Here is an 83,545-nt window from a genome sequence, read left to right as displayed (position 1 = left end):
AGCCTCAAGATGAAAACACCGAATCAAGTGCGAAAAGAGAAAGGCCAGCTACAGGAGCTGGCCTAAAAACTGTCAACCTATTTTAGGACGACACATATATCAGCATTATTCTGCTGATTGAGCGTGTAACTCATCAAACTGTGCTTGAAGCTCAGCATGCTTAGCTTTGTATACAGATGTTTTTTGATTTGTGGTGTAAGCGCCATTCAAATTTACGCTTGAATCAACATCTGCACCCATGTTTTCAAGTGTTACCGAAAGAGCTTCGACACTACCTCGTGCACTTTGAAGACGCTCGCTAGATGTTTCAGTTGCTGCAAAAGCTGATGTTGCCAACGCAGAAGTAGTAACAAGAGCAAGTATTGTGCGATTTACGTTATTCATAATAATTTCCTTAAAATAAGTTTTAATAAAGAGTAATGCTGTTTAACTAATTATTGAGCGTTAAGTGTATTAAACTGCTCTTGTAGCTCAGCATGCTTAGCATTATAAACTGCAGCTTTTTGGCTAAAGGTATATGCACCACTCAAATCAACGCTAGTATCAACATTAGCACCCATGTTTTCTAATGTAGTACCTAATGCTTCAACACTACCTTTTGCACTCTGTAGACGTTCTTCTACAGTATCATTAGCAAATGCAGATGTTGTCATTACAGCTGCAGTTAATAGAGCCAAAGTTGTTTTAGTAAAAGTTTTCATATTAATCTCCTTATGAGAGTAAAAGTTTATATTTAGAATTTAATTCGTTTTGCGTTTCGATGAATTTATAATAGTCCTTTCGTAGAAATAAAAAAGGGGCAACCGACCTCTTCCACCTTTGTTCCAAATACGACTCAATACACGCAACTTTCTTTAAAAATCACATAAAATCTGTATAAATCAGAAAAATAAGATCAAAAACCAGTCAAATAAGGAAGAAATAGATAAAACTCGGGGCTAGGAGTATGCGAACACTGCGTTGCTAAGACAAATCGATAGGGATATATCAAAAAATTTGCTAACCTAAGACTATTATTTAGATGTGAATGATTATGATACCTCTAGCTTTAATTGATAATTTGGAACATTTGCCGAATCCCTTTACTCAATTCGAAGGTATTGCGGCGCACCTATCAAAAAACACACCCCAGCTTGTTGAACAGGAATACCGACGAGATCTCCAACTCGCCTTATGTTTTATTTATAGCTACAACGGCTCTCAGGCAACATTTAACTCCTATCGCAGAGAAGTAGAGCGCCTACTACTTTGGTCTTGGAATATAGCCAAGTGCCCTTCTACCGAATTAAGGCGAGACCAAATTGAAGAGTTTATTCATTTTTGTATCACCCCCCCTGAAAACTGGATTGGGACAAAGAATGTGGCGCGCTTTAAATTACACATGGGAGTAAGAGTGCCGAACAAAGACTGGCGACCTTTTGTTGCGCATGTAAGCAAGCTAGAGTTCAAAAATGGCGAATCACCTCAGGCTAAGCAACACTCACTATCGCAAGCGGCTATTCGTGCAACCTTCTCTATTCTGTCGTCTTATTATGGTTTTCTAATGCAAGAAGATGCAGCCCAGCAAAACCCTGTTGCGCTGATTCGTCAAAAAAGTAAGTTCGTTAAAAAAGAAGTTACTCGAAAACAAGTTAGAAGAATTTCAAACCTACAGTGGGATTACGTTATTGAAACAGCAGAAATGCTAGCAGAGGAAGATCCCGGCCAACACGAACGCACTCTTTTTATCATGAATGCCCTACTTGGTATGTATTTACGAATATCCGAACTGGTTGCCGATGAAAGATCAGCACCTGTCATGGGGGATTTCATTAAAGATTCTGATGGTCATTGGTGGTTTAAAGTATTGTCCAAAGGAAACAAGGAACGATTAGTTGCTGTATCAGATGAGATGCTCAATGCTTTAAAGCGCTACAGACAGTTCCGTGATTTACCCTTGTTACCAACTATTGCAGAAAATACCCCAGTAGTACCTAAGAACCGTGGCCAAGGCGCTATGACGAGCTCTAGACAAGTTCGCAACATAGTACAGTTCTGCTTTGATAGAGCTTATGAGCGAATGTGTGAGGATGGGATGAGAGCAGATGCTGATGACTTACGCGTAGCAACAGTTCACTGGTTACGTCATACGGGAATATCTGAAGATGTAAAAACGCGACCAAAAGAACATGTCAGAGAAGACGCTGGGCATGCCAGTATGGCAACAACCGATAAGTATATTGATACAGAATACCGAGAGCGTCACGCCAGCGGCCGCAAAAAAGCGCTGCGCCCACATTAGTGACAACAGCAAAAGCGAACATAACCCCTTAGAGGGATACTGTTCGCCTTTTTAAAATATAGGCTAAACTATTTTGACCAACGCTCTAGGCTTTTTTCATCCTTGGTGTTTGCTTCTACCCAACGACTTTGAATTCCTTGAGTTTCTTTCTTCCAAAAAGCAGCTCTACTTTTCAAATAATCCATAATAAAGTCACATGCTAGGAATGCCTCAGCTCGATGGGTTGCACTCACACCGACAAAAACGATTTGATCATCAACATGCAAGCGGCCAACACGATGTACTACACACACATCTAAAAGAGACCAGCGAGCATTTGCATCATCAACAATAACCTGCAAGTTATGTTCCGTCATTCCTGGGTAATGTTCAAGCTCAAAGCTAGAATCTTCATTGGGGCCTTCAGCAAACTGACGAACTAAGCCAACAAACATAGCCACAGCACCCGTTTTATTCGCTTTTACTAAACGCTTATATAAAAGCTCAACCTCAAAATCTTCTTCTTGTACCAGAATCATCTAACCTCCAGTCACCGGTGGGAAAAAAGCCACCTCATTAACAGTGTCGAAAACAATATCCGCATCTCTAGCGAATTCGAAATCAATTGAAGATTGGATTCCTTTTGCAAGTAATGTCTGGCCTTTATCTAATTCTGTTGCTAATTGATGCTTGAGCTCACCAATGCTTAAGGGCATTGCGACCTCTGCAATATACTCACTCAGACCAATACTTTCTTTTAGGGATGCAAAAAAAACAACTCTTACCTTAGGCATTACCTTTACTCCAATCACCGCTTTTACCGCCTTTTTTTTCTAACAAAGACACGTTCTGAATAACGATACCTTTATCAACAGCTTTACACATATCATAAAGCGTCAATGCAGCGACACTGGCACCCGTCAAGGCTTCCATTTCCACACCCGTTTTGCCAGACAGCGAACAAGTACATAAAACCTCCAATTCGCAATCACTAAGAACATTAATGTCCACTGTCACTTTGGTTAGCATCAATGGATGGCATAATGGAATCAAATCAGATGTTTTTTTAGCCGCTTGAATGCCTGCAATACGCGCCGTTGCCAGAACATCACCTTTTGGTAATCCACCTTCAATCACTTTTATTAGCGTTGTCGGTTGCATAACCAAAGTAGCCTGAGCAGTTGCCGTACGCTTAGTAATCTCTTTGTCCGATACATCTACCATGTGAGCATGGCCTTGATGATCCAAATGGGTAAGTTTATCGCTCATAAAAATCCTAAACAGTGTACATAAATTTGAAATGTCGCCTATATTTTAAGAAACCCCCAACGATTGCAAGAAAAGATACGGCAAAGCCATAATAAAAACGCCCATATAAAGAATTAACATTTTCGTCATTTTAGTAAAATAGGATCAAGTGGAATGATATCTAGGCGATTTTTATTATCTATCCTGCTAGCGACACATTTATGGATACCTCTCTCAGCTTATTCTGATGAAGGGGACAGAATTGATAAAAATATTCCAACATTAAAAGAAACAACTTCACTTTCAGCACAGGAGGCATTAGCGTCAACCCACTTTAAAAAAAGCAATTTCGAGCAATCTCAAGCTTTCTCCAAGCAAGCTTATTGGCATAAGCTTGCTTTTCCAAAAGCTGACACAACGAACTCTCAACCCACTATTTACCTTAACTTGAATTATTACGTTATTGAACATCTTGATTTTTTTCTTTTTCATGGAGAAACACTGCAGCAGCAATGGAAAAGAGGCGCACTAGATGAGTGGAAAAGTGATAAGCAGCCATACCATGGAATCTGGATACCCATCTCACTTTCTTCTGAAGAAGCGACAACCTTACTGGTACGTAAGCAAGGTAACAGCCCGCTACTAACGCCTTTCAAGTTATTTGATAGAGAAAAAGCTATACAGGTGAAAGAACAAAAGCTGTTATTTTGGACATTTATCATTAGTAGTTTGGGGATTTTGCTGGCTCATAACGTTTTTGTTTTTATCTTGTTAAGACAGCCGGGATTTATTTACTACCTTGGACTCAACGTCGTTATCTTTATCGGCTTATCGATCATTACCGGTTTTAGCCGATGGATATTTTCTGAAGCGCTTAACCAATGGTTGATAAACTATTTATTTGTCGTTTTTGGCATTGGTGCTTGGATACTCTTTCGGTTTACCGTGCAATTTCTTCAAGAGGTTCAGGTTCCATCACGAAAATCACTATTGCGAAAATATGGTGACGGAATCTTTATCGCCTTTTTAATTATGACTCAATTAATCTCGGTAAAAGCCTCCGCGATGTTTTTCGCTGCAATAGAAGTGTTTATGCTGATCGTATGCTTTTATTGGGGGATTAAGGCTTACTTAAAAGGATTTACTGCTGTTCGTTTCTATCTGTTCTCTTGGCTGTTTTTGATTGTTGGCAGCATGCTCAACACATTGATTTTTTGGAAAATACTCCCCATTAATCTTATCACCGAGTCGATATTCCCTGTCGCTTGTATACTGCAGCTTCTGGGTTTTTCATTTGCCTTTGCTGATAAAGCAAAACACATTGAAAAAACTCGGCTATTACAAGCCATTACAGACTTACCAACGGGCCTGCCAAACAGAGCCTATTATTTCGATCACTTACCCATGCAACTCAAAGAGCTTGATAAAAATTCTCCTTCTCTCGCTCTTGTCATGATTGACATGAGTAATTATCAAACGTTAAGCCAAGCTTTAGGGCCAACAAAAGCAGACTCAGTCATTTGTGAAGCTATTAGAAATATTCATCACCAATTAGCTGACTTAAAAGGACTTTTGTCGTTCCCTTTACCAAACCAAAATACAAAAAACCTTATTCGGCTTACTGCCGCCCATTTAGTGTTGATCAGTACAGAGCCAGGTCGCCTAAAGCAGCTTATTCATGACTTACAGAAAATTTTAGACAACCCAACACAGATAGATAAAATCCACTTTAGACATCAATACAAAATAGGGAGCGTTCTTTACCCTTCACAGGGCAATAATTTAAACAATCTCTATAAAAATGCTCTTACGGCAAGTCAATCTGTCACCTATTCTTCAGGGAATTGGGCGCCTTTTACAGACAATGTCAAAAACAACCATGCCCATCAACTCAATCTCATTACTTTACTGACTAACGACATTGAAAATGAAAAATTGTATTTCGATATCCAACCGCAGGTGAATTTAGCAAATCATGGCATTGTTGGTGGTGAGGTGCTCATACGCTGGCATAACGAACACCTAGGGCAAGTATCACCCGGTGAATTTATCCCTCTCGCAGAGCAAACTGGCTTAATATATAAACTCACAGATATGTTAATCGAAAAAGTTTTTTCTTGGGCTTACGAACACCCACAAGCACTTGCCAATCAGTGCTTGTCTATCAATATTTCAGCACTTGATTTATTGCAAGAAGGTTTTGCTCGTAGAGTGATAGACAATGTTATAAAACATCAATTATCAGCAAACAAATTCACTTTAGAGATCACTGAAACGAGTGTGTTTGATAACAATGAGACCGTCCATAAAAATGTTAAACAACTGCATAAAGCAGGCTTTAAAATTGCTATCGATGACTTTGGTGTGGGCTACAGCTCAATGCAAAATTTAGTCGCTCTAGAAACCGACGAATTAAAAATAGATCAATTTTTCGTAATGAACTTACTTAATGACCCACAGAGTCAAATCTTATGCCGAAACATGATCGACCTGAGCAAAGCACTTGAAATAACAAGCGTAGCGGAAGGTATTGAATCAAAGGAGATATTGAAATTGTTACGTCAATGGCATTGCCAAATTGGACAGGGATACCACTTATACCGTCCTATGCCTCCGGTTAAGTATCTAGCATTGTTAGTCGAAAACGATCTGCCTTTGTCAGAACCCGTAAATCGTGCATAATGCGTTATACACTTATTTTTCTCTAGATATAAAACAGTAAGTAACCAAAATCGCATGAGCCTAAAAGACGACTACCAATTGCTGGACATCCCCACCAGTGCCAGTGAGCAGGAAGCAAAAGCTTCATTTAGACGTTTAGCAAGGCGCTATCATCCCGATAAAAACCCAGATACAGACACAACCGAGTTATTTCAACGACTTCAAGCGGCCTACGAAAATGTCATCAGCGCCATTCGTCAAGGCGCCCTAGTAAATGATTGGAAACCTTTTAGCTTTACTAGCGAGAACACTCAGAACTCTGGGGCCAAAAATCGCTATTCCAGTTTTTCCAAAGCCACTGACAAAGAACAAGAAGCCTTTATCAAAGAACGCCAGCGCGCATACGAAGAAATGAAACGTAACAATGCCCATCATGAGAAAACTCGTAACGACGCTATTAAAGCCGCGCGAAACACGCTTAAAGAAAAGCGTGTTAAGGCCCTTTATGAAGAAGCTTTCAAAGCCTCTAAAAACTTTACCTCACAAGGCTACAGTTACACAGATAATCTGAGTGATGAAAAACCAGACATACCACCTTATCACTCCTTTGTTGACGATGAAGACGACTATAGCAATTCAAGACCCCAAGAAAGTGCTCCTGTTAGCCAACCTATTCGTTTAGATGCGGCAAAAGCTGCTTTTCGTGCAGCTACCTATATCGCCTGCTTTGCTGCTGGGATTTATGCCACACTTTACTGGCAATCGTCCGAAGAGAAAGCAGCATCCTCATCACAGACAGCGACTTATGTAAGCGGCTTGTATCCTCAATTCCGTGTTGGTCCTGGTTATACGCTTACCAGCACCACACTCTATGCTGAACCTGATACATCCAGCACAGCCCTACAAACCATCCCAACGAATGCAAACCTGCTAGGGATAAAGCTTCAAGGCGACTGGTTAACCGTACGTTATCAAGGCGTTAATGGATGGGTGCAAACCAAAAATATTGGCTATGGTAATGTGCAACATGCCCAACAAACAGGCTGTTTTGGCCAACCAGGGATTGCACCCCAACACGGTGAGTTAATTGGTAAAGCAGAGGGCAACAGCCGATTACGCATACTTAACCAATTGCCTGAACATAGCATGCTTACCTTTGAGTCATATGATGGACAAGCACCCTTTTCCATCTATTTATATGGAAAACAAGCATATGCAGCGAATTACATTCCAAGAGGCAACTACCGGTTGGTGTTAGAGACTGGTTCCCTGTATCATCACGCCTGCAATCAATTCATATTTAATGATACAACCAAAGTCATCTTAGAAAATGTCGATTTTGCCAGCACAGAGCAATCACTCACGCTAAAACCATAATCCGACTATTTACAAAGCCAAATGACAAATAACCCTGAGTACTTCACGACCCATGCTAAGTAACATCCGAATTGTACTAATAAACACTTTCCATCCTGGCAACGTTGGTGCCATAGCCCGAGCTATGAAGAATATGGGACTAACCAACCTTTATTTGGTTGACCCAAATGATTACCCATCAGAAGAAGCCACCAGCCGCGCGGCTGGCGCTGTTGATCTACTGGAAAATGCCACCATAGTTCCGACCCTAGAAGAAGCGATTGCTGATTGTAGTCTTGTGATTGGCACCAGCGCTCGCCATCGTACTTTTCAACTGCCTATCATGAACGCTCGTGAATGTGCCGTAAGCGTCATTCCTGAAGCGATTGATCACAACGTAGCCATCGTATTTGGTCGCGAAACAACTGGTTTACTAAATGACGAAATCGCTCAATGTCACCGCCAAGTTTATATAGATGCAAATGATGAATACCCTGTCTTAAACATTTCACAGGCGGTACAAATCGTCGCTTATGAAATTTGGATGGCGAACCAAAATAAAGAAAACTATAAAAAAGAAACACCTGAATACCCACATAAAAAAGACATGGATCTTTTCTACGAACATTTAGAAGAAACTCTTTACGGCATAAACTTCATCATCCGAAGCCATCCAGGCAAGGTACTTGATAAGTTGCATAGATTCTTTAATCGTTCTCGCCCTGAGAAGCAGGAACTCGGTATTTTACGAGGCGTCTTGGCTGCCGTTCAACGTGAAGCTGGATTAACCGAAGCTAACAATCATCCAGAGAAAAAAGCCAAAGATGCATTAAAAGAATCGGCTAAAAAAGAATAAGCAGACAGCCTTTTTAGAGATTACCTAAAACAAAAAATGCAGCCAATTGGCTGCATTTTTTTATAATCTTACAAATACACTGAAAGTCTTATTTCTCAGCACGACCTGCAAACTTACGCTCTTCTACGTTAACTTTAATACGGTCACCAGTAGAAATATGTTCTGGCACTTGAATCACAGCACCAGTAGACAATTTCGCGGGCTTGTTACGTGAGGTTGCAGAAGCACCTTTGATAGAAGGATCGGTTTCGATAACTTCTAATTCAACATTCGTTGGCAATTCGATAATCACAGGCACATCGTCAACCAACACAACCTGTATACCAACAGTATCTTCATTAACAAACAGAATCTCTTCTTCGATCGCACTCTTATTCAAGCTATAAGGTGTGTAGTCTTCGTTATCCATGAAAACATATTCATCACCATCCGAATAAGAAAACATCGCTTGACGGCGAATAAGATCAGCAAGGTCGATCATATCGGAGTCTTTAAACGTCTCGTCCAATTTGCGACCCGTTACCACATCGTACATACGCATACGGTAAAGGCTGCCACCTGCACGACCCTGAGGTACAGAGCGTTCGATATCTTTTACTATGTAGGTTTTGTTGTCATAGCTAATAGCAATATTTTTTTTGATTTCACTTGCCTTAGGCATTTTTCTTCGTCCTAAAATTACGTTCTATAAAAATAAAAAAGGGTATTAAATTTATTGCAATTTTGAAAACCAGATCCTAATCCAGTTTGGCAATATTCGCTAGATAATAAACCTTTATTTAAGACAAAAACCTCAAGTCGCCAACAGCACTCAGTCGTCGGCTTTCATATGAGAACTCATGATCACTTGATATATAGGATACAAAACGTCAGCCCCAAGAATCTTAGCGCGCTCTGGAGACCAGCCAACATCATCATCAGGCAAGTTTTTATTGTCTTTAAAAGGCATCTCTAATGTAAAAGATAAACAATTGTATGTTTCACCTACCCACTTTGTTGCCACGGTTAAGTTTGCTTCACCAAATTGATCTGGCGTATAGCCAATTTCAGTCTGGAAATCAGGACTGACTGCGGTGAAAATGTTTTTAAACAAAGTCTCCATTGCTTCCATGCGAGCATCAAACGACGGAACGCCTTGGCAACCGTCGACAAAATTCACAGGCAAAGCTTCATCGCCATGAATGTCTAAGAACAAATCCACACCTGTTTCAGCCATTTTCTTTTGTACCGCTAACACCTCAGGACTGAATTCCGCAGTAGGATTCTTCCACTCACGGTTCAAATTAACGCCTTTGGAATTCACTCGTAAATTACCATGTACAGCGCCATCTGGATTCATATTTGGCACCACATAAAAACGACAATGCTTCAACAAAGCACGTGCGATCGGATGTGACTCATCAAACAAACGCTCAAGCAAACCTTCAACAAACCATTCAGCCATGGTTTCACCAGGATGCTGACGAGCAATAATCCAGATGTTTTTTGCTAACCCTTGGGTTTTGCTGATCTCTAACAAGGTAATATCACGACCTTCTGCCGTTTCACCTAAATGATCGGTAATACAATCTTCATTACTTGCCGCCCAAGCAATCATATCTAAATGACGCTCATAGCTGTAAGGTGCGAAATAGGCGTAATACACACTGTCTTGTTCAGGCTGATGCGTAATCACCAATTTGCCGTCTACGTATTCCGTTGGAACGCGGAACCAATACTCACGATCGTAAGAAGCAACGGCTTGGTAATCAACCCAACCATCCGGATAAGCAGCGTCGCTGGCGTTCTCAAAATGAATAACACATTGCTCACCCATACCGCCTTGTAAACGAAAATAAAACCACTGCAAAAATTTAGAGTTTGTATCATTAGGGATCTTTACTCTAATATTGTCCGGCTCCGAAGCATTTATAACGGAGATGTTACCGCCATCAAACGCACTACTGATCTTGATTCGGCTGGTCATTTATTCTTCCTTAACAATCAAACATTGGTTCTAAATTATGGCAAGTTTACCTATATTCATGACGGCTGTCGCCAACTCTTCCGACGAGCCAGCTTTTCCACTACTTTTCACTTGGTCCACTCACGAAGCGCAAGTAAAAGAAGTACTAGTGATCCCCGACGATGAATGGTTAGAAAACCATCGTATCGAGACTAACGCACTAGACCTTGATGAACAACAGCTCTACGAATTCGGCTTCGAAGCCAGTGACATTTTAGCGGAATGGATCAATGAATTTGATACCGACGTCATTTACGCCCTGGAGCCAGAATCGCTTAATCTATTGGTTGAAGCCACTTACGAGATAAAAGGACTAGAACCTAGTTTTGAAGTTCAAAGCATTCACTCGTGGTTCGAAGAGCGCGACGTGGACTTAAACGACGCCGTCGCTGAGCAAGGTCAAACCACCCCCTTACACTTATTACCACCAGATGAGCTGGTCATTCAGCTGCTTCAAATAGCCGTAGAACATGGCCTAATCGACCCAAGCGACATTCCTGTTGTAGAGGACTAATCACATCACTGAATACTGAACATCCACCAAAACTGCTGGATATCTAGCACCTACCTACTTAGAGTCAAAGACCCTTTTTTATTTTAAGTAGGTATTAACTCATGCAAGACTTGCTTCCTGATCTATGCGACTTGTACCCAGAAAAACTGCAAATCGCTGATCCTATTTTTACCTCTTTCGGAAAACGTACCCACTTTTATGGCGAAGTGGTCACCGTATCCTGTTTTGAAGACAACAGTAGAGTTAGAGAGCTAGTCGCTCTAAATGGCAAAGGCAAAGTTATGGTTATTGATGGCGGTGGTAGTAAACGGCGTGCCTTACTTGGTGATATGTTGGCGGAAAAAGCAGTCAATAATGGCTGGGAAGGATTTGTGATAAACGGAGCCATTCGTGACATAGCGGCCCAATCTCAACTGAACATCGGCATTCATGCTTTATGCGCTCATCCAATGCCAACGGAAAAACGCGGCATAGGCGATTTAGATAAAACACTTTGCTTTGCGGGCATGACGATCGCCCAAGGGGATTATATCTATTGCGACTTAAATGGTATCGCTGTATCCAAACAACCATTAACCCTTCCATAGATAGGGTTAATGGTTAATTTATGAATTCAACTACAACGAAGCTAGCGTGTGAGTAAACAAACTACGCACACCGTTTACAAGCATCTGTACCGACATCATCAACAGTAACATCCCCATCAAGCGCTCTAACGCTGCCAAGCCTTTCTCTCTCAATATTCTGTTCAGCAATGGCGCCATTGCTAAAATAATCACAGAAATCGCCCATGCAGCACCAACTGAGATCAGCAAATCTTGCTGATCATTAGGGTAACTCTTCACCATGACTAATAACGTCGCTAACGTGGATGGACCAGCCAACATAGGAATAGAAATCGGAACAATAAAAGGCTCCATAACTGGACCTACATCTTTCGTGTAGGGCGATGGGAAAATCATCTTCAAAGCGATAACAAACAGCACAACACCACCTGCAATCGAAATCGACTCAGTTTCCAGATGCAACAAAGCTAAAAACTCCGCACCAAAAAACAAGAAACACACCAAAATAATTAAACCGATTAAACCATCGCGTATCACAATCTGGTATTGACGTTTTTGTGGAACGCCCTTCATTACTGATAACAAAATAGGAATGTTGCCGAACGGGTCAATAACAAACAAAAACAATAAGGTAGCAGATAAAATAGAAAATTCAGTGCTCATTCGATACTCGGTTATTGTTACTGGAAATTGAGGGCGCGTAGTTTACCGTATTAGTAATCTCGGCGATAGCTGATCTCGCTTACTCGTGGTGCATATATGGTGGTTTTAAAATTAGCTTTAACCAAGTTATGTAACCTATTCTAAACCCAAATACTGCCTATGATTCATAGTGAATTTTTAGCTATCTAATACATAAGATAGTCAATGAAGTTTATATTTTCCTATGTTTATTCAAAAATAAAAAAACACAAGTAAAACAATGTGTTTTTGTAACTTTTTTTTCATAATTATCTACTAATTTGAATCGCAAAAGCTCGCCAAAAAAATTACTATTGCGGCGCAACTATCCCCCTGAAGCCCTAACAGGATAGACACTTCAAAAACTTGCATCATGTGAAAGGAAATATCATGAAAAACCCCTTCGAAAATATCTCTATCGGACTCAAACTTGTATGTGGCTTTGGCCTAGTTCTGTTATTAACACTCATTGTCGCAATAGCTGGCTTTGTAGGTGTAGACGCATTGCTAGAACGAGCCCGTAAGGTGCAATTATCCAACCAGCTCAATAGCATCGTTCTAGATCTTAGAGATCAGCGAAAATTATATCTTGATAAAGGTAGCGAAGATGCTTACCAAGACGTTATTAAAATTAAAACAAAGCTCTCGAAGCAGTTTCAAGATTCTTTTAACCTTTATACTGGTGAGGGAAGTTTAGCCCTTGTCAAACAGGCTTCTAGTGCCTTAGATCAATATACACTCACATTTGAAGAGGTTCACACATTTCGCCAAGACTGGGGCAACACGGGTAAAAAAGCTGCTGGTATTCGCAATGAAATTAAGAGCCAAGCCGACCAGCTCATAGATAGCCTCAGCAATTCCAGCGATACTAATGCAGTTACAACCACCTTACGTATGTCAAATGAACTCGCTGATACTATGTTAATCATTACAAGAAGTGTCGGCCAAGGCCAACCTATTCCACAGGATATAATCAATGTTCGTATCCCAAAAATTGCCACAGAAATGGAGCAACTTTCACTTACAGGACAGTCGCAAGCTATCCAACAAAAAATTGCTGAACTGTTTAAAACATATCAAGCATTACTTGCTCTGAACCCTCCCCTGACTTTGAAGCTAGATAATGGTTCTGAAGAACTAGCCGCACTAGCAGCAACTATCACCAATAAGCTTGAAGATTTAGAAGAATTACAACAAGTTAAAAGTGCTGAAGATGGAGCTCATGTTCGTATATTACTTATATCGATCACCATCGCTGCTATTGTAATGGGATTATTTTTCGCGTGGTTCATCCGCCGCATGATTGTCACGCCAATGAATGAGGTTACCTTAGCGGTAGAAGCTATTTCTTCAGGCGATTTGACTCGCACTTACTCAACTGAACGTCGTGATGAACTTGGCAAGCTATATAATGACATTGGCAAGATGAGTATTACGTTAAACAAATTGATCTCAGAAGTCGTTGGCGGTGTGCTAAACCTAAGCTCAACAAGCGAGCAGCTGGAAATTATCACCAAGAATAGTCAAAGTAGAATGCAGTCCCAACGAGATGAAACAGACCAAGTAGCGACAGCCATAAATGAAATGTCTGCAACGGTTGCTGAAGTCGCTCGCAATGCTGAAACAGCAGCTTCTGCCACGACGACCACTGACAAAATCGTCAACCAAGGGAGTGCTATGGTGAATGAAACCGCCACTCAGATCAGCAACCTAGCAACAGAGCTTAACAATACCAGTCAGACCATGGAAACACTGAAAGAGCGCTCTGATAATGTAGGAAACGTACTAGAAGTAATAAAGGCCGTGGCTGAGCAGACAAACCTTCTGGCACTTAATGCTGCCATTGAAGCAGCTCGTGCTGGTGAGGCGGGTCGTGGCTTTGCCGTGGTAGCAGATGAAGTACGTGGTTTAGCAAGTCGAACTCAAGACTCGGCCAAAGAAATTGAAGACTTAATTCACTTACTACAGAGTGGTGCACAAGAGTCCTTGGATAAGATTCAAACCAGCCGTAACCTATCCATTAACAATGCAGAACAAGCAAAAGGTGTCGTTGCCCTGTTTGCAAGTATCAATAAGGAAATGGGACATGTGCAAGATATGACTCAACAAATTGCTACTGCAGCGGAACAACAGTCGCACGTTTCTGAAGAAATAAGCAGTAGTGTCGAAAATGTACGTCAGCTAGCAGATCAAACTACTGAAGGCGCTGCTGAGTCAGCAATGGCTGTGAGCAACTTAAAAGCGCTAAGCCTAGAACTGAAAGCATTAACTCAACGCTTTAAAATTAAACGCTAGTACTTGATCACCAAAAGCCTCCCTGCACAGTTAGGGAGGCCATACACATTGTAAATCAACTATAAACAGTAAAGACCGTTTTTCTAATCGCTAACAAAGATGGAAATACACCCCTCATATCACTTATCACCATAAAGCTCTGTTCCTGAAAAATATTTTTTAGTACTCTGCGCTTCTTTATTACTTTGTTGTTTCTGACCTGCATGTTAAAAAATAAGATCTTGTTATTGTCTCTGTTAGTTGTAATCCCTTTTCAATTGGCACTTGCTCAGCCAAACTTCACAGTGATTAAAGCTCAAGCAAAACTATCGGATGACACCTATCTAGAATCAAGCACTTTAGAGCAACGCCTTATTGAACAAGGCCAAGCCTTGGTTCATCAATCATTAATCTCCTTATCACAAGTGAGTTACTTTTTAAGTCGCTCCAAGAAAGTTCAGACCATCGCCATCCGAGGCACAGCGAACTTAGAAAACGCCATGCTGGATCTGGATTTACAACTACAGCCAGATACTTTACTTGATATAAAACTACACCAAGGCTTTGGTTCTGGTGCAAAAGCAGTGTACGAAGATATTAAGCCCTTTCTCACACAAGACCAACCTATCCAACTTACCGGCCATAGCTTAGGTGGTGCTATTGCCGTAATCCTTGGTATGTATCTGCAAAACGATGGCTACCCAGTAGAGCAAATAATTACTTTTGGCCAGCCTAAAGTCACCAATGTCACTGGCGCAAATAAATTTCACACCTTACCTCTAACCAGAGTCGTCACACCAGATGATATTGTGCCTTTAGTGCCGCCAATTAGCCCAATGCAAATAAAAGATTTAGATATTTTTTGGCATATGGGAGAAGAGATCATTCTTATAGACAAAGGTGAATTTGCCCAAACTAATGGCGTAAAAGCCATGTTAAGGGCTACCAAATTCGCAACCGCCATTCCCAGCGAGAAGAACCTACGAGCCCACAAAATGACCACTTATATAAGCTTAATAGAACAATTACAAACCTCTCCAAAAGAAACTACCTACAAAACAGAGATTAGTTTATTTGGCTTTTCATTCGATTAGCCCCACTTGTACCTGAAGCGGCGAATAGCTCAATACATCTAAAACTAAAACGTTACGTTTCACTTTTTGTAACGCTTTTATAAGATTAAACAGTTAAACACTGTAATAAGAAGCGTTATCATTATTGAAATTAATTCAGTTGCTTGCACTTTCAGTATTTCAACGCTTTGGCTCACATTGAAGCCAGATGTCTACTGAAGTTATTCATTTTTAAGGAATGCATTTTATGACGTTTAATCGCCCTATTTTTAAGAAAATATTACTGTGTGCTTGCTTAGCCACATCTTTAGGAACGTTCGCAGCTGAGCATACTGTTAACACAAAGTACGGTAACGTAAAGGTTAATGACGATGTAAAGCGTATCGTGACCTTATCTGAAGATGCATTAGACAGTGCAATCGCATTGGGGTTTAAACCATTAGCAGCTGTTGCAACACGTGGCGGCGATTCTGTTGCCGAATACATTCAAGAACGTGTTGAGGGTATCAGTATCGTCGGCACCTCTAGACAAAATAACTTAGAAGCCATTGCTGCCCAGCGACCAGATCTGATTTTGGCATCAGCTTCTTTATCTAAAGACCAATATAGTATCCTCTCTAAAATAGCGCCAACTATTGTACCTAATTCGCCTGGAATGGTTGCAGATGCTTGGATCACGTTAGCCCAGGTTTATGCGGATGCGCTGAACAAAACCGAAGAAATGAATGTAATTCTTGCTGATATTGAAAAACGTGCAAGCAACCTTAAAGACAAAATTGCTACGAAATTACCTGAAGCTGAACGTTCTGCAACGCTTGCTCGATGGATGCCACAAGGCCCTGTTGTAATGTCGTCACAAATATTTTCAACTGATATGCTAGCTTCAGTTGGCTTTGAAATTAATGATGCAGGAGTTATCAAAGAAGGACGCCCGCACAGTAGCCCTCTTAGCTTAGAGAATTTATCAAAAGTGGATAGTGATTGGCTGTTCCTTGCTACACTGAACACAGAAGGTAAAGATGCACTGGATGCAGCAAAAACATCACCTTCTTTTTCTCGCTTGAATGTTGTTAAAAACGACCATGTTGTAACTGTTAACGGACAACTTTGGACAAGTGCGGCTGGTCCATTAGCTGCACATGCAATTTTAGACAATATTCAAACTGTTATTGATACAAAGATTAAATAACCTCGATGCTAAGTTGGTTTATTAAGACACCAGCACAGCGACCATTATTTTACGTCTTAGTGTCAGCACTTTTAGTGTTGGCACTTTGCTGTTTGCTGAGCTTATTATTTGGTGCTGGAGGGTTAACTCCTCAGGCTTCCCTACAAACTTTATTGGGTAATGGCACTGCTGACGACGAATTTACTGTTTTCCACCTGCGCTCAACAAGAACGTTAATCGGGTTATTTGTCGGCTTAACACTAGGTATTGCAGGTGCGTTAATGCAAGCCGTTGCTCGAAACCCTTTGGCAGAACCAGGCTTACTGGGTGTAAGTGCAGGAAGCTCATTTGCTGTGGCAATGGCACTTGTAATGGGGGCCAGTACAGCAACACTAACCGTTGGTATTGCTCAATTAGGCGCCTTAATTGGCTGCATCTGCGTCCTCGGCGCCGCACGAATGCAAGGTCAACATAACGATCCTATTCGTCTTGTACTCGCAGGGGCAGCATTATCCAGCCTATTATTGGCCATGACGTCTCTCATTCTTTTATTTGATCAAAGAGCAGCAGACGAAATTCGCTTTTGGGTTACAGGTAGTGTGGCTGGTCGTGATACCAATACTCTCATGTCTGTTTTACCCTCCATGTTAGTTGCTGTTGCTTGCATTCTTTACTCGGCAAAGCCATTGGCTTCGTTGGCTTTGGGCGAGCGAGTCGCCATCGGTCTTGGTCACAAACCAAGACGAATTCGAGGTGTTATTATTGTCGCTGTTGCATTATTGGTTGGTGGTGCTACAGCGATAGCAGGTCCAGTTGCCTTTATCGGCTTGGTCGTTCCGTTTGCAGCTCGAGCATTGGTTGGTCCTGATATTCGCCGAACATTATGGTTATGCCTGCCTCTAGGTCCAATTATTGTAATAACAGCAGATATTATTTCTCGACTTGTCGCACAGCCAGCAGAAATGCCATTAGGTGTACTCACAGCCATAGTCGGTGCCCCTGTACTTTTATTGATTGTTCGATCACGTAGACTGCCCACATTATGATTAATCACAGCCTTTCCATGCCAGATACCCCGCTGGATGCTTCGACTCCAGATGGCTATCGACTAATATCTATTGGACAATACGCGCATATCCTCATTGAGAAGCAGGCCATTATTCGCAACACTTGGCTTTTGATTCTTTTATTCTGTGCCAGCGTCATCACACTGGGTAGCGGCACTATGGCTATATCACCCAAAGAAGTCGTTGCGGTACTCTTTGGTCAAGGCAACACAATGAGCCAATTCATTGTCCAAGACATACGTTTTCCGCGTTTAATGGCTGCAATTTATACTGGTGCAGCATTCAGCTTAGCTGGCTGCCTAATGCAAACCATGGCGCGAAATCGATTAGCCACGCCAGGCATCATTGGTATCGACAATGCAGCAATGGCCTTTGCTGTCTCTTCAGTTGTTGGCATGGGTATTTCTTTGGCCCCTTCTTTTATGGCACTAGCGGGCGCGGCAACAGCAACAGCACTGGCATTTGGTTTAGCCGGCGGAAGTGGTACCCGTGGCTATCGTTTCATTGTTGCCGGTATTGGTATTGGTGCCATAGCAGGTTCTGTGACTCAGCTCTTACTAAGCCAAGTCAGTATCGATGTTGCAAATAGCGCTTACCCATGGACAGTAGGTAGTTTAAGTGCTCGTGACCCTTTTATGGTTAACGTCCTAGGGATCGGTATTGCTATTTGTGTCATTGGATGTCTTTTGTTTTCAACGCAATTTGCCTTGTTACCTTTTTCTGATCAGGTGATTACGGGCCTTGGAGCCAATATAAAGCACATCAGAATAATAGCTCTAATTCTATGTATTACTTTAACTGGACTGGCTGTCGCTGTTGCAGGCCCTGTTGGCTTGGTCGCATTAGTTGGGCCAGAGATAGCCCGTGTTTTATCTCGCTATCGCGGCATCCCACTTATCAGCTCTGCCCTCACTGGTGCGCTAGTTATGATGCTTTCCGATTTATTTGGACGAACTGTTTTATCACCTATTGAACTACCAGTAGGCATTGTTACCGCAGTGGTAGGTGGCCCTTATTTAATCTGGATACTGGTAAGACGCTCTTCAAGGAGTTCGTTATGACACCTACTGCTTTAAAACAAAAGCCAAACACTTTTTGCGCTAGCCTTAGTGCAGATAAGCTCACCCTTAAACACGGCAAAGTTAGTATTATCGATCAATTGGACGTTACCTTACCAGAAGGCCAAGTGACGGCGATTGTCGGGCCAAATGGCTGTGGAAAATCCACTTTATTAAATGGGTTATCTCGTGTTCATACACCAAGCTCAGGTGTTGTATTGTTAGATGGTAAAGATATCCACTCATTACCCTCTAAGGAAGTTGCACGACGTCTTGCCCTATTACCACAAGACACACTAGCTCCAGACGGCATTACGATTGAAGAGCTTATTCGATTTGGCCGACATCCTCACCAAAGCTTACTAAAACAATGGGCAATGGATGATCAAGAAGCCATAAAATATGCTTTGCATGCTGCGGATCTTGAAGGTTTAAAGGACCGCCTTCTCGACACTCTATCTGGTGGCCAACGCCAGCGAGCGTGGATTGCCATGTCAATTGCACAAGAAACGCCATTACTGTTACTAGATGAACCAACATCTGCACTCGACCTTGGCCATCAAATTGAAGTTTTTGAGCTAATAAGAAACCTATCTCGACAAGGCAAGACATTGGCGATGGTTGTTCATGATCTTCCAAGTGCCTGTCGCTATTCAGACCATATTATTGCCATGAAAGAGGGCAAAATACTGACCCAAGGCAGCCCAAAAGACATTATGACCAAAGAGCTGGTACGTGAACTCTACGGTGTTGATTGCGACCTTATGCCAGACCCCATGACAGGAAGCCCTATTCTAATCAACATCAGACGCTTGAGAAGCTAATCGCAAAGTACAAAATAAAGCCTTCTTATGATGTTTTATAATGCAATTGGGCAAACTAAAACTGAAAAGAAGGCAATTTGTTTTAAAATGGCCAATTTAATTTTACTCACCCCCCTCTTATCGAAGATAATCTCTCTATCATTTTTTATCGACCCTAGAGCTCGATAACTGCCCTGCACATACGCCCTATTTAGTGGAAATACGTTTCAATGGAAATCAAAGTTAATTTTCTCGACAATCTCAGACTAGAAGCCAAGTTTGATGATTTCACTGTCACTGCTGATCAGCCTATTCGCTACAAAGGTGATGGATCAGCACCAAGTCCATTTGATTATTTCCTCGCTTCATCCGCGCTGTGTGCCGCCTATTTCGTTAAGGTATATTGCAAATCACGTGACATTTCGACAGACAACATTCGCTTATCCCAGAACAACATTGTCGATCCAGAAGATCGTTACAATCAAATCTTCCAGATTCAAGTTGAGTTGCCTGACGATATTTCTGACAAAGACCGCCAAGGTATTCTGCGCTCTATTGATCGTTGTACCGTTAAAAAGGTCGTACAAACTGGACCAGAGTTCAAAATTGAAACGGTTGAGAATCTAGACGCCGATGCCAATGCGATGTTAATGGGCAAGCCAGATGGTTCATCCAACACTTTTATTGCCGGAAAAGACCTGCCGCTTGAAAAAACCATCGCGAACATGACAACAATGTTGGCGGATCTCGGAATGAAGATTGAAATTTCATCATGGCGCAACATAGTGCCAAACGTTTGGTCGCTACATATTCGAGATGCCGCATCACCAATGTGCTTCACCAATGGTAAAGGTGCATCGAAAGAAAGTGCTCTATGCTCAGCCCTTGGTGAATTTATCGAGCGCTTGAACAACAACTTTTTCTACAACGACCAGTTCTTTGGAACTGAAATCGCCAACAGCGACTTTGTACATTACCCAAATGAAAAGTGGTTTGCGTTAACTGAGGATGATTCCTTACCGGAAGGCATCTTGGATGAGTACTGCTTAGAAATTTATAATCCAGACGATGAATTACGTGGTTCGCATTTAATTGATACCAACTCTGGCAATAAAGCGCGCGGTATTTGCACAATTCCTTACACACGTAAATCCGATGGAGAAACGGTTTACTTCCCATCAAACCTCATCGAAAACTTGTTTTTAAGCAATGGTATGAGTGCGGGCAATAACCAGCAAGAAGCACAAGTACAATGCCTATCCGAAATCGTCGAGCGTACGGTGAAACGCCAAATTATTGAAGAGGAAATTGTCTTACCTGATGTTCCCATGGAAATTTTGGAGAAATACCCAAGTATCCTTGCTGGCATCCAAGAACTAGAAGAACAAGGCTTTCCTATCCTAGTGAAAGATGCATCTCTTGGTGGTCAGTTCCCTGTAATGAACGTCACTTTGATGAACCCAAAAACCGGCGGTGTGTTTGCGTCTTTTGGCGCTCATCCAAGTTTTGAAGTGGCTTTAGAGCGTAGTTTGACTGAGCTAATGCAAGGCCGTAGCTTCGAAGGTTTAAACGATGTACCAAAACCTACCTTTAACAGCATGGCTGTCACAGAACCAGAAAATTTTGTCGAACACTTTATTGACTCAACTGGCGTGATTTCTTGGCGCTTCTTTAGTGATAAGCACGACTATGACTTCTGTGAGTGGGATTTCTCTGGCAGCAGTGAAGAAGAAGCCGATGCTTTATTTGGCATCTTAGAAGGCCTAGAAAAAGAAGTATACGTGGCAGAGTTAACGGATTTAGGCGCTTCTGCTTGTCGTATTTTGGTGCCAGATTATTCAGAAGTTTACCCTGTTGAAGATTTAGTTTGGGATAACACAAACAAAGCACTGGATTATCGTGAAGATATTCTAAATCTTCATTCCTTAAGTGATGGACAATTAGAAGACTTAGTTAATCGCCTTGAAGAAAGCCAACTGGATAACTACACAGACATCCCGACTTTAATTGGGATTGTATTTGATGAAAATACTGTCTGGGGTCAGTTAACCATCATAGAACTTAAGATACTAGTCTACTTAGCCCTTGAAGCCCATGAAGATGCACTAGAGTTAGTTGGCGAGTTCCTACAGTTCAACGACAATTCTGCAAAACGCGGCCTATTTTATCAAGCCATGCACTGCGTGTTAGAAGTGACGTTAGATGAAGAATTAGAACTAGAAGATTTTACTCATAGCTTTAGCCGCATGTTTGGTAAAGAGGTTATCGATAACGTTATAGGTTCTGTCACAGGCGATGTACGTTTTTATGGCTTGACCAAAACCAGCATGCAACTCGAAGGCATTGAACCGCATTTGCGCTTAATTGAAAGTTATAAGAAACTTCATCAAGCGCGTAAAACAAGTACATTGAAATAATACGAACATAAAGAGAGGCCATTTAATGTTAAAGAGTATCGTCCGCCAGTCCCGATTTGTATTGATTGGCCCTTTATTACTAACATTAAGTGGCTGTGAATCCATGTCTTGGTCCATAGACTCTGTAGATTCGGTAAATAAGCTTACAACTCAAATCAAAAATGCTGACGATATTAAAGACGTAAAAATCATTGCAAAGCAGGTAAAAACAACCAGCAAAATCATTCGAGCAGATATTGAAGCGATAAAAGCTTTATACGCAGAGCTTGACCAAAGAGTGAATAAGCGATGGGGCAAAGGCAATAGTGAGCTACCCGAAAAGAAAAAGTACGTTAAATACACCAACGATTATCAAGCAAGAACCATTGTCGACTTTGAAAAAGGCACTGTACGAGTCGAAACACTAACCACGGAACAACCGCTTGACACCTTAAAGCAGGCTGTTACAACCACCCTACTCACTACTGCAGACCCAACCAAAACCGATATTTTTTCAAGCGATGCACCAGATACGGAAGGCGTCCCTTTTTTGTATCCACAAGTCATGGATCACGATGGTAAACTTGTTCAATACCGCTGGCGAGCAGAGCGATATTCTGACTATTTAGTGTCAAACAAGCTGAAAAAATCTAGTACAAATGGCAAATCTGTTTATGCAGTAGAATTCAATCTTGTCCCACAACATGAGCATCTAAGACAAGAAAAATACAGCCAATATGTGATCGCTGCCGCCAAACGCTATAATCTCTCTCCAGCACTTATTTACGGCATAATAGAGACAGAAAGCTCTTTTAACCCTTATGCGGTTAGTCCTGCAAACGCTTATGGTCTGATGCAAGTAGTGCCTGCGACAGCTGGACGAGACGTTTATAATTTAGTAAAGAAAAAGTCGGGGGAACCAACCAAAGAAGTGTTGTTTGTTCCACAGAATAATATTGATATTGGCAGCGCTTACCTACACCTTTTACAAACACGCTATCTTGTAAAAGTCACCAATAAACTCAGTCAAGAATACTCAATGATATCTGCTTACAACGGCGGCACAGGCAACGTGTTGAAGACCTTTGATCCAAATGATCGTACAAGAGCGATGAACAAAATTAATCAGACATCTACCAGCAACGTTTATAAGAAACTTAGGTACGATCACCCTAGATCGGAATCTAAAATGTACCTAGAGAAAGTCACCAAAGCAAAAAAGAACTACGAGTAATATTTAAATCACTTTGGTGACAAGTCAGAAGATTAGCGCTCTATAGGCGTAAGCCGATTGGCAAGCTCTCACCTACCAAGGCGTTCAGTTCATCGCTGTTAATCTCGATTTGGCTCTCTAAACGCTCCAACCATTGCGTTGGGCATTTGTCTTTTTTGAGTTTACTAGCGACTTTTTTACGCATAACGCTCATTTTGTCAGATTCACCAAGGCTGACTTGACTCATCAAAACAGCAGCCAATCCTGCTTGCTTGCGTTTCTTCCAATCTTCCTTGAGAACCGTTTCTAGAATCGGAAAGAGTTTATCCTCTGCAATTCTTTGCTCTTGCTTGCCAGATAAAAGATGACGAGAAGCGATGCGCCCTATCGTCCACCAAGCTGTGTCTGGCTCAGAAGTCTTTTGTAAACGCTTCAGCAACCAATCAATCGTGGTGACTTTGTCTTCATTCGACAAACTCTCTAACGCGCCAACCAAACGAATTAAATCATCGCTGGATTTAGTCGTCAGTGCTTTCATCTTGTCACGAGAACGCTGCCCTGTTGGTGAATAGTATTGGCTAAACTGCTTAAACAAATGCGTTTGTTGTTCCACCGATAAGCCACCTGCAACACGGCGATACAAGGTCCAATATTGCCCCCAAACGGGTGCCGTATCAAACTGAGCGCCTGCTTTGGTAGTATTAACGACTTGTTGAACCCGTGCCATATCATCCGCGGCACCAAAACCTGGGCGTAAACAATAGCCCATGAGCTGTAACCATTGTCGCTCGTGCTGAGCACTTTTTGTTCGACCTGATTTTACACTTAACAGTTTATCCACCAAACGTCGTGACGTGGCAAGATTCCAATCATCTCTATTGCCCAGAAGCTGGTCTAAATCCTGTTTAAGAGATTTCACTAAGTCCGGATTTTGTTTTTGACCTGCACTGGAAAAACATTTAGCTAGATGCTCTTCCGCTTGGCCCATATTGGCGTGCAGCAAACCACTTTCATCAGCTTGCTCAGAGCCTTGTGAGGGAACCACATGGGTAGAGAAATCCAAACGCCACTGATCTTTCTGATTATTGGCATTTAACACCACTTGTAACACACCCACTTCGGTCATTTGCACAGATAGCGTTACCGCGGTTTCTTGGGAGTCGATGGAGCCATCTAGCTCTGTCATCAAGGTTGAAATGTAGTGCAGCCCATCTTGATCGCGAACGTTACCGACAACACAATCAATATGATCGTCTGATCGATATAAAGGGAACTGAACTTGCTGTCCCAGAGTCACAAAGAACTCTTGTTCCAAGCGGATGGTCTCGCCTTTCAGAGTACCCTTTGGCAAGATGCCAACAAATTGATCTTCGCCAAGCTTCAAATACAAACTGTGCGCCACGCCACTTTCGATGCGCGCACTTTCACCCGCTAAAGCGTTTAGATACATTGTCGCGCCTTTGGCTACCGCGTCGTTAGGTTCATCAGCAGTACAAGCGAGAATAGGCTCAGCAGACCAAGCATTAAGCTGCTCTAATAAACGAGTTTTCAAAACTGGACTATTAAACAGGCCACCATTAAACAACACGGCATCAGGCATAGACGAGCCAGTTGCCGCTTCAATGACAGTTTTATGCTGTTGCAAAAACGCCGCTAAATGACGTGTAAAAGCAGGATCAGATTCGTAAGGTAAGCCCAAGGTATGCATGGCGTAATCGCTCTTTTTCACCTTGTCATCGCTATTCACCAAAGGAAAAAAGCCGCTGCGTATTTGTTCCAGTAAGGCTTCTCTCGATACATCAAATTTTTGCGAACCACCGATTAAACGACTACCACCACCCAGTACGGTAATACTTAAAGATTCCGGTGCGTCTTCGCCTAACAAGGTTTCTTTTGCTTGACGAGTTTGCTGAACCAAAGCCGCTAAGCGCGTGGCTGATAAAGCAGAAATTTGTTTTGGATCTAACTGAAACGCCAAGGCTTGATCTAGGTTATCGCCACCCAGTAATAAATGTTCACCTACAGCAACACGCTTAAGCGATACACTGTTGGTTTTTGAAGACGTAGGCTTGATCGCCACTAGGCTAAAATCGCTAGTACCACCGCCGATGTCGACCACCAAAAGCATTTTTTTATCAGCTAATGCAGAGAGTTTTTCGTTATCACTGATATAGTGATAACAAGCCGCTTGCGGCTCTTCCAGAAGGTACAAATCGTTTAGACCTGCTAGTTTGGCCGCTTCCAAAGTTAACGCTCGCGCCTCTTCATCAAAAGAAGCCGGCAAAGTTAACGCGATGGATTGTGACTCTAGCGGCGCATCAGAAAATCGATAATTCCAGCTCTGCTTAATATGTAATAAAAGAATCTTACTCGCCTCAAGTGGGCTGAGCTTTTTAGGGAATTCGCTCGCCCAAGGCAAAATCGCCGAGCGACGATCGACTTGACGATGGCTTAACCAACTTTTCGCGCTTTGTATCAATTGCCCAGCTCGACGCTGGCCTAACGCTAACGCACCAACACCTACGATGCGCTCTTTATCATGATGGCGCCAAGGCAAAACCGGATCGATTTTGCCAATTTCATCAGCGGCCAAAACATAAATAGCACTCGGCAAATGCGTAAGCTCTTGCACAGAACCATCCGCCATAACTTGCGGAATAGGTAATAATGCAGGTACATCTTGGTTCGAATCATCCGATACTGGAACATACGAGACAACACAATTGGTTGTCCCCAAATCGATACCTACGCGATAAGCAGAAGGAAAAGCCATCTTTACCATACGTTAAGACTCCCTAACTTGAAACTCAATAGTCCAACTTAGGTCCGATTGGGTATCGTGTGCTTGTAACAGCAACAATCCCAACTCAGTAACACGGGCCGTCAGATAGACTCGCACCATATCGCCAGCTTGGTAATGACCTGCGTCTAATCGTACCGACAAAGGGTTCAATTCATTTAGCTGGGGCACAGAAAATGACGCAATGACTTTACCTACCGATTCCACATCGCTGTGTTTTGATTGGAAAAAACGGAATGTCACACTTTCGCCAACTACAAGAGAAAACTCGTTGGGCAGCATTTGCTCTTCTGAACCTTCCTCCAACCCAAATGGTGCCACACAAATAGCATCCACAGGTGGTGCCATTCCAGGAATCGCAGGCATTGGACTAGCAACACCAATGTAGTAGTTTGCCGCTAGACCACTTTTTACTTTGACACCGCCTTCGGCTTGCACTTGGGCATAATAAGTCGCACCTTTGGCAACCGCATGATCCAAATGTGATGGCGTCAACATAGTTAATTCGTGGCCACCCAATGATTCTGCAAGCATAGAAGCCAAACGAGTTTCTAGGGTATTGCGAATGACACTGGCATTAAACACACCACCGTTTAACAACACCTTGCTTGGTTTGACATCATGCTGAGCCAAGAATTCGCTGATGTGACGAGTGATCGCTGGGTCACCTTCGTAGTCCAAGTTAATCGCACTAAAACCACTACGAGCCGTTTTTTGAGCTTGCTCACCCAACTGAACTTTAGGAAAAAAACCATCAATTAAAAGCTGTTGAACATCGCTCTGCGTCAAGGTTGCTTTGATGCTGTTATTAAACAAACTGCGACCACGACTAGGCACAACAACGCTCACGTCGTCTAAATCCGCATTGGTTAACAAACGCTCTTTTGCTTCTCGGCAAGCTTGAGTCAAGCCGCTAATTTGCCAAGGTTCAAGATTAGTGCCGTTTTGCGCTAGCTGAGCAGCCAAATGGTAAGTCAGTGTCAAATCCATATTGTCGCCGCCAAGAAGAATATGACGGCCCACAGCGACACGCTCTAGGCCAAGCACCCCATCTTGCTCTACCGCTTGGATTAACGACAAATCTGTCGTTCCTCCACCCACGTCAACAACTAAAATATGCTCATTAACATCTAGGCTTTCAGCCCAGCTTTGCTGATCACTTAACCAGGCATAAAATGCCGCTAACGGCTCCTCAATCAAACGAGCACGCAAACCGACTTTTTCCGCGGCTTGCTCAGTAATAGCACGAGCAGCAGGATCAAATGACGCAGGCACAGTAATAACAAGAGTTTGCTCGGCAATTGGCGTATCAGGAAATTGATGGTCCCATGCACTAACCAAATGCGCTAACAAGGTTTCTGTCACCTGCGCTGGAGACACTTTTTCTACTTCTTCAAGCGCATCTACCGGTAATACCGCTTCATCAGCACTCACGCGAGAATGACACAACCAGCTTTTAGCACTCTGTACCAATCGACCAGAAGATTTCGCACCTAACTCACGCGCCAGCTGTCCGACGACAAAATCCGCTTTGCCCCAAGGAAGCTGTAAATCGCTCTCTAAGAATTCACCTTGGTGAGGAAAATACACAAAAGAAGGAAGTAAAGGGCGAGCATCCACTTGACCTGCCGCGATAAATTGCGGAATCACCAATTGCTGGATACACCCTACTTGATCTGATTCGGTTGCCGTTTGACTAGATGGCGAAAAATAGACAGCCGAATGCGTGGTACCTAGGTCGATACCGATGAAATATTGACTCATGAGTTATACCTCGATTTCAGCTGGCGCTAGAATATTTAGGCTTTCTGTATTGGTTACTTTTGGCAGACGAGTTTCCGTCACTTTCCAACCAGGATGAATCAGCGTGCCAGAGTATGGCCCATCACCCTCCACTCGACCTTCCAACTTGATCTGCTTGGAATCGTAACCAGATGGCACTTCTACACGGCTATTTTCCGCGGCACTGTTCACAGCATCAAGAGACACAACATCGATGGTAAAATGTTGCTTCAATACTTTAGAACAACCAGCGTGAATTTGGCGAGACGCCGCCCCCACGTCCGCATCGCTGTAATCATCAATGCTTTCTTGGATGAAATCGATAAAGCGCGCTTCTTGTTGCAACAGTTGTAGTAACTGATGTGCTCCGTCAGTGTTGACCGTATCCAAAACAGGTGCAGCGACTTCGATTTCACGAATCACTTCCACTTCCTCTGTTATGACTTTAGGCTCGACTTCGAAGGCAAATGGCTCGCCTTGATCAACTGTTTGACAGCGAGCGGCATAGTCGCCGCTCCCCATGTATTTAAAGAACTGACCAAAAGCGCCAAAAAAGCGCGGCATAAATGAAACTGGTTTAATTTTATTCGTCATAATCTACCCGTTTTGCGCAATTTAACCGTTTTGCATTTCTTCAAGCTCTAACCAACGCTCCATGGTTGTTTCAAGCTCTTCTTCTTTATGCGCTAATTTCGCCAAGGTTTTCTGAACCTTATCCGCATCATCGGTATAAAATTCTGGCGCGCTAGTGGTGACATGCAACGCGGCGATCTCTTCTTCCAACTTCGCAATGGTTGCAGGCATATTGTCAAATTCGCGCTGCATTTTATAGCTTAGCTTCGCTTTTGGTTTCGCCTGCACAGAGTTTTTTTTATCCTCTTCGACTTTTTTTGCATCTGCTCTGGCTTTTTCTTTTTTACTTGGTATGTCATCAGTTTGCGATGTGGATTCTGTTGGGAATTTACCACCTTGACGAATCCAGTCTTGATATCCACCAACGTATTCTTTCACTCTGCCTTCGCCTTCAAAAGCAATCACGCTGGTGACCACGTTATCTAGAAAAGCACGGTCATGGCTGACCAATAACAAGGTGCCATCGTAGCTCATTAGAAGCTCTTCAAGCAGCTCTAAGGTTTCCACATCAAGGTCGTTGGTTGGCTCATCCATGATCAATAGATTGGCTGGGCGAGTGAATAACTTCGCTAGCAATACACGATTTCGCTCACCACCGGACAAGGCTTTTACCGGAGTACGAGCACGTTCAGGTGGGAAAAGGAAATCACCAAGATAGCCAATAACATGTTTGTTCTGACCATTAATTTCGATAACGTCTTTGCCTTCACCAACATTTTCCGCAACCGTTTGTTCTGGATCTAGTTGCTCTCGCAGCTGATCGAAATACGCTACGTTTAGTTTTGTTCCTTGACGAACAACACCTGCTGTGGGCTCAAGATCTCCCAGCAGGATTTTCAGAAAAGTACTTTTACCGCAACCATTTGGACCAATCAGACCAATTCGATCACCGCGATTTACAACAAAGTCCATTGGTTGAAGAATCACTTTATCTTCGAAAGAGTGACCCACTTGGGTGAATTCTGCTACCAACTTACCTGACTTGTCTTTGGTCTCAATCGCCATTTTTGCGTTGCCTTGGCGGTTAATGCGTTCAGAACGTTCTTCACGTAAGGCTTTCAAAGCTCGAACTCGGCCTTCATTACGAGTACGACGCGCTTTAATACCTTGGCGAATCCAGACTTCTTCTTCTGCAAGACGCTTATCGAACAAGGCGTTTGCGCGCTCTTCTTCTTCGAGCATCTTCTCTTTAAAAGCAAGGAAAGCGGTGATGTTACCGCTGAAGGAAATAAGATTACCGCGATCAAGCTCTATGATGCGGTTAGCCAGCTTCTCTAGGAAACGACGATCATGGGTAATAAATAAGATCAAACCGCGAAATTGCTGAAGCTGTTGCTCCATCCATTCGATTGTTGGCACATCCAAATGGTTGGTTGGCTCGTCTAATAGCAAAACATCTGGGTTAGAAATCAACGCCTGCGCCAAAATAACGCGACGACGCCAACCACCAGACAGTTCAGACATCAGCTTATCAGCAGGCAAAGCCAAACGCTGAATCATGTGATTCACTCGTTGCTCTAAATCCCAGCCCTGAATTCGATCTAATTCAGTCTGAATATCACTTAATTCATTGGCGTGATCATTCTCGAAATCTTCTAATAATTTGAAGTAACGAGTCATTAACGAGTGCGCTTCACCGGCACCCTCACTGACCACTTCACGTACGGTTTTTTCATTCGCATCCGGCAGCTCTTGGGGTAACTGAGCGACCTTCATGCCACCTTCAATGCGCACCATACCTTCATCAGCAACTTGCTCGCCGGAGATAACTTTTAACAGTGTAGATTTACCTGCACCATTACGACCAATTATTGCGACACGCTCTCCAGCCTCAGCTGCAAAACTAATTTTTGACAGCAGTGGATTATGCCCAAAAGCTACACTAATCTGTTCTAACGACAATAGACTCATATCTATCCATATAAAGTAAAAATTTTGTGGCGGTATAGTATCATTCTTCTAAGAGAAGGTTCAGCAAATACAAGCTTTCAAAGTATAAAAAGAAAAGAATTCTTAGTTTAACGGAGCATTTATAGTGTTTTTTTCCCTGCAACGAATTAACAATATAACCATTAGTACAGTAATTTTATAAAACCTCTTTATTCATTATCTTTTGAGCATATACTAGGTTTGGCATAATAATGATTTTCAATCAACGGAGTATTGAATGGCGTTAAAAAACAAGTTAGGACCAATAACAGCAGTGGTCGTGGCAACAGCAACAGTGGGATGGATGCTCGCTGGAGGCAATGGCATTACTGTTAGTAATCCTCAAGGTCAGCCCGATGAAAACACTGTATCCTCTCAATCAGCTGAGATTAAACAAGCCTATTCAGTCCAAGCCAAAACGTTAACGCCTAAACGCATTGAAATGCACCTACCTCTGAGTGGTAAAACACTAGCCGGAGAGACTTTAAACCTAGTTAATAGCTATCAAGGAAGAGTCACTAAACTGCCAATCGAAAAAGGCCAGTTTGTTAAAAAAGGCCAGTCGATGATGCAAATCGACACACGAACACTAAAGATACAAATTGAACAAGCTGGCTTACAGGTTAAACAACGTCAGCTTGAACTAGATGGAATTAAAAAGCTTAACTCTACTAATCTCACGTCAAAAGTTAATGTCGCGCAAGCTGAAACAGATCTTGCTTCTGCAAAAGCTAATCAGAGTTCGTTGCTAATCGATTTAGAAAACGCCAGTCTTAGCGCACCTTTCTCAGGCATCCTAAACACTCTTGATGTGCAGGTAGGACAGGTTCTTTCATCTGGAGAATCTATAGGTTCATTAGTTTCGATCAATCCAATTAAAGTGAAAGTGGACATACCGCAAAACAAAATCCACCAAGTGGAAATTGGCACTCCAGGTAACATTCGACTTGAATCTGGTTATGAAGCAGATGGTTTTGTCTCTTACATTAGCGCGACAGCAAATGAATCTAGCCGCACCATTAGTGTTGAAATGCAAATAGACAACCCAAACAACACTATCCCAGCAGGATTAACCGCAGCGGTTGATTTCATTATTGATGAACAAAAAGCACATGCATTGTCCCCTGCTCTATTGACCCTAGACGATACAGGTCGCACCGCCATCAAAACCATCAGCATCGACAATACTGTGACTATCACGCCAGTCGACATTGTTAAATCTGAACGCGATCACGTCTGGGTTATTGGCCTACCTGATAATGTCAACGTCATCACTGTAGGACAAGGTTTTGTATCTGCAGGCGATCTTGTTGACGCACACTACCAAAACTAGAGAGGCCTACCAATATGCAAGCATTAATTGAGGCCGCTTTAGCACGTTCTCGTACCGTCATGATGTTCTTCGTACTTATATTAATTATGGGGACGGTGTCTTATATCGAAATTGCTAAGGAAAACGATCCTGACATTACAATCCCCATGGCTTATGTGTCCGTATCACTAGAAGGTATTTCCCCTGAGGACGCTGACAGTTTATTAGTCCACCCTTTAGAAAAAGAATTAAAGGGCTTGGACGGCCTCAAAGAGCTGAAATCAACCGCTTCAGAAGGCCATGCCTCAATTATCTTGGAGTTTCTATCTGGCGTAGACATTGACCAAGCTATCAGCGACACCAAAGATAAAGTTGACAGGGCCAAAAGTGAGCTACCAAGCGATGCTGATGAGCCAACTGTATCCGAAATCAATCTGTCTACTTTTCCAGTTTTACGAGTTAATTTATCCGGTAATGTAGATTTCGGTACCCTCAGCCGCACAGCCAAAAACTTACAGGACGCTATTGAAGCGGTTGATGGTGTATTAGAAGCAAACATTAGTGGCGATAGAGAGCAGGAAGCTCAAATCATCATTCGCCCAGAGCAGCTTGAATCTTACAACTTATCCCTGAGTGATGTTGCTAACTTTGTTTCTAATAATAACCGCTTGGTGGCCGCTGGTAATTTAGATACGGGCGCAGGACGCTTTTCTCTAAAAGTCCCAGGTCTATTAAAAACCAAAGAAGACATTCTTAACTTACCAATTAAAGCAGATGGTGATCAGGTTGTTTTATTAGGCGACATTGCCACAGGTGAGCTAACTTTCGAGGATCCCAGCAGCTATGCGCGAGTTGAAGGCAAGCGCAGCATCACTTTAGGAGTCTCTAAACGCGTTGGCGCCAATATTATAAATACTATTGCGGCAGTCAAAAACGTCGTTGAAAACGAAAGTCAGCAATGGCCAAGTGGCGTTGAATATAACCTCACAGGTGACAAATCAACCGACATAGAAACCTCACTCAACGATCTCTTCAACAATGTTCTAGCAGCCACTCTATTGGTAATGATCGTAATTGTTTGGGCCCTCGGAATAAGAAGCGCTATATTAGTCGGCTTAGCAATCCCTGGGGCATTCCTAGCAGGCATTCTGATTTTAAACCTACAAGGCTTCACCATTAATATGGTGGTGCTCTTTGCCTTAATCCTCAGCGTAGGCATGCTTGTAGATGGCGCTATTGTAGTCACCGAGTACGCTGATAGAAAACTGGCTGAAGGAGCATCTAAACGACAAGCCTATAGCGAAGCAGCTAAACGCATGGCATGGCCAATTACCGCCTCTACAGCCACAACATTGGCTGTATTTATGCCACTATTGTTTTGGCCTGACATAGTTGGCGAATTCATGCGCTTTATGCCGATCACTATCATTGCAACACTGGCCTCTTCTCTTGTCATGGCGCTTATTGTGATCCCCACGATAGGATCGATTATTGGTAAAAAAGGCGCCTATAGTGATAAAACAATGCACGCTCTACGCATTACAGAGACGGGCGACCTTAGAGAGCTCACTGGCCCAACAGGGCTATACGGTCGAGTGCTGACACGCCTAGTCGAAAAGCCTATTTGGGTTTTAATGTTTACTATCGTTTTGCTAATTAGTATTTTCATGAGTTATGGAAAATTCGGTAAAGGCGTCGAATTTTTTCCTAATATTGAGCCCGAATCAGCCAACCTAGACATTCGTGCTCGTGGTGACCTCTCTCTTAAGGAAAAAGACACACTCGTTCAATTAGTAGAACGACAAGTTATCGGCACTCGTGAATTGAAAAGTGTCGTTGCTACAACCTATGCAACACCAGGTAATAATGTGGCACCAGATAGTATTGGCACCATTACTATGGAGTTTATCGAGTGGTACAAACGAGATTCAGCTAATGTCATTCTCGATAGAATTAGAGAGAAAACCAAACAAATCCCTGGTATAGAAGTTACCGCTGAAAAAGAGCAAGGAGGACCTCAATCTGGCGCCGATATCCAGTTACAATTAAGCTCTAATTACTCAGAAGCACTGAATATTGCAGCCGACGAAATAAGTAAACAACTACTGCTAAGAGATGAGATTCTGACAGTTAGTGACGATCGATCTCTAGCCGGAATTGAATGGCGTATTGATATTAACCGTGCCGAAGCAAGCCGCTACGGTGTTGATGTTACTAGTCTAGGTAATGTAATAAAGCTAGTGACGACCGGCATTACCCTAAGTGATTTTCTACCTGAAGGCGCAGATGACAAAATTGATATCGTGCTGCGCTATCCAGTAAATCAACGAAATCTGGACCAGTTGGATCAGCTACAGATCCCAACTAATCAAGGTAGCATCCCAGCTAGTAACTTTATCTATCGCTACGCTGCACCTAAGCAAGGCGTCATTAACCGCACTGATGGTAAGAAAACAATCAAAATTGATGCTGATGTGAAAGATGGTTTAGTTGTTGATGAAGTTATTAAAGCAATTAAAGTGAAACTCGATGCTGCGAATATTGATCAGTCGGTCCGTTACGACTTCCGTGGCAATACGGAAGAGCAGCAAAAATCGATGATATTCTTATTGAAAGCATTTGGGGTTGCCTTCTTTATCATGGCGATTATTTTGGTCACCCAGTTTAATAATTTCTTCCAATGCTTATTGATTTTAAGCGCGGTGATTTTCTCAACTATGGGCGTTTTGATCGGCTTACTGGCTAAAGGTCAGCCCTTTGGCATTGTCATGAGTGGTGTCGGTGTTATTGCCTTGGCTGGCATTGTGGTCAATAACAACATTGTTCTTATTGATACATTCAACGGTCTACGCAAGCAAGGCATGATGGTGCGTGAAGCAGCAATCCGTACAGGTGTTCAACGCCTCAGACCAGTAATGCTGACGACCATCACCACTATCCTTGGCTTAGTACCTATGGTGTTTCAATTTAATATTGATCTTATCCATCAATCTTTTAGTGTTGGCGCCCCCTCAGCACAATGGTGGACGCAACTTTCGACAGCTATCGCGGGAGGCTTAACATTCGCAACCCCTTTGACACTTATATTAACCCCGTGTTTATTAGTGCTGGGCTATAGGCGCAAAGAGCGAAAGCAACTAGAAGCACTACAAGAACAAACTATAGAAAAAGCCGACCAAACGACAGTCAATAAGGATGAAGAATCCTAAAGACGGCCCCTTATCAAATTGACTACATTCTAAGAAAATAAAAAAGCGGACTTAGATATTTTCTAAGCCCGCTTTTTTGAATCTTCACACTACTCACTGTAAAACAAAGTACATAAATGCTTTGTTATAGTTGTGCCAATGCCTGATCAACATCAGCAATAATATCGCCGATACCTTCTAAGCCTACAGATACTCGAACCAAGCCTTCAGCAATACCTGCCTTGAACTTCTCATCATCCGTTAATCGACCATGTGTCGTGGTTGCTGGGTGCGTAACTAACGTTTTTGTGTCGCCTAAATTCCCAGTAATAGACATCAACTTAGTGGCATTAATGAAAGTCCAAGCAGCCTTACGACCACCTTCAACTTCGAATGACAATAAACCACCAAAGTCTTTTTGTTGCTGCTTAGCGAGTTCGTGGTACTTATGACTTGGCAAGCCGCCATAGTTCACCTTCAACACTTTAGGATGAGTTTCTAAGAACTCGGCCAATTTCAATGCATTAGAGGAATGCGCCGTCATACGCAATGACAAGGTCTCAAGACCATTCAGTAGCACCCATGCATTAAACGGGCTCATGCATGGCCCTGCACTACGCATAAATGCTGTGAAAACATCAACAATGTCTTTACTAGAAATCAAGGCACCACCAAGACAGCGACCTTGGCCATCAATAAACTTCGTAGCAGATTGCATGACGATATCAGCACCTTGCGTCAGCGGATTTTGCAATGCCGGCGTTGCTAACACAGTATCAACACACAATAAGGCACCTTTGACATGAGCCAATTCAGCCACTCGAGCTACATCAACCACTTCGTACAATGGGTTAGAAGGCGTTTCGAAATAACATAAACGGGTCTTGTCGTTGATCGCCTCTTCCCATGCGGTATAATCTGTCGCATCTACATACACGACTTCAACGCCAAATTTCACGGTATAAGTATTAAAAAACTTAACCGTAGAGCCAAAAATATTTCGTGAACAGACAACACGATCGCCCGCACTTAACAAGCTATATGCCAGAGTCATTAGGGCTGCCATGCCTGAGCTGGTCGCTATGGCCGCTTCCCCCTTCTCCAATGCAGCAAGACGCTTTTCAAAAAGCTCTACTGTTGGATTGGTAAAACGAGAATAAACATTACCATCATCTTCGCCAGAGAATTTACCAGCCGCTTCTTCTGCGCTGGAATAGGCGAAGCTTGATGTCATGAAAATAGCTTCGCTGTTTTCTTGTTCCTGCGTTTGACGAGCGCCTGCATGAATGGCTTTCGTCGCATCATTATATTCCGACATTCGTGTCTCTCCAAAATTGCCTTAGCTGAAAACAACAAAGCCAGGCGTGACCTGGCTTTGTTTCGTAAGTCACTATCAAATGATTTTGCTACATAGGGTGCATCATGTCACTACCAGAAGCGACTTCAATTGAAGATTTCTGAGAGTCATTACGTGCATTCTCAAGGCGAGCAAGATAAGCACCATCAATATTGCCAGTGATGTATTTACCATCAAACACAGAAGTGTCAAATTCACGAACGTCCGAGTGTTTGTCATCAATACATGCTTCAATCAAATCAGCCAAATCTTGGAAAATCAGCTTATCAGCACCAATCAATTCGCAAATTTCTTCTACATTGCGACCATTAGCAATCAGCTCAGTTACTGCAGGCATGTCAATACCATACACGTTAGGATAGCGAACCTCCGGAGCTGCAGAAGCGATATACACTTTCTTCGCGCCAGCTTCACGTGCCATCTCAATAATCTCTTTACTCGTCGTACCACGAACAATAGAGTCATCAACCAACAATACTGTTTTGTCTTTAAACTCAAAAGGTACTGGGTTAAGTTTTTGGCGTACAGATTTCTTACGTACCGATTGACCAGGCATGATAAAAGTACGACCGATATAACGGTTTTTAACTAAACCTTCACGAAATGGGATATTAAGCGTTTGCGCTATCTGCAGTGCCGCTGTTCGACTCGTGTCTGGAATTGGGATAACAACATCAATGTCATGATCCTTCCATTCACGCTCAATTTTAGCCGCCAAGCGGTCACCCATGTTCATGCGTGCTTTGTAAACAGAAATACTGTCGATTACTGTGTCTGGACGTGCAAAGTATACATATTCAAACAAACAAGGACGGGCTACTTTTTTCTCTGTGCATTGACGTACATGTACATTGTGATTCACATCGAAGAAAATCGCTTCGCCAGGCTGAATATCGCGCTCAATTTTAAAGCCAGCTGCATCCAAAGCGACACTCTCAGAAGCAACCATGTATTCAACCCCCGCCTCAGTTTGGCGAGAACCATAAATCAACGGACGAATACCATCTGGATCACGGAATGCCAAAATGCCATAACCAGTAATCAAGGCCACAACGGCGTAACCACCTTCTATACGATTATAAACACGCTCAAGCGCATTAAAAATATCTTCCGGCGTTGGGATTAGCTTATTTTCCAAATGCAACTCATGAGCAAGAACATTCAATAACACTTCGGAGTCAGACGTAGTATTCACATGGCGTAAATCAGACTCAAATACTTCTTGCTTAAGCTTTTCGGTATTCGTCAAATTACCATTATGCGCAAGTGAAATACCATATGGAGAGTTAACGTAAAAAGGCTGAGCTTCTGCTGAACTAGAAGTACCAGCGGTTGGGTAACGAGCATGACCAATGCCAATATTACCGTGTAGTTTTTTCATATGACGAGTGCGAAATACTTCACTCACCGGACCATTGTCTTTGCGTAAGCACAAACGTCCATTATGGCTTGTTACCATACCTGCTGCATCTTGCCCGCGATGTTGAAGAAGGGTTAATGCATCAAAGATGGCTTGATTGACCATGGATGTGCCTACGACACCAACGATACCACACATGTTCTAAATCCTCGTGTTGGGGAATTGCGGCAAACACCGCAAGTTTCTATCTATTTTTGTTGTTACCGAGAACAACTAATTGCCAAGAGCACGATCAATGAGAGACGAATCCATAAGATCCGAGCTCTTGCCTAACATATCACGCGTCCAGTTATTCAACTGCCCCAATTGAGGAATCAATTGAGATGTTTTCCAAAACTCCGTTTTTTCTATTGCTGGGCTTAAACTCAACAACGCAACAAAAGCCACAACGACTAAGCCACCACGAGCAAAGCCAAACAACATTCCTAACACCCTGTCGGTACTCGACAAGCCCGTCACTTGAATTAAGGAGCCTAGCAAAAAGCTTACTAACGCCCCTACAATTAACGAAGCGATAAAAAGCGAAACAAAAGAAACAATATATCGAATTTGATCATTTTGAACTTGATCAATTAATAGAGACTGCATTTGATCAGAAAATTTTACCGACACCACAAAGGCCACAACCCAAGTTAGCAGGGATAAAACCTCTTTCACAAACCCTCTTTTTAAACTCAAAAGAGTAGAAAGAACTACTACTGCAATAATCAACCAATCAACAGTCGATAGCGAACTTACCTGCTCCATGAAAACCTCTAAAAAATCGCTGCGGAGTTTAACAGACGCCTAACTTTTTCCAAACACTGCAAAATAAATATTCAGCTTAATTAACTGAATATTTCACAACAATGCCGCTCAAACTAAACTCTTTTTTAATTTCATCTCGCAGTTTATCGGAGACTTCACGCTTCAATTCTGGACCAACATACACTTTATAAAGCGAGTTGGTCGTAAGGCTGTATGCATCGTACTTAGCAGCCTTAAGTTTTTCTACCAATCGGGTAGCATTGTCTTTGCTTTTGAACGTGGCAATTTGCAATGTCCAGCGATCAGCCACTACCGTAGGTGTGCGTTTCTCAACAGGCGCTTTTACTTGCGGTGTCGATACTTCTGGTTGAGCTGCACTAATCTGAGAAACATCTTTTGCCGCTTTTGGCACAGGTATTAATTCAATATTCCCAGTGTCACTGCCTGAGTCTTGCATAGACGCAACAGGTAAGCTGTCAACAGGTTGAACAGGGGCAATTTCAATAGTAGGAAACGCCGGGGGCGACGTTACTTGAACCTGCATATCCAGTTCTTCCGGACGTTCTCCGTCTAGGATTAATGGTAGAATAATCGAGGCGGATAACACCATAATCCCTGCACCAATAAGCCTATACATAATGGTTCTATCTATCATAAATCACTCTTCCAATTGACCGAGCGCCAAATATTCTGAGACGGTTACAAAGGAGCCAAAAACAATCACAGGGCACCCAACTTGCTTTGCTTGCGTTAAAGCTGCCTCAAAGGCACCTTGAACAGAGCTGAAAGCATTAATATCAAAAGACGGGCTATGGGAATGCTGCACAATATACTTATTAAGTTCATTGGCTTTCGCACCCCTTGGACCAGGTAAATCACAACAAAACCAGCTAGAAAAACTATCAGCAAGATAAGTCATCACACTATTAATGTCTTTGTCTTTTAACATGCCACAAACAGCAATTGGCTTGACAGGCAAATGTTTTATGCGCTGCGCCAGCTCCAAAGCCGCTTCCGGATTATGTGCGACATCAATATAAACATCAGGTGAAGAAGCTACTTTCTGAAAACGCCCAGTTAGCTCTGCTGTACTAAATAGTGTCTCAAGATCTTCCTGAGATGGGGCAAACCCCATATACACTAAGACAGCGAGAACAGTAGCAGCATTCTGCAAAGGCAATGTAGGAATCGGTAAATGCTCATACTGAACACCACCTCCGACCCATGACCATTCATGCTCGTTACTGTCAAAGGTATAATCCACTCCCTTTTGATGTAGCCTAGCGCCAATTTCTAACGCGGTGCTAGCAATGGTCTCAGGAGGATTCACCACACCACTGATCAATAATTTGTTTTTTCTAGCTATACCTGTTTTCTCTCGGGCAATAACATCCAAATTATCACCAAGCCAATCGACGTGATCCAACGCGATAGAAGTCACAACAGCAACGTCAGTATCGATCATATTGACAGAATCCAATCGCCCACCCAAACCAACTTCTAGAACCCAATAATCCAATTCGCTTTGATCAAAAATCCACAAAGCCACCAGAGTACTAAATTCAAAATAGGTAAGAGTTATGCCTTCACGTGCCGCTTCTACAGCTTCAAATGCGCGACACAAAAGATCGTCATCACAAGAAGAGTTATTAAGAGCAACACGCTCATTGAATCGAAGAAAATGAGGAGAGGTATAAGTACCAACAGAATAATTTTGACTACATAAATACTGTGTCAGCATGGCACAAGTCGAACCTTTGCCATTAGTGCCAGCCACAGTAATCACATTGACTTTAGGTCTAGATAAATTCAATCGAGCTAATACAGCATTCCCTCGTTCTAGACCTAGCTCTATTTCAGAGGGATGTTGGCTTTCAATGTATGAAAGCCAACTCGCTAATGACGTGTGCGTCATCTAATTAAGCAACCTTATTATTGGTAAGCAAAGATAAGATATTAAATAAACGACCGCGCATTTCATCACGCTTAATAATCATATCAAGAGCGCCCTTATCAAGCAGGAACTCACTACGCTGGAAGCCTTCTGGTAGTTTCTCACGTACTGTTTGCTCAATTACACGAGGACCAGCAAAACCGATCAATGCATTTGGCTCAGCAACGTTTAAATCACCTAGCATAGCCAAAGAAGCAGATACACCACCGAATACAGGGTCTGTCATCACAGAGATGTATGGAATACCTTCTTGCTTCAAACGCTCAAGGCCGGCACTTGTTTTAGCCATTTGCATCAAAGAAATCAAAGCTTCTTGCATACGAGCTCCGCCACTTGCCGAGAAGCAAATAAGAGGAATGCGTTTTTCTAAACAAACATTTACCGCTTGGATAAATCGCTCACCTACAATGGCACCCATAGAGCCGCCCAAGAAGCTAAATTCAAATGCTACAGCAACAACAGGCATACCGTTCAAGACACCCTGCATAGCAACCAAAGCATCTTTCTCGCCAGTTGCTTTTTGTGCATCCGCGATACGGTCTTTATAACGTTTTGAATCTTTAAACTTCAATTTATCTTCAGGCTCAAGATGTGCGCCGATTTCATGACGACCTTCTTTGTCCAAAAAGATATCCAAACGACGACGTGCACTTACACGAAGATGATGCTCGCACTTAGGACAAACATCTAAATTCTTTTCTAGCTCGGGACGATATAAAACGTTTTCACATTTCGGACACTTCTTCCAAAGACCTTCAGGCACAGAACCTGTGCTGCGCTTTGATTCACTGCGCACAATGGAAGGGACAAATTTATCTAACCAGCTACTCATTTAATTCTCCATATCTCTCGTTGGCTGCCGCTTAAGCGTCCATTTCATTACGCATTGGTAATAAAATATCTTTTAAAGCGCCAGCTATATATTCTTTTTGATGATCTTTATTTTCGGCAATGGCATTAACCAACACACTACCTACAATGACCCCATCAGCACATTGACTGACTAACGCTGCTGTTTTCGCATCACGAATACCGAAGCCAACACCAATCGGTAAGCTAGTAATTGCACGCAATGAATCAACATGTTTTTTAACACTATCTACATCTAACTCAGCAGACCCAGTCACACCCTTAACGGAAACGTAATAAACGTAACCTGTCGCCAAATCACAAATTTTCTTAGCACGCGCTGGTGTCGTAGTCGGTGAAAGCAGATAAATAAGATCAATTTCATTCTCTCGGAAGCATTCTACTACATCTGTCGCCTCTTCTGGAGTCAGATCTACTAATAAAACGCCATCAACACCCGCTTCTTTTGCGGCATTTGAAAAAGCTTGATACCCATAAAACTCAATTGGGTTCAAATAGCCCATCAAAACAACCGGAGTGTGAGTATTCTTTTTTCTGAAGTCCGCAATAATTTGCAATACTTTTTTAACACTTGTGCCAGCAGCTAAGCTTCGCTCACAAGCCAACTGAATAACTGGACCGTCCGCCATAGGATCAGAAAATGGCATGCCTATTTCAATCACATCAGCACCCGCATCAACCAAGGCATCCATCAGTGTTACTGTATAATCAGGACTAGGATCACCAGCGGTAATATACGGAATGAGCGCCTTTTTACCAGATTTTTCTAAATTTTCAAAACATTGTTTAATGCGGCTCATACTTCAATCCCATCCAATTCTGCAACGGTAAGAATATCTTTATCACCACGCCCGGAAAGATTAATTACAACTATTTCATCTTTCTCCATCGTCGCAGCGAGCTTCATGCCATAAGCAACAGCATGACTTGATTCAAGCGCAGGCATAATCCCCTCTAGACGAGTAAGATCTCTGAACCCTTGCATCGCTTCATCATCATTAATTGCTACGTAGTTAGCACGACCAATATCTTTCAACCAAGCATGTTCAGGGCCCACGCCCGGATAATCTAAACCCGCAGAAATAGAGTGCGTGCCAATAATTTGGCCGTCATCATCCGCCATCACATAAGTACGATTTCCATGAAGAACACCAGGACGACCAGCACTCAATGGAGCGGCATGACGGCCAGTTTCAATGCCATCACCGCCCGCTTCAACGCCATACATGGCAACACTTTCATCTTTGATGAATGGGTGAAACATACCAATAGCATTTGAACCACCACCAACACAAGCCACAACAGCATCAGGCAAGCGGCCTTCGTGCTCTAGGCATTGCATTTTGGTTTCACGACCAATTACAGCCTGAAAATCTCGTACCAATTTCGGGTATGGGTGAGGACCGGCAGCAGTACCTATAATGTAAAAAGTATCATCTACATTACCAACCCAATAACGCATGGCTTCATTCAGAGCATCTTTCAACGTTTTAGTACCAGATTCAACAGAAATAACCTCCGCCCCTAGCAGCTTCATGCGATAAACGTTTAGTGATTGACGGCGAATATCTTCCGCTCCCATAAACACCTTACACTTCAACCCCAAACGAGCAGCCACTGTTGCAGAGGCTACACCGTGCTGACCAGCCCCCGTTTCTGCAATAATATTTGGCTTCCCCATGTGCTTGGCGAGCAAAGCCTGACCAATAGTATTATTTATCTTATGAGCGCCAGTATGATTTAAATCTTCGCGTTTTAAGTAAATCTTAGCCCCACCGGCTTTTTTAGTCAGACGCTCAGCAAAATAAAGCGGAGATGGTCGGCCAACATAATGGGCTAAGTCATAATCAAACGCGGCTTGAAAATTACTGTCTTTAGACAAGCGTTCGTACATTTCGGATAGATCTTCCAAAGCGGACATCAATGTCTCAGAGACAAAGATTCCACCGTAAGAGCCAAAACGGCCATGAGAATCTGGTAAATCTAGATTAATATCGTTGCTATCCACACTTTGCTCCACGAATAAATTCTTGAACCTTAGGCTCGCTCTTAATGCCTTTTGACAACTCAACGCCACCACTTACATCTACAGCGTAAGGGGAAACCCGTTCTATCGCTTGTTTAATATTCTGTCCTGTTAAACCACCTGCTAGCACTATCGGCTTCGATAAGCCTTCAGGAATTAAACACCAATCAAACACCTCGCCAGTTCCACCTGGCACGCCCGCTTTATAAGCATCTAACAAGATAGCCAGAGCACTTGGGTATTGATCAACCAAAGCTGAAACATTGTCCCCTTGCTTGACCCGCAAAGCCTTCATATAAGGGCGCTTATATCGACAGCACTCGGACTCGGATTCCACACCATGAAATTGAATCATCCAACGTGCATTTGCACTAACCACAGACTCAATTAGCGATGCACTTGCATCAACAAATAAAGCAACGGGCGTAACAAAAGGAGGCAATTGCTCGACAATAGAATTGGCCGTTTCTGGCGAAACATACCTTGGGCTTTTTTCATAAAAAACAAAACCAATAGCATCCGCGCCATGCTTACAAGCCATCATTGCATCTTCAAGGTTTGTTATTCCACAGATTTTAACTCGGCAATTCATAGCTAGGCTCGTCTACATAGGGTAAAAAATGAGGACCTAAATGCAGTTTAGGCACATTGAAAACATCAGGGTATTGAGCATCGACAAAATACAGGCCTGTCGGTGGCGCCGTAATACCACCTTTAGTACGGTCTTTCGCATCTAAAGTCTGTTTTGCCCAAGATACGGGTTTTTCTCCCGCCCCTATAGACATTAACACGCCAGCAAAATTTCGAATCATATGATGCAAAAAGGCGTTCGCCCTGACATCTAGAACAATATACTGACCGAGTTTTTGTACGTCAAAGTTAAGAATGGTACGGATGGGGGTATTGGCTTGACAGCCAATAGCACGGAAAGAAGAGAAATCATGAGTACCAAGAAACACTTCCGCAGCCTCTTTCATTGCATCAGCATCAAGTGTTTTATATGTCCAAGTTACCCCCTTTGCCAATATTGCAGGGCAAAAAGGAGAAGAATAAATAACATAACGATAACGACGGCTTAATGCGCTAAAACGGGCATGAAAGTCTTCTGAAACATAGCTCGCCGCGACAACGGTAATATCAGAGGGGAGATAGGTATTAACGCCTATCGTCCATGCTCGCTCATTACGCTCAACATCCGTCTCAAAATGAACAACTTGCGCACTTGCATGAACACCAGAGTCGGTTCTCCCTGCGCAAACCACCTTAACAGGGTGATTTGCAATAACCGCTAACGCTTTTTCTAAATTCTCCTGAACACTTGGAACACCAGATTTTTGTGCTTGCCAGCCCTTATATTCAGAGCCATTATATTCAACAACCAGTACTACTTTTTTAGTCACTTGGGAACATTCGCTCCATCATATTCTGCGCTTCTGCGATTTGTTTTTCATTGCCGGAGTCAATAACATCTTCAAGGATCACTCGCGCGCCCTCTTCGTCACCCATATCCATATAGGCTCTTGCTAGATCTAATTTGGTTGCAGCTTCATCACCACTGGCATCAAAGAAGTCAAACCCCTCTTCTTCATCGCTAACTTCTTCATCTTGTGCCGCTTCAGCTTCCCCAAAAGATGGAACCTCCATCTCCTCTTCTTGCTGCGCTTCCGCTAAAGACTCTTCAATAGAGTTAGCCAATGTATCGCTTGGAGAACCACTAAAAACAGCTGATTCATCGACATCATCTTGCTCTTCTTCATCAACGTCGTTTAATAAACTTGATACAAAGGACTCTTCTTCACTCTCAGCTTCATCAGCAATAGGATCTTCATCAACCTCAATGGGTTCAGGCGTTACTGTTGGAATGTCATCTTCTTCATCAAACGCTTCTAACTCATCAAAATCATCCGTATCCTCTAAATCCGGCAAAGTATCAGTTAGCCCATCATCCCCACCAAAGGAATCAAAAATATCCTCAACGCTTTCTTCGGAATCCTCTTCAAGAGCACTTTCAAACTCATCCTCAACTGCTGAGTCATCTTCATCTTCGAGCGCGTCATAAGATGGCTCTGTTGAAGCTACGTCTTCTCCAAATGAACCAAAGTCAAAGTCCGCTAAGTCGTCATCTTCATCTGGAGTGTCAAAATCAAATGCGAACGGATCTTCCTCCTGAGGCTCTTCCGCCACATCTGGCTCTTCCGCCACAGCGGATTCAGTTGCCACGACAGCAGCAACTGGTGCCACTGCAGCAGCAGGGGAAAGGTCAAATTCATCCTTTTTTGATGAATCTTGTTCCTCCTGTTTCTTTCCTGAGCGACGCATAACCAAGCCGATTAAAAGTCCAATCAGCAATAAAACAACCGCACCTATAGAGACAACAATAGGGTTACCGAAAACTTTATTTACAAATGAATCCGCTTCCGCCTGTTCTTTCTCTCTGCGTATCTGATCTGCTTCTAATAACTGATCAACGGTATTCTTTTGCTCTTGAAGAGCTTGTTGAGCACTAGCAAACTGTTGCTGTAAATCTGCCATTTGCTTGTCTTTCAAGCTAATAAGCTTCTCTAGCGTCTCTAACTGCTTATTCAGATCACCAAGTTGATTTGATAACTCTGCTTTTTCTCTTTGTTCTTTGTCGAGCATCTCTTTTGATGCAGATAGCTCATTCTGCATAGCACTCATTGAGGCACTAGAACTTTGTCCAGCATTTGAGCTAGCCATATTCTCAGGCAATAAGCTTTGACCAGACGCTAGCGTTAATTTATCGCCGCCAGCACCAGCTGTACCAGCAGCGGCTTTCGCTTTTGCTTGAGTATTCAATTGAGCCTGTTCAACAGAAGCACCAGATTGAGAGCTTTTTAGAGCCATCCAAGCATTATGCTGTCGCTGAAACTCTTCTTGTGAAATCGACTTATTGAAAAGAGCAATCTGCTCTTGTGTTGGCAAGCGTAAAATTGCACCTTCTTTAAGAAGGTTTATATTATCAGAATAAAATGCGTCTTTATTGAGAGCCTGTATTGCCATCATCGTCTGATAAATAGTCAGCTGATTGGTTGGGCGGTTTTGCCCAGCAATAGACCAAAGAGTATTACCCTTGACCACATTTAACTGGCCTTTAGGAGACATTCTCTCAGCAGACAAGGTTGCTTGACGAAAAACTGAATTGGAAGCAGAAGCTGCTTGCTGTGTAGACACTGCAGTCGATTGAACGACATCTTCTTGCGTTTTTTTCACCAATGCAGATTGATTCAGGGGCGTTTGATATTCTCGAACAAGTTGCCCACTTGGCCAACGAGCCGCTAAAACAAAATGAAGCTCATCAACCCTTAAGGCTTGGTCAGACGAGACAGAAACAGCCAGTCGACCATTCTCTCGGATCACATCAAATTTTAGCTGGGATAATACTCTAGTTGGTGCAAAACCCGCTTGACGGAATTCACTCTCACTGCCTAGACGAATTAAAATATCATTGTCAGTTAATGCGCCTACATCGGAAAGCTCTATTCGTCCGCGATAAGGCTCGCCCAAATTTGATTGAGAGGTTAACTCACCCAGTTCCAATGCGTAACTGCTGGACACATACAACGCGCCTGATACAGCAATACTAACGAGGGTTTTTCTGAGCATAAGCTTCCCTTTATTTACAAATAATGGACATAAATATCTGAACAAGTATCTTACACAGGTGACTATTTATCAATAGCTTTAGAATCAATGGTTTGCACTAAATGTAAGAGAGGTACAAAAAATCCAAAAGTAACGTTTTTGAATGACTAATTCTCACTTTAAAAACATACAGTTTTCATAGTCAAAAAAACAACACCCTACCAAAATATGGTAATAGCAACTATAGCACATCGCCAAAAGTTCTCAGCCTAATCACAGTCAAGCATAAAAAAACCCCGCTAAATAGCGAGGTTTCTTTTATCTCAATGGATGAGAGTGGAATTACATCATTCCGCCCATACCACCCATTCCGCCCATGCCACCCATATCAGGCATGCCACCAGCTTCGTCTTTAGGCAAATCAGCAATCATGGCTTCAGTAGTGATCATAAGACCCGCTACAGATGCCGCTGCTTGAAGTGCAGATCGAGTTACTTTAGCTGGATCTAGGATACCCATTTCCAACATATCGCCATACTCGCCAGTTGCAGCGTTGTAACCATAGTTACCTTCGCCCTGCTTAACTTTATCTACAACAACAGAAGCCTCTGCACCTGCGTTGATAACGATTTGACGCATTGGCGCTTCCATCGCACGTAGAGCAAGAGCGATACCAACGCTTTGATCTTCGTTATCACCTTTAAGATCAATGATTTTGGTAAGAGCGCGAACTAGAGCAACACCACCACCGGCAACAACACCTTCTTCAACCGCTGCGCGAGTTGCATGAAGTGCATCATCTACACGTGCTTTCTTCTCTTTCATGGCCAATTCAGTCGCAGCACCAATCTTGATAACAGCAACGCCGCCAGCCAACTTAGCAACACGCTCTTGAAGCTTCTCTTTATCATAATCAGAAGAAGAGTTAGCAATTTCGGCACGAATTTGCTCAACACGACTTGTGATGTTTGCTGCAATACCAGCACCATCAACAATCGTTGTACTCTCTTTAGTCAAAGTAACGCGTTTCGCGGTACCTAGCTGCTCAAGAGTCGCTGTTTCTAAACTCAAACCAACTTCTTCAGAAATAACTGTTGCACCAGAAAGAACCGCAATATCTTCAAGCATCGCTTTACGACGATCACCAAAACCCGGCGCTTTTGTCGCTGCAACTTTAACAATACCGCGCATACTGTTGACAACCAATGTCGCCAACGCTTCGCCTTCAACGTCTTCTGCAATAATCAATAAAGGGCGAGACGCTTTCGCAACACCTTCCAATACAGGAAGCAATTCACGAATGTTAGTAATCTTCTTATCAACCAACAGGATGAATGGATTTTCAAGTTCCGCACTCATCGTTTCTTGGTTGTTAATGAAATAAGGAGATAGGTAACCGCGATCGAACTGCATGCCTTCAACAACAGCTAGTTCGTCATCAAAACCTGAACCTTCTTCAACTGTAATAACGCCTTCTTTACCAACGCGCTCCATTGCTTCAGCAATGATCTTACCAACAGAAGAGTCAGAGTTTGCAGAAATAGTACCAACCTGCTCAATAGCACGAGTATCAGTGCAAGGAGTAGACAAATCAGCAATTTCTTTTACTACTGCAGCAGCGGCTTTATCGATACCACGCTTAAGGTCCATTGGATTACGGCCCGCAGCAACAGCTTTCAAACCCTCAGCAACAATTGCTTGCGCAAGAACTGTCGCTGTTGTTGTACCATCACCAGCAACATCATTGGCTTGAGAAGCAACTTCTTTCACCATTTGTGCGCCCATGTTTTCGAACTTATTTTCAAGCTCGATTTCTTTTGCAACAGTTACACCGTCTTTAGTAACAAGCGGAGCACCAAAAGATTTTTCGATAATAACGTTACGGCCTTTTGGACCTAAAGTTACTTTAACTGCATCCGCAAGAACGTTTACACCTTTCAGCATTTGCTGACGTGCACTGTCTCCAAACTTAACTTCTTTAGCTGACATTCTTTTATACCTTTAAACTGTTTTAAGTGTTACAAATCGAATATGAACTACAAAGATGATTTAGGCTTCAACAACGCCGTAAATTTCATCTTCTTTCATGATAAGTAGCTCTTCACCATTGATTTTCACTGTTTGACCTGAGTACTGACCAAACAACACAGTGTCACCAACGCTAACAGCTAACGCTTGCACGTCGCCATTAGATTGAATACGGCCAGTGCCAACAGCCAAAACCTCGCCTTGTGTAGGCTTTTCTGTAGCAGATCCAGGCAGAACGATACCAGATGCGGTTGTTGTCTCTTCTTCTTTACGGCGAACAACGACACGATCGTGCAAAGGACGAATATTCATCAATCATTTTCTCCAATTAAAACAATACCAGGACTCCCCTGGCAGGACTGCTCTTACTTATAAAAGCAAGAATCTCTATCGAAGTTTTATATACGGCTAGTAATCCGTATTTCAACCCAAACAAAAAATTATTTTTTATCTATTAAGTCGTTATCTTCATTAGCATATTCACCTTCAATGATATCGCCCTCATCTTTTGAGCCATACCGTTGGCCGCCACGCCACTGAGTGCCACGGGCCATCATTGAGCTCACAAATTTAACAATCAAACCTGCTGCAAATAACTTTCTTAACGGTGGAACCAATAATAAGGCACCAATCGCATCCGTCACGAAACCAGGAATCAGCAAACACAGGCCTGCAAACACCAACATCACACCTTCTGCCACTTCTGCAGCAGGAAGTTCACCACGGCGCATTTTTTCTTGTGCCTTTAATGACGTTTCTAAACCTTGCTTACGAATTAAAGTGACACCTATAATTGCCGTAAGGAACACTAAACCTACTGTTGCCAATGCGCCAATTTCACTACCGACCTGAATCAGTACGGTCATTTCAACAATGGGCACTAGAATAAAAAGTAATAGCGCAAATCTCATATTCACCTTCTTTATGTCATACTCAAACTCGTTTACTGATCTCTATCTATGGGCATACCTTTGATTAATCAAGCAATGACGCACTTTAAATCGCAAGTACTCCTCATTTTAAGTGAAATACCATATGGAAGCTGCATAGCTTATGGAGAATTAGCCAAGCAATCTGGCTTTCCAGGTTATGGGAGACAAGTAGGACAACTAATGAAGAAACTTCCTAAAGACACCAAGTTACCTTGGCACCGTGTAGTTAATGCTCAACGACGAATCAGTTTCGCAGAGAATACAGATGGATATTTGAGACAGAAAGAAAAGTTGGAAAAAGAAGGTTGGATCATTATTGGCAACAAACTCACCCTGAATGAACACACGACACTGAAATAAAAAAACGCCACTAAATATTTAGCAGCGCTTCCGTAAAAAATAGTTTTAGTCTCTAAAATTAGTAAATTGAACCGGCTGCGCCAAATCAGCTCCGCGTAAAAGCGCCATTACTTGCTGCAGGTCATCACGTTTCTTACCTGTGACGCGCAATTGATCACCTTGAATCTGTGCTTGGACTTTAGCTTTGCTGTCTTTAATCATTTTCACGATCTTTTTCGCCTCATCCGTTTCAAGCCCTTCTTTCATTTTCACCGCTTGAGATGCGCGCATATTTCCTTTCACAACATCTTCTTTTTCCAAACTTTTCAAATCAATACCACGGCCAACCAATTTTTGATTTAGAATATCAGACATCTGGCGAAGTTGAGGTTCAGCCTCTGCTTCCATGACAACGTTTTTCTTGTCTTTAATTTCGTAGTGCGCTTTCACGCCTTTAAAGTCATAACGCGTTGTAATTTCTCTGTTAGCCTGATCGACTGCGTTGCTGACTTCGTGCCAATCCAACTCAGATACTACGTCAAATGATGGCATTTTCTGCTCCTTTGCATTTTCAATAAGGTAATTTGGAGCGATAATAACAGGGATTGAAATAAAACACCTAATGGAAACCTATTATGAAGAATACGCCTTGGCTAGTCATCGGCGCTGGCGCTATCGGCCTTTTTTGGGCTTGTAAGCTAGAAAAACTCGGCAATAAAGTCCATCTAGTGTATCGATCAGAGAGCCCTGGGAAGAAAATCACCTTGGAATCGCTTACTGACGAAGAAGGTCAACAGCAGGTTTGCACGACCAAACATAGAATCAAAAGCTTTACTGCTGAAGAGCTAGCCGACCAATACGATAAAGTGCTAATCTGCACTAAGTCTTTTGACCTCACAAATGCTTTCACCCAAGTAGAAGCACACATTACAAACGATGCAGATATTGCTTGCCTTTGTAATGGCATAGGGGCGCAAGAAGAACTTCAAAACAAACTACTAGAAACACAAACCCTTTGGGCTGGCACCACCAGCGAAGGCGTACTCAAAATTGAAGCCAACCACATTAAGCACACAGGCTTAGGTGACACCTACTTTGGTCAATGGCGCCCCACAACCCCAGCCAAAGAATTTCCAATCGAAGGCATGACGGTTATTAACATTCACCAACGAATGCTTGAAAAACTGGCGGTAAATGCCGTAATTAACCCTATTACTGCCATCTTCAACATCCATAATGGCGACATTTTAAATGACGAATACAAACCACTTATCGACGCCACCCTCTTCGAATTATCTAGTATCTTTACCCACCCAGAATTTAGTTACATACAAGAAAGCCAACACCTAACTCAAGACAACCTCAAGAACAGAGTTCACACCATTGCTCAACTAACCCGCCTAAATCGATCATCAATGCATGAAGACATCCGATTGCAACGCCAAACTGAAAACAGTTTCATTTCTGGTTTTTTACTTGATAACAGCCCTATTGAACTGCCTGTGCAACGCTTGTTTTTTGATGGTATCGCTCATGCAGAACAGCGTGAAGAGGTCAAAAAAAAGCTGCTAAGTCTTCCTTAGCAGCTTTTTTATCAAATCATATAACACTAGATTTTGGAGATTTTCTCTTTCGTTAGCAAAATTTTCTTTTCTTTATAAAGCGCACCCAAAGCTTTTTTATAGGTAGCTTTACTTACTTTAAACACTGCATAAATGGCTTCTGGGGACGCTTTATCTGTCAATGGTGACTCACCACCATGAGCATCTAAATAGTCCAGAATATCATCCAGTATATTACGTACTTTCTTGTAGCCAACTTCTTGCAAGCTTAAGTCAATTTTCCCGTCTTCGCGCATTTGCTTAATAAAGCCCACTGTCTTTTCACCTTTTCGAAGCTGCCTAAATGCATCTTCAAAAAACAAAACACCCCAAAAACGGTTATCAATAACACACTTAAAACCAATATTTGTCTTATCACCAATAATGATAGACACTTTATCACCCACACGATAAGGCGCTTCTTCACGGTTCAGCAAGGCATCCACTTTAGTTGTCGCCACAATGCGATTTGTGGTTTGATCTAGGTAGATGAAAAGTAAATGCGTTTCACCTTCCTCAACTCGGTTTTTCTGCTGACTAAAAGGCACCAATAAATCTTTAGGTAAACCCCAATCAAAAAACGCCCCGACTTGGTTTACTGCGATTGACGTTAACGCAGCAAACTCTCCAACTTGAGCCTTGGGAAATTCAGTGGTTGAAATCAATTTATCATCTGAATCCAAATAGACGAATACCTCTACCTCGTCATCTACCGTAACGCCTTTAGGCACATAACGTTTAGGCAATAAAATTTCGCCTAGTTGATCGGCGTCCAAATACACACCAAAATCTTTTTCTTTAACGACTCTTAATGTATTTAAGCGCCCAATTTGTGTAGCCATGAATTCTCCGGCAAGCATTTTTTTTCGCACTATACGCACTTCATTAATAAGCACAATATAGTTCATTTCGAAATCATAAGTTAGTCATTATCAGCTTTCATACAACCAGCAAATATAACGTCTAATTCAGATTTCCCAAGTTCTTCCATTTTTTCAATATTTTGATTTGGTATCTCTGTTGTATCGCCATAAAACTCAATCGCCTTATCCACACTCGCTTCTCTCAATAAATGCAGCATTGGGTAAGGTGAACGATTGGTATAATTAGAAACATCATCAGGTTCCGTACCAGAGAAGCAATAATCAGGGTGGAATGTGGCTAATTGATAAACCCCCTCACACTCCTGATCAAACATAAGATCTTCAGCCGTTTCGACAAAATCCAAATAACGATGAAAATCTTTAAATAGCGTCGGGAATATCAGCAATGTTGTTTCCGTCTCAGGGTGCTCATCCAGCCACTGAATCTCTGACATTAATTCTTCTAATGCCACATCCATCTTCTTTGATCGCAACACTACACAACGCACACTTTCTCTCTCCACTTCGCGCTTTGCGAAAGGACAGACATTTAATGCCACAATAAACTCTTTTACCCATGTCATTGTCTGGGTTGTGACCAATTCATCCGAGAGCAACATAAATCGTCTTCTTATCAATATTTGAATGTATTTTAGAGCAAAGCATACAAAGGGTCTAACTTATCAAGCCAACTTCAGAGGTTTAGATTTCGAATCCTCAGAAAACAAGGTATCATGATTGACATTACAGTCCATTATAGTGGTCCTACGCCCAAATTCATTATGCGATTCATAGTTAATTGATGATATCCATAGTTGGTCGTGCTACTTATCCCGCTACAGAGAGTTTACATGTCATTTGCTGAATTAGATCTGGATTTCACCATAGAACAAGCCATTAGTGATCTTGGTTTTGAAACCCCAACGGAAATCCAAGAACAAGCAATACCAATTGCCTTAGATGGCTCTGATCTCCTTGCAACCGCACCAACTGGCACAGGCAAAACCATCGCATTTTGTGCACCAGCCATTCAACATATTCTTGACCGTGATGAGCAATCTACTACGGCGCCAAAAGTACTAATTTTAGCGCCAAGTCGTGAGCTAGCACGTCAAATTTTCAATGTCGTAGAACAGCTAACGCAACACACACGCATTCAGTCTCACCTAATTATCGGTGGCACACCCTATGGAATGCAGCAGCAACAACTAAGCGAACCATGTGATATTTTGGTCGCCACCCCTGGCCGACTTGTCGAACTAGACGATAAACAATGGCTAGACCTAACAGACGTATCTTACTTTGTTATCGACGAAGCTGACCGTATGTTAGATATGGGGTTCGTTAATGCCATTAACCACATCGCCAAAGAGTTACCAACAGAACACCAAACGCTAATGTTTTCCGCCACATTAGAGGGCGAAAAAATGGGCCGCTTTGCTAGCGCGCTATTAAACAGCGAAACTCAACAGATTCGCCTTGGTGAATCTGCACGCACGGTACCGAGCCAAATTCGTCAATTGGCCTACCGCGTCGATAGTGAAGAACACAAAGAAGCCATACTAAAGCATTTATTAACACAAGAACGCGTTCAACAAGCCGTACTCTTTGTTTCTAATCGGGAGCACGTAGATGTATGGGTTCAACGTATTCGCAAAATGGGCTTAATGTGTGATGGCTTGCACGGTGAAATGAAACAAGGCGACCGCAGCGAGCACATGAAACAAATGAAACGTGGCCGCTTGCAAGTATTGGTCGCAACCGATGTGGCATCTCGCGGTATCGATCTTCCTGAAATCAACACAGTAATTAACTTGCGTCTACCACGCAAAGCGGATTCCTATATTCACCGCGCAGGTCGAGCTTCACGTGAAGGCGAGCCTGGTGATTGCATCTCATTAATCGATATTAACGATTTACCAATGATCGAGAAGATTCAGCGCTTCATGCAAGCCAATATTAAATTTGGTCGTATAGAAGGGCTAGAAGCAAAAACAAAAGCTCGTTCGCCAAGTAGCAAGAAGAAAAAGAAAAAACCAGCGCCAAGCAAAAAATAAAGGCTAAATAAATTAGCAACAAAAACAAGAAAGGCGCTTAAAGCGCCTTTCTTGTTTTTCACTTTGCACATTACGAAAGTCAATCAAACTTCAATGTATGGAGTTTACGCTTCGCTTTAGTTTCTAAATACAAACGATTATGCTGATTAACATGTACTTTTGTTGGTACTAATTCAGCAACGGAAATTCCGTGCTCGATAAGTTGTTGCGCTTTATCTGGGTTATTGGTCAACAAACGCACTTTATTAACACCTAGTGCTTTCAACATTTCTGCTGCCACACCAAAATCACGACCATCATCTGGCAAATGCAGCATCTCGTTGGCCTGATACGTATCATAGCCTTTATCTTGCAAAGCATACGCTTCCAGTTTTGCGTATAAGCCAATACCACGGCCTTCTTGGCGTAAATAAAGAATGTACCCGCCCTGCTCATTAATAAGGTCTATGGCCTCGTCTAATTGCTCACCACAGTCGCAGCGTCCAGAACCAAAGACATCACCGGTCAAACACTCTGAATGCAGACGAACCAACGGAATGCTATTGACGTCTTTTGTCTGTGTTCCTTCAAAAAATATCCCAATATGTTCTTTGCCTGAGTCATCGCCATCAAAGGAAATAAACTCCGCCATCACGTCGCCAGCCCTCACGGGAATCATCACTCGACGCTTAATTGTCAAATCGCTCATCACATCTTCTCTACTAGGGACTTTTTTCACTGTAATAGTATAACATCCATTAATTTGGTCGAAAGCAAAAATATCAATGCTAAATAAGGAAAAACCTTCTAAATCAGATGATCCAAAGGCAAAGCAGTACTCTCTTTCACACTACGCAACAAAAAGCTCGACTGCACACCCGTGACACCTGGTATACGTGTCAGCTTTCCTAACAAAAAATCATGGTACTTTTCCATATCCTCGACCACGACTTCCAATAGGTAATCGCAGTTTTGTCCAGTCACCAAATTACAATTTCTCACTTCTGGAAAAGCGTCCACCTCTTCTTCAAACACACTAAATCGATCTGGTGTGTGTCGGTCCATACTAATCTGCAAAAACGCGGTCAACTTAAGACCCAGGCTAGACTTTTTTAAAATAGTCACCTTACGGTCTATCACTCCAATGTCTTCAAGCGCCTTCACTCGCCGCAGACAAGGTGAGGCGGACAAACCAACCCGGTCAGCCAAGTCCTGATTAGTTAAGCTAGAATCTTGCTGCAACTCTCGCAATATACTCAAGTCAATTTTATCAAAACCCATTATCGCAACTCCAAATCGCTAATTTTATTCTTAGTTACGCAATATAATTCTATTTGAATTGAAAATTCCATAAAAAACGCAATCTTTTACTCATCTTTTTTGTTTACACTATACAAAATGAAGAAATAAAAAATGCTAACAAAAGAAAGCGTCTACTCAAGACGCGCAAATAACAACGGGGTTTACCGACCTCCTATTAATAAGGACAAGATCATGTCGTCTTTTGACCATACAAAGTACACGTCATTCAAGCCAGTCGCTATTGCAAACCGTACTTGGCCTGACAAAGAAATCACTAAAGCCCCAATTTGGTCTAGTGTCGACCTACGTGATGGCAACCAAGCTTTGGTTGAGCCAATGACTGTGGAACAAAAGAAACAATTTTTTGCCCTACTAGTAGATGTTGGCTTTAAAGAAATTGAAGTGGGTTTCCCTGCCGCTTCTCAATTGGATTTTGACTTTGTCCGCTGGTTGATCGAAGAAGATCAAGTGCCAGATGATGTTTACATCCAAGTATTGACTCAAGCGCGCCCAGAATTGATTGAGCGCACCTATGAATCATTAAAAGGCGCCAAAAAAGCCATTGTCCACGTTTACAATTCGACATCTACAACACAGCGTGAACAAGTGTTCCGTATGGACATGGAAGGCATTAAAAAGATCGCAGTAAATGGCGCTAAATGCGTAAAAGAACATGCTGCTAAGCACCCAGAAACAGAGTGGGTATTCCAATACTCACCTGAAAGCTTTACTGGCACAGAAATCGACTACGCCATTGAAGTATGCGATGCAGTAGCAGATGTTTGGCAACCAACGCCAGACAACAAAATTATTATCAATTTGCCAGCTACGGTAGAAGTATCTACTCCTAACCGCTACGCAGACCAAATTGAGTATTTCTGCCGTAACGTTAAACAACGTGACAGCATAATTGTAAGCTTGCATACACACAATGACCGAGGTTGTGGCGTAGCGGCAGCCGAATTAGGCGTAATGGCTGGTGCAGACCGTATTGAAGGCACATTGCTAGGTAACGGCGAGCGCACAGGCAACATGGACATAGTTACTATGGCGATGAACATATACAGCCAAGGTATTGATCCAGAGTTGGCGTTGGGTGATATGGACCGCATCATAAGTGTGGTTCAAGCATGCACCTTGCTACAAGTTCATCCGCGTCACCCATACGCAGGTGAATTGGTGTTCACCGCTTTCTCTGGCTCTCATCAAGATGCGATTAAGAAATGCTTAGCCAACCAAACAGACGACAAACCTTGGGACGTGGCTTACTTGCCAATCGATCCACGCGATGTCGGTCGTAGCTACCAAGAAGTCATTCGCGTGAACAGCCAGTCTGGCAAAGGCGGTGTTGCGTATACTCTTGAGCAAGAATACGGCTTGGCATTACCACGCTGGTTGCAGGTAGAGTTTAGCCCTATTGTTCAGCAGTTTGCGGAAAAAGACGGTGGTGTTGTCAACGCAGAATCCATGAAAGACTTGTTCGAAAGCAGCTTCATGACGGGAACAACGCCATATAAATTGGGCAAATACGACCTTGCAAAAGATGACGTAGATACCGTTCATGCAGATTTGGTCGGAAATAATACCTCAGTCAAAATTACTGGTGACGGTAACGGCGCATTGTCCGCCTTTAGCGAAGCACTAGGTAAGCACTTCAATATGAGAGTGGATATTATCCAGTACCAAGAGCACGCATTGACTGTCGGCAGTGATTCACAAGCGATCGCTTATGTTCAAGCCAACATCAACGGTGATCGTTACAATGGCGTTGCCATCGACAACGACATTGTATCTGCTTCTATCCAAGCACTATTAGCCACAGTAAATCAGAAGATTATTGAAAATACAGATTCTGCTGTAGCCTAAACACTTTAGCTAAATAGAAAGCATAAAAGGCCGACAGTCGATAAGATTGTCGGCCTTTTATGCTTAAATGATGATTACGCAGAATAAATCGGCTTATCCTGCGTAATATACGACTTTATTGCGACCCGTCTCTTTTGCTTCATACAAGCATTCATCGGCACGCTTTAGTAGAGCAAGTTTATCTTCTTTCTTTCCTGTATATTCTGCCACACCAATACTGGCCGTTATAGGAATCTCAACACCCTCATGTATTACAGGGTGCTCTGCGACAATTGCGCGATATCTTTCAAACGCCGCAAGTACCTCATCCACAGGCATTTTTGGCAAAATCATGCCAAACTCTTCCCCTCCTAAACGGCCAATAGCATCACCATCTCTTAGGTTTTTCGTGATGCGACGTACTACTTCCACAAGCACGGCATCTCCCGCGTCATGACCGTAGGTATCGTTGACCATTTTAAACTTATCAAGATCAAATATCGCACACGCCATAGGTACACCATAGCGGCGCGTAAATGACATTTCTCGCTCTAACATAACCTCAAAAGCACGACGGTTTGCAACCCCCGTTAAGTGATCAGTTGAAGCCAATTCTTCAAGCACTAAATTAGACTCAACTAACCGTCGTCTCATATCTGCAATACGTTGCATAGCTAACATTTTAGCTGACAAAATTTTCTGGCTAATAGGCTTAATAAGGTAATCATCACCACCCGCTAAAATGCCATCTTCAACATCATCGTCTTCCGCACTCGCACTTAAAAAAATCACAGGAAGCCATTCCTGTTTTTGTTGTTCTTGTATATCACGGATAGACCGGACCGCATCAAAACCATTCAAATAAGGCATTTGCACGTCCATTAAGATCAGATCCAAATCATCTGAATTCGCTATAAATTGCTCTATGGCCTCTTTACCATTACTAGCCTCTATCGTTCGGTAACCCAACTTCGATAGATGCAACTTAAGCAGCAAACGATCTGTATTAGTGTCATCAACTATTAATACTTTCATTGGCATGACAGCATATCCTGTAGTTTATTTTTCACTTCGCGGTACATTGCTAATACTTCTCTTAACTTCAAATGTAACTCAGGAACATCGCCTTCACGACCTTCTCTCTCAAGCTGTGCAGCCATTGAAGACATTGTCATGGCCCCTACATTTTGGCTAATAGATTTCAAACTATGAGCAAGCCGAGAAATGAGCCCACAATCTACGCCATCATCTTCCATCAGTATTTTATCAAACGAAGCAAGGATACTGTCTGCATCTGCAAAAAAGGCCTCGACTAATAATACAAAATCATCCCCCAATATCACTTTTAATTCATTTAGGGCAGTCTCATCGATAATAACATCTGATTGCACATCAAAAGCTGAACTGGCTGATAACATAGATTGATCTTCACCCATATCTGGTGTTTGGCTGGCTGGTAACCATTTGTCTAACATACTAATAAACTCCTTTTGTTTAAATGGTTTAGGGACTAAACCATCGCCACCAGATCGAAAAACTTCGGGCAATGTCTCAGGCATAATATCCGCCGTTAACGCCAGAATAGGGACACGCTTACGACCTGCACTTTTTTCAGCTTGTCTAATATGACGCATAGAAGAAAGTCCATCCATAACAGGCATATGCAGATCCATAAAGATTAGGTCGGGTTGATGAGCTTCCCACATTTCAATACCAACAGCACCATTTTCAGCACCAACAACATCAAACCCCATACGCTCCAATATGCCTTTCGCAACAGCCATGTTCGCCCTCATATCCTCCACAACCAAGATTAATCCCCGCTTTTGATCCTCACCCAGACCTTTTATCGTCGAATCAACCTCAGCAGAGTGGTCTTTTTCATCTAAATAAGAATATTGACGTCCAATAAAGTGAGTAGACAAAGCAGAAATAAGGCCTTTTTTAAGCATAAATCCCGTCATTGGTTTTGCGACATTAATATTAACCCCCGCGTCAGACAGCTCCTCGCTGGACAATATACCTGCTGATGTTGTCATTAAAATAATCGGCTGGCGATTAGAGCCACTTGCTTCACGAATAAGTCGAGTAAGCATCAAACCATCCAATTCAGGCATCATATAATCCGTTACCACTATTTGATATGGCACCCCATCATCGATTGCCTGACTCACCCTGTGCAAAGCATTCTCCGAATTGATCTCAGCATCCGCATATATGTCACATGAGCGGAGCTGATTTTTCAAAATAGTTAAATTGGTTTCATTGTCATCAACAATCAATGTTTTCTTACCAATCAACAAATTTTCATTGATAACAGCATCGATATGAGAGATAGCATGACTTTCGGGTAAAGATAAAGTGACAGTAAAAGTAGAGCCAACATCAGGTTCACTTACCAAAGCGATATCACCATTCATTAAATCAATAAGCTGCCTTGTGATAGCCAAGCCAAGGCCCGTGCCACCAAACTTACGAGTTGTCGAGCTATCTGCTTGTACAAAGGCATTAAATAATAACGGCTGAACGCTTTTATCAATGCCGACACCCGTATCTGATACACTCATTGTCAGTGACGCTATTCCTTTCTTATCTACAGTGCCGTGTATAGTCACCAGCACATGCCCAACACTGGTAAATTTAATTGCATTACTGATCAAATTAGTAAGAATTTGCTTAATACGAAATACATCCCCAACCAAAAACCTAGGGCAGCTTTCATGATATTGAACCAATAAATCTATACCCTTCTCTTCGGCTTTTATAACCAGCATCCGAACAACATCGTAAATGCTTTTCTCTAAATTGAAATCTACTCGCTCAATTGACAAATGACCTGCTTCAATCTTAGAGAAATCCAACAAATCATTAATAAGATTTAAAAGCCCCTCTCCTGATTCTTGCAACACCTTTAATTGCTCTGTTTGCTCAGGATTAAGAGAAGTCCCAGAAAGTAATTCGGCCATACCCAACACACCATTTAGTGGCGTTCGGATTTCATGGCTCATTGTGGCAAGAAAATCACTTTTGGTTTTGCTCGCGGCGAGTGCTTGCTTACTTGCTTCGCGTAACAACACTTCCGTTTCTTTACGCGATGTGATGTCCATATTGACACCAATAAGGTGTGACGCATGACCTAACTTGTCCAATACTAGAATCGCATTGGACTTGAGGTAACGGGTTTGCCCATCTTTGCGTGTAATTTTGAAATCGAAATCTAAATTTTCTGAGATATAAGATGCTTCTTGCGCGGTAAAATAGGCATTTCGGTCTAAATTGCTAAATACTTCACTGAGCATAAGTTTATCTTCAGGAAAAACACAATCATCCCAAACAACCAGCGGAGACACATTAGCCGATTTGGATGTGCCGTATAACCGATACATCCATTCATCCCAGCGCAAATTATCGCTTTGTAAGTCAAGCTCCCAAACACCAATACCAGCCGCATCAGCCGCAACAGACAGGCGAAGGTTGGTGTCGATCATCTTCCTTTCAACGTCTAATCGTTCAGTCACGTCATGTACATGGGCAATATATCCACCCAGTCGACCATCGGCACTTTTAAACATATTGCCAATTGTTTCGGTATGAAAAACTTTTCCTAATTTATGCCTATAGCTGACACGGTAACGATTTAATACATCTTCAACATCATTGTAATACGCCTTGCCTTGCTTAATAAAATCACGTTCTTCGGCGTAAAGAACCTTGGTACTTTTACCTTTTACTTCCGCAAGCTCATAACCAAACAGCTTAGTGAAAGCAGGGTTAATCATTTTTATTTCACGGTCAGCCCCTACCATGACAATTGCTTCAGGGGCATTCACAAAAAGCGATTCGAAGAATATTTTTTGCTCTCGCAACTCTTTTTCATACTCAGCCTGTATCGCTCTATCCCGCTCCAACGTCATTTCATTACCAATCCATTGCGCCAACAACTTCATAACTTCATTATCGTCTTCACTGAATGGGTGTTTTTTGGGGTTCGGACTCGAAAAATTTAATGTCCCCCAACGCTTGCCCCCAACATACAGGACCATCCCAATATAAGCTTCTAAGCCAAAATTCGCATAACAAGGGTGCTCTTTAATGTCGCTAATTGCCGTATGAAAATAAGAGGTTGGAGTATTACTGCCTAACGTATGTACACAGTAAGTGTTACCTAAATCAAACTGTGCTCCAGGGAGCACCTCGCCATTTGGAGTTTGACTATATTGAACTTCATAGACATCACCAGTAATCGAACTAATAAGCCCAATTGGAAGTGCGAATTGCTCAACGCCAATTTCGAGGATTTTTTGTAACTTTTCATCCAATAACAATTCTGAATCAGCTGTCACCTCATGTAAGAGCCGCAACGTCTCAAGTGCTCGTCTTTGACGGGTAACATCTTGCACACAAACATAAACCCCCGTCACTTCCCCTTGCTCTATTCGAGGAATATATGACGATTTATTAAATCTAACTTCACCATCATCACCTGTATAGTCAACCTCATAATGAAATTTCACCGTTGAACCTTGAAGCGCCTCTTTTAATTTAGGTTCAACCTTCGTAAACATATCCGCTGGCACAAGGTCTTTTACAGATTTCCCTATGTAGCCGTCATCTGATGGCCTGAAGCGCTGTTCATAGGCTTTATTCACAAATTGATAGCGTAAATTACGGTCAAGCAAGGCCATATAGACAGGCATATTATTGCTTAAACTTAAAAGCTCTTCATATTTCACGAACTCCACGCATTCACTTGAAGTTTGGCTGAGGGCTGGCGCTAACAATCCAGCAAAAACATCGGCCAAATCATGGATATGTGCATCAAAACCCAACTCATCAATTGAACAGGGAGCCACGTCTATAAAAAACAAACGTACCCCATAAAGAGGGAAAAACTCAGAAAGGTAACTGGAAACTTGAGGATAATCAGAAAAAAATGGGAAAGCCGTATCGGTTTGCTTTAAATTAAATTCTCGAGAAGAATGTAACACTTGGCTACGGAATGAGGTATCAGAAAAATCAACGCCATGTGTTTCACCTGAAATAACAATACGGCCGTTTTCAAAAAGCAAGCCAGAACAAGACATCCCTAGAAGAGTCCTAGCAACTTTCAAAGCAGCTTGTAATGGATCCATTTATTTCCCCTTAACGGCTTAGCTAAAAGCCTTTATAGATTTCCTCATCCTACTAGGCTAACTATAAAACATAACAGAAAATAAAAGTTTTGCTGCATCAGATTCTTAAGTTAAGGCAGTAACTTATCGATAAGAACACAATCCTTAGTGTCATTACGGCTTGCTTTAACTTTATCTAAGATTTTCTGAGCTACGTCTTTTTGGCGATCTGACACATGCTCAGAATCCACCGTCTTCTGAACATTGCTCAAATAAATGTCCAGTTTGGGCGTGCAATAGTCTTCAAACGCAAAAGCGCCAGTCGATGCAACAACTGCAGCAGCACTAACTAAAGCAACAGAGAAAGTTTTTTTGAACGACATAAAATTTTCCTAAATAAAGCCATTTAATTAGAAAAATTAGATCATAGACAACACAAAAGTGAAACCTAAACTCCCCCTTAAGCCAGTGTATTTAACAGTTTCAATACTAAATAGAAGTAACCTGCAGATATTAAGCAAGTGCATTTGAACGCACTTACCTAATACCACAGATCCTTAACCTAACTTATAAAGCAATAACTTGATGACAAGTTCGCTGAATAAGGTCAGGGTCATGACTCACTAACAACACCGCGCAATTCGCCTCAGTGGCCAACTCTACCAATAACTGCGTTACCTCCTTAGCCGTAATCGGGTCTAGACGTGATGTCGGCTCATCTGCGAACAGAAAAACAGGATCAAGCAACAAGGCGCGTAATATGGCAAAGCGTTGTAATTCACCACCGGATACCGACAAACAATTACGTTCTAAAATCCCTGCTGGTAGTTTCAATTTAGTCATCAAAGGAGCAATACGCGCTTTATCAATATCATGCAAAAGTACTAAATCATCCAATAATTGCCCCAGAGACACACTAGATGAAAACGCCGATGGTGGATCTTGATACAATTTCAGCCATTGATATGGCTTAGCGTTTTTATGAAAACGAGTAAGCTTGCCAGCCGAAACAGGCAACAAATTAAGCAATGCATCGCCAAGCGATGATTTACCGCAGCCACTGTCACCGACAATGCCAACCACTTCTCCTTGCTTGATGGTAAATGACAAACCTTCAAATAAGACGCGCCCTCCACGTTCTAAAGTTAACTTATCTGCAACAAGAAGGTCGTGCGAGCTTGCACGCCTAATAGGCGGAGCAATATCTGACCACGCACTCGGCTCTGCTGCAATAAGTTCTCGGGTATAAGGGTCTTGAGGACTATCCAGAAGATTTGCCGCCTCACCTTTCTCCACCAAGCACCCCTCTTTCATTACTAATAGCAAACCGCCTAACTGACGGGCTACCGACACATCGTGAGTAATCGTCAGCAAACTGCCTAGATTCGAACGGGCCTGGAGCAGCTGCACAATGCCATCACGACGAGACACATCAAGCCCTTTGGTTGGCTCATCAGCCAAAATCACATGCGCCCCACCAGCAGTGGCCGCAGTAATCGCGAGACGTTGTGCCATACCTCCCGACAGTTCATCAGGACGTTTATGGCCGTTACCTACCAAACCGACCTGTCCTAGATCGTCTTCCGCCATAGCAAGCGACATTTCTGCACTATTGCCACGTACAAACCGATAAACCTCTTTAACTTGATCAACCCCTTTCATCAAAGGGTCCAGCGAATGCCAAGGCTCTTGCGGCAACATGACCATTTCACGTCCCCACAAAGCTTGACGCTCTTCAATCGTCATCACTTTACCAAAAGTTTCTATTTCACCAGACACCGTTAAACCATCAGGTAATAGACCCATAATGGCTTGTGCCAGTAAACTCTTACCGGACCCAGTTTGGCCCAGAATAGTAAGTGGTTCGCCTTGCTTTAGCTCCAACGACATTGGCTCCAACAAACAAGTGTCGCCCACATAAACAGCCACATTGGTTAATTTCAGTAATACGCTCATGCTCGTTTCCCTGCCAATAAATGAAATGCAAACACCATCAAAGCAATCACTACCAAGGGCTGAGCGAGTAACCAAGGCGCTTCGCTGTAATACGGAAACAATTCAACCGTCATTAAGCCAAGCTCAGCCAGCGGAGGTTGAATACCAACATACACAAAGCCCAATGATGCCATGGTTAAAATCGCATTCGCGCCACCAAAGGCTGCCAAGGTAAATACTGATGGAGAAATAGCTGGCCAAATATGACGCTTAAACTGATACCAACGGCCAAAGCCCATCATCCGTGACGATTGTCTTGCAGGGCTTTGTATTACGCCTTGTGTGACAGCACGCACTACTCGGAAATACTCCACCCACTGCACCAAAGAAATCGCCAAATACAACACCAAGAATGAACCCGGAGCGATCGCAGCAAACAGCAATACAACCACCAAACCCGGTAAAGCAAGGAGTATATTCACCACAATTCCCATGGCAACATCAACCTTCTTGCCTCCCCAAACAGACCAGACACCAAATGCCGTTCCAACCAGTGAAGAAGTGAACATACACAACAGACTTAACCCGAAAGACAGACCAACAGCATGCGCCATACGTGTAAACATACTGCGACCAAAATGATCAGTACCAAGCCAATGGATTGCAGAAGGCGATTCCATAATGGCATTCAAATCTTGCTGAGAAATACTATAAGGAGAAAAAGCCATCCCCCCCAGTGAAAACGCCAACAACGCTAATAAGATAGCCAAACCAACCCATTGGGATTTTTTCATCTTCATCATGCTTTCGCTCCCCTTGGGTCAATCCATAAACAAATAATATCAACCAAGGTGTTAAGCAAAACGAACAATACCCCCATAACTAAAGCGGATCCTTGAATTACTGGAATATCGCGAGCAAAAATAGCATGGGCCAAACCATGACCTATTCCTGGCCAAGAGAACAATGATTCAATCATTACAATCCCTTCGATCATACTCACCAATTGAATGCCAAAAAATGCCACCACAGGCACAGCAATATTACGCACACCGTGCTGTCGAAAGGTTTGCCATTCAGACAAGCCCTTTACCCGAGAAAAACGATAAAAAGCAGCCTGAAAAGTATGCTTAGCAGAGTCTCTTACCACGCGATTCGACACTGCAGCCAAGCTAATAGCCAAAGTAAGAGCAGGCAAAACAAGGTGGGCAGGAGTTCCAAAACCGGCGACCGGGAATAGCCCCCAATGCAAAGCAAAGAATAAAAGCAGCAATACACCAACAACAAAAACAGGCATAGCACGAATCGCACTCGATAATCCCATTAAGACAGAGTCCAGCGGATTACCTCGCCATGCACTAAGTAACCCCAGTGGCACCGCAATTAAAACAGATAACATCAGCCCAGAAAGAGCCAACAACAATGAATGCCCCAGCATATGCTGGACAGAATCCATCACTGGCAAGCCACTCACTAACGAGTCACCTAGCTTGAATTGAAGAAGATCCGTCAACCAGTGCCAATATGCCACCCATGGGCTTTGATCTAACTGTAATTCTTCGCGCACCAATGCCGCAGCTTCAGAATTTACATTGTCTTGTCCATATCGGCTGGCAGCTATTCGATAAGCCATATCACCAGGTAATGAACGCATCAAAATAAAGGTCAAAGTTCCAACCCCCCACACCACAGTAATCAGCTGCAGAAGCCTTTCTAACAGCATGGCCTTCATGGTTTTACAAACTCCATTTCATTCAAATAAAAGCTGCGCTCAAAAGGGTCGTATCGAAATCCTTTAATGCGATTATTAACAGAGGTTTGCTGCACGTAGGAAGAAACAGGAATCATCGGTCGCTGGTTAAACAATATTTGAGCACTGCGCTGGGCAATTTCTTTATATGATACAGGATCGGAGGTTTGTTCTAACGTCATTAAATCGGCACTTAACGCGCTATTATTCCAATTCATCGCTCCCCAATCACCACCGCCATTCGATCCAAAATCAGACAGCATCACACCCAAAGGGTCAGCAATAAAACCATAATTCCGCGCGATAAGCGCCACCTCTAAAGAACCATCCTGATGGCCCATTGCTATCGCACTTGAATTAGTAATTTCTACCTTAGTTGTCACGCCAATAGCTTGCCACTGGGCTTGGATCGCCGTTGCTACCGCTGTTAATTCAGGTCTATCAGCATAGGTAATCAGTGTTAGTTCAAATAATTCACCCTCTCTCTCAAGCATACCATTTGCATTCTTATTCCAACCCAAAGAGGACAACAATGACTCAGGTGTGCCAACTTCCGATTCAGTCTCACTAGTTACATTATCCAAATGCCAATTAGACATAGAGGCAGGCAATATCTGCTCGGCCTCAGAGCCAGGAATACGCAGAACACCTTTTGCTATCCCTTTACGATCAATAGCTAAGCTCAGCGCTTGACGGGCACGGACATCATTCAAAAAGCGATGTCCGCTGTTTAACTTCAATACAATGGTTCTAGGAATTGAGTTCGATGAGACAGTTAAAATATCCATGCGCTGTAATGAGGGTAGACTGGCAGGATCTAACCCAAAAACAATGTCCGCTTGACCACTTTTCGCCTGTAAGACACGGCTTTCAGCACGATGACCGGTTAAATAACTAGCAAAAGGAATACTGGCTTTTTTGCCCCAATAATCATCAAACTTTTCAACGACAAGCTTATGCGGCGGAGCAAACTGAAAAACTTTATATGGACCTGTGCCAGATAGCGCTAAGACTTCCTCATCATTTCCATACGCTGCAGGAGATAAAATGCCGTTTGCATAATTCGCTAACACCGCCCCCAACAAGGTATAAGGTCGAGACAGTGAAATAACAACAGAAGAATCTCCCGCAGCAGAAATACTGTTGATTGGCGCATTTCTCAATGCTCCATGCTTCGTTTGAGCAATCAAAAGACTATTAACAACAGCCTCAGCATTCATCAAAGTACCATCGTGAAAGTAAACATCGTCACGCAAATCAAACGTCCAGGTTCTTGCGTCTTCACTCACCTGCCAATCCTTTGCCAAAGCCGGAATAAGCAAGCCCTTTTCATTAACATCCAACAAAGTTTCCACCACTTGCATACGACTAAATATATAACCGTTCTTTGAAGGATCTAGACTGGTAAACTCAAAAGCCGCACTAATCGACACAGTGTTAGAGGATGTAGGTCCCGAACAGGCCGTCACCGCCAGCAGCCCAAACAATATAGAACTACAAAATAGTATTCGTTTATAAAAAGGCATTACTTTCATATCCGTATTATCCATGAAACACAAAAATGTAATAATATAACATTACCTTTTTTTGCACAATAAAAAAGCCCACTCAAATCTCTTTGAGCGGGCTTTCTTTATAAAAATTAGTTATATACGCTAGACAGCTAAAATCCAGCAAATGGCTGACTTGGTTCACCGGTGACATCAAGACCCAGCGCGACCTTTAAATCGATAGCCACAACATGACCGGACAACGGCTTTTCTGCTAATTCGCTTTCACTTGTGGCAACACTCGCCGACGTGATGAACAGTGTATTGCCGTCCGCACCACCAAACACACAACTTGTCGGCTTAGAGAACGGCAACTCAATCGTCTGCAACACTTCACCTTCTGGGCTGTAGCGTACAATGCGTGAACCATCCCAATTTGCGTTCCATATACAGGCTTCGGCATCAATACAAGAGCCATCAGCCCCAATACCTTCTTTCACTTCAAAAAATGGGTTTTGGCTGCGCACATCACAAAACTCTGGATACGGAAAAACGTGCACTTTACGAGTCATTGAATCGCCAAAATAAAAACGTCCTCGAGACTCGTCCCATGCCAGTGTATTGGAAATACCAACCCCCTCCAACATGAGTGTCTTTTTGCCTTCAGGAGTGATTTTCCACAAGCGGCCCGATGCACTTTCTTCAGCATCGTCCATGGTACCAAGCCATAACACACCATTTGGGTCACATTTGGCATCGTTACTGCGGTTACCAGGAATATCGGTATCTAAGTCACATAAGTGTTCTAATTCACCTGTCGCTTTATCTAAATACGCAACAGAATCCGCCAAAGCCACCAACAATCGATCACTTTGAGTAGTGAATACCGCAGACACTTTTTTCGGCAAAGTCCAATGTTGGTATTCATTAGACTCTTGATGCCAGCGCCACACTTGGCAGGCAGGAATATCAACCCAATACAGAGCTTGTTCTGACTGACTCCAAAATGGCCCTTCGGCTAATTGATGTCGTTGAGTACTAATTTGCTTCATTGTTTTTATTCTCCTATCTCTGCTTTTTACTTAAAGAGAGCTATTTTTGAAAAGCCTTCCATGCCGCCATAAAGGCTTCTGCATTCGTTTTAGTGACTTCGGCCGATTGACCCTTTTTATACAAAGCCGAACCTAAACCAAAACCACGAGCGCCAACATTTAAATAGTCCGCCACGTTATCTGGCGTAACACCACCAACAGGACACAACCAAGTCTCGGTAGGAATAACTGCGCCTAATGCTTTTACTACGTTAATTGTTGGTAAGGCTTCGGCAGGAAACAGTTTTACCGCATCAGCGCCGGCATGCAGTGCCGAAAAAGCCTCACTCGCGGTAAAAAATCCCGGCATTGCATACAAACCTGCCACTTTCGCGGCTTTAATCAATTCAACATCGGTATGCGGACAAACCATTAATTTTGCCCCCGTGTAGACCAGCTCGGTTAACTGCGCCATGGTCAAAACAGTACCAGCGCCAATCAATACTTGGTCACCGAACTTTTCCTGAAGAGAGCGAATGCTGGTAAAGGCATCAGGCGAATTAAGTGGCACTTCAATTAGACGAAAACCAGCATCAATTAAAACTTGAGCATGCTCAACGACCTCGTCAGGCTTAACACCACGAAGAATGGCAACCATTGGAAATTCTTGCATCAACGCATCAAAAGAATGTTTCATATCATTACGCTCCTTTTGTCGGATTAGTTTCCGACTTAGCCTGACGATTCGCCAAACGCTTTAAACCACGAATACTCGCTTCGTTAGCTGCCAGAAATTCAGCAGTAAGATCGCGCGAAGACAAGGCTAAGGCATATCGCGCGCTCAATGCCTGACTACCAATAATCACTACTCGGCCACTTTGCGTTTCTAATGATTCTGCCTCTAATGCCAGCAAAACATCATTCACATCATGACCAATTACAACACCAGATAAGTAATCTCGAACTTCATCTGCGGCTAACTCGCCACACACAAAACGACTTCGAGCACTGAATAAATGATGCAAAATACCGCCCGCTTGCTGGCTCGCCAAAACGCCTTTTTTGAAGGCAGCTTTATTCAGCTGATCAGATTGAGGCAAACCTTTTACCAAACTGGATTCATCGTTCAAACGCGCAAATAATTCACCAGTGATAGAGGTAGAAAACTGCGTGACCTGACCTTCTGTAATTTGCGCCCATTTACAGTGGGTTCCCGGCAAACAAAATACGGGAGACTCATCGGCTCGACCTTGCTCCTCTAACCAATCAATCGCACCCAATAATTGCGTTTCTTCGCCGCGCATGACATCAGTAAGTCCAGAGACACCTTCACCACGTAACCCAGGCACAATCGCTACCTTGTTTGGCAAAGATGTCGTCAACCAAAAAAGATGTTCAGATAAGTCGTCTAACTTGATAGGACAATTCTGGTAAGGTACTTCTTGCCAACCACCGCGACTGCCCACCATGCCCGCCATATAAATCGGCAAATCAGGCGTTAGCCAATCTCCCAGCAAATCAGATAGAACGCTTTCAAATTCAGCCGGGCCAAGCTTTAGCATGCCTCGATCACTGTCTCGCTGAGCTTGAATTTGACCATCCTGAGTCATCAAAAAGGCACGTAAATTGGTCGTTCCCCAATCGACAGCAATGAAGCTTGCGCTACCATCAGCTGATTGCGGAACAGGATTAATTTGGGTCATTACAAGAGACCTCGATATCATAAGTTCTACGTTAATTTTTAGTGTGTTCGGTGAAGAAATGCTGCTAGAACAACACCAATACCTTTATGCCGCCTGCATAGCGCACACCTTCTTATTTTTATAAATCTATAAACCTTACTGATTAAACTGAAGTCTATATCAAACAAACAGGCCAACAAATAGTGGAACATAGTTCCACTATTTGCAATACTCAATCTATGGCATTTTCAAGACTGGTTATTTTTACTAAAATATTTAAGAGCTGCCTCACCATACAAATACTTCGAAAAGAGTAAGGATCCCATCATGTCAGAACAAGAAACAAAAAGTGGAGGCTCGTCATTAGACAAAACACTTAATCTCTTACAGGAAGTGTGTGCAGCAAAAGTGCCATTACGCTTTGCGGATTTGGTAGATAAAACAGACCTACCGAAAGCTACCGCTCACCGGATTTTAATGTCTCTATCAGAAAAGGGCTTGGTTCGTTTTGACGAAGTCACACAGCTTTATCATCCGGGCTACGGACTATTAGAGCTTGCTCACCAAGCTTGGGCAAAAATCGATGTACGTGATATTGCCGCAGACCAAATAAAACATTTATGGGATGAAACAGGCGAAACCATTCACCTTGCGGTACTTGATCGAGGAGATGTGATTTATATCGACAAACTAGAGAGTCAAAAAAGCTTGCGCCTATTTTCTGCGGTTGGAAAAAAAGGCCCTGCTTACTGTACAGGTGTTGGAAAAGCCATGCTGGCTTTTCTTAATGAAGAGCAATTGGTGGCCGCTATTAATGAGCAGAGCTTTATCAAACACACAGACACCACATTTATTAACGAAAAAATGCTACGAGACGACCTTCTTAAAATCCGTGAAAGCAAAGTATCCTTAGACTTGGAAGAGCACGAGGAAGGCATTCAATGCGCCGCCTCCGTTATTTTAAATCACAGAAATGAACCCGTCGCCGCACTAAGTATTACTGTTCCAAAGTTCCGAATAGACGACGCACGTTTTAAACACTTTCAAATACTGGTGAAAGAAGCCTGTAGGAAAGTATCCGCTCGAATGGGAGCCACAACGCCCAATAATCCATAAGCCCATGATAGCGAAAGTAATGCACTGAACAGATCAATCAAAACGATTAGGACTTACCACTTCAGCAAAATATTGCAAAAGACTTTCCAAAAATACTCTTAATGCTGGTGTCATGGTTTTCCTATTTGAATATACCGCCTGAACAATGCTTATCTTAGTTGTCCATTCAGGAAGAACACGCACCAGATTCCCTCTTTCTAGCTCTTCCGTAGCGACAATTTCTGGCACCAACCCCACCCCGACACCTTGCAATGCCGAACTTAAAAGCAACCAACGGTTCAAACACACCAACCGAGGATGGTGCTGAACCAAGCAAATACTGCTGTTCGGTCCAAGTAATTCCCACTGATGAACAGATTCCTGCTTACCAAAAGTTTCGGTCAATGTGGGCAGTTTAGAAAGCTGATCTGGATGAGTTGGCATTCCAAATTCTTTGATAAACTGCGGACTCGCTACCAAAATCATTTTGCTTGTGCCCAGCTTCTTCGCCACCATACCGGCTCCATTAACTATGGCGCCTCGTGTTCGTAGCGCGATGTCAATGCGTTCTTCCAGTACCTGAACATCTCTATCTGTCGCATCCAAAAACACGGAAATCTTGGGATACTTCTTCATAAACTCAGGCAAAAAGACAGAAAAGTGGTGCTGAGCCAATAAAACAGGACAACTTACCCGAACCACACCCGAAGGCACAGACTGCAATAACGCCACAGACTCGTAAGCAGATTGACCTTCCGCCACCATATTAATGGCGCCTTCATACAATTGTAGGCCAGCATCAGTTAGGGAAAACTGGCGGCTGTTGCGCTGAATCAATTGGATACCCAGCTTATCTTCTAGCTGCGCGACTCGACGACTTAAAAGCGATTTAGTAATGCCCGATACTCGCTCAGCAGCAGTATAGCCACCATGTTCAGCAGTCAGGTAAAAATAATAAATATCGTTAAAATCCATAAACCGCTTTATTACCCTACAAAAAAAGACCAAAAAATGACATTGGAAAAACGCTAGTTTAGGCGTTTTTGGCACCCCATAACAATCACCCCGATAATCCCCGCAACAAATAGCAAAGAGAAATAATCAATCCCCGCCAATATCACGGCATTACGATGAACTTGATCCGCAATCCATGCAAAACCTGCCTTAGTGGCCATATCGCTACTCATGTGAGCGCTATACACATTACTGATCTGACTCAGTGTCCTTACAAATATAGAGTCGTTCGTTGCGACATGCTGATTTAGCACACCATAATGCACCGTCGTACGCCACTGCAGCCCAATGCTTGCCAAGGATATTCCTAACGCCACACTTATTTGTGACACCATATTTTTCACTTGCTGAGCGTGAGAAAAGACCGTTTCATCATGCTGTAGTTCGGCAAACGCCTTCGCCGCCACCGTACCTTGTACGCACACCGTAAAAAACACAAAAAGGAATAGCGCTGGCACCACATAAGTCTGTAAGTTTGTCGTTGGTGTTAACTTCATCATCAAAAAACCGTACGCCATCAAGCAAACAAAACCTGCCACATAGAATTTTTTTCCATGAGGCTTTTTAGGCATAATAAGCATGTTAACGAACAACCCAACAACACCCGCGACTTGCCCAAGAGCGTACCAGTTGCCAATCGTGCTCCAGCCGTAACCAAGGCCTTTTTGCATAATCTGTGGTATCAAATAACTGTTTGACCCCATGATCAAATAACAGACAAAAAACACAGTCACGCCATTTCGGTACAACTTGCTACTAAACAGCGACTTCATCGACAATAACGGTCGATTTTCATGGTGACGCACCATGCTGCGTAAAAAATAATACAGGCTGCTCAAGCCCAGCAATAAAAACACACATACCAACACAGTGTTGCTAAAAAAAGCATAATTACCGTGCTGAAAGCCGTACAAAACCAAAAAAGAACCTGCAGCTAAGGCCATCAAAATATAAGGATGACTTTGACTACGCATCTCTTCTTTTGCAGGTATGCCCGGCAAACAAAAAGCAGCCGTAATTGCACTCAATAAACTCACCACCATCAAGATAACAAACAGATAGTGCCAAGAAGCGGTCATAAATAAATGCGCGGCTAAAAATGGTGCAAGAGCCGAACCTATGGTCAACCCATAAGCATATGCTTTAATACCCGTTAAGCGGATCAGGCTAGGGGGAAATAAATTAATAATAACCCTAGCCCCCGTCATGAAAGCAGCTCCGCCAAATCCCATGATGACATAGCCAATCAAAAAGCCATCAAAGCTCCGACAGTAAAACCCTACCACACAGCCTATAAAGAAGATGAACAAGGAGCCCAATATGTAGAGCTTCCAACCCATTCGCTCAACTAACCAACGCTGCTTTGAAATCGTAACCACAGCGACACAAGCATACGACGCGGTTGCCAAACTATACTCTTGTGGAGAAACACCAAGTTCGCCCATCAATGGCGCAGCGGCAAACACAATCATGCCGGTCTGTAAAAAGTTCAGCAGCATAAGTAGAAATATGGTCGCCAGCATTAACCATTCATGGGATGGCGCTGGCACATATTTGTGACGACTAATTCGACTTATCATCACTTACAAACTTTCTTTAATGATCTTTTGAATAATCACATTGACGTCATCATCATTGTGATCAAATACATGAGTACGCCAAGGCGCCTGAACATCTGCAAGAGGTGTTAATGCTGGTGCGCCAGCATTATTGGTATCGACCGTAACACTCATAGACAAACCAGGACGCAGCGGGTGCGCCTCTAATTCAGCAGGGTCCAACACTATACGTACCGGCACCCTTTGTACCGTCTTAATCCAGTTTCCTGTCGCGTTAGACGCGGGAAGCAAAGAAAACGCACTACCCGTTCCTGGTTCTATTCCCTTTACCTTGCCATGGTAAATCACACTAGAACCATAGACATCAGACGTTAAAGTGGCAGACTGTCCAGCACGAATATTACCAAGCTGTGTTTCTTTAAAATTCGCAGTTACCCAAACATTTTTTAATGGAATAACAGACATCAAAGTCGTTCCTGCCGCCACATGCTGGCCCACTTGAACACTACGTTGCGCAATATACCCACTGGCAGGAGAAAGAATAGAAGTACGATTCAGCGTTAACCAAGCCGCTTTTAAAACAGATTCCGCTTTTAACACATCGGGATGCGTCAGCACCGTCGTATTGTCGACCTTAGTTTTATTTGTATCGTATGACTTCAGAGCAAGGTTATAAGAAGCTTGAGCACTCGTTAAAGTACTTTCATAGTGGCTTAAATCTTCATTAGAAATTAAGTTATTCTTCTTTAAATTCACTCGACGTTGATAATCTTTTTGCGCCTTATCCAAAGAGATTTTAGCCAACCCCACATTAGCCTCCTGCTCTTCCAAAGAAGCAAAACTATTGCGCACAGAACGTATAGTACTCGCAAGGCTCGCCTCTGCCTGTTGCAAAGCCAACTGAGCATCCACCGGATTGATTTTCACTAATTGATCGGACTCACTCACCAAGCTGGTATTATCAACCATGATATCCGTAACCGTTCCAGACATTTGCGACATAACACTCACAATATTGCCTGACACATAAGCGTCTTCTGTTGCCTCGTGGAATCGTCCTATTTTTGACCACCAAATATAGACAACAACGCATACCACAACGACGCCAATCGCCAACATAACAATGGTGTTTTTCTTTTTAATTGAATGCTTATCTATTTCTTCCATCGCTCTTTTATACTCTAAAATAATCTGAAGGGGGATTTTAATCAGGCAAGAATAAGGCGATAAAACTGGGAGGACAATATCAAAAAATGGGATCTATCATCCTATATTTAAGACGAAACAGCCAAGGCCTTTTTTCCTTATTTTTTACTTAGAACTTATGAAAAGATCGACATTTTGAGATAGAAAACCAGTTGCAAAAGCAAAAAACACGTCGCTTTCTAAGAATGTTTTATAACTATTTATTATCCGTTCTGACTGCCAGAACCCGAATAAGATAAGAAAGGTATGATCGAGAGGGACAACAAACGATAGGAGACGATTCAAGCGGACGAAAATCGATCCCTATCCGCCTGCTTGAATCGGTATTACTTAAACAAATTCTTCTAAAAAGTGTTCCAAATATTGATAACCGCGCTGCGCGGTCAATGGATTATACTGGCTGCCATGTTCTGGATTGTCCGCACTTGGCAACATGAACGAATGCATGGTGCTAGCAAAATCTATGTACTGAAAATCCATCCCCAAACCTGCCCAGTAACGTTTCGCTTCTTGAGCTTCAGATTCATTAACTAGAGGATCTTCATAACCATTCAGCACCATTATTTTAGTTTTGGTGTTGGCCTTTTCTTCCGATTGGGCACGGAAAAAACTCATCAAGCCATGAAAACTCGCCGCGCCAGCACTGTCCGCCAGATGCAAACCGGCCTCCAACGCCAAACGACCCCCTAAACAAAAACCAACATGCACAATGGTTTTGCCGTGAATTGCATCACAAGCGGATTCAGTCAGCTCCTTTTGCAAACCATGTAAAGGACCCGCTTCAGCAAGCAAAGCACCCATCTTCGCCAGTTTCGCATCCATTTCGACTGGGTTCTGATCCATGCCATACAAATCCAACGCAGTTGCAGAAAATCCCAGTGACGCAATACGGTCTGCAATGCCTTTTTCAAAGTCAGTCAATCCAGAAAATGTTGGCCAAATAATCACCTGAATGTGACTTTTATCAGAACTCAGCCCATCGACTTGGTAATGCATACGCTTAACACTGTCTTTAAATATCGACTCGAATGTCTGACCCACAAGCAACCCCTTTGAAAATTCATTAATAATATTTATTCAGTGTAACCAGCTAAACCTAATGAAATCAATGCAATTACTCGATATCTCTATCGCAACAGCCACCCAGACTATTTACCAAAGCCTCTTACCCAGTAATTTTTCTCCCAAGGGCGTTAACTTAGCGGCTGGGTATTTTTCTTTTTCCCACCGCCTTGGATCACCCGGAAACGCATAACCCATTGGTGTGCTTTTTTGCTCAAAGCAATCAACTCGCCAATCCCGTATCTCGTTATCATCTAATGCAGGGCTCATAGATATATACTGAGCAATACGCACACGATCTGAATTATTGGGACGAATACCATGGGGAAGCAAGCCATTAAAGATCAATAAATCTCCAGCTTTCATCGCCACAAACGCTGTTTCATATCCAGTTAAATCTGGCACAAAGGGGTTTCGGTCTGGACGCTGGCTTTCACGCCATACAGCCAAATCGCGATATAGATCAGGCACACATTGAAATCCACCCGTTTCTTCATCTGTGTCAGACAGCGCCAAAACACCCTGCACACTAATTGGCAATGGTGTTTGTGATGTATCACTATCCCAATGAATAAAACCTGTAAATTCACGGCCTCCACGATTCGGTGGATTCAAATTAGCACGATCAATCGTGCTCCATAATGCTTCCTTATCCCAAATATCCACAAAGCTATTGTATACACTTGGCGATTGACGGTTATTCCACAACGTTTGATGGTGGTACGCCTCTACCATTCCTGAGTTATTCAGTTCTGTCATTGCATGATCTAAACGCTGGGGGGCATACCAAGTATCTGAATCTTTTGCAGACATATCTTGAAATTCCCATAAAAAATCAACCGTTTCTCGAACTTGTGATGAGTTTATGGCGGCAGGAATAACAACAAAACCGCGCCTTTGCCAATGGAGAAACTGCTCTTGCGTTAAAACTCGTAATGGTAATTGCTTCTTAATATCACACAATGCCACACCAACATGACGACCAGCGGATCGGTTTCCTGGTGTATTTAAATTTTCCGTCACAGCACTTACCTCGTTTGTTTATATTTATTATGTTTCCAAACCAGTGTAATGAGCTAAGGCATTATTTTTTGTCATATATGCCGCAATTCCAGTACTATCTAATCTAAATTCAAAAAAATTTAGATCAATAAGTGCCAAAAATAATGAAAGCTCATTTAGAACGCCTGACTAAAGCCCAAACTTCTTGGCAATTTTTACTCAGAGAATTAAAAGAGATCCCTTTCGAATGGCATTTTCACCCCGCATACGAGTTAACGTTTTCCATCAACAGCACAGGAAAGCGTTATGTAGGAGACAATATTGAAGAATACACAGACAATGACTTAACACTAATTGGGCCGAATCTGCCTCATACTTGGCATTCTCAAAACGCACTAGAACCCGAAGAACCTATTAGCGTCATCGTTTTGTGGTTTAATCATCATTGGATCGAAAGTGTTACTGGTGTATTTCCAGAACTCGCGTCATTGAAAGACACATTGAATCAATCACATCAAGGTATTCAATTTTCAGAAAGCCTCGCCCACCAACTTCGTCCACGCTTTTTGGAAATGATCCAGGCTGATGAAGCAAGAAAGCTCACTCTTTTGCTTGATATATTAGTCTGCTTGCAGAATCAGCCTTACAAGAAATTAGCCAGTTCAAAGTTTAATACTCAGCAAACCACCCTTAACCAGCAAAAAAAGCTTAGCCAAATACTAAGTTGGATACACAAATATTTCGCAACACAAATTACGCTAGACGATGCCGCCAATATAGGCACCATGAGTACCAGTCACTTTGTGCGCTTTTTCAAAGCCAACATGCAGCAAAGCTTTAATCAATATCTGAACGAAGTTCGTATCGGACATGCCTGCTCTCTTCTAATTAGTAGCGAACTACCTGTGTCTCTCATTGCGGAAAAGAGCGGCTTTTTAAACCAGTCTAATTTCAATAGACAATTTAAAAAATTTAAGCATATGTCACCACTTCAATTCCGCAAGCTATGGCACATAAAATGACACCCCATTTACATACACGAACTTGATGTACAATTTATTGTCTTAGTTTCCTGTCACTATGCGTGCCATAATTTATCCAAATCCAATCCCATTATCGTGGCAAGAGAGTGTTTTATATGAGTAATACCTATAACAAACTTACCCCAATGGAAGCCAGCGTCATTCTAGACAAAGGTACAGAACGCCCATTTACTGGAGAATATACCGACACAATGGCCGGCGGACTATATGTCTGCCGCCAATGTGATGCGCCCCTATACACTTCAGAACATAAATTTCTATCTCACTGCGGCTGGCCTAGCTTTGACGATGAAGTTCCAAATGCTGTCAAACGTGTCCCCGATGCCGACGGCCGCCGTATCGAAATAGTCTGCGCCAACTGTGATGGACACCTAGGTCATGTGTTTGAAGGCGAAAGACTCACTGAAAATAACATTCGTCACTGCGTAAACTCCATCTCCATGAAGTTTATCGGCAAAGACTGATTACTTAGCCCAAGCGCATAAACAAGAAAACCGCCTAATTGGCGGTTTTCTTGTCTCTAAGTCTGGTTTAGTTGTAAAACAGTGAACAAAAAGCCTCACCAAACCTTGGGCAGTTCATCCCATTTAGTCGTATATCTTGGCGACAGGTGTTCTCTTTTCATCGCCCACTGAGGCGATACACCTTGCGAGGCAAAGAAGACGTTGCCAAGGCCGCTGTGGTTGATCTTGTCTACCACACTCATTAAAGCGTTTGCATTAGGTTTTGTACTGTCCGCTCGGAATAAGTCTTGCTGAAAAGCATCATGCTCGTAAAAGTCGGCAAGCATGACACCTGCTTTCATATAACGAAAACCATCACGCCAGATTCGAGTAAACAGCACATCAGCGACTTCCAATAAATCCCGCGTGTCATCAGTTGGATTAGGCAGTTCAGCTGAAAGAGTTTTAGAATACTGTGGTTCATTTGAAATAAACGGGCTGGTACGAATGAACACACTCACCACACGACAAAGACGCTTTTCCCCTCGTAGCTTCTCAGCGGCTCTGGTTGTATACTTGGCGATGGCCTCCCGTAGCTCACGCTTGTCTGTCACCTTATGACCAAAGGATCGACTGCAAATAATCTGCTGCTTTGTTGGCCTGACTAATTCTAAATCCAAACAGGACACCCCATTCAACTCTCGAATGGTTCGCTCCAACACCACAGAAAACTCACTTCGAATCGATTTAGGGTCAGCATTAGCAAGATCCAACGCCGTTTGGATTCCTCTCGCCTTTAGGTTTGCCGTAGTACGACGGCCAACGCCCCATACATCACTTACATCAACAATTGCCAATAAACGCTTTTGTCTGTCTGGGTCCATCAAATCTACCACCGAACCGGTTGCTGGGTACTTCTTCGCCGCATGGTTGGCCAACTTCGCCAGCGTCTTAGTAGGCGCGATGCCCACACCAACCGTAATGCCTGTCCATTTATCTACCTTGGCTTTTACTTGTTTGCCAAACGCCAACAAATCCGTCACATGATCAATGCCAGTCAGATCCATAAAAGCTTCGTCAATGGAATACACCTCCAATCGCGGAGCCTCCTCTTCCAAGATGGTCATCACCCGATTCGACATATCCGCATACAAAGCATAATTCGACGAAAAACACACAATGCCATGCTTTCTTATCTCATCTTGTACTTGGAACATCGGCACGCCCATTTTTATGCCTAAAGCCTTTACCTCTTTGGAGCGAGCAACAATGCAACCATCGTTATTCGACAACACCGCAACAGGCGCATATTTTAAATCTGGCCGGAACAACTTCTCGCAACTCGCATAGAAGTTATTGCAATCTACCAAAGCAAAAGCGGTTTGCATTAATGACGCTCGTACTTACGAACCACACTGGTTACCACACCAAAAACCTCCAGTTCAGATTCCTCGGTAATAGGAATCGCCTTATAAGCCTTATTCTTCGGACGCAGCAGCACAGTCGGTTGAAGCTCTAGCGTTTTCACCGTCAACTCGCCATGAATAGAAGCAATCACAATATCGCCATGGCGCGCCGTCAACGAACGATCCACCACCAACACATCGCCAGAATGAACCCCCGCCTCAATCATCGAATCACCCTGAGCACGCACATAAAACGTCGCGTTCGGATGAGCCACACAGAACTCATTCAAATCCAAAGATTTTTCAACAAAATCCTGAGCCGGCGAAGGAAACCCCGCCGACACCGAATCCACATACAATGGGATTCGCACACTATTGGCCGCGATAAACGCCGCCGACTCAGACACACCAAGATAAGTAACACGCATGATAAAACACCATATACTGTATATTTGTACAGTATAGTTTCAAGCAGCACGAATCACCAAGTGAAATTTTGTAAGAAGAGCATTCAACGCAAAGCAGCTGCCTATTCGACAGGTACAAGAAAACCACCCGAAGGTGGTATTTAAAAGGTATATAAGATTTTTCAGTTATTTCACTTAAGTGTTTTTGTACATCCGAAAAAGGCAATAAAGGCGACCATAACACCTTTGACTCGCCCAATGATTTGGTCGAACCATGCGAGGTTGGTTGGGATTCTGGCAAGTTGTTGGTAGTTAAGATGGTTTGGATCATGACCGTGATGTCGGTGGCGGGTATGACGGCGAAGCTTTCTGCTATGAAAAAGGGCTTGGCTGCATCGTTCACAATCAATTTTTCATCTGACCCCAAATTTAAACAGCGTGGAGAAACTTTAACGCCTAATTCCCTGCCTCGCAAGCCTTGCGCGCGCAAAAACAAAATGTCGTTCTCTTCTTATGAAAGCGACATTTTATAGTTAAAGCCTTGTGTTTGTTGGGCTACAGCAAAGCGCATTAACAACTCAATGGCGGCATGTTGGCGGCAAATCACAGTTCTTTTTTGATAAAAACGTTTTGTTTAGACGAAAAAAAACCACCCGAAGGTGGTATTTTTAAAGCTATACAGGATTTTTAAGTCATGACTCTCTTACTAATTGTGTAAAACTTGGCACTGAACGATCAAGCTTTATTAGCAAGTCTTCGACTGTAAGCTCCGGGTCTTTATGTACACGTGCAAAATTATCTAAAGCTTTCATGACACTATCTTTTTCATTAGTGAACAAGAAACACATCAACTCGTCTCTTGTCATCGTTCTAATGCCATACTCAGCCAATAATTCTGCTGGAAAATGTTTGGTGTTATCTGTCGCAATAATATTACAACCCGTCTTTATTGCGGCGGCCAGAACATGACGATCATCAGGATCAGTAAGTTTAAGCTGATCTATTAATGGTTCGTAATCTAAGACATAACATTCAAAAAAGGACTTCTTAATTGCCTCAACTTGCTTGACTATTATTTCCTTACTTTCAGGATGCTTACGAATAAAAGCACCAGTCCATTCCGCATCTATCTTATCTGTCCAAAAAAATTGAACTGAACACTCATCTAAATTAGCCAAATTGAGAAGCATCATTCTCAATGGCTGTGAATACAAGACATTTGCATCCAATAGAACTTTATCACTCATGGTATTTCCTTACATAAAATCTGACTCCTGTTCAAAGTTAGCAATTAAACTAAGGGTTTCATCACGCGACATCTTTGCGTTAGAAAGCTTTTCTCTGAATAACATCACATCCGCCATTTTTACACGGTGATGAGTGCCTACCTTCATAGATGGAATTTGCCCAGCCAAAATATAACCTGTTACTTTTGGTCGTGACATTCCAAGGTATTTCGCTGCAATAGCCGGACTAACCATTTGATTTGGATCAATCTGTTGCACTTCAAAGTTTTCACTGTTCCCATTTTTAGCCAATTGACTTAACGCCTGAACAAGTACATCAAGGGTTAGTGTTGGCACTTCAAATTCGGCTTTTTGGCCATTTTTTAGAAGCACATCAATTTTTAACTTGTCTAGATCCGCTTGGTGCTGTGTTAGATACTGTTGCGCTCTCATTATTGCGCTAACATCCGGTTCAACATTTAAACGTGTCTTAATCATTCATAACTCCTTCCTCTTAGCATTATCGAAGCAAACCGAAGCTGGGAATTCTCAAATGTCTTAGAGGGTTATAATTTTTACTAAACCTTTGATAACTAATAACAAAGATTCACTATTTTACACCCACATAGTTTTTAGCAGGTTAAGTTTTGCTCTTAGCTAGAGCTTTAATTACCAATCATCTTGGTTCTAGAGGCATCCAACGATGCTGCAAATTGTGTTACTGGCTTTACCCAGTAAGGTCAATAATAAGTGAAATAACTGAAAATAGCAAAACAAAATTCAGTTATTTCACTTACAGCATTCCAAAGTGACGATTTCCGATTTTTTGACCAGAAATGAGGCGGGATTTCAGGAATAGCGAACGTTAGGGTAAAGTAGCGAGATCACTATTTATCCATGGAAGACGCCATGTTCAATACAGCCAAGAACACAATAAAGAAAGCCGCCAAAGACCAAGTCGAGTTTGTTGGAGCCATTTTGACAGGCGTGTTTGTAGGGTCAATTTTCACCTTGGCCTACGTTAAGTTTTGGAAGGAAGGCGATGTAACCTTTGCTGATATTGGTGGAATGTTGGCGGGGACTGGCACTGTTGGGCTTTTATTTGTAGCAATCAAAACAGCTAGGAGCTGGCGTGAACAACTTCATGAATCAGACAAAAGAGAAAGCCTCAATAAATTTTACGAAACATCCTTACAAGTTCAAAACTCACTAATTCAACTAAGGAAACTGCGATTAAGTCCCCAATATGAGACAATGCCGATCTGACCATTACCTCAAGACCGAATGACATGAATCAGCTTTCCTTCGCCGATACCG

General features: G+C 42.7%; 75 protein-coding genes. 25 read left to right on the top strand and 50 right to left on the bottom strand.

The annotated features are described in order from the left end of the window. Positions 1 to 105: 105 nt before the first annotated feature. Both DFP77_RS10175 and DFP77_RS10170 read right to left on the bottom strand, forming a co-directional pair. Complete coding sequence (locus tag DFP77_RS10175) at positions 106 to 384, bottom strand: hypothetical protein (protein ID WP_114412185.1); 279 nt, start codon at positions 382 to 384, stop codon at positions 106 to 108. Between the two features lie 50 nt (positions 385 to 434). Then, entirely contained in the window at positions 435 to 701 is a 267-nt protein-coding gene (locus tag DFP77_RS10170) for a hypothetical protein (protein ID WP_114412184.1), read from the bottom strand. Between the two features lie 332 nt (positions 702 to 1,033). Between DFP77_RS10170 and DFP77_RS10165 the strand changes: the two genes are divergently transcribed. Beyond that, entirely contained in the window at positions 1,034 to 2,281 is a 1,248-nt protein-coding gene (locus DFP77_RS10165; RefSeq protein WP_114412188.1) for a tyrosine-type recombinase/integrase, read from the top strand. Positions 2,282 to 2,349: 68 nt separating this feature from the next. Here DFP77_RS10165 and DFP77_RS10160 read toward each other — a convergent pair whose 3' ends face one another. Genes DFP77_RS10160 through moaC form a run of 3 tightly spaced genes read right to left on the bottom strand, consistent with a single transcriptional unit; the run spans position 2,350 to position 3,529 of the window. Next, entirely contained in the window at positions 2,350 to 2,799 is a 450-nt protein-coding gene (locus DFP77_RS10160; protein WP_114412183.1) for a molybdenum cofactor biosynthesis protein MoaE, read from the bottom strand. After that, positions 2,800 to 3,054, bottom strand: a complete 255-nt coding sequence (locus tag DFP77_RS10155) for a MoaD/ThiS family protein (protein ID WP_114412182.1) — start codon at positions 3,052 to 3,054, stop codon at positions 2,800 to 2,802. Further along, the gene (gene moaC, locus DFP77_RS10150; RefSeq protein ID WP_114412181.1) at positions 3,047 to 3,529 is read right to left on the bottom strand and encodes a cyclic pyranopterin monophosphate synthase MoaC; all 483 of its coding nucleotides are present in this window, start codon (positions 3,527 to 3,529) and stop codon (positions 3,047 to 3,049) included. The genes DFP77_RS10155 and moaC overlap by 8 nt, the downstream gene beginning before the upstream one ends. A gap of 153 nt (positions 3,530 to 3,682) precedes the next feature. Between moaC and DFP77_RS10145 the strand changes: the two genes are divergently transcribed. The 3 genes from DFP77_RS10145 to trmJ are packed head-to-tail and all read left to right on the top strand — an operon-like array spanning position 3,683 to position 8,381. Next, positions 3,683 to 6,190: an EAL domain-containing protein gene (locus DFP77_RS10145; protein WP_114412180.1), complete on the top strand. Its 2,508-nt coding sequence runs from the start codon at positions 3,683 to 3,685 to the stop codon at positions 6,188 to 6,190. A 54-nt stretch (positions 6,191 to 6,244) separates the two neighbouring features. Then, positions 6,245 to 7,546 carry a J domain-containing protein gene (locus DFP77_RS10140; RefSeq protein WP_114412179.1) on the top strand — a complete coding sequence of 434 codons (1,302 nt, stop codon included), beginning with the start codon at positions 6,245 to 6,247 and terminating at the stop codon, positions 7,544 to 7,546. A gap of 52 nt (positions 7,547 to 7,598) precedes the next feature. Beyond that, on the top strand, positions 7,599 to 8,381 hold the full coding sequence (gene trmJ / locus DFP77_RS10135; RefSeq protein ID WP_114412178.1) for a tRNA (cytosine(32)/uridine(32)-2'-O)-methyltransferase TrmJ: 783 nt from the start codon (positions 7,599 to 7,601) through the stop codon (positions 8,379 to 8,381). A gap of 88 nt (positions 8,382 to 8,469) precedes the next feature. On the opposite strand, the gene efpL is transcribed toward trmJ, so the two are convergent. Together efpL and DFP77_RS10125 are read right to left on the bottom strand one after the other, a co-directional pair. Continuing rightward, positions 8,470 to 9,042 (bottom strand): elongation factor P-like protein EfpL, encoded by a 573-nt coding sequence (efpL, locus tag DFP77_RS10130; RefSeq protein ID WP_114412177.1) that lies wholly within the window; start codon positions 9,040 to 9,042, stop codon positions 8,470 to 8,472. Between the two features lie 150 nt (positions 9,043 to 9,192). After that, positions 9,193 to 10,347 carry a M14 family metallopeptidase gene (locus DFP77_RS10125; RefSeq protein ID WP_114412176.1) on the bottom strand — a complete coding sequence of 385 codons (1,155 nt, stop codon included), beginning with the start codon at positions 10,345 to 10,347 and terminating at the stop codon, positions 9,193 to 9,195. Positions 10,348 to 10,384: 37 nt separating this feature from the next. Here DFP77_RS10125 and DFP77_RS10120 point away from each other — a divergent pair, with 37 nt between their 5' ends. Then, on the top strand, positions 10,385 to 10,900 hold the full coding sequence (locus DFP77_RS10120) for a hypothetical protein (protein WP_114412175.1): 516 nt from the start codon (positions 10,385 to 10,387) through the stop codon (positions 10,898 to 10,900). 101 nt (positions 10,901 to 11,001) lie between these two features. Then, positions 11,002 to 11,487: a putative 4-hydroxy-4-methyl-2-oxoglutarate aldolase gene (locus DFP77_RS10115; RefSeq protein WP_114412174.1), complete on the top strand. Its 486-nt coding sequence runs from the start codon at positions 11,002 to 11,004 to the stop codon at positions 11,485 to 11,487. A gap of 30 nt (positions 11,488 to 11,517) precedes the next feature. Here the strand turns inward: DFP77_RS10115 and DFP77_RS10110 are convergent, their stop codons facing one another. Next, complete coding sequence (locus DFP77_RS10110) at positions 11,518 to 12,129, bottom strand: MarC family protein (RefSeq protein ID WP_114412173.1); 612 nt, start codon at positions 12,127 to 12,129, stop codon at positions 11,518 to 11,520. A gap of 408 nt (positions 12,130 to 12,537) precedes the next feature. Here DFP77_RS10110 and DFP77_RS10105 point away from each other — a divergent pair, with 408 nt between their 5' ends. From DFP77_RS10105 to DFP77_RS10070, 8 genes are all read left to right on the top strand, one after another. Beyond that, positions 12,538 to 14,442 (top strand): methyl-accepting chemotaxis protein, encoded by a 1,905-nt coding sequence (locus DFP77_RS10105; RefSeq protein WP_114412172.1) that lies wholly within the window; start codon positions 12,538 to 12,540, stop codon positions 14,440 to 14,442. 227 nt (positions 14,443 to 14,669) lie between these two features. Further along, positions 14,670 to 15,515 (top strand): lipase family protein, encoded by an 846-nt coding sequence (locus tag DFP77_RS10100; RefSeq protein ID WP_258861121.1) that lies wholly within the window; start codon positions 14,670 to 14,672, stop codon positions 15,513 to 15,515. Positions 15,516 to 15,741: 226 nt separating this feature from the next. Next, the gene (locus DFP77_RS10095; RefSeq protein ID WP_114412170.1) at positions 15,742 to 16,683 is read left to right on the top strand and encodes an ABC transporter substrate-binding protein; all 942 of its coding nucleotides are present in this window, start codon (positions 15,742 to 15,744) and stop codon (positions 16,681 to 16,683) included. Between the two features lie 5 nt (positions 16,684 to 16,688). After that, positions 16,689 to 17,708, top strand: coding sequence for a FecCD family ABC transporter permease (locus DFP77_RS10090; protein ID WP_114412169.1), 1,020 nt, complete (start codon positions 16,689 to 16,691; stop codon positions 17,706 to 17,708). After that, positions 17,705 to 18,790 (top strand): FecCD family ABC transporter permease, encoded by a 1,086-nt coding sequence (locus tag DFP77_RS10085; protein ID WP_114412168.1) that lies wholly within the window; start codon positions 17,705 to 17,707, stop codon positions 18,788 to 18,790. Before DFP77_RS10090 ends, DFP77_RS10085 begins: the two co-directional genes overlap by 4 nt. After that, complete coding sequence (locus tag DFP77_RS10080; RefSeq protein WP_114412167.1) at positions 18,787 to 19,611, top strand: ABC transporter ATP-binding protein; 825 nt, start codon at positions 18,787 to 18,789, stop codon at positions 19,609 to 19,611. Before DFP77_RS10085 ends, DFP77_RS10080 begins: the two co-directional genes overlap by 4 nt. 209 nt (positions 19,612 to 19,820) lie before the next feature. Next, positions 19,821 to 22,007 carry an OsmC domain/YcaO domain-containing protein gene (locus DFP77_RS10075; protein WP_114412166.1) on the top strand — a complete coding sequence of 729 codons (2,187 nt, stop codon included), beginning with the start codon at positions 19,821 to 19,823 and terminating at the stop codon, positions 22,005 to 22,007. 25 nt (positions 22,008 to 22,032) lie between these two features. Next, positions 22,033 to 23,220 carry a murein transglycosylase domain-containing protein gene (locus tag DFP77_RS10070; RefSeq protein ID WP_114412165.1) on the top strand — a complete coding sequence of 396 codons (1,188 nt, stop codon included), beginning with the start codon at positions 22,033 to 22,035 and terminating at the stop codon, positions 23,218 to 23,220. 40 nt (positions 23,221 to 23,260) lie between these two features. Here DFP77_RS10070 and DFP77_RS10065 read toward each other — a convergent pair whose 3' ends face one another. From DFP77_RS10065 to DFP77_RS10050, 4 genes are read right to left on the bottom strand one after another with little or no spacing between them, the layout of a single operon-like run. Further along, on the bottom strand, positions 23,261 to 25,981 hold the full coding sequence (locus tag DFP77_RS10065) for a hsp70 family protein (RefSeq protein WP_114412164.1): 2,721 nt from the start codon (positions 25,979 to 25,981) through the stop codon (positions 23,261 to 23,263). Between the two features lie 3 nt (positions 25,982 to 25,984). After that, positions 25,985 to 27,763, bottom strand: a complete 1,779-nt coding sequence (locus DFP77_RS10060) for an Hsp70 family protein (protein ID WP_114412163.1) — start codon at positions 27,761 to 27,763, stop codon at positions 25,985 to 25,987. Between the two features lie 3 nt (positions 27,764 to 27,766). Beyond that, positions 27,767 to 28,375, bottom strand: coding sequence for a DUF2760 domain-containing protein (locus DFP77_RS10055; protein WP_114412162.1), 609 nt, complete (start codon positions 28,373 to 28,375; stop codon positions 27,767 to 27,769). Positions 28,376 to 28,396: 21 nt separating this feature from the next. After that, positions 28,397 to 30,325 carry an ATP-binding cassette domain-containing protein gene (locus tag DFP77_RS10050; RefSeq protein WP_114412161.1) on the bottom strand — a complete coding sequence of 643 codons (1,929 nt, stop codon included), beginning with the start codon at positions 30,323 to 30,325 and terminating at the stop codon, positions 28,397 to 28,399. A 256-nt stretch (positions 30,326 to 30,581) separates the two neighbouring features. On the opposite strand from DFP77_RS10050, the gene DFP77_RS10045 reads away from it, so the two are divergent. Together DFP77_RS10045 and DFP77_RS10040 are read left to right on the top strand one after the other, a co-directional pair. Then, positions 30,582 to 31,676 (top strand): efflux RND transporter periplasmic adaptor subunit, encoded by a 1,095-nt coding sequence (locus DFP77_RS10045; protein WP_114412160.1) that lies wholly within the window; start codon positions 30,582 to 30,584, stop codon positions 31,674 to 31,676. A gap of 14 nt (positions 31,677 to 31,690) precedes the next feature. After that, positions 31,691 to 34,864 carry an efflux RND transporter permease subunit gene (locus DFP77_RS10040; RefSeq protein ID WP_114412159.1) on the top strand — a complete coding sequence of 1,058 codons (3,174 nt, stop codon included), beginning with the start codon at positions 31,691 to 31,693 and terminating at the stop codon, positions 34,862 to 34,864. A 124-nt stretch (positions 34,865 to 34,988) separates the two neighbouring features. Here DFP77_RS10040 and DFP77_RS10035 read toward each other — a convergent pair whose 3' ends face one another. The 14 genes from DFP77_RS10035 to DFP77_RS09970 all read right to left on the bottom strand — a co-directional run bounded on the left by DFP77_RS10035 (position 34,989) and on the right by DFP77_RS09970 (position 49,759). Then, on the bottom strand, positions 34,989 to 36,161 hold the full coding sequence (locus DFP77_RS10035; RefSeq protein ID WP_114412158.1) for an O-succinylhomoserine sulfhydrylase: 1,173 nt from the start codon (positions 36,159 to 36,161) through the stop codon (positions 34,989 to 34,991). A gap of 88 nt (positions 36,162 to 36,249) precedes the next feature. Continuing rightward, positions 36,250 to 37,758 carry an amidophosphoribosyltransferase gene (purF, locus tag DFP77_RS10030; RefSeq protein WP_114412157.1) on the bottom strand — a complete coding sequence of 503 codons (1,509 nt, stop codon included), beginning with the start codon at positions 37,756 to 37,758 and terminating at the stop codon, positions 36,250 to 36,252. A gap of 75 nt (positions 37,759 to 37,833) precedes the next feature. After that, positions 37,834 to 38,367 carry a CvpA family protein gene (locus DFP77_RS10025; protein ID WP_114412156.1) on the bottom strand — a complete coding sequence of 178 codons (534 nt, stop codon included), beginning with the start codon at positions 38,365 to 38,367 and terminating at the stop codon, positions 37,834 to 37,836. 76 nt (positions 38,368 to 38,443) lie between these two features. Then, positions 38,444 to 39,022 carry an SPOR domain-containing protein gene (locus DFP77_RS10020; RefSeq protein ID WP_258861119.1) on the bottom strand — a complete coding sequence of 193 codons (579 nt, stop codon included), beginning with the start codon at positions 39,020 to 39,022 and terminating at the stop codon, positions 38,444 to 38,446. Positions 39,023 to 39,025: 3 nt separating this feature from the next. Next, complete coding sequence (gene folC, locus DFP77_RS10015) at positions 39,026 to 40,282, bottom strand: bifunctional tetrahydrofolate synthase/dihydrofolate synthase (protein ID WP_114412155.1); 1,257 nt, start codon at positions 40,280 to 40,282, stop codon at positions 39,026 to 39,028. Positions 40,283 to 40,286: 4 nt separating this feature from the next. Beyond that, positions 40,287 to 41,153, bottom strand: coding sequence for an acetyl-CoA carboxylase, carboxyltransferase subunit beta (accD, locus tag DFP77_RS10010; RefSeq protein WP_114412154.1), 867 nt, complete (start codon positions 41,151 to 41,153; stop codon positions 40,287 to 40,289). 31 nt (positions 41,154 to 41,184) lie between these two features. Then, the gene (gene trpA / locus DFP77_RS10005; RefSeq protein WP_114412153.1) at positions 41,185 to 41,991 is read right to left on the bottom strand and encodes a tryptophan synthase subunit alpha; all 807 of its coding nucleotides are present in this window, start codon (positions 41,989 to 41,991) and stop codon (positions 41,185 to 41,187) included. Then, positions 41,988 to 43,199 carry a tryptophan synthase subunit beta gene (trpB, locus tag DFP77_RS10000; protein WP_114412152.1) on the bottom strand — a complete coding sequence of 404 codons (1,212 nt, stop codon included), beginning with the start codon at positions 43,197 to 43,199 and terminating at the stop codon, positions 41,988 to 41,990. Before trpB ends, trpA begins: the two co-directional genes overlap by 4 nt. Then, a complete protein-coding gene (locus tag DFP77_RS09995) occupies positions 43,192 to 43,809 on the bottom strand; it encodes a phosphoribosylanthranilate isomerase (RefSeq protein WP_114412151.1) in 618 nt (205 codons plus the stop codon). The genes trpB and DFP77_RS09995 overlap by 8 nt, the downstream gene beginning before the upstream one ends. Next, complete coding sequence (gene truA, locus DFP77_RS09990; protein WP_114412150.1) at positions 43,793 to 44,617, bottom strand: tRNA pseudouridine(38-40) synthase TruA; 825 nt, start codon at positions 44,615 to 44,617, stop codon at positions 43,793 to 43,795. The genes DFP77_RS09995 and truA overlap by 17 nt, the downstream gene beginning before the upstream one ends. Beyond that, positions 44,610 to 46,841: a motility hub landmark protein FimV gene (locus DFP77_RS09985; protein ID WP_114412149.1), complete on the bottom strand. Its 2,232-nt coding sequence runs from the start codon at positions 46,839 to 46,841 to the stop codon at positions 44,610 to 44,612. The genes truA and DFP77_RS09985 overlap by 8 nt, the downstream gene beginning before the upstream one ends. Positions 46,842 to 47,162: 321 nt before the next feature. Beyond that, positions 47,163 to 48,809: a chaperonin GroEL gene (groL, locus tag DFP77_RS09980; RefSeq protein WP_114412148.1), complete on the bottom strand. Its 1,647-nt coding sequence runs from the start codon at positions 48,807 to 48,809 to the stop codon at positions 47,163 to 47,165. A gap of 60 nt (positions 48,810 to 48,869) precedes the next feature. Further along, positions 48,870 to 49,160, bottom strand: coding sequence for a co-chaperone GroES (locus DFP77_RS09975; protein ID WP_024022707.1), 291 nt, complete (start codon positions 49,158 to 49,160; stop codon positions 48,870 to 48,872). 128 nt (positions 49,161 to 49,288) lie between these two features. After that, entirely contained in the window at positions 49,289 to 49,759 is a 471-nt protein-coding gene (locus DFP77_RS09970) for an FxsA family protein (protein ID WP_114412147.1), read from the bottom strand. Positions 49,760 to 49,807: 48 nt separating this feature from the next. Here DFP77_RS09970 and DFP77_RS09965 point away from each other — a divergent pair, with 48 nt between their 5' ends. After that, positions 49,808 to 50,140, top strand: a complete 333-nt coding sequence (locus tag DFP77_RS09965) for an MGMT family protein (protein WP_114412146.1) — start codon at positions 49,808 to 49,810, stop codon at positions 50,138 to 50,140. A 45-nt stretch (positions 50,141 to 50,185) separates the two neighbouring features. Here the strand turns inward: DFP77_RS09965 and DFP77_RS09960 are convergent, their stop codons facing one another. Next, positions 50,186 to 50,671: a YajQ family cyclic di-GMP-binding protein gene (locus DFP77_RS09960; RefSeq protein ID WP_114412145.1), complete on the bottom strand. Its 486-nt coding sequence runs from the start codon at positions 50,669 to 50,671 to the stop codon at positions 50,186 to 50,188. An 83-nt stretch (positions 50,672 to 50,754) separates the two neighbouring features. Here DFP77_RS09960 and DFP77_RS09955 point away from each other — a divergent pair, with 83 nt between their 5' ends. Next, a complete protein-coding gene (locus DFP77_RS09955) occupies positions 50,755 to 51,702 on the top strand; it encodes a ketopantoate reductase family protein (protein WP_114412144.1) in 948 nt (315 codons plus the stop codon). A 26-nt stretch (positions 51,703 to 51,728) separates the two neighbouring features. Here DFP77_RS09955 and DFP77_RS09950 read toward each other — a convergent pair whose 3' ends face one another. Both DFP77_RS09950 and DFP77_RS09945 read right to left on the bottom strand, forming a co-directional pair. Then, the gene (locus tag DFP77_RS09950; RefSeq protein WP_114412186.1) at positions 51,729 to 52,562 is read right to left on the bottom strand and encodes a CvfB family protein; all 834 of its coding nucleotides are present in this window, start codon (positions 52,560 to 52,562) and stop codon (positions 51,729 to 51,731) included. Between the two features lie 80 nt (positions 52,563 to 52,642). Next, positions 52,643 to 53,203 carry a DUF1415 domain-containing protein gene (locus DFP77_RS09945; protein WP_114412143.1) on the bottom strand — a complete coding sequence of 187 codons (561 nt, stop codon included), beginning with the start codon at positions 53,201 to 53,203 and terminating at the stop codon, positions 52,643 to 52,645. Positions 53,204 to 53,434: 231 nt separating this feature from the next. On the opposite strand from DFP77_RS09945, the gene DFP77_RS09940 reads away from it, so the two are divergent. Beyond that, entirely contained in the window at positions 53,435 to 54,640 is a 1,206-nt protein-coding gene (locus tag DFP77_RS09940; protein ID WP_114412142.1) for a DEAD/DEAH box helicase, read from the top strand. 79 nt (positions 54,641 to 54,719) lie between these two features. Here DFP77_RS09940 and ribA read toward each other — a convergent pair whose 3' ends face one another. After that, positions 54,720 to 55,328, bottom strand: coding sequence for a GTP cyclohydrolase II (gene ribA / locus DFP77_RS09935; protein WP_114412141.1), 609 nt, complete (start codon positions 55,326 to 55,328; stop codon positions 54,720 to 54,722). Between the two features lie 98 nt (positions 55,329 to 55,426). Next, positions 55,427 to 55,900: an Lrp/AsnC family transcriptional regulator gene (locus tag DFP77_RS09930; protein WP_114412140.1), complete on the bottom strand. Its 474-nt coding sequence runs from the start codon at positions 55,898 to 55,900 to the stop codon at positions 55,427 to 55,429. A 213-nt stretch (positions 55,901 to 56,113) separates the two neighbouring features. Between DFP77_RS09930 and leuA the strand changes: the two genes are divergently transcribed. After that, on the top strand, positions 56,114 to 57,787 hold the full coding sequence (leuA, locus tag DFP77_RS09925) for a 2-isopropylmalate synthase (RefSeq protein WP_114412139.1): 1,674 nt from the start codon (positions 56,114 to 56,116) through the stop codon (positions 57,785 to 57,787). 93 nt (positions 57,788 to 57,880) lie between these two features. Here leuA and DFP77_RS09920 read toward each other — a convergent pair whose 3' ends face one another. The 10 genes from DFP77_RS09920 to DFP77_RS09875 form a co-directional block, all read right to left on the bottom strand. Then, positions 57,881 to 58,807: a GGDEF domain-containing response regulator gene (locus DFP77_RS09920; RefSeq protein WP_114412138.1), complete on the bottom strand. Its 927-nt coding sequence runs from the start codon at positions 58,805 to 58,807 to the stop codon at positions 57,881 to 57,883. Next, entirely contained in the window at positions 58,798 to 62,898 is a 4,101-nt protein-coding gene (locus DFP77_RS09915; protein ID WP_114412137.1) for a response regulator, read from the bottom strand. Before DFP77_RS09915 ends, DFP77_RS09920 begins: the two co-directional genes overlap by 10 nt. Before the next feature lie 110 nt (positions 62,899 to 63,008). Continuing rightward, positions 63,009 to 63,260 (bottom strand): hypothetical protein, encoded by a 252-nt coding sequence (locus DFP77_RS09910; protein WP_114412136.1) that lies wholly within the window; start codon positions 63,258 to 63,260, stop codon positions 63,009 to 63,011. A 184-nt stretch (positions 63,261 to 63,444) separates the two neighbouring features. Beyond that, complete coding sequence (locus DFP77_RS09905; RefSeq protein ID WP_114412135.1) at positions 63,445 to 64,833, bottom strand: ABC transporter ATP-binding protein; 1,389 nt, start codon at positions 64,831 to 64,833, stop codon at positions 63,445 to 63,447. Further along, positions 64,830 to 65,615 (bottom strand): ABC transporter permease, encoded by a 786-nt coding sequence (locus tag DFP77_RS09900; protein WP_114412134.1) that lies wholly within the window; start codon positions 65,613 to 65,615, stop codon positions 64,830 to 64,832. Before DFP77_RS09900 ends, DFP77_RS09905 begins: the two co-directional genes overlap by 4 nt. After that, the gene (locus DFP77_RS09895; RefSeq protein WP_114412133.1) at positions 65,612 to 66,544 is read right to left on the bottom strand and encodes an ABC transporter permease; all 933 of its coding nucleotides are present in this window, start codon (positions 66,542 to 66,544) and stop codon (positions 65,612 to 65,614) included. The genes DFP77_RS09900 and DFP77_RS09895 overlap by 4 nt, the downstream gene beginning before the upstream one ends. Then, positions 66,541 to 68,097, bottom strand: a complete 1,557-nt coding sequence (locus tag DFP77_RS09890) for an ABC transporter substrate-binding protein (RefSeq protein WP_239544048.1) — start codon at positions 68,095 to 68,097, stop codon at positions 66,541 to 66,543. The genes DFP77_RS09895 and DFP77_RS09890 overlap by 4 nt, the downstream gene beginning before the upstream one ends. Before the next feature lie 128 nt (positions 68,098 to 68,225). Beyond that, positions 68,226 to 69,104 carry an SMP-30/gluconolactonase/LRE family protein gene (locus tag DFP77_RS09885; RefSeq protein ID WP_114412131.1) on the bottom strand — a complete coding sequence of 293 codons (879 nt, stop codon included), beginning with the start codon at positions 69,102 to 69,104 and terminating at the stop codon, positions 68,226 to 68,228. Between the two features lie 40 nt (positions 69,105 to 69,144). Beyond that, a complete protein-coding gene (locus DFP77_RS09880; protein WP_114412130.1) occupies positions 69,145 to 69,780 on the bottom strand; it encodes a 2-dehydro-3-deoxy-6-phosphogalactonate aldolase in 636 nt (211 codons plus the stop codon). Between the two features lie 4 nt (positions 69,781 to 69,784). Further along, positions 69,785 to 70,786 (bottom strand): 2-dehydro-3-deoxygalactonokinase, encoded by a 1,002-nt coding sequence (locus DFP77_RS09875; RefSeq protein ID WP_114412129.1) that lies wholly within the window; start codon positions 70,784 to 70,786, stop codon positions 69,785 to 69,787. Positions 70,787 to 71,092: 306 nt separating this feature from the next. On the opposite strand from DFP77_RS09875, the gene DFP77_RS09870 reads away from it, so the two are divergent. Continuing rightward, entirely contained in the window at positions 71,093 to 71,881 is a 789-nt protein-coding gene (locus DFP77_RS09870) for an IclR family transcriptional regulator (RefSeq protein WP_114412128.1), read from the top strand. 33 nt (positions 71,882 to 71,914) lie between these two features. Here DFP77_RS09870 and DFP77_RS09865 read toward each other — a convergent pair whose 3' ends face one another. The 5 genes from DFP77_RS09865 to DFP77_RS09845 all read right to left on the bottom strand — a co-directional run bounded on the left by DFP77_RS09865 (position 71,915) and on the right by DFP77_RS09845 (position 77,724). Then, complete coding sequence (locus tag DFP77_RS09865; RefSeq protein ID WP_114412127.1) at positions 71,915 to 72,835, bottom strand: LysR family transcriptional regulator; 921 nt, start codon at positions 72,833 to 72,835, stop codon at positions 71,915 to 71,917. 53 nt (positions 72,836 to 72,888) lie between these two features. Further along, positions 72,889 to 74,454, bottom strand: a complete 1,566-nt coding sequence (locus DFP77_RS09860; RefSeq protein WP_258861122.1) for an MFS transporter — start codon at positions 74,452 to 74,454, stop codon at positions 72,889 to 72,891. A 3-nt stretch (positions 74,455 to 74,457) separates the two neighbouring features. Next, positions 74,458 to 75,600 carry an HlyD family secretion protein gene (locus DFP77_RS09855; protein ID WP_114412125.1) on the bottom strand — a complete coding sequence of 381 codons (1,143 nt, stop codon included), beginning with the start codon at positions 75,598 to 75,600 and terminating at the stop codon, positions 74,458 to 74,460. Positions 75,601 to 75,969: 369 nt separating this feature from the next. Then, the gene (locus tag DFP77_RS09850) at positions 75,970 to 76,680 is read right to left on the bottom strand and encodes a dienelactone hydrolase family protein (RefSeq protein ID WP_114412124.1); all 711 of its coding nucleotides are present in this window, start codon (positions 76,678 to 76,680) and stop codon (positions 75,970 to 75,972) included. Between the two features lie 111 nt (positions 76,681 to 76,791). Then, positions 76,792 to 77,724: a phytanoyl-CoA dioxygenase family protein gene (locus DFP77_RS09845; RefSeq protein ID WP_114412123.1), complete on the bottom strand. Its 933-nt coding sequence runs from the start codon at positions 77,722 to 77,724 to the stop codon at positions 76,792 to 76,794. A 143-nt stretch (positions 77,725 to 77,867) separates the two neighbouring features. Between DFP77_RS09845 and DFP77_RS09840 the strand changes: the two genes are divergently transcribed. Next, positions 77,868 to 78,725 carry an AraC family transcriptional regulator gene (locus tag DFP77_RS09840; protein ID WP_114412122.1) on the top strand — a complete coding sequence of 286 codons (858 nt, stop codon included), beginning with the start codon at positions 77,868 to 77,870 and terminating at the stop codon, positions 78,723 to 78,725. 116 nt (positions 78,726 to 78,841) lie between these two features. Beyond that, positions 78,842 to 79,210 carry a methionine-R-sulfoxide reductase gene (locus DFP77_RS09835; protein ID WP_114412121.1) on the top strand — a complete coding sequence of 123 codons (369 nt, stop codon included), beginning with the start codon at positions 78,842 to 78,844 and terminating at the stop codon, positions 79,208 to 79,210. A gap of 95 nt (positions 79,211 to 79,305) precedes the next feature. On the opposite strand, the gene umuC is transcribed toward DFP77_RS09835, so the two are convergent. Next, entirely contained in the window at positions 79,306 to 80,577 is a 1,272-nt protein-coding gene (gene umuC / locus DFP77_RS09830; RefSeq protein ID WP_114412120.1) for a translesion error-prone DNA polymerase V subunit UmuC, read from the bottom strand. Beyond that, positions 80,577 to 81,023 carry a translesion error-prone DNA polymerase V autoproteolytic subunit gene (umuD, locus tag DFP77_RS09825; RefSeq protein ID WP_114412119.1) on the bottom strand — a complete coding sequence of 149 codons (447 nt, stop codon included), beginning with the start codon at positions 81,021 to 81,023 and terminating at the stop codon, positions 80,577 to 80,579. The genes umuC and umuD overlap by 1 nt, the downstream gene beginning before the upstream one ends. Positions 81,024 to 81,331: 308 nt before the next feature. Here umuD and DFP77_RS09820 point away from each other — a divergent pair, with 308 nt between their 5' ends. Next, positions 81,332 to 81,535, top strand: coding sequence for a hypothetical protein (locus DFP77_RS09820; protein WP_147270554.1), 204 nt, complete (start codon positions 81,332 to 81,334; stop codon positions 81,533 to 81,535). A 159-nt stretch (positions 81,536 to 81,694) separates the two neighbouring features. Here DFP77_RS09820 and DFP77_RS09815 read toward each other — a convergent pair whose 3' ends face one another. Together DFP77_RS09815 and DFP77_RS09810 are read right to left on the bottom strand one after the other, a co-directional pair. Then, on the bottom strand, positions 81,695 to 82,249 hold the full coding sequence (locus DFP77_RS09815) for a PIN domain-containing protein (RefSeq protein WP_114412117.1): 555 nt from the start codon (positions 82,247 to 82,249) through the stop codon (positions 81,695 to 81,697). Positions 82,250 to 82,258: 9 nt separating this feature from the next. Further along, entirely contained in the window at positions 82,259 to 82,726 is a 468-nt protein-coding gene (locus tag DFP77_RS09810; RefSeq protein ID WP_114412116.1) for a helix-turn-helix domain-containing protein, read from the bottom strand. Positions 82,727 to 83,137: 411 nt separating this feature from the next. On the opposite strand from DFP77_RS09810, the gene DFP77_RS09805 reads away from it, so the two are divergent. Continuing rightward, a complete protein-coding gene (locus DFP77_RS09805; protein ID WP_114412115.1) occupies positions 83,138 to 83,494 on the top strand; it encodes a hypothetical protein in 357 nt (118 codons plus the stop codon). Positions 83,495 to 83,545 lie beyond the last annotated feature (51 nt).

Source organism: Marinomonas foliarum, from assembly GCF_003337275.1.
Taxonomy (GTDB): Bacteria; Pseudomonadota; Gammaproteobacteria; order Pseudomonadales; family Marinomonadaceae; genus Marinomonas; species Marinomonas foliarum.
This window is presented reverse-complemented; position numbering and strand designations above follow the sequence as displayed.

Coding starts and splice junctions, on each gene's coding strand:
- DFP77_RS10175 (WP_114412185.1), bottom strand. CDS start 384: ATGAATAACGTAAATCGCACAATACTTGCTCTTGTTACTACTTCTGCG.
- DFP77_RS10170 (WP_114412184.1), bottom strand. CDS start 701: ATGAAAACTTTTACTAAAACAACTTTGGCTCTATTAACTGCAGCTGTA.
- DFP77_RS10165 (WP_114412188.1), top strand. CDS start 1,034: ATGATACCTCTAGCTTTAATTGATAATTTGGAACATTTGCCGAATCCC.
- DFP77_RS10160 (WP_114412183.1), bottom strand. CDS start 2,799: ATGATTCTGGTACAAGAAGAAGATTTTGAGGTTGAGCTTTTATATAAG.
- DFP77_RS10155 (WP_114412182.1), bottom strand. CDS start 3,054: ATGCCTAAGGTAAGAGTTGTTTTTTTTGCATCCCTAAAAGAAAGTATT.
- moaC (WP_114412181.1), bottom strand. CDS start 3,529: ATGAGCGATAAACTTACCCATTTGGATCATCAAGGCCATGCTCACATG.
- DFP77_RS10145 (WP_114412180.1), top strand. CDS start 3,683: ATGATATCTAGGCGATTTTTATTATCTATCCTGCTAGCGACACATTTA.
- DFP77_RS10140 (WP_114412179.1), top strand. CDS start 6,245: ATGAGCCTAAAAGACGACTACCAATTGCTGGACATCCCCACCAGTGCC.
- trmJ (WP_114412178.1), top strand. CDS start 7,599: ATGCTAAGTAACATCCGAATTGTACTAATAAACACTTTCCATCCTGGC.
- efpL (WP_114412177.1), bottom strand. CDS start 9,042: ATGCCTAAGGCAAGTGAAATCAAAAAAAATATTGCTATTAGCTATGAC.
- DFP77_RS10125 (WP_114412176.1), bottom strand. CDS start 10,347: ATGACCAGCCGAATCAAGATCAGTAGTGCGTTTGATGGCGGTAACATC.
- DFP77_RS10120 (WP_114412175.1), top strand. CDS start 10,385: ATGGCAAGTTTACCTATATTCATGACGGCTGTCGCCAACTCTTCCGAC.
- DFP77_RS10115 (WP_114412174.1), top strand. CDS start 11,002: ATGCAAGACTTGCTTCCTGATCTATGCGACTTGTACCCAGAAAAACTG.
- DFP77_RS10110 (WP_114412173.1), bottom strand. CDS start 12,129: ATGAGCACTGAATTTTCTATTTTATCTGCTACCTTATTGTTTTTGTTT.
- DFP77_RS10105 (WP_114412172.1), top strand. CDS start 12,538: ATGAAAAACCCCTTCGAAAATATCTCTATCGGACTCAAACTTGTATGT.
- DFP77_RS10095 (WP_114412170.1), top strand. CDS start 15,742: ATGACGTTTAATCGCCCTATTTTTAAGAAAATATTACTGTGTGCTTGC.
- DFP77_RS10090 (WP_114412169.1), top strand. CDS start 16,689: ATGCTAAGTTGGTTTATTAAGACACCAGCACAGCGACCATTATTTTAC.
- DFP77_RS10085 (WP_114412168.1), top strand. CDS start 17,705: ATGATTAATCACAGCCTTTCCATGCCAGATACCCCGCTGGATGCTTCG.
- DFP77_RS10080 (WP_114412167.1), top strand. CDS start 18,787: ATGACACCTACTGCTTTAAAACAAAAGCCAAACACTTTTTGCGCTAGC.
- DFP77_RS10075 (WP_114412166.1), top strand. CDS start 19,821: ATGGAAATCAAAGTTAATTTTCTCGACAATCTCAGACTAGAAGCCAAG.
- DFP77_RS10070 (WP_114412165.1), top strand. CDS start 22,033: ATGTTAAAGAGTATCGTCCGCCAGTCCCGATTTGTATTGATTGGCCCT.
- DFP77_RS10065 (WP_114412164.1), bottom strand. CDS start 25,981: ATGGTAAAGATGGCTTTTCCTTCTGCTTATCGCGTAGGTATCGATTTG.
- DFP77_RS10060 (WP_114412163.1), bottom strand. CDS start 27,763: ATGAGTCAATATTTCATCGGTATCGACCTAGGTACCACGCATTCGGCT.
- DFP77_RS10055 (WP_114412162.1), bottom strand. CDS start 28,375: ATGACGAATAAAATTAAACCAGTTTCATTTATGCCGCGCTTTTTTGGC.
- DFP77_RS10050 (WP_114412161.1), bottom strand. CDS start 30,325: ATGAGTCTATTGTCGTTAGAACAGATTAGTGTAGCTTTTGGGCATAAT.
- DFP77_RS10045 (WP_114412160.1), top strand. CDS start 30,582: ATGGCGTTAAAAAACAAGTTAGGACCAATAACAGCAGTGGTCGTGGCA.
- DFP77_RS10040 (WP_114412159.1), top strand. CDS start 31,691: ATGCAAGCATTAATTGAGGCCGCTTTAGCACGTTCTCGTACCGTCATG.
- DFP77_RS10035 (WP_114412158.1), bottom strand. CDS start 36,161: ATGTCGGAATATAATGATGCGACGAAAGCCATTCATGCAGGCGCTCGT.
- purF (WP_114412157.1), bottom strand. CDS start 37,758: ATGTGTGGTATCGTTGGTGTCGTAGGCACATCCATGGTCAATCAAGCC.
- DFP77_RS10025 (WP_114412156.1), bottom strand. CDS start 38,367: ATGGAGCAGGTAAGTTCGCTATCGACTGTTGATTGGTTGATTATTGCA.
- DFP77_RS10020 (WP_258861119.1), bottom strand. CDS start 39,022: ATGATAGATAGAACCATTATGTATAGGCTTATTGGTGCAGGGATTATG.
- folC (WP_114412155.1), bottom strand. CDS start 40,282: ATGACGCACACGTCATTAGCGAGTTGGCTTTCATACATTGAAAGCCAA.
- accD (WP_114412154.1), bottom strand. CDS start 41,153: ATGAGTAGCTGGTTAGATAAATTTGTCCCTTCCATTGTGCGCAGTGAA.
- trpA (WP_114412153.1), bottom strand. CDS start 41,991: ATGAGCCGCATTAAACAATGTTTTGAAAATTTAGAAAAATCTGGTAAA.
- DFP77_RS09995 (WP_114412151.1), bottom strand. CDS start 43,809: ATGAATTGCCGAGTTAAAATCTGTGGAATAACAAACCTTGAAGATGCA.
- DFP77_RS09985 (WP_114412149.1), bottom strand. CDS start 46,841: ATGCTCAGAAAAACCCTCGTTAGTATTGCTGTATCAGGCGCGTTGTAT.
- groL (WP_114412148.1), bottom strand. CDS start 48,809: ATGTCAGCTAAAGAAGTTAAGTTTGGAGACAGTGCACGTCAGCAAATG.
- DFP77_RS09975 (WP_024022707.1), bottom strand. CDS start 49,160: ATGAATATTCGTCCTTTGCACGATCGTGTCGTTGTTCGCCGTAAAGAA.
- DFP77_RS09970 (WP_114412147.1), bottom strand. CDS start 49,759: ATGAGATTTGCGCTATTACTTTTTATTCTAGTGCCCATTGTTGAAATG.
- DFP77_RS09965 (WP_114412146.1), top strand. CDS start 49,808: ATGGGCATACCTTTGATTAATCAAGCAATGACGCACTTTAAATCGCAA.
- DFP77_RS09960 (WP_114412145.1), bottom strand. CDS start 50,671: ATGCCATCATTTGACGTAGTATCTGAGTTGGATTGGCACGAAGTCAGC.
- DFP77_RS09955 (WP_114412144.1), top strand. CDS start 50,755: ATGAAGAATACGCCTTGGCTAGTCATCGGCGCTGGCGCTATCGGCCTT.
- DFP77_RS09950 (WP_114412186.1), bottom strand. CDS start 52,562: ATGGCTACACAAATTGGGCGCTTAAATACATTAAGAGTCGTTAAAGAA.
- DFP77_RS09945 (WP_114412143.1), bottom strand. CDS start 53,203: ATGTTGCTCTCGGATGAATTGGTCACAACCCAGACAATGACATGGGTA.
- DFP77_RS09940 (WP_114412142.1), top strand. CDS start 53,435: ATGTCATTTGCTGAATTAGATCTGGATTTCACCATAGAACAAGCCATT.
- ribA (WP_114412141.1), bottom strand. CDS start 55,328: ATGAGCGATTTGACAATTAAGCGTCGAGTGATGATTCCCGTGAGGGCT.
- DFP77_RS09930 (WP_114412140.1), bottom strand. CDS start 55,900: ATGGGTTTTGATAAAATTGACTTGAGTATATTGCGAGAGTTGCAGCAA.
- leuA (WP_114412139.1), top strand. CDS start 56,114: ATGTCGTCTTTTGACCATACAAAGTACACGTCATTCAAGCCAGTCGCT.
- DFP77_RS09920 (WP_114412138.1), bottom strand. CDS start 58,807: ATGCCAATGAAAGTATTAATAGTTGATGACACTAATACAGATCGTTTG.
- DFP77_RS09915 (WP_114412137.1), bottom strand. CDS start 62,898: ATGGATCCATTACAAGCTGCTTTGAAAGTTGCTAGGACTCTTCTAGGG.
- DFP77_RS09910 (WP_114412136.1), bottom strand. CDS start 63,260: ATGTCGTTCAAAAAAACTTTCTCTGTTGCTTTAGTTAGTGCTGCTGCA.
- DFP77_RS09905 (WP_114412135.1), bottom strand. CDS start 64,833: ATGAGCGTATTACTGAAATTAACCAATGTGGCTGTTTATGTGGGCGAC.
- DFP77_RS09900 (WP_114412134.1), bottom strand. CDS start 65,615: ATGATGAAGATGAAAAAATCCCAATGGGTTGGTTTGGCTATCTTATTA.
- DFP77_RS09895 (WP_114412133.1), bottom strand. CDS start 66,544: ATGAAGGCCATGCTGTTAGAAAGGCTTCTGCAGCTGATTACTGTGGTG.
- DFP77_RS09890 (WP_239544048.1), bottom strand. CDS start 68,097: ATGAAAGTAATGCCTTTTTATAAACGAATACTATTTTGTAGTTCTATA.
- DFP77_RS09885 (WP_114412131.1), bottom strand. CDS start 69,104: ATGAAGCAAATTAGTACTCAACGACATCAATTAGCCGAAGGGCCATTT.
- DFP77_RS09880 (WP_114412130.1), bottom strand. CDS start 69,780: ATGAAACATTCTTTTGATGCGTTGATGCAAGAATTTCCAATGGTTGCC.
- DFP77_RS09875 (WP_114412129.1), bottom strand. CDS start 70,786: ATGACCCAAATTAATCCTGTTCCGCAATCAGCTGATGGTAGCGCAAGC.
- DFP77_RS09870 (WP_114412128.1), top strand. CDS start 71,093: ATGTCAGAACAAGAAACAAAAAGTGGAGGCTCGTCATTAGACAAAACA.
- DFP77_RS09865 (WP_114412127.1), bottom strand. CDS start 72,835: ATGGATTTTAACGATATTTATTATTTTTACCTGACTGCTGAACATGGT.
- DFP77_RS09860 (WP_258861122.1), bottom strand. CDS start 74,454: ATGATAAGTCGAATTAGTCGTCACAAATATGTGCCAGCGCCATCCCAT.
- DFP77_RS09855 (WP_114412125.1), bottom strand. CDS start 75,600: ATGGAAGAAATAGATAAGCATTCAATTAAAAAGAAAAACACCATTGTT.
- DFP77_RS09840 (WP_114412122.1), top strand. CDS start 77,868: ATGAAAGCTCATTTAGAACGCCTGACTAAAGCCCAAACTTCTTGGCAA.
- DFP77_RS09835 (WP_114412121.1), top strand. CDS start 78,842: ATGAGTAATACCTATAACAAACTTACCCCAATGGAAGCCAGCGTCATT.
- umuC (WP_114412120.1), bottom strand. CDS start 80,577: ATGCAAACCGCTTTTGCTTTGGTAGATTGCAATAACTTCTATGCGAGT.
- umuD (WP_114412119.1), bottom strand. CDS start 81,023: ATGCGTGTTACTTATCTTGGTGTGTCTGAGTCGGCGGCGTTTATCGCG.
- DFP77_RS09820 (WP_147270554.1), top strand. CDS start 81,332: ATGACCGTGATGTCGGTGGCGGGTATGACGGCGAAGCTTTCTGCTATG.
- DFP77_RS09815 (WP_114412117.1), bottom strand. CDS start 82,249: ATGAGTGATAAAGTTCTATTGGATGCAAATGTCTTGTATTCACAGCCA.
- DFP77_RS09810 (WP_114412116.1), bottom strand. CDS start 82,726: ATGATTAAGACACGTTTAAATGTTGAACCGGATGTTAGCGCAATAATG.
- DFP77_RS09805 (WP_114412115.1), top strand. CDS start 83,138: ATGTTCAATACAGCCAAGAACACAATAAAGAAAGCCGCCAAAGACCAA.